Source organism: Ferranicluibacter rubi, from assembly GCF_011603255.1.
Lineage (GTDB): Bacteria > Pseudomonadota > Alphaproteobacteria > Rhizobiales > Rhizobiaceae > Ferranicluibacter > Ferranicluibacter rubi.
The window spans coordinates 111,288-225,195 of sequence record NZ_JAANCM010000005.1; the positions used below are offsets into that span (position 1 = coordinate 111,288).

Annotated in this window: 104 protein-coding genes, 1 tRNA gene and 2 riboswitches (2 of these 107 only partly in view); of the genes, 61 read left to right on the forward strand and 44 right to left on the reverse strand. The window is 63.0% G+C overall.

Going from position 1 to position 113,908, the window contains the following annotated elements:
* Nucleotides 1-255: the beginning of a prolipoprotein diacylglyceryl transferase gene (gene lgt / locus G8E10_RS11760; RefSeq protein ID WP_425530834.1), read on the reverse strand. The gene continues 636 nt to the left of window position 1, outside the view; the window shows 255 of its 891 coding nt (coding positions 1-255); its start codon is at nt 253-255; its stop codon lies beyond the left edge, outside the window.
* A 228-nt stretch (nt 256-483) separates the two neighbouring features.
* Here lgt and G8E10_RS11765 point away from each other — a divergent pair, with 228 nt between their 5' ends.
* The 8 genes from G8E10_RS11765 (at nt 484) to G8E10_RS11800 (ending at nt 6,552) form a co-directional block, all read left to right on the forward strand.
* Entirely contained in the window at nt 484-744 is a 261-nt protein-coding gene (locus tag G8E10_RS11765; RefSeq protein WP_092934652.1) for an accessory factor UbiK family protein, read from the forward strand.
* Nucleotides 745-1,177: 433 nt separating this feature from the next.
* Nucleotides 1,178-1,678 carry a type III secretion system chaperone family protein gene (locus tag G8E10_RS11770; protein ID WP_092934650.1) on the forward strand — a complete coding sequence of 167 codons (501 nt, stop codon included), beginning with the start codon at nt 1,178-1,180 and terminating at the stop codon, nt 1,676-1,678.
* A 2-nt stretch (nt 1,679-1,680) separates the two neighbouring features.
* Entirely contained in the window at nt 1,681-2,499 is an 819-nt protein-coding gene (gene proC, locus G8E10_RS11775; RefSeq protein WP_165910539.1) for a pyrroline-5-carboxylate reductase, read from the forward strand.
* Nucleotides 2,500-2,623: 124 nt separating this feature from the next.
* The gene (locus G8E10_RS11780) at nt 2,624-2,965 is read left to right on the forward strand and encodes a tRNA-binding protein (RefSeq protein ID WP_167129086.1); all 342 of its coding nucleotides are present in this window, start codon (nt 2,624-2,626) and stop codon (nt 2,963-2,965) included.
* A gap of 321 nt (nt 2,966-3,286) precedes the next feature.
* Nucleotides 3,287-3,538: a PilZ domain-containing protein gene (locus G8E10_RS26285; RefSeq protein WP_425530838.1), complete on the forward strand. Its 252-nt coding sequence runs from the start codon at nt 3,287-3,289 to the stop codon at nt 3,536-3,538.
* Nucleotides 3,451-4,113 (forward strand): TadE/TadG family type IV pilus assembly protein, encoded by a 663-nt coding sequence (locus G8E10_RS11790; RefSeq protein WP_281517534.1) that lies wholly within the window; start codon nt 3,451-3,453, stop codon nt 4,111-4,113. Before G8E10_RS26285 ends, G8E10_RS11790 begins: the two co-directional genes overlap by 88 nt.
* Nucleotides 4,113-4,517, forward strand: coding sequence for a TadE/TadG family type IV pilus assembly protein (locus tag G8E10_RS11795; RefSeq protein ID WP_132662829.1), 405 nt, complete (start codon nt 4,113-4,115; stop codon nt 4,515-4,517). Before G8E10_RS11790 ends, G8E10_RS11795 begins: the two co-directional genes overlap by 1 nt.
* A 49-nt stretch (nt 4,518-4,566) precedes the next feature.
* Nucleotides 4,567-6,552, forward strand: coding sequence for an Rv3654c family TadE-like protein (locus tag G8E10_RS11800; RefSeq protein ID WP_167129092.1), 1,986 nt, complete (start codon nt 4,567-4,569; stop codon nt 6,550-6,552).
* A 71-nt stretch (nt 6,553-6,623) separates the two neighbouring features.
* On the opposite strand, the gene G8E10_RS11805 is transcribed toward G8E10_RS11800, so the two are convergent.
* From G8E10_RS11805 to G8E10_RS11815, 3 genes are all read right to left on the reverse strand, one after another.
* Complete coding sequence (locus G8E10_RS11805) at nt 6,624-7,997, reverse strand: ATP-binding protein (RefSeq protein WP_425530835.1); 1,374 nt, start codon at nt 7,995-7,997, stop codon at nt 6,624-6,626.
* A gap of 86 nt (nt 7,998-8,083) precedes the next feature.
* Nucleotides 8,084-8,785 (reverse strand): response regulator, encoded by a 702-nt coding sequence (locus tag G8E10_RS11810; protein WP_110799319.1) that lies wholly within the window; start codon nt 8,783-8,785, stop codon nt 8,084-8,086.
* A gap of 96 nt (nt 8,786-8,881) precedes the next feature.
* Nucleotides 8,882-9,334, reverse strand: a complete 453-nt coding sequence (locus G8E10_RS11815; RefSeq protein WP_110799318.1) for a MarR family winged helix-turn-helix transcriptional regulator — start codon at nt 9,332-9,334, stop codon at nt 8,882-8,884.
* A gap of 293 nt (nt 9,335-9,627) precedes the next feature.
* Here G8E10_RS11815 and G8E10_RS11820 point away from each other — a divergent pair, with 293 nt between their 5' ends.
* The gene (locus G8E10_RS11820) at nt 9,628-9,804 is read left to right on the forward strand and encodes a hypothetical protein (protein ID WP_165910541.1); all 177 of its coding nucleotides are present in this window, start codon (nt 9,628-9,630) and stop codon (nt 9,802-9,804) included.
* Nucleotides 9,805-9,975: 171 nt separating this feature from the next.
* Entirely contained in the window at nt 9,976-10,617 is a 642-nt protein-coding gene (locus tag G8E10_RS11825) for an MBL fold metallo-hydrolase (protein WP_132447631.1), read from the forward strand.
* 83 nt (nt 10,618-10,700) lie between these two features.
* On the opposite strand, the gene G8E10_RS11830 is transcribed toward G8E10_RS11825, so the two are convergent.
* From G8E10_RS11830 to G8E10_RS11850, 5 genes are all read right to left on the reverse strand, one after another.
* Complete coding sequence (locus G8E10_RS11830) at nt 10,701-11,123, reverse strand: BA14K family protein (RefSeq protein WP_110799316.1); 423 nt, start codon at nt 11,121-11,123, stop codon at nt 10,701-10,703.
* A 281-nt stretch (nt 11,124-11,404) separates the two neighbouring features.
* Nucleotides 11,405-11,620, reverse strand: a complete 216-nt coding sequence (locus G8E10_RS11835; protein ID WP_092934625.1) for a cold-shock protein — start codon at nt 11,618-11,620, stop codon at nt 11,405-11,407.
* Between the two features lie 476 nt (nt 11,621-12,096).
* Nucleotides 12,097-13,005, reverse strand: a complete 909-nt coding sequence (locus tag G8E10_RS11840) for an EamA family transporter (RefSeq protein ID WP_167129094.1) — start codon at nt 13,003-13,005, stop codon at nt 12,097-12,099.
* Between the two features lie 99 nt (nt 13,006-13,104).
* Nucleotides 13,105-13,293, reverse strand: coding sequence for a hypothetical protein (locus G8E10_RS11845; protein ID WP_092934623.1), 189 nt, complete (start codon nt 13,291-13,293; stop codon nt 13,105-13,107).
* 5 nt (nt 13,294-13,298) lie between these two features.
* A complete protein-coding gene (locus G8E10_RS11850; protein ID WP_167129096.1) occupies nt 13,299-13,751 on the reverse strand; it encodes a hypothetical protein in 453 nt (150 codons plus the stop codon).
* Nucleotides 13,752-14,155: 404 nt separating this feature from the next.
* On the opposite strand from G8E10_RS11850, the gene G8E10_RS11855 reads away from it, so the two are divergent.
* Nucleotides 14,156-15,358 carry a pyridoxal phosphate-dependent aminotransferase gene (locus G8E10_RS11855; protein WP_110799314.1) on the forward strand — a complete coding sequence of 401 codons (1,203 nt, stop codon included), beginning with the start codon at nt 14,156-14,158 and terminating at the stop codon, nt 15,356-15,358.
* Nucleotides 15,359-15,379: 21 nt separating this feature from the next.
* Nucleotides 15,380-16,534 carry an MFS transporter gene (locus G8E10_RS11860; RefSeq protein ID WP_167129098.1) on the forward strand — a complete coding sequence of 385 codons (1,155 nt, stop codon included), beginning with the start codon at nt 15,380-15,382 and terminating at the stop codon, nt 16,532-16,534.
* Between the two features lie 71 nt (nt 16,535-16,605).
* Here the strand turns inward: G8E10_RS11860 and G8E10_RS11865 are convergent, their stop codons facing one another.
* The 4 genes from G8E10_RS11865 to trxB form a co-directional block, all read right to left on the reverse strand.
* Complete coding sequence (locus G8E10_RS11865; protein ID WP_167129101.1) at nt 16,606-17,733, reverse strand: alkene reductase; 1,128 nt, start codon at nt 17,731-17,733, stop codon at nt 16,606-16,608.
* A gap of 37 nt (nt 17,734-17,770) precedes the next feature.
* On the reverse strand, nt 17,771-18,064 hold the full coding sequence (locus G8E10_RS11870) for an ArsR/SmtB family transcription factor (RefSeq protein WP_092934615.1): 294 nt from the start codon (nt 18,062-18,064) through the stop codon (nt 17,771-17,773).
* 667 nt (nt 18,065-18,731) lie between these two features.
* Entirely contained in the window at nt 18,732-19,628 is an 897-nt protein-coding gene (locus tag G8E10_RS11875) for a LysR family transcriptional regulator VtlR (RefSeq protein WP_110799311.1), read from the reverse strand.
* 110 nt (nt 19,629-19,738) lie between these two features.
* Nucleotides 19,739-20,713, reverse strand: coding sequence for a thioredoxin-disulfide reductase (gene trxB / locus G8E10_RS11880; RefSeq protein WP_167129103.1), 975 nt, complete (start codon nt 20,711-20,713; stop codon nt 19,739-19,741).
* A gap of 368 nt (nt 20,714-21,081) precedes the next feature.
* On the opposite strand from trxB, the gene G8E10_RS11885 reads away from it, so the two are divergent.
* The 4 genes from G8E10_RS11885 to G8E10_RS11900 all read left to right on the forward strand — a co-directional run bounded on the left by G8E10_RS11885 (nt 21,082) and on the right by G8E10_RS11900 (nt 24,564).
* Nucleotides 21,082-21,921, forward strand: a complete 840-nt coding sequence (locus G8E10_RS11885; RefSeq protein WP_281517535.1) for a glycosyltransferase family 2 protein — start codon at nt 21,082-21,084, stop codon at nt 21,919-21,921.
* A gap of 9 nt (nt 21,922-21,930) precedes the next feature.
* Nucleotides 21,931-22,953 (forward strand): glycosyltransferase, encoded by a 1,023-nt coding sequence (locus G8E10_RS11890; RefSeq protein WP_167129107.1) that lies wholly within the window; start codon nt 21,931-21,933, stop codon nt 22,951-22,953.
* Nucleotides 22,954-23,184: 231 nt separating this feature from the next.
* Nucleotides 23,185-23,652 (forward strand): Lrp/AsnC family transcriptional regulator, encoded by a 468-nt coding sequence (locus G8E10_RS11895; RefSeq protein ID WP_110728578.1) that lies wholly within the window; start codon nt 23,185-23,187, stop codon nt 23,650-23,652.
* Nucleotides 23,653-24,564 (forward strand): glycosyl transferase, encoded by a 912-nt coding sequence (locus G8E10_RS11900; RefSeq protein ID WP_167129109.1) that lies wholly within the window; start codon nt 23,653-23,655, stop codon nt 24,562-24,564.
* A gap of 9 nt (nt 24,565-24,573) precedes the next feature.
* Here the strand turns inward: G8E10_RS11900 and G8E10_RS11905 are convergent, their stop codons facing one another.
* The 5 genes from G8E10_RS11905 to carB form a co-directional block, all read right to left on the reverse strand.
* A complete protein-coding gene (locus G8E10_RS11905; protein ID WP_167129112.1) occupies nt 24,574-25,647 on the reverse strand; it encodes a glycosyltransferase family 4 protein in 1,074 nt (357 codons plus the stop codon).
* Nucleotides 25,648-25,796: 149 nt separating this feature from the next.
* Entirely contained in the window at nt 25,797-26,273 is a 477-nt protein-coding gene (gene greA / locus G8E10_RS11910; protein WP_062592294.1) for a transcription elongation factor GreA, read from the reverse strand.
* A gap of 245 nt (nt 26,274-26,518) precedes the next feature.
* Nucleotides 26,519-28,117: a methyl-accepting chemotaxis protein gene (locus tag G8E10_RS11915; RefSeq protein WP_167129113.1), complete on the reverse strand. Its 1,599-nt coding sequence runs from the start codon at nt 28,115-28,117 to the stop codon at nt 26,519-26,521.
* Nucleotides 28,114-28,455 carry a hypothetical protein gene (locus G8E10_RS11920; RefSeq protein ID WP_167129115.1) on the reverse strand — a complete coding sequence of 114 codons (342 nt, stop codon included), beginning with the start codon at nt 28,453-28,455 and terminating at the stop codon, nt 28,114-28,116. The genes G8E10_RS11915 and G8E10_RS11920 overlap by 4 nt, the downstream gene beginning before the upstream one ends.
* A 294-nt stretch (nt 28,456-28,749) precedes the next feature.
* Nucleotides 28,750-32,235, reverse strand: coding sequence for a carbamoyl-phosphate synthase large subunit (gene carB, locus G8E10_RS11925; protein WP_110799304.1), 3,486 nt, complete (start codon nt 32,233-32,235; stop codon nt 28,750-28,752).
* A gap of 265 nt (nt 32,236-32,500) precedes the next feature.
* Here carB and ypfJ point away from each other — a divergent pair, with 265 nt between their 5' ends.
* From ypfJ to G8E10_RS11945, 4 genes are all read left to right on the forward strand, one after another.
* The gene (gene ypfJ, locus G8E10_RS11930) at nt 32,501-33,412 is read left to right on the forward strand and encodes a KPN_02809 family neutral zinc metallopeptidase (RefSeq protein WP_167129117.1); all 912 of its coding nucleotides are present in this window, start codon (nt 32,501-32,503) and stop codon (nt 33,410-33,412) included.
* Between the two features lie 108 nt (nt 33,413-33,520).
* Complete coding sequence (locus G8E10_RS11935; protein WP_167129119.1) at nt 33,521-35,434, forward strand: PhoX family protein; 1,914 nt, start codon at nt 33,521-33,523, stop codon at nt 35,432-35,434.
* Between the two features lie 223 nt (nt 35,435-35,657).
* Nucleotides 35,658-36,899 (forward strand): TCR/Tet family MFS transporter, encoded by a 1,242-nt coding sequence (locus G8E10_RS11940; protein WP_167129122.1) that lies wholly within the window; start codon nt 35,658-35,660, stop codon nt 36,897-36,899.
* 154 nt (nt 36,900-37,053) lie between these two features.
* Nucleotides 37,054-38,442, forward strand: coding sequence for an MATE family efflux transporter (locus tag G8E10_RS11945; protein ID WP_167129124.1), 1,389 nt, complete (start codon nt 37,054-37,056; stop codon nt 38,440-38,442).
* A 76-nt stretch (nt 38,443-38,518) separates the two neighbouring features.
* Here the strand turns inward: G8E10_RS11945 and carA are convergent, their stop codons facing one another.
* On the reverse strand, nt 38,519-39,730 hold the full coding sequence (gene carA / locus G8E10_RS11950; RefSeq protein ID WP_167129126.1) for a glutamine-hydrolyzing carbamoyl-phosphate synthase small subunit: 1,212 nt from the start codon (nt 39,728-39,730) through the stop codon (nt 38,519-38,521).
* A gap of 329 nt (nt 39,731-40,059) precedes the next feature.
* On the opposite strand from carA, the gene G8E10_RS11955 reads away from it, so the two are divergent.
* From G8E10_RS11955 to G8E10_RS12000, 10 genes are all read left to right on the forward strand, one after another.
* Nucleotides 40,060-40,518: a GatB/YqeY domain-containing protein gene (locus G8E10_RS11955; RefSeq protein WP_167129128.1), complete on the forward strand. Its 459-nt coding sequence runs from the start codon at nt 40,060-40,062 to the stop codon at nt 40,516-40,518.
* A gap of 144 nt (nt 40,519-40,662) precedes the next feature.
* The gene (gene dnaG / locus G8E10_RS11960) at nt 40,663-42,714 is read left to right on the forward strand and encodes a DNA primase (RefSeq protein ID WP_132447954.1); all 2,052 of its coding nucleotides are present in this window, start codon (nt 40,663-40,665) and stop codon (nt 42,712-42,714) included.
* A 301-nt stretch (nt 42,715-43,015) separates the two neighbouring features.
* Complete coding sequence (gene recQ, locus G8E10_RS11965; protein ID WP_167129462.1) at nt 43,016-44,917, forward strand: DNA helicase RecQ; 1,902 nt, start codon at nt 43,016-43,018, stop codon at nt 44,915-44,917.
* A gap of 588 nt (nt 44,918-45,505) precedes the next feature.
* On the forward strand, nt 45,506-47,560 hold the full coding sequence (gene rpoD, locus G8E10_RS11970; protein WP_132447615.1) for an RNA polymerase sigma factor RpoD: 2,055 nt from the start codon (nt 45,506-45,508) through the stop codon (nt 47,558-47,560).
* Nucleotides 47,561-47,837: 277 nt separating this feature from the next.
* Entirely contained in the window at nt 47,838-48,413 is a 576-nt protein-coding gene (locus tag G8E10_RS11975) for a GNAT family N-acetyltransferase (protein ID WP_167129130.1), read from the forward strand.
* 67 nt (nt 48,414-48,480) lie between these two features.
* Nucleotides 48,481-49,734, forward strand: coding sequence for a DUF930 domain-containing protein (locus G8E10_RS11980; protein WP_167129132.1), 1,254 nt, complete (start codon nt 48,481-48,483; stop codon nt 49,732-49,734).
* 106 nt (nt 49,735-49,840) lie between these two features.
* Nucleotides 49,841-50,194 (forward strand): DUF1428 domain-containing protein, encoded by a 354-nt coding sequence (locus tag G8E10_RS11985; RefSeq protein ID WP_167129134.1) that lies wholly within the window; start codon nt 49,841-49,843, stop codon nt 50,192-50,194.
* 39 nt (nt 50,195-50,233) lie between these two features.
* On the forward strand, nt 50,234-50,656 hold the full coding sequence (locus G8E10_RS11990; protein WP_167129137.1) for a secondary thiamine-phosphate synthase enzyme YjbQ: 423 nt from the start codon (nt 50,234-50,236) through the stop codon (nt 50,654-50,656).
* Nucleotides 50,657-50,788: 132 nt separating this feature from the next.
* The gene (locus G8E10_RS11995; protein ID WP_167129139.1) at nt 50,789-51,193 is read left to right on the forward strand and encodes a nuclear transport factor 2 family protein; all 405 of its coding nucleotides are present in this window, start codon (nt 50,789-50,791) and stop codon (nt 51,191-51,193) included.
* A gap of 170 nt (nt 51,194-51,363) precedes the next feature.
* The gene (locus G8E10_RS12000; RefSeq protein ID WP_167129141.1) at nt 51,364-51,738 is read left to right on the forward strand and encodes a hypothetical protein; all 375 of its coding nucleotides are present in this window, start codon (nt 51,364-51,366) and stop codon (nt 51,736-51,738) included.
* Nucleotides 51,739-52,022: 284 nt separating this feature from the next.
* Here G8E10_RS12000 and G8E10_RS12005 read toward each other — a convergent pair whose 3' ends face one another.
* Complete coding sequence (locus G8E10_RS12005; RefSeq protein WP_167129143.1) at nt 52,023-52,781, reverse strand: SIMPL domain-containing protein; 759 nt, start codon at nt 52,779-52,781, stop codon at nt 52,023-52,025.
* Between the two features lie 153 nt (nt 52,782-52,934).
* On the opposite strand from G8E10_RS12005, the gene G8E10_RS12010 reads away from it, so the two are divergent.
* A tRNA-Ile gene (locus tag G8E10_RS12010) sits at nt 52,935-53,010 on the forward strand.
* A gap of 199 nt (nt 53,011-53,209) precedes the next feature.
* Here the strand turns inward: G8E10_RS12010 and G8E10_RS12015 are convergent.
* Nucleotides 53,210-53,764, reverse strand: a complete 555-nt coding sequence (locus tag G8E10_RS12015; RefSeq protein ID WP_110799277.1) for a flavin reductase family protein — start codon at nt 53,762-53,764, stop codon at nt 53,210-53,212.
* 189 nt (nt 53,765-53,953) lie between these two features.
* The gene (locus G8E10_RS12020; protein ID WP_167129145.1) at nt 53,954-55,432 is read right to left on the reverse strand and encodes an FAD/NAD(P)-binding protein; all 1,479 of its coding nucleotides are present in this window, start codon (nt 55,430-55,432) and stop codon (nt 53,954-53,956) included.
* 183 nt (nt 55,433-55,615) lie between these two features.
* On the opposite strand from G8E10_RS12020, the gene G8E10_RS12025 reads away from it, so the two are divergent.
* The 5 genes from G8E10_RS12025 to G8E10_RS12045 all read left to right on the forward strand — a co-directional run bounded on the left by G8E10_RS12025 (nt 55,616) and on the right by G8E10_RS12045 (nt 61,072).
* Nucleotides 55,616-56,596, forward strand: coding sequence for an aliphatic sulfonate ABC transporter substrate-binding protein (locus G8E10_RS12025; protein ID WP_167129147.1), 981 nt, complete (start codon nt 55,616-55,618; stop codon nt 56,594-56,596).
* Complete coding sequence (locus G8E10_RS12030) at nt 56,596-57,483, forward strand: ABC transporter permease (RefSeq protein ID WP_167129149.1); 888 nt, start codon at nt 56,596-56,598, stop codon at nt 57,481-57,483. The genes G8E10_RS12025 and G8E10_RS12030 overlap by 1 nt, the downstream gene beginning before the upstream one ends.
* On the forward strand, nt 57,483-58,274 hold the full coding sequence (locus tag G8E10_RS12035) for an ABC transporter ATP-binding protein (RefSeq protein ID WP_167129151.1): 792 nt from the start codon (nt 57,483-57,485) through the stop codon (nt 58,272-58,274). Before G8E10_RS12030 ends, G8E10_RS12035 begins: the two co-directional genes overlap by 1 nt.
* Nucleotides 58,271-59,440 carry an FMNH2-dependent alkanesulfonate monooxygenase gene (gene ssuD, locus G8E10_RS12040; RefSeq protein WP_110733999.1) on the forward strand — a complete coding sequence of 390 codons (1,170 nt, stop codon included), beginning with the start codon at nt 58,271-58,273 and terminating at the stop codon, nt 59,438-59,440. Before G8E10_RS12035 ends, ssuD begins: the two co-directional genes overlap by 4 nt.
* Before the next feature lie 198 nt (nt 59,441-59,638).
* On the forward strand, nt 59,639-61,072 hold the full coding sequence (locus G8E10_RS12045) for an FAD/NAD(P)-binding protein (protein WP_167129153.1): 1,434 nt from the start codon (nt 59,639-59,641) through the stop codon (nt 61,070-61,072).
* On the opposite strand, the gene G8E10_RS12050 is transcribed toward G8E10_RS12045, so the two are convergent.
* Both G8E10_RS12050 and G8E10_RS25940 read right to left on the reverse strand, forming a co-directional pair.
* Nucleotides 61,006-64,068: a class I SAM-dependent DNA methyltransferase gene (locus tag G8E10_RS12050; protein ID WP_281517537.1), complete on the reverse strand. Its 3,063-nt coding sequence runs from the start codon at nt 64,066-64,068 to the stop codon at nt 61,006-61,008. The genes G8E10_RS12045 and G8E10_RS12050 overlap by 67 nt on opposite strands.
* Nucleotides 63,996-64,379: a type IIL restriction-modification enzyme MmeI gene (locus G8E10_RS25940; protein ID WP_281517538.1), complete on the reverse strand. Its 384-nt coding sequence runs from the start codon at nt 64,377-64,379 to the stop codon at nt 63,996-63,998. Before G8E10_RS25940 ends, G8E10_RS12050 begins: the two co-directional genes overlap by 73 nt.
* A gap of 267 nt (nt 64,380-64,646) precedes the next feature.
* On the opposite strand from G8E10_RS25940, the gene G8E10_RS12055 reads away from it, so the two are divergent.
* The 7 genes from G8E10_RS12055 (at nt 64,647) to G8E10_RS12085 (ending at nt 70,351) form a co-directional block, all read left to right on the forward strand.
* Entirely contained in the window at nt 64,647-66,173 is a 1,527-nt protein-coding gene (locus G8E10_RS12055) for an aldehyde dehydrogenase (NADP(+)) (RefSeq protein ID WP_167129155.1), read from the forward strand.
* A gap of 154 nt (nt 66,174-66,327) precedes the next feature.
* Entirely contained in the window at nt 66,328-67,086 is a 759-nt protein-coding gene (locus tag G8E10_RS12060) for a sulfite exporter TauE/SafE family protein (protein ID WP_167129157.1), read from the forward strand.
* Between the two features lie 66 nt (nt 67,087-67,152).
* A complete protein-coding gene (locus tag G8E10_RS12065) occupies nt 67,153-67,761 on the forward strand; it encodes a DedA family protein (protein WP_167129160.1) in 609 nt (202 codons plus the stop codon).
* Between the two features lie 237 nt (nt 67,762-67,998).
* Entirely contained in the window at nt 67,999-68,499 is a 501-nt protein-coding gene (locus tag G8E10_RS12070) for a sigma-70 family RNA polymerase sigma factor (protein WP_281517554.1), read from the forward strand.
* Nucleotides 68,496-69,215, forward strand: coding sequence for an anti-sigma factor (locus G8E10_RS12075; RefSeq protein WP_167129162.1), 720 nt, complete (start codon nt 68,496-68,498; stop codon nt 69,213-69,215). The genes G8E10_RS12070 and G8E10_RS12075 overlap by 4 nt, the downstream gene beginning before the upstream one ends.
* Nucleotides 69,216-69,376: 161 nt before the next feature.
* The gene (locus G8E10_RS12080; RefSeq protein WP_167129164.1) at nt 69,377-69,934 is read left to right on the forward strand and encodes a fasciclin domain-containing protein; all 558 of its coding nucleotides are present in this window, start codon (nt 69,377-69,379) and stop codon (nt 69,932-69,934) included.
* 270 nt (nt 69,935-70,204) lie between these two features.
* Nucleotides 70,205-70,351, forward strand: a complete 147-nt coding sequence (locus G8E10_RS12085) for a DUF1127 domain-containing protein (protein WP_092934545.1) — start codon at nt 70,205-70,207, stop codon at nt 70,349-70,351.
* Nucleotides 70,352-70,604: 253 nt separating this feature from the next.
* Here the strand turns inward: G8E10_RS12085 and G8E10_RS12090 are convergent, their stop codons facing one another.
* Nucleotides 70,605-71,936, reverse strand: a complete 1,332-nt coding sequence (locus tag G8E10_RS12090; protein ID WP_167129166.1) for a dicarboxylate/amino acid:cation symporter — start codon at nt 71,934-71,936, stop codon at nt 70,605-70,607.
* Between the two features lie 212 nt (nt 71,937-72,148).
* Between G8E10_RS12090 and G8E10_RS12095 the strand changes: the two genes are divergently transcribed.
* From G8E10_RS12095 to G8E10_RS12105, 3 genes are all read left to right on the forward strand, one after another.
* Nucleotides 72,149-73,999 carry a sensor histidine kinase gene (locus tag G8E10_RS12095; RefSeq protein ID WP_167129168.1) on the forward strand — a complete coding sequence of 617 codons (1,851 nt, stop codon included), beginning with the start codon at nt 72,149-72,151 and terminating at the stop codon, nt 73,997-73,999.
* Nucleotides 73,996-75,345, forward strand: coding sequence for a sigma-54-dependent transcriptional regulator (locus G8E10_RS12100; protein ID WP_167129170.1), 1,350 nt, complete (start codon nt 73,996-73,998; stop codon nt 75,343-75,345). Before G8E10_RS12095 ends, G8E10_RS12100 begins: the two co-directional genes overlap by 4 nt.
* A 313-nt stretch (nt 75,346-75,658) precedes the next feature.
* On the forward strand, nt 75,659-78,352 hold the full coding sequence (locus G8E10_RS12105; RefSeq protein WP_343289732.1) for a bifunctional diguanylate cyclase/phosphodiesterase: 2,694 nt from the start codon (nt 75,659-75,661) through the stop codon (nt 78,350-78,352).
* A gap of 174 nt (nt 78,353-78,526) precedes the next feature.
* Here G8E10_RS12105 and G8E10_RS12110 read toward each other — a convergent pair whose 3' ends face one another.
* Nucleotides 78,527-80,239 (reverse strand): methyl-accepting chemotaxis protein, encoded by a 1,713-nt coding sequence (locus G8E10_RS12110; RefSeq protein ID WP_167129174.1) that lies wholly within the window; start codon nt 80,237-80,239, stop codon nt 78,527-78,529.
* Nucleotides 80,240-80,555: 316 nt separating this feature from the next.
* On the opposite strand from G8E10_RS12110, the gene G8E10_RS12115 reads away from it, so the two are divergent.
* The 4 genes from G8E10_RS12115 to G8E10_RS12130 all read left to right on the forward strand — a co-directional run bounded on the left by G8E10_RS12115 (nt 80,556) and on the right by G8E10_RS12130 (nt 85,256).
* Nucleotides 80,556-80,963 (forward strand): DUF4112 domain-containing protein, encoded by a 408-nt coding sequence (locus G8E10_RS12115; protein ID WP_110799263.1) that lies wholly within the window; start codon nt 80,556-80,558, stop codon nt 80,961-80,963.
* A 120-nt stretch (nt 80,964-81,083) separates the two neighbouring features.
* Nucleotides 81,084-81,284, forward strand: coding sequence for a hypothetical protein (locus G8E10_RS12120; protein WP_181425147.1), 201 nt, complete (start codon nt 81,084-81,086; stop codon nt 81,282-81,284).
* 556 nt (nt 81,285-81,840) lie between these two features.
* Nucleotides 81,841-83,208, forward strand: a complete 1,368-nt coding sequence (locus G8E10_RS12125) for a TadE/TadG family type IV pilus assembly protein (RefSeq protein WP_132710163.1) — start codon at nt 81,841-81,843, stop codon at nt 83,206-83,208.
* Nucleotides 83,209-83,381: 173 nt separating this feature from the next.
* Nucleotides 83,382-85,256: a DEAD/DEAH box helicase gene (locus G8E10_RS12130; RefSeq protein WP_167129176.1), complete on the forward strand. Its 1,875-nt coding sequence runs from the start codon at nt 83,382-83,384 to the stop codon at nt 85,254-85,256.
* A gap of 62 nt (nt 85,257-85,318) precedes the next feature.
* On the opposite strand, the gene G8E10_RS12135 is transcribed toward G8E10_RS12130, so the two are convergent.
* The 3 genes from G8E10_RS12135 to G8E10_RS12145 all read right to left on the reverse strand — a co-directional run bounded on the left by G8E10_RS12135 (nt 85,319) and on the right by G8E10_RS12145 (nt 87,187).
* Nucleotides 85,319-85,993, reverse strand: coding sequence for a sulfite oxidase-like oxidoreductase (locus G8E10_RS12135; RefSeq protein WP_167129179.1), 675 nt, complete (start codon nt 85,991-85,993; stop codon nt 85,319-85,321).
* A 76-nt stretch (nt 85,994-86,069) separates the two neighbouring features.
* The gene (locus G8E10_RS12140) at nt 86,070-86,327 is read right to left on the reverse strand and encodes a DUF982 domain-containing protein (RefSeq protein ID WP_110728258.1); all 258 of its coding nucleotides are present in this window, start codon (nt 86,325-86,327) and stop codon (nt 86,070-86,072) included.
* A 125-nt stretch (nt 86,328-86,452) separates the two neighbouring features.
* Nucleotides 86,453-87,187 (reverse strand): GntR family transcriptional regulator, encoded by a 735-nt coding sequence (locus G8E10_RS12145; RefSeq protein ID WP_110799257.1) that lies wholly within the window; start codon nt 87,185-87,187, stop codon nt 86,453-86,455.
* 245 nt (nt 87,188-87,432) lie between these two features.
* On the opposite strand from G8E10_RS12145, the gene G8E10_RS12150 reads away from it, so the two are divergent.
* From G8E10_RS12150 to G8E10_RS12175, 6 genes are all read left to right on the forward strand, one after another.
* Nucleotides 87,433-88,521, forward strand: a complete 1,089-nt coding sequence (locus tag G8E10_RS12150) for an ABC transporter ATP-binding protein (protein WP_167129181.1) — start codon at nt 87,433-87,435, stop codon at nt 88,519-88,521.
* Nucleotides 88,522-88,568: 47 nt separating this feature from the next.
* Nucleotides 88,569-89,864 (forward strand): ABC transporter substrate-binding protein, encoded by a 1,296-nt coding sequence (locus tag G8E10_RS12155; RefSeq protein WP_110799255.1) that lies wholly within the window; start codon nt 88,569-88,571, stop codon nt 89,862-89,864.
* A gap of 247 nt (nt 89,865-90,111) precedes the next feature.
* Complete coding sequence (locus G8E10_RS12160) at nt 90,112-91,026, forward strand: ABC transporter permease (protein ID WP_167129184.1); 915 nt, start codon at nt 90,112-90,114, stop codon at nt 91,024-91,026.
* A 1-nt stretch (nt 91,027) separates the two neighbouring features.
* The gene (locus G8E10_RS12165; protein ID WP_167129186.1) at nt 91,028-91,849 is read left to right on the forward strand and encodes an ABC transporter permease; all 822 of its coding nucleotides are present in this window, start codon (nt 91,028-91,030) and stop codon (nt 91,847-91,849) included.
* 8 nt (nt 91,850-91,857) lie between these two features.
* On the forward strand, nt 91,858-92,598 hold the full coding sequence (locus G8E10_RS12170; protein WP_110799252.1) for an aspartate/glutamate racemase family protein: 741 nt from the start codon (nt 91,858-91,860) through the stop codon (nt 92,596-92,598).
* A 131-nt stretch (nt 92,599-92,729) separates the two neighbouring features.
* Nucleotides 92,730-94,031, forward strand: coding sequence for a flavin monoamine oxidase family protein (locus G8E10_RS12175; protein WP_167129188.1), 1,302 nt, complete (start codon nt 92,730-92,732; stop codon nt 94,029-94,031).
* 6 nt (nt 94,032-94,037) lie between these two features.
* Here G8E10_RS12175 and G8E10_RS12180 read toward each other — a convergent pair whose 3' ends face one another.
* Nucleotides 94,038-94,781 (reverse strand): DUF1194 domain-containing protein, encoded by a 744-nt coding sequence (locus G8E10_RS12180; RefSeq protein ID WP_281517539.1) that lies wholly within the window; start codon nt 94,779-94,781, stop codon nt 94,038-94,040.
* Nucleotides 94,782-95,017: 236 nt separating this feature from the next.
* Here G8E10_RS12180 and G8E10_RS12185 point away from each other — a divergent pair, with 236 nt between their 5' ends.
* Nucleotides 95,018-96,307: a glucoamylase family protein gene (locus tag G8E10_RS12185; RefSeq protein WP_167129193.1), complete on the forward strand. Its 1,290-nt coding sequence runs from the start codon at nt 95,018-95,020 to the stop codon at nt 96,305-96,307.
* 47 nt (nt 96,308-96,354) lie between these two features.
* Here the strand turns inward: G8E10_RS12185 and G8E10_RS12190 are convergent, their stop codons facing one another.
* The 4 genes from G8E10_RS12190 to G8E10_RS12205 all read right to left on the reverse strand — a co-directional run bounded on the left by G8E10_RS12190 (nt 96,355) and on the right by G8E10_RS12205 (nt 98,959).
* The gene (locus G8E10_RS12190) at nt 96,355-97,113 is read right to left on the reverse strand and encodes a CbtA family protein (protein WP_167129195.1); all 759 of its coding nucleotides are present in this window, start codon (nt 97,111-97,113) and stop codon (nt 96,355-96,357) included.
* Nucleotides 97,114-97,319: 206 nt separating this feature from the next.
* Nucleotides 97,320-97,496, reverse strand: coding sequence for a CbtB domain-containing protein (locus G8E10_RS12195; protein ID WP_092984467.1), 177 nt, complete (start codon nt 97,494-97,496; stop codon nt 97,320-97,322).
* A 49-nt stretch (nt 97,497-97,545) separates the two neighbouring features.
* Nucleotides 97,546-97,809, reverse strand: a riboswitch (cobalamin riboswitch).
* A gap of 50 nt (nt 97,810-97,859) precedes the next feature.
* Nucleotides 97,860-98,327 (reverse strand): SRPBCC family protein, encoded by a 468-nt coding sequence (locus G8E10_RS12200; RefSeq protein ID WP_281517540.1) that lies wholly within the window; start codon nt 98,325-98,327, stop codon nt 97,860-97,862.
* Between the two features lie 98 nt (nt 98,328-98,425).
* Nucleotides 98,426-98,959 carry a hypothetical protein gene (locus tag G8E10_RS12205; RefSeq protein ID WP_167129200.1) on the reverse strand — a complete coding sequence of 178 codons (534 nt, stop codon included), beginning with the start codon at nt 98,957-98,959 and terminating at the stop codon, nt 98,426-98,428.
* A 172-nt stretch (nt 98,960-99,131) separates the two neighbouring features.
* On the opposite strand from G8E10_RS12205, the gene G8E10_RS12210 reads away from it, so the two are divergent.
* Nucleotides 99,132-99,635 carry a YciE/YciF ferroxidase family protein gene (locus tag G8E10_RS12210; RefSeq protein ID WP_110734053.1) on the forward strand — a complete coding sequence of 168 codons (504 nt, stop codon included), beginning with the start codon at nt 99,132-99,134 and terminating at the stop codon, nt 99,633-99,635.
* A gap of 78 nt (nt 99,636-99,713) precedes the next feature.
* Here the strand turns inward: G8E10_RS12210 and G8E10_RS12215 are convergent, their stop codons facing one another.
* The 4 genes from G8E10_RS12215 to msrA all read right to left on the reverse strand — a co-directional run bounded on the left by G8E10_RS12215 (nt 99,714) and on the right by msrA (nt 104,709).
* Complete coding sequence (locus tag G8E10_RS12215) at nt 99,714-100,838, reverse strand: ABC transporter substrate-binding protein (protein WP_167129202.1); 1,125 nt, start codon at nt 100,836-100,838, stop codon at nt 99,714-99,716.
* A 5-nt stretch (nt 100,839-100,843) separates the two neighbouring features.
* A complete protein-coding gene (gene fhuF, locus G8E10_RS12220; RefSeq protein WP_167129204.1) occupies nt 100,844-101,623 on the reverse strand; it encodes a siderophore-iron reductase FhuF in 780 nt (259 codons plus the stop codon).
* A gap of 6 nt (nt 101,624-101,629) precedes the next feature.
* On the reverse strand, nt 101,630-103,807 hold the full coding sequence (locus G8E10_RS12225; protein ID WP_167129206.1) for a TonB-dependent siderophore receptor: 2,178 nt from the start codon (nt 103,805-103,807) through the stop codon (nt 101,630-101,632).
* Nucleotides 103,808-103,977: 170 nt separating this feature from the next.
* Nucleotides 103,978-104,709, reverse strand: a complete 732-nt coding sequence (gene msrA / locus G8E10_RS12230) for a peptide-methionine (S)-S-oxide reductase MsrA (RefSeq protein WP_110728242.1) — start codon at nt 104,707-104,709, stop codon at nt 103,978-103,980.
* A gap of 392 nt (nt 104,710-105,101) precedes the next feature.
* On the opposite strand from msrA, the gene aqpZ reads away from it, so the two are divergent.
* Nucleotides 105,102-105,833 carry an aquaporin Z gene (gene aqpZ / locus G8E10_RS12235; RefSeq protein ID WP_167129208.1) on the forward strand — a complete coding sequence of 244 codons (732 nt, stop codon included), beginning with the start codon at nt 105,102-105,104 and terminating at the stop codon, nt 105,831-105,833.
* Between the two features lie 69 nt (nt 105,834-105,902).
* On the opposite strand, the gene G8E10_RS12240 is transcribed toward aqpZ, so the two are convergent.
* The 6 genes from G8E10_RS12240 to G8E10_RS12265 all read right to left on the reverse strand — a co-directional run bounded on the left by G8E10_RS12240 (nt 105,903) and on the right by G8E10_RS12265 (nt 111,786).
* Nucleotides 105,903-106,388 (reverse strand): 6,7-dimethyl-8-ribityllumazine synthase, encoded by a 486-nt coding sequence (locus G8E10_RS12240; protein ID WP_110799240.1) that lies wholly within the window; start codon nt 106,386-106,388, stop codon nt 105,903-105,905.
* Nucleotides 106,389-106,477: 89 nt separating this feature from the next.
* Nucleotides 106,478-106,643, reverse strand: a riboswitch (FMN riboswitch).
* 73 nt (nt 106,644-106,716) lie between these two features.
* Nucleotides 106,717-107,778, reverse strand: a complete 1,062-nt coding sequence (locus G8E10_RS12245) for an ABC transporter ATP-binding protein (protein WP_167129210.1) — start codon at nt 107,776-107,778, stop codon at nt 106,717-106,719.
* A 14-nt stretch (nt 107,779-107,792) separates the two neighbouring features.
* Nucleotides 107,793-108,581: an ABC transporter permease gene (locus G8E10_RS12250; RefSeq protein WP_092984447.1), complete on the reverse strand. Its 789-nt coding sequence runs from the start codon at nt 108,579-108,581 to the stop codon at nt 107,793-107,795.
* Nucleotides 108,578-109,483: an ABC transporter permease gene (locus G8E10_RS12255; RefSeq protein ID WP_110728239.1), complete on the reverse strand. Its 906-nt coding sequence runs from the start codon at nt 109,481-109,483 to the stop codon at nt 108,578-108,580. Before G8E10_RS12255 ends, G8E10_RS12250 begins: the two co-directional genes overlap by 4 nt.
* Nucleotides 109,484-109,575: 92 nt before the next feature.
* Nucleotides 109,576-110,679, reverse strand: a complete 1,104-nt coding sequence (locus tag G8E10_RS12260; protein ID WP_167129212.1) for an extracellular solute-binding protein — start codon at nt 110,677-110,679, stop codon at nt 109,576-109,578.
* A gap of 162 nt (nt 110,680-110,841) precedes the next feature.
* Entirely contained in the window at nt 110,842-111,786 is a 945-nt protein-coding gene (locus G8E10_RS12265; protein WP_167129214.1) for a MurR/RpiR family transcriptional regulator, read from the reverse strand.
* A 134-nt stretch (nt 111,787-111,920) separates the two neighbouring features.
* Here G8E10_RS12265 and G8E10_RS12270 point away from each other — a divergent pair, with 134 nt between their 5' ends.
* Together G8E10_RS12270 and G8E10_RS12275 are read left to right on the forward strand one after the other, a co-directional pair.
* Nucleotides 111,921-112,688: an N-formylglutamate amidohydrolase gene (locus tag G8E10_RS12270; protein ID WP_343289738.1), complete on the forward strand. Its 768-nt coding sequence runs from the start codon at nt 111,921-111,923 to the stop codon at nt 112,686-112,688.
* A gap of 215 nt (nt 112,689-112,903) precedes the next feature.
* Nucleotides 112,904-113,908, forward strand: the 5' portion of a protein-coding gene (locus tag G8E10_RS12275; protein ID WP_167129216.1) for an amino acid permease. It continues 579 nt past the right edge of the window; the window shows 1,005 of its 1,584 coding nt (coding positions 1-1,005); the start codon lies at nt 112,904-112,906; the stop codon falls past the right edge of the window.

A 113,908-nucleotide genomic window follows, 5' to 3' on the forward strand; every position in this document is an offset into this window, starting at 1 on the left:
GAGCAGAAAGTCGTCGAGATCGACTTCGGTGATCGGTGCCTTGCCGCCCCAGAGCGTCTCGTTGCGCACGATCCGGCGGGCGTAGAACCAGCCGAGCAGGATGCCCGCGACGTAGGCGAGGCCATACCAGTGGATCTGCAGCGGGCCGATGGCGATCAGGACGGGATCGATCTGCGGGAAGGGCAGGATCGAAAGAAGGCTTGCGATGGGTTCCAAAGGACGTGCTTCAGCCTCGGTTTCACCTGGCCGATCCATTGCCGACCCGGCAACGGATCAGGACCTGCGGCGGGTGGTTTCTCTGCGGACCGGCATTTCGCCGCGCCGCCTGACCGGACCATGGCGGGCGGCATGCATGCGGTCAAGCGAAGCGAGGGTTGCAAGCCCCATGATTCACTGGTTTTTCCTTGCAAGCCGGCCCTGCCTCTCCTACCTCCATATCACAGGCGCCGTGCGGCGCTCCAACCGCGATCCCGGAGGGACATCATGACGACGACAGGCGCAAACCGCATTCTCGACGATCTTGCCAAGCTGATGACGGACGCGGCCGGTGCGGCGCAGGGCGTGCGGCGCGAGGCGGAAACCATGTTCCGGACGCAGGGCGAGCGTATCCTCAACACGATGGACGTGGTGAAGCGGGAAGAATTCGAGGTCGTGCGCGAGATGGCACTGCGGGCGCGTGAGGAAAACGACGCCCTTCTGGCGCGTGTCGCCCTTTTGGAAGCACAGCTCGCCGAGAAGGGCTGATCGGGCTTTCGATCTCCTGATGTCGAGAAGCGGGGAGGGCATCTCTCCGCTTCTTTGTCTTCCTCCCGCGTTCTTGGGTCCGCAGATGGAATCCAAACGGTCGAAAACGAGAAAAATTTCGACCCTGTGGACATCCCTAAAAAACGCAATCCGCTGAATCCTTTACTGACTCAGGCTGAATCAGTTTCCAAAGCTCTATCCACAGCTGCGACGCCTTTTTCGGGCGGTTGGGGCTGGTCTGCAGACTCCGGCGTTATACACTGATTTTACAAGATGATTCGAAACGGGTCACACGAGATACGGGCAGAGTCATCGGTTCGACCTCGTCGTGCGTTCGTCGATCATTCCATGTTGTTTCCGGTGTCGTCGGGCTTGTGGGGCTTCGCGTGAGAACGCGATGGCGCATGCCACGCTGGAACTTTGAAGGTGAAGCATGAGCCTCGTAGAACTGGAACTGCAGCGTCAATCCAATCCGGTCGATATGATCGAGTTCGTCGCGGCCAACAATGACTGGACCTTCGAACGCTCCGGTGAAGACGAGATCGCGATGACGGTGGAGGGCAAGTGGTCCGACTACCACGTCTCCTTCTCCTGGATGGAAGAGTTCGAGGCCCTGCATCTCGCCTGCGCCTTCGACATCAAGGTTCCCGAAAGCCGCGTCAACGAGGTCATCCGGCTTCTGTCCCATATCAATGGCCAGGTGCTGATGGGCCATTTCGATCTCTGGCGTCAGGAAGACGTCGTCATATTCCGCCAGTCGCTGCTGCTGTCCGGCGGCGCAGAGCCGACGAACCGCCAGGTCGAGGTTCTGCTGTCGAGCGCGCTCGACGCCTGCGAGAGCTACTTCCAGGCCTTTCAGTTCGTGGTCTGGTCCGGCGTCGATGCCGAGCGGGCGGTCGAGGCCGTGATGTTCGAAACGGTCGGGGAAGCCTGAGCGTGGTGGCGAGCGGTGTGGGCCCGATCGTCCTCGTCGGTGCCGGCAATATGGGCGGCGCCATGCTGGCCGGCTGGCTGAAGAGCGGCATTTCCGGCGCGGATGTGCTGGTGCTCGATCCCGGTCCTGCTCCTGCCATGGCGACCCTAATGGCAGAACACGGTGCGCGTCACGTGACGTCCGCGCCGGAGGGCGTTACGGCATCCGTCCTGTTCCTCGCGGTCAAGCCGCAGGTCATGGGCGCCGTGCTGCCGCGCCTTGCGACCCTCGTCGGGCCCCAGACCGTCGTGGTTTCGGTTGCGGCCGGCAAGACGCTCGGCTTTCTCCAGTCGCATCTCGGCGACGCCGCCATGGTGCGCGCCATGCCGAACACGCCGGCGATGATCGGCCGCGGCATCACCGGCGCCTTCGCCAATGCGAAGGTTGGGCAAGACCTGCGCGCGCGGGTCAACGATCTCCTGAAAGTGTCCGGTCCCGTCGAATGGGTCGACAGCGAAGCCGATATCGATGCCGTCACCGCGCTGTCCGGCAGCGGACCGGCCTATGTTTTCTATCTCGTCGAATGCATGGCGGAAGCCGGTCGCAAGGCCGGCCTTCGGGCGGACCTCGCCATGCGTCTCGCACGGGAAACCGTCGCGGGGGCTGGCGAACTGCTTCACCAGTCCCCCGATGACGCCTCCAGGCTTCGCCAGAACGTGACATCGCCGGGCGGCACCACGGCCGCGGCCCTTGCCGTTCTGATGGCCGACGACGGCATTCAGCCGATCTTTACAGCCGCCATTGCCGCCGCGCGGCAGCGGGCCGAAGAACTGGCCAACTAAAGAATTACCGGTGAACACGGGTTCACCGGTAATTCTTTAGTCTGTTGTTTTTGCTGCATTGTCCGACGCCGAAGCGATTCCGCTTCGGCTGGAAATGCTCTGGATTCCTGAGAGGGCGGGCCCGATGACCGAGACGATCACCTATGCCGATTTCGAACGTGTCGATATCCGTACCGGGACGATCGTCGAGGCCTCTGCCTTTCCGGAAGCGCGCAAACCCGCCATCAAGCTGGTCATCGATTTCGGCCCGGAGATCGGGCTGAAGAAATCCTCGGCGCAGATCACCATTCATTATGATCTGGAAACGCTGGTCGGGCGCCAAGTGCTTGGGGTCGTCAACTTTCCGCCCCGGCAGATCGGGCCGTTCCGGTCCGAAGTCCTGACGCTGGGCTTCGAAGACGAGGTCGGCGCCATCGTTCTCGCTGCGTCCGACAAGCCGGTTCCGAACGGCCGGAAGCTTCTCTAACGCCAATGATATCTCCTGCTCTCGACTGACCCCGCGCTTATCGCTGCGGGAGGCGATGGCATCTGTCCTCGACGGCCTCTATAGCGGGGCGCAGAGCGTCGCGCTGTCCGAATTCCACGGGCACAGGATCATTAACTTTAGAAATATCTAATTTTACTGGTGCCGCTTTAGAAAATCGTTAAGTTGTCAGCGGTAGTCTTTTCTCACAACCGGTCGTAGGCGCACGTCACGCGTTGGCTCCGGTTGCAATGGGAACGCAGCGGTTTTTGCTCCTAGTTGCTTCAGGAGAGGTGCATGGAAGAACATCGACATAGACCCCGTATGAGAACGTTCAAATCCGGTCGTTTGGTCTTCAATGAAGGAAGTTCAACCCTTGATTGTGTTGTCCGTAATATCTCGGACGGTGGAGCGAAGCTTTCTTTCAATCAGGTTGCCGCCATTCCCGACGTTTTTCAGATCTCGCTTTCAGACGGCGCGAAGAAGACTTGTCGGATCGTGTGGCGAAAGTCGTTGGATGTCGGCGTGTCATTCGAGGTACCAGGCGAGACGCCTCCTTCGGCCGAAAGCCTATGAAAATCCTGCCTCGCGGCCGCTGCGCTCGGGTCTGGAGGGAGAGTCTGGGTCTGCCGTTGCAACAGGCCGGACGGTTGCGGAGAGATGATTCCGGTGTTGCAGCCGTCGAGTTCGCTCTGGTTGCACCGCTGTTCCTGTTGTTGATCGTCGGGCTTGTCGATCTCGGTTTCGCCTATCATGCGAAGCTGAGGGTCAACGCGGCCATTTCGGCCGCTTCCTATTATGCGTTCCAGAAGGGGCAGGCGCTGACCGCGGCCACGGCTCCTGCCTACACGGCAAATGTCGAGGGCGTTGCGAGCAACCTGCTTGCCGACCTGAGCGACGATCTCTCCGTCGAGGTCTTGATCAATAACGATCCTACGGGAGCGAAAGCATCGACCACCTTCTGCGTTTCGGGCTATCCGCCTGCATTCACCGCTGCAGGTGAGAAGAGCAGCAGTTGTGGCGGCAACGTGACGTCGGGAAAATTCGTTCGGATCGACGTCAGCGGTCACATCACACCGATTTTCATCTCGGCGAACCTGTTCGGCGGCTACCTCGCCGTTGCAGACTCCGCACTTGTCAGGATTCAGTGATGCACGTGTTTCTGAACCGGCGCGACGGGGCGACAGCCGTTGAATTCGCCATCATCGCACCGGTGTTCCTCTCGATGATGTTCGGCGCGATCGTCATGGGGATCGCCATCTGGAGCACGTCGGTTCTCAATCAGGTCGCAGCGGAATCCGCACGGTGCCTGGCTGTGGGTGGGTCGGCCTGCACAACGTTTCCGACCGGCTGCACGTCCGTTACCGAGACGTGCTTCGTAGTGACGCTTGCAGAGCGGCGCGGCCTGCCCGGGCTGGCCGCGTCCGACATCAGCATCGAACCCGACGTATCGATTGGCGCCGCGGTTTCCACGCGCGTTACGCTCACCCGCCCCTTTACGCTCCTCGGCCATACCATGACGCTCTCCGGCAGTGCGTCCTATCCGAACAGTTGACGGTGCGCTGCCCGGGGCATCCACGGCGGTCGTTCAGAAAGTGCACGACATGAGGGACATTCGCAGACACGACGAGGGATCTGTAGCGATCATGTCGGTGTTCGCCATTATGCTGATCCTGATGATCTGCGCGCTCGTGCTGGAGACGTCGTCGCTCTATGTCGACAAACTCCGGGCGCAGCGAACGGCGGATATCGCGAACCTCGCCGCTGCGAATACGCTGTTGCCGATCGTCAATGGTGCGCCGACCGACACGGCGCTTGCGACGGCGAGGCAGATGGCTGTCGCGAACGGTTTTCCGTCGAGCGACGTCATGACGACGGTGACGACGGGAGCATCGGGCGTTTCCGAACTTTCGACGGAGATCCGGCACGATAGCCCGCTGGCCTTCGGTCAACTGCTGACGGCAAGCCAGACGGTTCCCGTCGACGGATCATCGTCGGCGAGTATCACGTCCGCGGCGCCGGAGGGCGACTGCGTCCGTTCCATGCTCGGGCCCGTGAACATCTACAACAACGCTGTGGTCAATGGTCCCGACTGCCATATCGGGGCTGCCACCTATCTCTACGTCTGCGGCGATGCATCCGTTTCGGCTGTAAAGGCCGTGGTGGGCTACCCCAAGGAGTCCCAGAAAGCCTATATCTGCAAGGACGGACTGATCGATCTGCCCCTGTCGAGCTTTACGTTCAACGAGAAGAGCGTGGATCTGCTGGCGGCAGACCCCCGCATCGTTGCCATCAAGGCGCGCCTAAAGGTCATGACGAGTTGGGCCTATGGAACGCAGATTCCGAAAACGCCCCTACAGCCGACAATACCGACAGGCAAGGACGAGAGTTACGCCGGCACCACCGTTTCGCTGTCCGCATCGCGCCTTTACGGCACGCTGGCGATCTCTAATTCCACTGTGGCCTTTACTGGAACAGGGGTGGCCGATCCTGATTGTCTCGCGCCGACGACGATCAGTGGAAACATCATCCTTTCCGGTATAAACCGCCTGACCTTCGGGTCCGGTTGTTATGCCATCGGCGGCTACATCCTGAACCAAGATGGGGCTTCCACCCGTTTCGATCCTCTGCCGGGTGCCCGGGTCACCTTGGCGTTCAAGCAGTATATCGACAATAGGGCCGCGAACCTTTCCTTCGGAAGCATGACGTTCTCGCTCCTGGGGGACGTTCGCAACGCGTATGGCGGCACGTTGACGTTCGGCGACGGATCGTTCCGCTTCGGGGCCGGGATCATCAACGGGACCGGAACCTTGTCGTTCGGCGATGGCGCCTATTACGTGGCTGGCGGTTCGATCATCAATGGAACGGGATCCATGACCTTCGGCAACGGGGTGTTCTACCTCTGGGGCGGATCGCTTGCCAACAGTTCCACCGGATCCGTGACCTTTGGAAACGGAGGGTTCTATTTCTACGGGGGCACGGTGACCAATGTGAAGGGACACCTGACCTTCGGCGACGGGCCGTTCGAATTCTCCGGCGGATCGCTGGCGCTCAATCCCGGCTCCGATACCACCTTCGGCTTCGGCGATATGAATTTCTACGGGGGGACGGCTTACTTCCACGGAGCGAGCACGGTGATCGGGCGGGACGTCACCGGCGATGCCGAGGATGGATCCAGCTCGTTTTTCTTCTATGGCGGGTCCTTCTCCATGAAGTCGGACAGGTTCGTTGCCGTGGGTACGACGCTCGCGTTTTACGGCGGCAGCGTCAGCCTCTATGGCGTCGGCGCCATGAACGTGACTGCGCCTACGGGTAATGCTCCTGTCTTCGGCTACAAGAACATCCTCTTCTATATCTATGGTGGGGCCTTCAGCCTCTATCAATCCAAGGTCACCGATGTCCTCTCGGGGATCATCTATGTGCCCGGGACGAATATCTCGATCTATGGCAGCCAGACCGTGACCATACCCGATAAGGGCTGCTTTCAGGTCATCGGCGGGGTCGTGGATATCTACCAGAATGCGTCGCTGCAGATGCGGCCTTGCAGCGGCGGAGGGACGGCGGACCGGAAGGTGTTGCTCACACGCTAGATCATGATGGAGAGCGGGATTTAAGGCGAAAACCGCGCGCACTTTTCGCCATCTCGCTCCAACGTTCGGTCTCAGGCAGGAACGCGCGCGACAGCCCTCAATCCTCCGAGCGGACTGTCCGACAGGATGACGTTGCCGCCGTGGCTTCTGGCGATGTCGCGTGCAATGGACAGGCCGAGCCCCGTGCCCGTGCTGTCGAGGTTGCGGGCCTCGTCCAGCCGGAAGAAGGGCTTGAACACGTCCTCGCGGGATCGCTCGGGAATGCCCGGTCCGTTGTCGTCGATGGTGACGGACAGCCATCGCTGCCCGTGCCGCGCCTCGATATGGATCGTGTCGGCATAGCGATAGGCATTGGACGCGAGATTGAGGATGAGGCGTGTGAAGGCATTGGGTCGGACGCGGACGTCGTCGTCGCCTTCGATCACGGTGGTCAGCGTCTTGCCGTGCAGCTCGGCTTCAGCCGAAAGACGCGTCATGACATCCGTCAGCTTCAGCGTGCCGACATCTTCCTCCGCTTCGCCGCGCACGAAGGCGAGGTAGCCTTCGAGCATGCTCTGCATATCCTCGACATCCTGGTTCAGCGGTTGCAGATCGGGATGGTCGCCGGCAATGGCGAGCTGCAGCTTGAAGCGGGTGAGGATGGTGCGCAGGTCGTGGCTGACGCCCGACAGCATCGTGGTGCGTTGCTCCATCTGCCGCTCGATCCGCTCGCGCATCTGGATGAAGGCAAGGCCCGCTCGCCGAACCTCCTCTGCGCCGCGCGGCGAGAAATCGTCGATCTTCTGTCCCTTGCCGAAGCTTTCGGCGGCCCGCGCCAGATGCAGGATCGGCCGAATCTGGCCGCGCAGGAACAGGATGGCGATGAGCAGGAGCACCAGCGACGCGCCGACCATCCAGACGATGAAGATATGCGTGTTGGAGGCATAGGCCGAATTGCGGCGCACGGTGACGCGCAGGATGCGGGCGCCGTCGAGCTTGATGCGGACATAGACGTTGTCCTCGCTGGAGATCGTATCCAGCCAGAAAGGCAGTTGCGTTTCCTGCCGGATCTCGTCGGAAAGAATACGGTTGAGGATATCGAAATAGGGCTGGCGAACCGGCATCGGCAATTCGCCGCCGTTCTCCAGCGAGATGACAAGCCCCAGCTGCCGGCGGGCGATCGTCTCGATATCCGGATAGGAGGCGGGCGGCATGGTGTTGATCAGGTCGATGATTGCCGCGATATCGGAGGTTACCGCCGCCGAGAGCCGTTGCGTGACCAGCTGCCAGTGCCGCTCCATGAAGACGAAGGCGACGATGGATTGGAGAAGCACCATGGGGATGATGACGATCAGCAGCGAGCGGGCATAGAGCCCCATCGGCAGGTGCCGGCGGAGCCAGCGCGTGAACGGGCTGCGCGGCTTTTCCCCGCGTTCCGTCTTCGTCTGGCGAACGGCCTCGATCATCATCGTCCTCCGGGTATCAGGGATGTTGGCGTCTGTTCGAACGCGGTTTATCGCCGTTGGCCGACGGTCGGCCGGGATGACATGGTTCAGTCTACGGCCAGCTTGTAGCCGATGCCGCGCACGGTCTGCAGCCAGACAGGATTCGACGGGTCGTCCTCGATCTTGCGGCGCAGACGGTTGATCTGGACATCGATGGTGCGCTCGCCGACCTCGGTGTCGTCGCTCACCAGCTCGTGCCGCGGGATCGTCTCGCCGGCGCGCTGGGAGAAGAGCATCATGATCTCCTGCTCGCGGTCCGTCAGGCGGATGTGGTCCGCTCCACGGCGTAGCTCGCGCCGAACGACGGAAAAGGTGAAGGGGCCGAAGATGACCTGCTCCACCTTTGGCGACTGGACCGGCATGTTGCGGCGCAGGATGTTGTTGATGCGCAGGACCAGCTCGCGCGGGTCGAAGGGTTTTGGCAGATAGTCGTCGGCGCCGGCTTCCAAGCCCTCCACACGGGCGTTGGTCTCGGCGAGGGCCGTCAGCATGATGATCGGCACGGTCTTGAGGCGACGCAGGCTCTGGGTGAGCGAAATTCCCGTTTCGCCCGGCATCATGACGTCGACGATCAGGAGGTCGAAGTCGATACCCTGGAGACGGCGACGCGCCTCGTCGGCATCGGCCGCCGTCGTGACGCGAAAGCCCTGCTCGACCAGATAGCGGTTGAGAAGGTCTCGAATGCGGCGGTCGTCATCGACGACGAGGAGATGCGGCGCGTCGTCGGGGAGGGAGAAGGGTTTCGTCATCGTCGTCGCTCTCTGGAGCCTCTCCGGTCAACTCCGGCTCCTTGTTTTCAACGCTGTGCCCGACAGCGAAGCCATCAGGTTTTACCTGAAAATGTTCTAGACGGGGCCTGTCTTCATGCTGGCGAGAAAGCGGCGAACGACATCGCGGCCGCCGGGTCCGACCTTCGCCAGGGCATCGGCTATGCGCTTCGACTGTGGCTCCGCCAAGGCCTTGGCCAGCGCCTTGCCCTCGCGCGTCGTGTAGAGCATGCGCTGGCGCCGGTCTTCCGGCCCTGCGACCTGATGGATGTAGCCGCCATCTATCAACTGCTTCAGCACGCGCGCCAGGCTCTGCTTGGTGATCTTCAGCGTTTCCAGCAGGTCGGCCACCGTCATGCCGGGTTCGCGATCGACGAAGTGCAGCACGCGATGGTGCGCCCGGCCGAAGCCGCGCTTTTCCAGAATGACATCGGGGTCGGAGGTGAAGTCACGATAAGCAAAAAAGAACAGCTCGATCAGCTCGTAATCGAGACCGTTGCGCTCGGCAGGGGACGGCTCGGCAGAGCGCATCTTCTCCGCGGGGGTAACGTGTTCAGCCAAAGGTGTCTGTTCTGCCAAATGCCTGTGTCCTGCGGATATGTGGTCCCCTACGAGGGGATCGTCGTGGCCTCGCTCCAGAAGCGCGGCCACGACGTTCTGCTCTTTCTACCGTTTGCACAGGCGCTCTGCCAGCAGGAAAGCGTGTTTGTTGCCGCTTTGCAACAGCGTCTTTCGACCATCTTGAAATAGCCGCACTTGACGGCGGAGAGCTGGAACCTTTGCCGCGGAACTGCATTGCGGGGTCAGATACAAGGACCCGTGCCATGCAGCCCGAAACAATCTCTCCCGTCTCCTCGACCGCCGAACAGCTTCGCCCGGTCGTCATCACCGTCGTTCTCGCCAAGATCGCCGTCTTCGCCCTGCTGATGACCACGATCAACTATCCGGTGCTGCCGACCTTGAGCACCGGCGACACCCTCGAAATCGCAGCCGTCCGGTAAGCTGACGACGCGATAAACGTCGGGCAAGGCGTTGTTCGGCCCGATTGCCTGTTTCCCCGCAGCGACGTTGCGCCTATATCGGCTGCGCGTCGCAACCTTGCCGGCAAGGCGAGCGTCGTTTGGTTGGATTGGCGGTCCCTTCAAGGGGACTGGCCACAGGCGAGGGTTCTCATGCTTCAGGCAGGCATCATTCCGGTTACGCATTTCCAGCAGAACTGCACCATTCTTTTCGATAGCGAAACCAAGGAGGGTGTCGTCGTCGATCCCGGTGGCGATGTCGATGTGATCCTTCAGACGGTGCGCGAGAATGGTATCGACCTCAAGGCCATCTGGCTGACGCACGGGCACATCGACCATGCTGGAGGCGCCAAGGAACTGAAAGAGACGACCGGTCTCAAGATCATCGGGCCGCACGAGGACGACAAGCCGCTTCTGGAAAAACTGGAAGCGCAGGCTGAGCGCTTCGGCCTGACGATGAAGGTGGAGAACGTGCTGCCGGATCGGTGGCTATCCGATGGGGATACGGTGTCGTTCGGAACCCATGTTTTCGACGTCCTGCACTGCCCCGGCCACGCGCCCGGCCATGTCGTCTACGTCAATCAACTCCAGCGCTTCGCTCATGTCGGCGACGTGCTCTTCCGCGGCTCCATCGGACGGACGGATTTGCCGGGCGGGGATCACCAGCAGTTGCTCGATTCCATCCGCACCAAGATCCTGCCGCTCGGCGATGATTTTGGCTTTATCTGCGGCCACGGTCCCGGTGGGCAGATCGGCGAGGAGCGCCGCACGAATCCCTATTTGCGCGGTCTTTGACGGCGCGTGATTTAACTCTGATACGAAAAAGGCCACGCTTCCGGGAAGCGTGGCCTTTTTCTCAAGGGTGTTACGCGGGCTGATCAGCCGGCGTTGCAGAAGTAGGAGCGGCCGTCATAGCCGACGAAGGTGCCGGTGCGGGAGTCGAACGAGCGGTAGCGGTTCGAGCAGTAGCGGTACCAGGACGGGGACCAGGGCTCCAGCGAGCCGTAATTGTTGACGACGACAGGGCGCGGACGGCGATAGACCGGGGCCGGTTCATAGTAGTCGTCGGCCGGCGGGTCGATGTAGACGCGTTCTTCGTTGCGGTAGCGCGGCGCGCTGGCAATGGCGCCGCCGACGATCAGGCCGGTGGCAAGGCCGACGGCGCCGAGCGCCAGACCGTCATTGTCGCGATGATGATGGCGACGATACCGCCAGTCGTCCGCATGCGCCGGCGTCATGCTCGGCAGCACTGCAGAGAGCGAGGCGATGGTAAGAACTGCAGCTTTGACCAAGGTTCTCATAGCGTTGATCCTGTCTCACGGGACGAAACGGCTCGTCCCTTACGATGACACCAATTTAGGTGGGTCAAACTGAATGCAAGGTGAACGGTTCATTTTCGTGGCCGCCGGTGAAAAGCGCGGGCTTTTCCGGCGCGAGAGCGGTAAACGTCGCCTCACTCTCAAGCGCAGAGGCACAACACAATCGACAGCGAGCCGGTTGGACCGCTTATGCCTGTCGGATGCGGCGCAAAAACCCGGCGCTGAAGCCGGGTTTCCATTATCGTCTGCGAGGGGCTGACGTCTCAGCCGGAGACGTTGAGGTTGACGGCCTTCGGGCCCTTGCCGCGGCGGTCCGGCTCGGTGTCGTAGCTGACCTTCTGGTTTTCAGTCAGGTCATTGAGGCCGGAAGCCTGGACGGCGGAGATGTGGACGAAGATGTCCGCGCCGCCATTGTCAGGCTTGATGAAGCCGAAGCCCTTGTCGGTGTTGAAGAATTTTACAATGCCAGTTTCGGCCATACGTCAGGTCCTTTTTCCTCTGCCCAGATGCGGCGGGCAGCATTGCGAATGTGCCCATGGGGCGAGTGGCAGGCATGTCTCGACTGTGAGGAAAGGTCCCGTCATTCATGTCCCGTACCGGACCTACCGCCCCGACACTGGCCACCCGGAGAATTTTTGCGTCCCCGGTGCGCATTTATTCTTAAGGTCTTCCCGTGTTCGCAGATTGCCCGAACACATTAAACTTGATGCGTTTATTTTCAATTGGCAAGCAAAAGTTTATTGAAACAAGTCAGTCATTTGCGTTTGTCTAAAATCGGCGCAGCTGCCGATAAACCTCGCTTTTACCTCCTGTATTGCAAGCTATTGAAAAGATTTTCGTTTGAGCGCGGTCTGGTCAAAAAACAGGCTGAAGGCGACGTGGGATGTCGTCCTCGTACATCTGCCTTGCCGGGCTGCCGACGCGCCGCACGCGCACCTAGGGTCGTAAGATCGAGCTAACCCACTGACGACACAGGGCTCTCGCCGGTTCTGCGGCGGCCGAGTTCCGGGACGATTTCCACCAGCAGCATGGCTGCGAAAATGATGATGCCGCCGAGGTAACCGATCGGCGCGATGGTTTCGCCCAGAAGCAACACGCCGAAGAATGCTGCAAACAATGCTTCGCTCGACAGGAAGATCGCGGCTTGCGGCGCCGTCGTGTAGCGCTGCCCGACGACCTGCAGGGTGAAAGCGACTGCGCTGGAGAAGATGCCGGAATAGAGGAACTCCGTCGTCGTCGCCGTGATAGCGTCGAGCGACAGGGGTTCCACAAAGAGCGCGATGCCGCCGGCGAGGATCGCACAGGTGACGAACTGGATGAGGGAAAGCGCGAAGGGGCGGCCGCTCGAATGGGCGAAGACGGCGATGAGGATGACCTGCACGGCGCAGAAGAGCGCCGCGAGAATGGTCAGCAGATCCCCACCCGTCAGCGCCGAGAGGGAGCCTCCAGACAGGAGGAAGATGCCGAGGAACGCCAGACCGGCAGCGGGCCAGATGACCCAGTGGGGGCGTCGGCGCAGGAAGACGACGGTGAGAATGGGGACGAGCACGACGTAAAGACCGGTGAGGAAGCCGGAATTGGCGACCGTGGTCGTCATGATGCCGATCTGCTGGGTGAGAGCGGCGAGGAAGAGAGAGACGCCGATGGCGACGAAGCCGCGCATGTTCCGACGACTGAGGGGCAGTGCTGCCCGGTGGCGCTCGCGGAGCGCGAAGGGCGTGAGCACGATGGCGGCGATGAGGAAGCGCAGGCTCGTGAACCAGAGCGGGCCGATGGTTTCCATGGCCGTGGATTGTGCGACGAAGCCCGCGCCCCAGATGGCGCCGGCGAGAAGAAGGACGAGATTGGCCTGAATGCGCGTCACGACCTGCTCCCTCAACCGCTTGCTCAGCGCCTCGGCTAGCAGGCTGGGGGTATCGTGACAAGGTCGTCTCGGGCGTCTGAGTTAAAGCGCTGCCCTAATTTAGAGCGCTGCGACGAACACTGCACCCGGGCCGGCGACGATGCGGCTCTGCAGGAAAAGGCCCTTGCCGACCAGCATCATGCCGGCAAGCGCCACGATGACGATGGCGGCGACGACGATGGTCTCCAGCGCGTTCAGGCCGGAGAAGAGGCCGAGGCGGGTCTGTTTGTGATCGGGTTCGGAGGCCATGTCTATCACGCTTCCCACGCCAGGCCGCGAACCTGCCAGCGCCAGAGGCCAAAGCTGACCGCGGCCATGGCCGCGCCTGCCAGAAGCATCAGGCCAATGGCGATATGGCGTTCCGCCGGCATGATGCGGCCGGGCAGGGAGAAGGCGCTGATGCTGGCAAGCTGGCGGGCCGAGAGGATGGCGCCCGTCGACATGCGGTCCGGCTCCGTCAGCGTCGCATTATCCAGCCAGAGCATCGGATTGTTGACCGTCGAACCCGTCGCTTCGATCAGCGCCGGTGGCTTGCCAAGCGGAAACAGCGCGTCATCCGCCTGCTCGATCGCCAGTTCCGTCTGCCACCGCATTTCACTGCTCTCTCCGGCCGCCGCACCGCCCGCGAAGGCAAGCGTCGTCGCGATCGCCAGGCCGAAAACGGCGCGGCGTGGCAACGACAGGGCAGGTGGTACGGAAACGGACATGACGGACCTCGGTGGCAGGCGGCAGGAGCTTTGGCGGATAGGATGTAGAAGGCGCTCCGAAATCGGCTTCATATCGACCGAATTGCGGCATGCTCCGGCAAATGTCGTGGCAAAAACAAGGCGGCGGGACAGGGTGGAAATAGCTGTTTTTATTAAGGAAAAATAAAGGGATGCGGCAGGCTTCGCGCAAGCTTTCGTGCCCTTGAAATAGGGCTCGCAGTGCCTGATTCGCGGATGGTTCTGCATTCATCGACGCTAATCATGCCATCCATCAAACCTCGTCATGCCACGAGGCGTTGCGGCCTTTCCGCTTGAATTGACCGTCTACATTCGACATACAGCTAACGCTCCGGGCCAATTCTTTGCCGGGGCATCCTTGTCGTAACCATCAGGACCGTCCCATCATGGCCTTTCTCGCCGACGCTCTTTCCCGTGTGAAGCCCTCCGCCACCATCGCCGTGTCGCAGAAGGCGCGCGAACTCAAAGCGAAGGGCCGGGACGTGATCGGCCTTGGCGCCGGCGAGCCGGATTTCGATACGCCCGACAACATCAAGCAGGCCGCCATCGAGGCGATCAACCGCGGCGAGACGAAGTACACGCCGGTCTCCGGCATTCCGGAACTGCGCGAGGCGATTGCCAAGAAGTTCAAGCGCGAAAACAATCTCGATTACACCGCAGCGCAGACGATCGTCGGCACGGGCGGCAAGCAGATCCTGTTCAACGCCTTCATGGCGACGATGAACCCCGGCGACGAGGTCGTCATTCCCGCGCCCTACTGGGTGTCTTATCCGGAGATGGTGTCGATCTGCGGCGGCACGCCCGTCTTCGTCGAGGCGACCCAGGCCAACAACTTCAAGCTGACGGCCGAGGATCTGGACAAGGCGATCACGCCGAAGACCAAGTGGTTCATCTTCAACTCGCCATCGAACCCATCGGGCGCCGCCTATTCGCATGACGAGCTGAAGGCGCTGACGGATGTTCTGCTGAAGCATCCGCATGTCTGGGTGCTGACAGACGACATGTACGAGCACCTGACCTATGGCGACTTCAAGTTCGCGACGCCGGTCGAAGTCGAGCCCAAGCTCTATGAGCGGACGCTGACGATGAACGGCGTTTCCAAGGCCTATGCCATGACGGGATGGCGCATCGGTTATGCGGCCGGTCCGCTGCCGCTCATCAAGGCCATGGACATGATCCAGGGCCAGCAGACGTCGGGCGCCTGCTCGATCGCCCAATGGGCGGCCGTCGAAGCTCTCAACGGGACGCAGGATTTCATTCCCGAGAACAAGAAGATCTTCGAAGGTCGCCGCGATCTCGTGGTGTCCATGCTCAATCAGGCGAGCGGCATCGAATGCCCGTCGCCGGAAGGCGCGTTCTACGTCTACCCCTCCTGCAAGGGGCTGATCGGCAAGACGGCGCCCACCGGCAAGGTCATCGAGACGGATGAGGACTTCGTGTCGGAACTGCTGGAATCCGAAGGCGTTGCCGTGGTTCACGGGTCCGCCTTCGGTCTCGGCCCGAACTTCCGCATCTCCTACGCCACGTCGGAGGCGCTTCTGGAGGAAGCCTGCAAGCGCATTCAGCGCTTCTGCGCAGCCTGCAAGTAAGCCAACAAGAAGGCGCGCCCCTTGACCATTGCCGGGCATCACAGGATTTATATCTGCTTTTTCCTGTTTGCCGTGGCGCTGGGGGCGTTGCTTGCGCGCATGCCCGACCTGCAGGTTGCCCTGCAGGTCGATAAGTCCGAACTCGGCCTGACGCTGATCGGCATGGCCATCGGCGCGCTGATCTCGCTCACCGTATCCTCGCCGCTGATCGAGCGGCTGGGCCCGAAAGTCACGGCCTACACCACCGTCATCGGCACGGCGGCATGCTATGCGCTGGTGCCGTGGATGCCGGGTCCTGCCGGCGTCTTTGCCGTGCTGCTCGCTGCGGGCATGCTGGCCGGGGCACTCGAAATCAATCTCAATGTCGAACTCGGGCGCATCGAGGCGGCCACCGGCCGCAGCGTGATGAACCGGGCGCATGGCTGCTGGAGCCTGGGCTTCTTCGTGACGGCGCTGGTCGCGTCCTTCATCCGCCAGTCCGGCGTATCCATGCAGGTCCATCTCGGCGTGACGCTGCTTGCAGTCGTCGTCGTTGCCTGGGTGGCGATCCGGGGGCTGGAGGCCGCGCCGGTGGATGCGACGCATCTGCCGGAAGAAAAGGCGCCGGCCTTCGCCTTCCCGACCATCGGCCTCCTGCCGCTCTGCCTGATCGGTATCGCCGCTTTCCTCGTGGAGGGTGCGGGCATCGACTGGTCCGCGATCTACATGCGCGACGTCTTCCAGTCGGAGCCTTTCGTCGGCGGATTGGGGCTGACGCTCTTCACCTTCTTCATGGCGCTGGTGCGCATGGTGGCCGACCCGATCGTCGAACGTTTCGGCAGTCGGGCCGTCGCCGCCGCGTTGCTGGTGCTGTCGGCTATCGGCATTGCCGCCGTCGGCCTGTCGCCGCATCCCGTCGTGGCATTGTTCGGCTTCGCGCTGATGGGCGCGGGCTGCAGCGCCGTATACCCGCTCGCGGTATCCGCCGCTGCCCAGCGCCGCGACCGCGCACCCCATGTCAACGTCGCCTCGCTCGGGCAGGTGACGTTCATCATCTTCTTCTTCGCGCCGCCGCTGCTGGGTTTCGTCGCCGAACACGCCGGCATCCGGGCCTCATACTTCATCTGCCTGCCGCTGGTCATCGGCGCGCTGTTCTGCGTGCCGGCCTTGAAGAGCGTTGCCGCGCGCACCGCCTGATGTTTCCTGATCGTCGATATGAAAAAGGCCCGCATCGCTGCGGGCCTCTCTGCATTCGATATCTCAGGTGATTATTCCGCGGCCTGCTGGGTGAGTGCCGGATAGTCGGTGTAGCCCTTGGCGCCGCCGCCATACAGGGTGTCCGGGTCGAGCGCGTTCAGCGGGGCATCCTGCTTCAGGCGTTCCACGAGGTCCGGGTTGGAGATGAAGGGCTTGCCGAAGGCGACGAGGTCGACACGGCCGCTTTCGACCGATTCGATCGCCAGCTTGCGGTCATAACCATTGTTCGCCATCCAGGCAGCCTTGCCGCCAGCAGCCTCGTAGGTCGCGCGGAGTTCTGCGAAGTCGAACGCGGTATCGCCCTGCTTGAAATCTCGGTCGCCGCCGGTCGCGCCTTCGATGACATGGATAAACGCCAGCGCGTGCTTGGCGAGGCCCTTGACGACATGGTCGAAGAGCGGCTGCGGCTCGGGATCGAAGGCATCGTTTGCCGGCGTCACTGGTGAGAGGCGGATGCCGGTGCGACCGGCGCCGATTTCGGCAACGATGGCGTCGGTGACCTCGAACAGGAAGCGCGCCCGGTTCTCGATCGAGCCGCCATAGGCGTCCGTCCGCTCATTGGTGCCGGAGCGCAGGAACTGGTCGATCAGATAGCCGTTGGCCGCATGAATTTCGATGCCGTCGAAGCCTGCATCGATGGCCGCACGGGCGGCCTTGCGGTAGTCCTCGACAATGCCGGGAAGCTCCGAAGCTTCCAGCGCACGCGGCTCGGACGTCGGCACGAACTCACCCGTGCCATCGGGATGGCGGATATAGGTCTTGGCGTTGGCGGTGATGGCCGAGGCCGAAACCGGCTGGCCTTCGCCCGGCTGCAGCGAGGTGTGCGAGATACGGCCGACATGCCACATCTGGACGACGATCTTGCCGCCCGCCGCGTGAACGGCGCTCGTGACCTTTTTCCAGCCGTCCAGCGCTTCCGGCGTGTAGAGGCCGGGAACGTCGGCGTAGCCCTGTCCCTGATGGGTAATGGCCGTGGCTTCGGTGATGATGAGGCCGGCGGTGGCGCGCTGTTCGTAATAGGTGACGTTCAGCGTGTTCGGCACGGCGCCCGGCGAGCGATTGCGCGTCAGCGGCGCCATGACGATGCGGTTGGCAAGCGCGATGTCGCCGGCGGTCGTGGGTTCGAAGAGAGACGTCATGGAATGTCCTTTCCAGTCGGGTCGGGGGAGGGAGGCTTCAGAGGGCTGTGCCGATTTCGGCAAGGAACGCCTGAATGGTGTCTTCGTTGCGCTTGTAGAAGATCCATTGGCCGACGCGTCGGGTCGTCACCAGGTCTGCGCGCTGAAGGATGGCAAGATGCGCCGATACGGTGGATTGCGACAGGCCGACCGTCTCGAACTGGCTGGCGCAGACGCCCATCTCGACGGGGTGCGCCTGAGACGAAAAATGCGCGTGGGGATCCTTCAGCTTGGTCAGAATCTCGACCCGCTTGGGATGCGCCAGTGCCTTGAGGATTTCGGTCAGGTCCATATCAACCCATCGCACGATGGCGATTTCTAAATTGTCTCCTCCCGATATATGGATCGTTGAAATACGATTTACAAGATCGGCGGGAGAGAATTTGGAAAGCGGGCAAAAAAAAGGACCTGCGGTCAAACCGAGGTCCTTGAGATGTGAAGGTTAGATAACCTCCAGAGGGGAACAGCTGGTGCGGTGATACTGGGAGGGAATATGATCACCAAGTGCATCAGCTGAATTTGATATGGGAAAGGACTGTGACGAATTCAACATTCGCATTGCGATTTTGGTGAGAATTTTCAGAGCGGACGTCGAGGGCGCTGCGCGTTGGGCAGAGCAAAATCCGGACAAAAAAAGAGGGCACCAAGTAAACTTGGGCCCTTTTAAATTATGAAGGTTATTCAACCTCCAGAGGGGAACAGCTGCTGCGGTGGCACTGGGAGGAAAATCGCCACCAAAGATGCATCAGCTGTGGTCGGTATGATCGTTTCTTAGGCGGCCAGCAATCAATTTATATGCACATCAGCCATGCGTAAGGCGCATCTCTGCTTAAGTTTCGAGCAAAGTAAATGCATAGCTCCTCTCGGCGATATATCGTCGCCGAAGAAGCGTAATATTAACAGGATGTTGAGATAGGGATTTCGGTTGGCTGAAATTTCGGCACTGCTAAAACGCGAGGCTAGAAATTCCAGTTGCGCGCCTTGGAGACGATGAAGTCCCGGAAGACCTTCAGCTTTGCCGCATTTTTCAGCTCGTCCGGATAGCAGAAATACGTATCGAACGATGGGATATCGGCGCCGATGGGCAGCTGGATCAGGCCGGGATCGCGCCCGACGATATAGTCCGGCATCATGGCAATGCCGATGCCGAGCAGGCAGGCGCGCTTGATCGAGGTCTGACTGTTGATCTGCAGGTGCGAACCGCGCGGATTGTCGCTGTCGCGCCCCGCGATCGCCAGCCAGTTCACGTCGAGGAGGTAATTCGGAGCGGGTTCGCCGAAGGTGATGATGCGATGGTTGTCCAGGTCCTCGATCGACTGCGGCTCGCCATGCTTGTTGATGTAAGAGGGGGCCGCGTAGAGGTGCATGTGCACCGTGAACAGCTTGCGCTGGATCAGGTCCGACTGCTGCGGCTGGCGAAGGCGGATCGCGCAGTCGGCATGACGCATGTTCACGTCAAGCTCCTCGTTGTCGAGGATGAGCTGGACAGACATATCGGGGTAAAGCGCCAGAAACTCCTGCACCTTGTCCGTCAGCCAGCCCTGGCCGAGGCCGACGGTGGTGGTGATGCGCAGCTTGCCGGACGGTTTGTCGGTCGTTTCCGTCAGGAGGACCTTCACGCTTTCCAGCTTCATCAGCACTTCATGGGCCGTGCGATACAGGATCTCGCCCTGTTCCGTGAGGATCAGGCCGCGGGCGTGACGGTGGAAAAGCTTGATGCCGACATCCTGCTCCAGCGATGAGACCTGACGGCTGATGGCGGACTGGGACAGATGCAGCTTGTCGGCGGCATGGGTAAAGGAACCTGCTTCCGCCGCCGCATGGAAGATGCGCAGTTTATCCCAGTCAAGCGGCATTCCGTCCCCCACTCAACGCCTGCAAGGGAAAGCGGTGCTGCTTCCCCTCATCCGGCGCTTCTTTCGTTCCCACATGGCACCATCAGTGATGCCTCGTTCTCTCGCAGCGTCTACTCGGCTGCAATTGCGACGGGCATATGACCCGCCAGAAATTTCTCGGCTTCGAGCGCTGCCATGCAGCCCATTCCGGCCGCCGTGATCGCCTGCCGGTAGATATCGTCGGTCACGTCGCCGGCAGCATACACGCCCTCGACATCGGTTGCAGTCGAATCGGGTGCCGTCCAGAGGTAGCCGTTGGGCTTCAGCCGCAGCTTGCCCTTGAAGAGCTCGGTTGCCGGCGCGTGGCCGATGGCCACGAAGACGCCGTCGATCGGCATGTCCGACGTCTCGCCCGTGCGGGTGTTGCGCAGCGTGACGCCGGTGACGGAGGCGGGCATGGGCGGCTTCGGTGGCGTGCCGGTATAGGCGGCGACCTCATGGTCCCAGACGATCTTCACGTTCGGCTTGGCGAACAGGCGCTCTTGGAGAATGCGTTCGGCCCGGAAGTGGTCGCGGCGATGCACGACGGTCACGGTTTTCGCGAGGTTCGACAGGTACAGCGCTTCCTCGACGGCCGAGTTGCCCCCGCCGACGACGATGACGTCCTTGTTGCGATAGAAGAAGCCGTCGCAGGTGGCGCAGGCGGAGACGCCGAAGCCCTTGAAGGTCTCTTCCGTCTCGATTCCGAGCCACTTGGCCTTGGCACCGGTGGCGATGACGATGGTATCGGCCGTCCAAACGGTGCCGCTATCGGTCGTCAGGCGGAACGGGCGGACCGAGACGTCCACCGACGTCACGAGGTCGTTGACGATCTCCGTGCCGACATGCACGGCCTGCTTCAGCATCTGCTCCATCAACCAGGGGCCCTGGATCGGATCGCCGAAGCCCGGATAGTTTTCCACATCCGTGGTGATCATCAGCTGGCCGCCCTGTTCCATGCCGGCGATGAGAACGGGGTTCAGCATGGCGCGCGCGGCGTAGATGGCGGCGGTGTAGCCGGCCGGGCCGGAGCCGATGATGAGGAGTTTGCTGTGGCGGGACGTCATGGCGTATCCTTGGGCGCGGTCTCAAGCCCGGTTTCCGGAGCATGCGCGCGAAACGGGCGATTTTGATAACGGCAGAAGTGCTCAGTGTAGGTATGAGGGTCAAGCGGTTTCAAGTGCGCGGGACAGGATTACCACATTTGATTGTCGACGATACCGGCTTTTCGACCCTCCGGCGCGGATCAGGCGCATTCGCCCGGTGCAAGCAGGTAGGCCCAAGGGCGCTGAGACTGCCAATGCTGGGGCGTTCTATCGACAGATAATTAAACATTAGTAATTTAGAGAGTTTTCTTTTAGCGTGCGCCATCGGTCCGGGGCGCTGATCATGTGTCTCGATCCCCACGCCGGAAGCCGTCGATGGTCGAGACATGATGCACAGCAGAATAGAACTTACCCCCAAGGCGCCGCCGCTTGCCCTTTCCGTGTTCATCATCTGCAAGAATGAGGAAGCCTATCTCGAGAACTGCATCGAGAGTCTTGCCGGATGTGCAGAGATCGTCATCGTTGATTCCGGTTCGACCGACGGCACCTTGCCGCTCATCCGCCGCTACATCGCCGCAGGCTGGCCCATTCGTCTCTTCGAGGAGGCATGGCGGGGCTATGCCGGGCAGAAGCAGTTCGCGCTCGAACAATGTACGCAGCCCTGGTGCCTGAACGTCGATTCCGACGAGCGGCTGGACGGGCCGCTCCGCGCAGCCTTGCCGAGGCTTCTGAATGCGGAGCCCGAGGTGGTTGCATGGAGGGTCGCAAGGCGGCCGTACCTCATCGGCCATGGGTTCACGCCGCTGCATGTCCGCGAGCGCAAGAACTTGCGGCTCGTTCGGCGCGGCAAGGGCGCCTACGATCTCAGTCAGGCGGTGCATGAGGGGATCTCGGCGGATGGGACCGTGCGCAATGCTCGGACCGGCAGCCTGCTGCACTACCGTCCGCTGCCGATGGACGAGCAGATTCTCAAGGAAAACCACTACTCCACGCTGAAGGCCGATCAGGCCTACAATACCGGCCGGCGCCCGAAGGCGCTCAGTCTGGTTTTCTCGCCCCCGATCTATTTTCTCCGGCTTTATCTGAAGAGCGGTCTCTGGCGCTGCGGCACCTCCGGCTTCATCGAGGCTATGACCGGTGCGGTCTATTCCTTCCTGACCCAGGCAAAGCTCCACCAGCGGCACGCTCTTCGCTACCGCGCCAATCTCGATGATTCGCAGAACAGGTAATTTCGAAGGATGAAGGTTTTTCACTTGCACTTCGGCAAGGATGGCGGAGCCGAAAAGTTCTTCGTGCATCTTGTCGGCGCCCTCGGACGCAGAGGCGTCGAGCAGACAGCCGTCATTCGCAGAGAGCGCAACTGGCGCTCGGACCTTGAACCTCACGCGCGGATCATCGAAAGTAATTTTCGTAATCTGTCGCTCGACAGACTGACTCTGCCTTTGCGAGTGCAGAGGCTGGCTGAACGCGAAAGACCGGATGCCATCATGTCATGGGTCATGCGGGCCGGACGACTGACGCCTCAATACAGCCACGGCATCACAATTTCCAGGCTTGGCGACTATCCATCCCATCTCGGTTACTTCAAGACCACAGACATGCTCGTCTGCAACACGCCGGGTATTGCCGATCATGTGCGCCGGATCGGCTGGACGCGCGGTGTCGAAGTCATCTCGAATTTTACAAAGACGGATCTTGTGCAGCCGATCTCGCGCGAGACGCTCGATACGCCGGACGGCGTGCCCGTCGTTATGGCGATGGGGCGGTTCGTCAAACTCAAAGGCTTCCACACCCTTATCGATGCCGTCGCGAAACTGCCCGACGTCTTCCTCTGGATCGCGGGCGATGGCGAGGAGCGTCCGGCGCTCGAAGCACTTGCGCTGGAACGCGGCATGCAGGGGCGCACCCGGTTCCTCGGTTGGCAGAAGGATACGCGGGCCTATGTCGCCGCGTCCGACGTCTTCGTGATGCCGTCGTCGCACGAGCCGCTGGGCAATGTCATCCTGGAGGCTTGGGCGCAGAAGCGGCCCGTAGTGTCCTCGCGCTCGGAAGGTCCGTCCTGGTTCATGCAGGAGGGCGAGAACGGGCTGTTTGCCGATATCGACAATGCGGACCAGTTTGCCGATGCGATCGCCCGGATCCTTGCCGATCCGGTTCTCGCCCGCGATCTCGGGGAGGGCGGGCGTGCGACCTTGATGCGGCAGTTCTCGGAAGAGGCGACGGCGGCGGCTTATATCGATCTTTTCAGCCGTCGCAAGTGAAGCGCGGCCGCTGTCGCGGTCAACGTTGTCTCGCGATGCTGCGTCGGCCGCTTATAAATCTTCTTGCCCCAAGCGGGGCGATGATGCAGAACCCGAAGGGTCTGCCGCGCGTCGGTGCCCGGGCCGATCAGGCCATCGTGTCTCTCGCGTGACAGCGCCATATCCTGCAGCGTTCCAAGCGCGCCAGAAACGGTGCCGCGCTGTGCAGGCGAAGAAGAGGTGGTCACTCCCGTGCTGCGCGCCGATCTCGATCAGATCGACATCAAAATCCTCCGCGAACTTCAAGCCGATGGACGGATCACGAATGTGGAGCTTGCCGCCCGGGTCGGCATTTCCGCGCCTCCCTGTCTGCGCCGCGTCCGGCGGCTGGAGGAAACCGGGATCATCGAGGGCTATCGCACGGTGCTGAACGGCCCGATGCTGGGCCTCGATCTCGTCGCCTTCTGCATGGTGGGCCTGAAGCATCAATCGGACGCCAATCTGAAGGCCTTCTCGGCTGCGACCACAGCCTGGCCGCTCGTCCGGCAGGCGTGGCTCGTCAATGGAGACAGCGATTTCCTCCTTCACTGCGTTGCCGAGAACCTCACGACCTTCCAGAACTTCGTGATCGAGGACCTGACGGCTAACGAGCAGGTGGACACGGTCCGGACCATGCTGACGATCCGCCAGGTGAAGAAAGTCGGGTTGGTGGATATCTGAATGGCATCCGATCGACCGCTTCGCCGCCGGATCTGGAAACTGGCCGCCACGCTCGCCTATGGTCGTCGGCGCGCCCACGCTTATGACTGGGCGCCATCGCTGCGCATCGAGCCGGCACCCTACGGCCCGGAAAGAACGATTCTCTTCCGAGATCGCCCGGCCGGCACGCTGCTGCCGCCGTCTGCGCTGTCGGACCTTGCAGGCAGCGACATTACCATCGTCGGCTCGGGACCGTCCGTTCGCCACGCCGATCTCGGCGTGCTCGTCAACCGCAGCACCCTTCTCCTCAACGGAGCTATCGCGCTGGTTCCGGAGCGCATCTCCCGGCCGCTCGCCTTCGTCGTCGAGGACGAACGTTTCGTCTATCGTCATTTCCAGGCTTTCATGGCCAGTCTCGACCCGAGCATTCTCTGTCTGTTTTCCGTAGCCGTCATCCGGGCGATTCTGGAGCATGACCCCGACTGGTTGATCGAGAGGCCTGTCATCCTCATCGACAATCTGCTGAAGCCCTATGGCGAGAACCGGCGGGATCTTGCCGCCGTGTCCCGCATGCCGGCGGTCACCGTGGATGCGCCAAGCCGCTCCGGCGTGTCGCTCGACCCGGCTTCGGGTGTCTTTCAGGGTGGGAGCGTGGCGGTATCGGCGCTTCAGTTCGCACTGTTCTGCCGCCCGCGGATTATCGGCTTTATCGGCATCGACATTGCCAATGCGGCACAGCCGCGGTTCTATGAGACGCCCGGTGAGACGGTCTTTTCGGGCGTATCGGAAGCCGAGGGACGCATCCTTGGACATATGCGGCTTGCAAAAGCGGTCGGCGAGGCGCGGGGATCGACCTTCGTCAACTACTCGCCTTCGTCGGCGCTACAGAAGATCGGTATTCCCTACAGCGACAGGCTCGTGGGCCTACGCTAAGGGCTTGGTTCAAACTGGCGGGGCGTCTCTGCCGAGCAACCCATCATACACCTGCGACAGCGCTCTCGCCTCGCGTTCGATGCCGAACTCGGCGCGGACATGAGCAAGGCCGGCCTGACCGTGGGCGGTGGCGCGGGCAGGGGCCTGGAGGTAAAGGCGGAGCGCCGTCGTGAGGGCTTCTCCGTCGCCGGCGGGGACCACCGCACCGGTTTCGCCGGGCCGAATCATCTCAGCATAGGCGCCGGCATCCGAGGCGACGACGGCGGCGCCCGAGGCCATGGCTTCGAGCGGCGTCAGGCCGAAGCCTTCGTTGCGCGAGGGGGCGACCAGCAGCGAGACGCGACGGTACCACGGCTTGATGTCATCGACCTCGCCCAAAAACCGGATACGGTCGGACAGGCCGGCATCGGCGATGGAGGTTTTCAGGCCGGCGGCGAAGGTCTCGTGCTCGGGGGTCACGCGACCGCAGATGACGGCGGTCCATTCGGGATGATCTGGCAAAAGCGCGATCATTGCCTCGACGAAGAGATCGGTGCCCTTCTGCGGTCGCACGCGCCCGAAACAGCCGACGAGCCGGCGGCCGGCGAGACCGTCCGGTGCAGGTTCGCGTCCGCCGGTCGCGGGCGGGTGAAAGCGGTCAAGATCGACGCCATGGCGGATGACGGTGTGGGGTACGTCCAGAAAACTGCCGGAGCGCGCCGACGTGGCCACGACGGCGTCCATGCGCCGTATCAGCCCCTTGGTCCAACGCGAATGCTTGCGCTGCGCGGCGGAAGTGAACAAGAGCTTCAGCGGTAGGCGGAGCACATCGCGCAGGAGAATGCCTGGGAGCATTTCGAGATTTCGGCGAGCATGCCAGATGCGTGCCGTGCGGCCTTCCGGCGGACGGCGGAAATGGAAAAGATCGCGAAAGCGGATGGCAGGCAGGTCTTCCGGCAGGCCGGGGCCGAGCGTCGCGATGCGCTCGCCCATGCGGGTTTGCACCGGCACGAGTTGCACAATGGTCGAGGTGACGCCGGAAAGCCGCTTCTTGAAATTCGGAGCGATGATATCGACGGTGCGGATGTCCAGAAACCTGCTCATGATGGTGTGAGGATAAAGGAACTGCAGCGATCCGTCACGCGCGGGTGCAGGTCATCCACCACGCATTCATGCCGGCTGTGGTGTCATGCCACCGGAATCACAACGGCTCCCGACGCGAGGTCGGGAGCCGTTGCAGTGTGAGTTCGGGATCAACCCCAGTTGATCGCAAGGATCTCGTAGGCCTTCGAGCCGCCGGGGGCGACGACCTCGATCGAATCTCCGACTTCCTTGCCGATCAGCGCACGGGCGATCGGCGAGGAGATGGAGATGCGGCCCTGCTTCACGTCGGCTTCCTGATCGCCGACGATCTGGTAGGTCTTGTTCTCCTCGGTGTCCTCGTCGATCAGCTTGACGGTGGCGCCGAACTTGATCTTGGAGCCGGACATCTTCGAGAGGTCGATCACTTCGGCGCGGGCCACGTAGTCCTCAACCTCGCCGATACGGCCTTCGTTGTGGCTCTGTGCTTCCTTGGCGGCGTGGTATTCGGCATTTTCCGAAAGGTCGCCATGGGCGCGCGCTTCGGCAATCGCCTCGATGATCCGCGGCCGCTCTTCCTGCTGGCGCCAGCGCAGCTCTTCCTGCAGCTTGGCAAAACCGCTCTGCGTCATCGGTACTTTTTCGACCATTTCAACGTCCTTCATGGTGCGCGCCGGGCCTGCGCAGGCAGGCCCGAAGCAAAATAAAACGGCATCCGGGGCGTCAGCCCCGGAACCGTTCAAAACATCAAGGCAATAACTATAGCAGAAAGCGCGGATGGGAAGCCAGATTTTTCGCGCTTCGGGTCGTTGTGTTGGTGCGTGTCGTTCTCTCGACAGTGCGGCACTCTTCGGGCGACATGGATGAGCGTGGGGATCGCCCTTTCACCGTGACGTCATGCGGCGCGCTGGCTGCGGCGTGGCTGTCGCTCCGTGGTCAGGCTGAATTCACCGATCATGTCCTTCAGACGAAGGGCCTCCTGCGCGAGGGCGGAGACGGAGGCGGTCGTCTGTTCCACCATGGCGGCGTTCTGTTGGGTCACCTGATCCATGCCGTTGACGGCGCTTGAAACACTGGAGAGGCTGCTGGATTGATCGCGGGCGGAGACGGCAATCTGATCCATCAGGCTGTTGATGGTCACCACCTGACTGCCGATCGTCTTCAAGGCTTCGCCCGTGTTGCGCACCAGCTTGACGCCGGTCTCGACCTCGCTGGTGGAGGTCTGGATCAGGCTCTTGATTTCACGGGCTGCAGTGGCCGAGCGCTGCGCGAGTTCGCGGACTTCCTGCGCCACGACGGCGAAACCCTTGCCCGCTTCTCCCGCGCGCGCGGCTTCGACGCCGGCGTTCAACGCCAGAAGGTTCGTCTGAAACGCGATTTCGTCGATCGCGACGATAATCGAGGAAATCTGTTGCGAACTGGCCTCGATGCGACGCATGGCCTGCTCGGCATTTTCGACGACGCCCGAGGATTGCGCCGCATCCTTGTTGGCCTGCAATGCAACCGAGCGAGCTTCTTCCGTGCGCTTTGCCGATGCGGCGACGCTTTCGGTGATTTCGGCCAGCGCTGCGGCTGTTTCCTCGACTGTGCCGGCCTGCCGCTCCGTCCGTCGCGACAGGTCGGTGACGGCACCGGCAACATCCTGTGCGCCGTCGTCGATCCGGGTGGCGACGGCGGACACTTCCCGGAGAACGTTGCCCAGACGCCCGACCGCGTCGTTCATATCGCCGCGAAGCGCTTCGAACTCCGGTGCGAACGGCGTGTCCATCGTGAAAGCCAGATTGCCATCCGCCAGCTTGCGGATTCCGTCGGAGATGCCTGCGGTGGCATGGTGCAGGCAATGTTTGAACGTGGTGTCGGCATCGATGGCGAGCTGCTCGCGTTCACGCACTGTGGACAGTTCCTGCGCGCGGCTGCGTGCTTCGATTTCCGATGTCGCCCGTTCCGCGGACGCTGCTTCCGCCAGGGCGTTTTCGCTGCGGACGAGTGCGCGGGTCATCATGACGACGATGGCGATGAGGACGCCCGTTTCGAGCGAGAGAACGAGTGCGTGCAACACCACGCGCGAGAAACCGGAATTCGTTGGGAAAACAGCCATTGGCACTGTGAAGAACAGCGTCAGGTGGTGAACGGCAACGACCGCCGCATAGGCCAAGAGCGCGCGCCATTCCAGCAAAGCGGAGCAGATGGCCAGAACAGCGAAGAAATACATATGGATGTCGCTCTGGAGATTGGAGTCGCGGAAGCCGTAGACCAGCAGGCAGACAAGCCCGGCATTGGCCACGCTGACCCCCACGGCGGCAGTCGCTCCGGCGCGGTCCTGCAACCATACCAGCGTCGCGAGACCCGCAACGACGGCGCTGCCGGCGACAACCCAGAACGTTGCCGGATCTTCTATCGAGAACGCGCGCAACGACACCATGACGACATTCAGCCACATCAGGCCGATGATCCCGAGTGATACCTTTAGGCGAAGAGTCCGAATTGAGTTCATGACGGTTCTCTGCAAATCGAGAGGATGGGACTTTGAAGGGTGAAAAAGGCGCCGGAGACGCGTGCTCGGGCGGCGAAATCGCTCGCATCCGAGTAAACGAAGGCCGTCCAGCGCGTGGGACCCTCGGCAACGAAACGGCCTCCGGCCCTCTCGAGCACGTCGAACAATTCGATCTGCGTCAGGCCTGGCCCGACGGCGAGGATGTAGAAAGGGCCGCGTGGCCAGAGTGCTATGGCCGTCAGGATCGAGAGGGTCAGCAGCAGCAGAACCACCACGGTGGGAGCATGCAACTCGCTACAGGTTTCCGGCATGGCAGTCCGGTTTGTCATGGAGTGCATGCCGGCTGACCTTTCCGCTGAAGCGTCTCGAATATTAAGATGTCCTGATGCGATCATTCCCTGTGGTGGTTAATTCCGCGTTATCGCTCGCGAAAAACGTGTAATCTTCGAACGTTTTATCGCGCAGATATGCTGTCATGCACGTCGATGCGGGCGTGCGTGGTTCCGGTTATGGATATTCTTGAAGATACGGGAGTGCTTCCGACAGCGAAGCGTGTTCGCTTCGCTGTCGGAAAAATGCAGGATAAGAAAGAGACAGAACTCTTCCGTGAGCCTGGGTTTATCCGTAGAGCGTCAGAAATAGCTCTGCAGCGGGCGGACTTCGAGGTTGCCGGCTTTGAGCGCCTTGATCGCAGCGGCGGCGGCTTCGGCGCCGGCCATGGTGGTGAAGTAGGGGACCTTCTGCATCAGCGTCGCGCGGCGGAGCGATTTGCTATCCGAGATCGCCTTGTTGCTGTCGGTCGTGTTGATGACGAGCTGGACCTGACGGTTGCGGATGGCATCCTCGATGTGCGGGCGGCCTTCCTGCACCTTGTTGATCTTCGTCGTCGTGATGCCGTTGGCTTCAAGGAAGCGGGCGGTGCCGCCGGTTGCCAGCACCTTGAAGCCGATATCGGTCAGGATGCGGATGGCCGGGAGGACGCCGTCCTTGTCGCCGTCGCGGACGGAGACGAAGACCGTGCCTTCGCGGGGGAGATCGACGCCGGCACCGAGCTGCGCCTTGGCGAAGGCGAGCGCGAAATCGGTATCGAGGCCGATGACTTCACCCGTTGAGCGCATTTCCGGGCCGAGCAGGATATCAACGCCGGGGAAGCGGGCGAAGGGGAATACGGCTTCCTTGACGGCGATGTGCTTGAGCGCGCGCGGGTCGGGCTTGCCGCCGTAAGCTGCAAAGCACTGGTCGAGCGTTTCGCCGGCCATGACGCGGGCGGCGATCTTGGCAATCGGGGCGCCGATGGTCTTGGCGACGAAGGGCACCGTGCGCGAGGCGCGCGGGTTGACCTCGAGCACGTAGACGATGCCGTCCTTGATCGCGAACTGTACGTTCATCAGGCCGCCGACCTTCAGCGCCTTCGCCATGGCTTTCGCCTGGCGCTCCAGCTCGTCCAGCATGTCGTTGGAGAGCGTGCGCGAGGGCAGCGAGCAGGCGCTGTCGCCGGAGTGGATGCCGGCTTCCTCGATATGCTCCATGATGCCGGCGACGTAGACGTCCTTGCCATCGGAGATGCAGTCGACATCCACTTCGATGGCGTTTGCGAGGTAGCTATCGAAGAGAAGCGGGTTCTTGCCGAGCAGCGTGTTGATCTGCCCTGTCTTGTCGTTCGGGTAGCGCTGCTTGATGTCTTCCGGCACAAGCTCGGGAACCGTGTCGAGCAGGTAGGTCTGCAGCATGCTTTCCGAGTGGATGATCTGCATGGCACGGCCGCCCAGAACGTAGGACGGACGCACGACCAGCGGGAAGCCGATCTCGGAGGCGACCAGGCGGGCCTGCTCGACGGAGTAGGCGATGCCGTTGTTCGGCTGGTTGAGGTCGAGCTTCATCAGAAGCTTCTGGAAGCGGTCGCGGTCTTCGGCAAGATCGATCATGTCGGGCGCGGTACCGAGGATCGGGATGCCGTTCTTTTCCAGCGCTTCGGCGAGCTTCAGCGGGGTCTGCCCGCCGAACTGCACGATGACGCCGACGAGTTCGCCGCGCGTCTGCTCCATCTTCAGGATCTCGATCACGTCCTCGGCCGTCAGCGGCTCGAAGTAGAGCCGGTCGGACGTATCGTAATCGGTGGAAACCGTCTCCGGGTTGCAGTTGATCATGATGGCCTCAAACCCTGCATCCTTCAGCGCGAAGGCGGCATGGCAGCAGCAATAGTCGAACTCGATGCCCTGTCCGATGCGGTTCGGGCCGCCGCCGAGGATGACGACCTTCTTGCGGTCTGAGATGCCGGCTTCGCTGCGGGCCTGGCCGACGAAGGGGGTCTCATAGGTCGAGTACATATAGGCGGTGGGCGAGGCGAACTCGGCCGCGCAGGTGTCGATGCGCTTGTAGACCGGGCGCACGTCGAGCGCATTGCGCTTCTCGGCCACTTCCTTCGGGCGCTTGCCCGAGAGCGTGGCGAGGCGCGCGTCCGAGAAGCCCATGGCCTTCAGCATGCGCAGGTTGCCGGCATCGTCCGGCAGGCCATGCTCGCGGATGCGGGCTTCCATGTCCACGATGGCCTTGAGCTGGGCGATGAACCACGGGTCGATCTTCGAGCCGTCATGCACGTCGGCTTCCGACATGCCGAGGCGCAGCGCCTGGGCGACCATGCGCAGGCGGTCGGGCGTCGGCGTGCCGATGGCGGCGCGGATGGCGTTGCGGCCATCGCTGCCGTCGTCGAGGCCGGGGATCTCGATCTCGTCGAGGCCGGTCAGGCCGGTTTCCATGCCACGCAGGGCCTTCTGCAACGATTCGGCAAAGGTGCGGCCGATGGCCATCACTTCACCGACGGACTTCATAGCGGTCGTCAGCACGGGGGAGGCGCCCGGGAACTTTTCGAAGGCGAAGCGCGGGATCTTCACGACGACATAGTCGATCGATGGTTCGAACGAGGCCGGCGTGGCGCCGCCGGTGATGTCGTTTTCCAGCTCGTCCAGCGTATAGCCGACGGCGAGCTTGGCGGCGATCTTGGCGATCGGGAAGCCGGTCGCCTTGGAGGCCAGCGCCGAGGAGCGCGACACGCGCGGGTTCATCTCGATGACGACGAGGCGGCCGTCCTTGGGGTTCACCGCGAACTGGACGTTCGAGCCGCCGGTTTCGACGCCGATCTCGCGCAGCACCGCGATCGAGGCGTTGCGCATGATCTGGTATTCCTTGTCCGTCAGGGTCAAGGCTGGGGCGACGGTGATCGAGTCGCCCGTGTGGACGCCCATCGGGTCGATGTTCTCGATCGAGCAGATGATGATGCAGTTGTCCGCCGTGTCGCGGACGACCTCCATCTCGTATTCCTTCCAGCCGAGAACCGATTCCTCGATCAGCACTTCGGTGGTGGGGGAGGCGTCGAGACCCGACGAGACGATCTCGAAGAATTCCGACCTGTTATAGGCGATGCCGCCGCCGGTGCCGCCGAGCGTGAAGGAGGGGCGGATGATGGTGGGGAGGCCGATCTGGTCGATCGCCTGTGCGGCCAGCGCCATGGCGTGGCTCATATAGCGCTGCTTGCGGTCGGTCTCGCCGAGGTTCCACTCGTTTTCCAGCGTGTCGAGCGCCGTGTCGAGCGCTGCGCCGGACAGGCTTTCCTTGAGCTTGTTGCGCTCGGCCTCATGCGTCTTGCGGTCGGCATCCTTGATGTCCGTGGCGTTGGCCAGCATCGATTTGGGCGTTTCCAGCCCGATGCGGGCCATAGCCTCGCGGAAGAGCGCGCGGTCTTCGGCCATGTCAATGGCGGCGGGCTTCGCGCCGATCATCTCGACATTGTAGCGGTCGAGCACGCCCATGCGCTTCAGCGAGAGGGCCGTGTTGAGTGCGGTCTGCCCGCCCATGGTGGGCAGCAGCGCATCCGGGCGTTCCTTGGCGATGATCTTGGCCACCACTTCCGGGGTGATCGGCTCGACATAGGTCGCATCCGCAAGGCCCGGATCGGTCATGATGGTCGCTGGATTGGAGTTGACCAGGATGACCCGGAACCCTTCTTCCTTCAGCGCCTTGCAGGCCTGTGTTCCTGAATAGTCGAACTCGCATGCCTGGCCAATGACGATCGGTCCAGCGCCGATGATGAGGATGGACTTGATATCTTGGCGCTTGGGCATGGTCTAGGTTCCGCTTTTCAGGCTGCGCGAAAAGCCGGCTCCGATGGCGGGTGTCCATCGGCCGGTCGTGCAGTCTCACGTCTTTAAGGCTAGAAGGGGCTTATAGGGAAATGGGCGCCGGAGCGAAACCCCGAAATCGCGATCACAACAGGAAAATGCGGTCGGAAAAGCGCTGGCAAACGCATTCGGCGCCGGGGATACCTTTTCCACGGGCATGCGTTATATCGATCGCATCCGTGATGCCGAACCAAGGGAGTGAACCGCCATGGAATGGAAGGGCCGTCGCCAGTCGAGCAATGTCGAGGATCAGAGCGGCTCCGGGCCCGTACGGGGCGGTTTCGGCCGTGGAGGGGGTTTCCGCATTCCCATGGGCGGCGGACGCGGCGGCGGCTTGAGCATCGGCACCATCATCTTCCTCGTGGTGATCTACTTCATCTTCAAGGCGATGGGCATAGACCTGCTGCAGGTTCTCGACGGCGGCCAGACGGGACAGTCCGGCTACGAGCAGAGCCAGGGCAGCACGCAGGGCACCGCCCAGCAGGAGGAAACCAAGGCCTTCATCCGCACGGTTCTCGCCGAGACCGAGGATACGTGGAACGGCATCTTCCAGTCGAACGGTCAGACCTATCGCGAGCCGACGCTGGTGTTCTTCACGGGCGGCGTGCAGTCGGCCTGCGGTCAAGCCTCGTCGGCTTCGGGGCCGTTCTATTGCCCGGGCGACCAGAAGGTCTATCTCGACACATCCTTCTTCGATGAACTGTCGCAGCGTTTCGAGGCGTCCGGCGATTTCGCGCAGGCCTATGTCGTCGCGCATGAAGTGGGGCATCACGTGCAGAACCTGCTTGGCACGCTGCCGCAGGTCAACGAGCAGCGGCAGGGCATGGACGAGGCTTCGTCCAACGAGCTCTCCGTCCGCACCGAGTTGCAGGCCGACTGCTACGCCGGCATCTGGGGCAAGTATACGCAGCAGAAGGGCCTGCTGGAGCAGGGCGATCTTGAAGAAGCGCTCAATGCCGCGACCCAGATCGGCGACGATACGCTGCAGAAGCGGACGCAGGGTTACGTCGTGCCGGAAAGCTTCAACCATGGCACGTCAAAGCAGCGGGCGACGTGGTTCAAGCGCGGCTTCGACAGCGGACAGCTGCAGGCCTGCGATACGTTCAACAACCCGGTCTGACCGATCCTGCATGCGGGCGGCTTTGTTCCGTTCGCATGCCATCTGTCTCTTCCATGTCATGAGCGGCCGATAATCCAGGCGCAGTCCAACGCACCAGGAGCGCCCGTCATGGCAGACTGTCCCAGCACCTCATCGCCCGTCATCCGCGACATCATCGCGGCCCGGGCTTCGCGCAGAAGCTTTCTCAAGGGCTTTACGGCGATGGGAACCATCGCCGCGACCGGCACCGGCTTCGTCGGCTCGCTGTTTGCCGAGGAGAGCTTCGCGGCGTCGGCCGCGTCCACCCTGCAATTCACCGAATTGAAGCGCGTCTACGACAAGGACATGGCGGTTGCGCCCGGCTACAAGGCCGACGTGGTCGCGCGCTGGGGCGATCCGATGACCGGATCTACGTCCGCCTTCGACGGAACCGTGCCCTCCGCTGCAGAACAGCTGATGCGCTTCGGCTATAATTGCGACTATATCGCCTTCATGCCGCTGCCCAAGGGTTCCGACAGCGCCGATCATGGCCTGCTCTGCGTCAACAACGAATATATCTCCCCGAACGTGATCTTTCCCGGCATGACCGAGGACGATGCCGGTGCGAAGATGACGCGGGAGCAGGTGGATTTCGGCATGGCCGCCATGGGGCACTCCATCGTCGAGGTGAAGATGGAGAATGGTATCTGGGCCATGGTTCAGGACAGCACCTACAACCGCCGCCTGACGGTGGAAACGCCGATGGCGCTGTCCGGCCCGGTCGCCGGCCATGATCTCGTCAAGACCAGGGACGATCCGGAAGGCCGTCTCGTGCGCGGCACCAATTACAATTGCGGCGGCGGCGTCACCCCCTGGGGCACGGTGCTGACCTGCGAGGAGGGTGCTTCCGACACGTTCGGCGGCAAGCCCGAGGGGTCTGCCATCGCGCCGGTGCTGGAGCGCTACGGCTTCGATGGTTCCGACATCTATGGTCGTGCCCGCTTCCACGATCGTTTCGACATGACCAAGGAGCCGAACGAGCCGAACCGTTTCGACTGGGTGGTCGAGATCGACCCTTACGATCCGTCTTCCACGCCCATCAAACGCACGGCGCTCGGCCGCATGAGCCACGAGGCTTCCACGGTCGTGCACAACAAGGACGGCCGGATCGTCGTCTACATGGGCGACGACGACTATTTCGAATACACCTATCGCTTCGTCACCAAGGCCACCTTCGACCCCACAAAGCCGGAAACGGCGAAGGACATTCTCGACGAGGGCATCCTGTCCGTCGCGCGCTTCGATCCTGACGGTACGCTGCACTGGCTGCCGCTGGTGCACGGGCAGGGGCCGCTGACGGCCGAAAACGGCTTTGCGTCCCAGGCGGAGGTGCTGCTGAAGACGCGGCTTGCGGCAGACGCGGTCGGCGCGACGCCGATGGACCGGCCGGAAGACATGGAGACCAACCCGGTGACGGGCCGCGTCTACGCCGTCATGACCAAGAACAAGAAGCGCACACAGGACAAGCTGAACCCTGCCAACACCCGGCCGGAAAACCTGTGGGGGCATATCGTCGAGCTGATCCCGCCCGGCGGACGCGGCCGCGATGCAGACCATACAGCCGACATCTATGAATGGGACCTGTTCGTTCTCGCCGGCAATCCGGCCGATGCGGCGACGAAGGCGAGCTTCCATCCGGAAACCTCCGAAAACGGCTGGTTCGTCTGTCCCGACAACATCACCTTCGACCCCTCCGGCCGGCTCTGGGTCGCGACGGATGGGGCGAATGATTTTGGCCTGCCGGACGGGATCTACGGCATCGACACGGAAGGTCCGGCCCGCGGCCTGCCGAAGCTGCTTTTCACCTGCCCGGCCGGTGCGGAGGCGACCGGGCCTTGCTTCACGCCCGATGGCAAGACGCTGTTCGTCTCTGTACAGCATCCGGCCGAGGATGCCGAAACGCTGGACAAGGCCGAAACCCTCTGGCCGGACTTCAAGGGCCCGCTGCCCCGGCCGTCCGTGGTCGCGATCCGCAAGATCGAGGACGGCGCCGTCGGCGCCTGATCCGCGTATTCCCGCGGCAGGACCCGGCCATCTGACACGGCCGGGTCCTATTCTCTTTCCGCCGCCGGTATGCGCGGCGAGGATCGGAGCGACAATGGCCGTTGCCTCGCTTCCTGCTTGCCTCTACAGCAGCGGGAAGCAGACGGAGCCTGACAGGGTCGGACGGTTTGCGGTAGGGCCTCGTGTCTTCGAGACGCGCGGTGCGGGAGTGGGGAGGTTTGGCATGATCGATCCGGCATCCGCGAGGCGGGGGCTTGTCCTCGTTTTCATGATCCTCTTTCTCGACATCATCGGCATCGCGATCATCATGCCGGTGCTGCCGGCCTTTCTGGCGGAACTGACGGGAGATACGGTCAGCGACACGGCCATTGATGGCGGCTGGTTGCTGCTTGTCTATTCCGGCATGCAGTTTCTCTTTGCCCCGCTGATCGGCAATCTCTCCGACAGGTTCGGCCGCCGCCCGGTTCTTCTCGCATCGGTGCTGACATTCGCGATCGACAACCTGATCTGCGCGCTGGCCACGAGTTTCGGCATGCTCTTCGTCGGCCGCATTCTCGCCGGCATCTCCGGTGCCAGCTTTTCCACCGCCTCGGCCTTCATCGCCGACGTTTCCGACGACAGCAACCGCGCCAAGAATTTCGGTCTCATCGGCATTGCCTTCGGCACGGGCTTTGCGCTGGGGCCGGTCATCGGCGGCGCGCTCGGCGAGTTCGGCCCGCGTGTGCCGTTCTACGGTGCGGCGCTGCTCTCCTTCGTCAATTTCGTCATCGCCTTCTTCCTGCTGCCGGAAACGCTGGAGCGCAAGCATCGCCGGCGCTTCGAGTGGCGGCGCGCCAACCCGCTCGGCGCGCTGCGCCAGATGCGCAGCTATCCCGGCATCGGCTGGGTGCTGCTGGTGTTCTTCCTCTATTGGCAGGCCCATGCTGTCTATCCCTCGGTATGGTCCTTCGTCGCCACCTATCGTTATGGCTGGAGCGAGGGGCAGATCGGCCTGTCGCTCGGTGTCTTCGGGATCTGCAGCGCGATCGTCATGGCCTTCATCCTGCCGCGCATCATTCCCGTGCTCGGTGAATGGCGCGCCGGCGCGGTCGGCCTCGTCTTCTGCTGCGTCGGGCTTTTCGGCTATGCCTTCGCCTTCCAGGGCTGGATGGTCTATGCCGTGATCGCGGCCACGTGCCTGGAGGCACTTGCCGATCCGCCGCTGCGCTCGATCGCGGCTGCCAAGGTACCACCTTCCGCGCAGGGAGAGCTTCAAGGCGCTCTTTCCAGCATCTCCTCCTTCACGACCATCCTCGGGCCGCTGGTCTTCGCGCATATCTTCAGCCGGTTCACGGCGGCTGATGCGCCGGTGACCTTTGCCGGCGCACCCTACATCCTCTCCGCCGTCCTCATCGCCGCCGCCGTTTTCCTCTACGTGACCCGCCTGAAACCGAAGGACGCATCCGCCGAGATTCCGAGGATCTGATGGGAAACTGCCTCGAAAACGATCAATCTCCGTGATGTCTGGATGAAATTTCCAGCAGTGCCTGCCTCTCGCTGGAGGTTTGCCGCCATTCGCGCTATGAGCGACACGTCGCGTGAGCCCATTCCGGCCGCGACGGACCAGAGGCTTCTCGATCATGCTGACGTCAACGCACCCCGCTGCGGGGGATATCCGTGGGGACAATTCCTGGGCTGCACACTTCCGCGGAAGCGTCATTCTGGGCGTGCCCTTCGTTGCCGCGCAGATCGCGCAGCTTGCCATCAACACCACCGACGTGGTGATGGTGGGCAAGCTGGGTGCGACGGAGCTTGCCTCCATCATTCTCGCGACGCAGATGTTTTTCACCATCTTCGTGTTCGGATCCGGCTTTTCCAACGCGGTCGTGCCGATGGTGGCACAGGCCGTGGGGCGTGGTGACGTCGTCTCGACCCGGCGTTCCGTGCGCATGGGCATGTGGGCGGTGCTGATCTACGGCGTCCTCACGGCGCCGATCCTGTGGCTGGCCGAGCCGATCCTGCTCTTTGCCGGCCAGCAGCCGGAGGTGGCGGCGAAGGCCGCCGGCTATCTGCATGTCGCACAATGGGCTGTCTTCCCGAGCCTCGTCTTCATGGTGCTGCGGGCCTTCCTCAGCGGACTGGAGCGCGCGGGGATCATTCTCTACATCACCCTGATCACGCTCGTTCTCAATGCCGGCTTCTGCTACCTGCTGATCTATGGCCATTTCGGCTTTCCGGCGCTCGGCGTGGTCGGGGCGGCCTGGGCGGCACTGGCGGTCGCCATCCTCGGCCTCGTGCTTGCCATCGTCTACATCCAGCGGCACGCGGAACTGCGCGGCTTCGAACTCTTCGTCCGGTTCTGGAATCCCGACTGGCATGCGCTGAAGGAAGTCGTGCTGCTGGGCCTGCCGATCGCCTTGACGATTCTCGCCGAAGTCAGCCTCTTCACCGTCGCGTCGCTGCTCATGGGCACGATCGGCACGGTGGAACTGGCGGCCCACGGCATCGCCCTGCAATTTGCCTCCATCGCCTTCATGATTCCGCTCGGACTTGCCCAGGCGGCGACCGTGCGCGTCGGGCTTGCCTATGGCCGCGGCGACATGGAGGGTGTGCGCAAAGCCGGCATCTCGGCACTCGCGCTCGGCATCATTTGCGCGGCTCTCGGCTCCACGCTGTTTGCCGTCATCCCCTACGCGCTCGCCGCGCTCTATCTTGATACGACCCGGACGGATGCAGCGCTCGTGCTGGCCTATGCAGGCCCCCTGATCGTCATCGCCGGCGCCTTCCAGCTTGTCGATGGCCTCCAGGCCATTGCTGCTGGCATGTTGCGCGGGTTGAAGGACACGACGGTGCCGATGGTGCTGGCGCTGATCTCCTACTGGCCGATCGGCTTCTTCTCCGCCTGGATCTTCGCCTTTCCGCTCGGCTTTGGCGGGCAGGGCGTCTGGTACGGCTTCTCGCTCGGCTTGCTCGCCGCAGCCGTGCTGTTGAATGCGCGGTTCTTCCGGATCGTTCGCAAGCTGAGCTGAGCCGCTCTCGGGATATCGCTCTGCCGCCTGCCTCTTCCGGTTTCCGGTTTGATCAACCGGAAACCGGATCAGACGATCAGGCGCGTTCAGCCAGAGCGACCTCGCCCTTCTTCTCGCGCAGCAGATTGACGAAGCGGCGGAAGAGGTAGTGGCTGTCCTGCGGGCCGGGGGAGGCTTCAGGGTGATGCTGGACGGAGAAGACGGGCTTGCCGGAGAGGCGCAGCCCGCAATTTGTACCGTCGAACAGGGAAACGTGGGTCTCCTCGACGCCAGCCGGGAGCGAGGCCGAGTCGACCGCGAAGCCATGGTTCATCGAGACGATTTCGACCTTGCCGGTCGTATGGTCCTTCACCGGATGGTTGGCGCCGTGATGGCCCTGGTGCATCTTTTCGGTCTTGCCGCCAAGCGCAAGGCCCAGCATCTGGTGGCCGAGGCAGATGCCGAAGACCGGGATGTCGGTTTCGATCAGCTCGCGGATGACAGGCACGGCATATTCGCCGGTCGCTGCCGGATCTCCCGGGCCGTTGGAGAGGAAGACGCCATCCGGGTTGAGCGCGAGGACGTCGTCCTTGCTTGTCGTCGCCGGCACGACCGTGACCTTGCAGTCGAGCCCGGTAAAGAGGCGCAGAATGTTGCGCTTCACACCGTAGTCGATGCAGACGACATGGTACTTTGCCGCATCCGCCGTCAGCGTGGCCGTTTCTTCGTTCCAGACCCAGGGCTTTTCGCTCCAGACAGAGGACTGCCCCGAGGTCGCGACCTTGGCGAGGTCAAGGCCTTCGAGGCCGCTCCAGTCCTTCGCCATCGCCTTCAGCGCGTCGATGTCGAACTGCCCATTAGCATCATGGGCGATGACGGCGTTCGGGGCGCCGTTCTCACGGATCCAGGCCGTCAGAGCGCGCGTGTCGATGCCGCACATGCCGATGATCCCGCGGGCCTTCAGCCAGGCGTCGAGATGGCGCACGGCGCGGTAGTTGGAGGGGTCGGTAATATCGGCCTTGAAGATGACGCCGACCGCGCCGTGGCGAGCTGCCGGCGTCAGGTCTTCGACGTCTTCGTCATTGGCGCCGACATTGCCGATATGGGGGAAGGTGAAAGTGACGATCTGGCCGAGATAGGACGGGTCGGTCAGGATTTCCTGGTAGCCGGTGAGGGCCGTGTTGAAACAGACTTCGGCGGGAACGGCGCCGGTCGCCCCGATGCCCTTGCCTTCGATCACGGTGCCGTCCGCCAGGACGAGCATGGCGGTTGCGGTTTCAATGGTCCATGGAGCGGTCATCGGCGTCATCCCGTTGCGGCGAGGCGGCGGAGATCGGGCCACCGGGTCGCCAAGCTTCTCAGCACCCGGTGCCGCCCGGCGCATGCGGGCGCGGGTCGCAATTCGGGTCTCTCTTGGTGCAGGTCCTCGACATAAGCGCGCGGTTGCGCGCGGTCAACCACTGCCAATGGAAATCCGCTGAATAATGCGGTCCCGCCCTGCGCTGCTCACAACAGGTCGCCGGCCATCCCATCTGATGACGAAGCTGTTTGTTGCGGCCCTGCCGATGGTCTATGAGGGCCGCCAGGACGAAACACCCACAAGAGACGACACACCCACAAGAGACAAGGGAGATACCCATGCTGCGCGACACGATCAACGATGCCCTGAAGACGGCCATGAAGGCCAAGGATGCCCGCCGGGTTTCCACGCTGCGGCTGGTGCAGGCCGCGCTGAAGGACCGCGATATCGCCAATCGCGGCGTCGGCAAGCCGGAAACGACCGATGACGAGTTGCTGCAGATCCTTGCGAAAATGGTCAAGCAGCGCGAAGAATCGGCGAAGGTCTATGAGGATGCCGGCCGGCCGGAACTGGCCACGCATGAACGCGAGGAAATCGTCATCATCGCCGACTTCCAGCCGGAGCAGTTCTCCGAAGCGCGGGTGAAGGAGGTCGTTGCGGCAGCCATTGCTGATGCTGAGGCAACGGGGCCGAAAGACATGGGCAAGGTCATGGCGATCCTGAAGGAGCGGCATGCCGGCCAGATGGATTTCGCCAAGGCATCCGGCGTGCTGAAGGGCCTTCTGTCGGGCGCCTGACGCCGTTCGTCTGCGCGATGTCCGGCGGTCGATGACAGGGCTGCTGGCTTCGCTTTTCCCGCCGGCGGGTGTCTTGCCTGTGGATAGCGGTGAGGGATGTTGCGCGCTGTAGCGGGATGGCGCGCAAGCGACTATATCGGGCGCATGCGTTTTTCCCCGACCTTTCTCGAAGAGATCAAGGATCGCGTTCCGATTTCGGACGTGATCGGCAAGCGTGTGACCTGGGACCGGAAGAAGACCAACGCGTCCAAGGGAGACTATTGGGCCTGCTGCCCCTTTCACGGAGAGAAATCGCCGAGCTTCCACTGCGAAGATCGGAAGGGGCGCTACCATTGCTTCGGCTGCGGTGTTTCGGGTGATCATTTCCGGTTTCTGAACGAACTCGACGGGATGAGCTTTCCCGAGGCCGTGCAGCAGATCGCCGATCTCGCCGGTGTTGCCATGCCGCAGCCGGACGTGGAAGCGGAGAAGCGCGACAGGGAGCGTTCCACCCTGCAGGACGTCATGGAAATGGCGACGCAATTCTTTCAGGATCAGCTTCAGACGGCGAACGGCGCTCGCGCCCGGGCCTATCTGCGTGACCGGGGCCTGACGGGGCGGACGATCGAGACCTTTCGGCTCGGTTACGCGCCGGAAAGCCGCAACGCCTTGAAGGAGCACCTTGCCAACAAGGGCATTCCGCGCGAGCAGATCGAGGCCTGCGGTCTCGTGGTGCACGGTCCCGACATCGCGGTATCCTACGACCGTTTTCGCGACCGGATCATGTTTCCGATCCTGTCGTCGCGCGAGAAGGTGATCGCGTTCGGCGGGCGGGCCATGTCGCCCGACGCGCCCGCGAAGTATCTGAATTCCAATGAGACCGAGCTCTTTCACAAGGGCAACGTGCTCTACAATTTTGCCCGCGCCCGCCGGACGCTGGGCGGCGCCGATGGCAACGACACGATCATCGCCGTCGAAGGCTATATGGACGTCATCGCTCTCCATCAGGCGGGGATCGAGAACGCGGTGGCACCGCTTGGGACGGCGCTGACCGAGAACCAGCTGGAGCTTCTCTGGAAGCTCACGCAGGAGCCGATCCTCTGCTTCGATGGTGACGGTGCCGGTATCCGGGCTGCCAATCGCGCCGTCGATCTCGCGCTGCCGCACCTGAAGCCCGGTCGCTCCGTGCGGTTCGCGCTGCTGCCGGACGGCAAGGACCCCGACGATCTCGTGCGGGAAGAGGGGCGTGCGCCGTTTGACCGCGTGCTGGTGGCGGCACGATCCCTTTCCGAAATGGTCTGGACCCGGGAGATCCAGTCGGGAAGCTTCGAGACGCCGGAAAAGCGGGCGGAGCTCGAGGCGAAGCTGAAGCAGGTCGTGGGCGTGATCGGCGACGAGAGCGTTCGCCGGCACTACGGCCAGGCGATGCGCGACCGGCTCAATACCTATCTGCGTGGACCGCAGCGCTCCGGCTTCCAAGGCGGCGGCTTTCAGGGCGGAAACCAAGGGCGCGGCGGAGGGACGGGTGGCTTCCAGCCCGGTGGCGGACAAAGGAGCGGCGGGCCAGGCGGTGGCCGATCCGGCGGTCGCGGCGGTTTCGGCAAGGAATCGGCGCCGATGCGCAGTCTTTCGGGCGTATCCGACCGGCTGGCGCGGTCCTCGATCGTCTCCGGCGTGCAGTCGCTGCCGCCGCTGAAGGAAAGCGTGCTGGCACTGACGATCGTCAATCATCCCGACGTGCTGTTTGCCGAGTATGACGAGATCTCCGTCATAGACTATGAGAGCAAGGAGCTTCAGCGCCTCTGGTCGCAGGTGCTGAACGCGGCCGCCGCCAAGGGGCCGCGGCTGACGCGCGAGATGCTGGTCGAAAACCTCGAGGCCGCCGGTTTTGCTGGACTTCTTGCCATGCTCGACCAGCAGGTTCGCTTTGCCCGCCTCTGGATCGCCACGCAGGCGGCCGACCCTGCCGATGCGCTGGAAGGCTATCGACAGGCTCTGGCGCTGCACAAGCGGACGAAGGCACTTCTCTGGCAGCGTCGCGAGTTGGAGCGCGATCTCGCACGGGCGACGGAAGATGGCGACGACGAACTGGCAAGCCTTGTCCTGCGCAATCTGGAAGAGGTGCAGAACGAAGTGGAGCGCCTGGAGAATCAGGAGGCGATTATCGAGGGCTTCGGCGTGCTCTCCGGGCGGGTCAAAGGGCCGGGTGCCAAATGACGGATGGACTGTAGAAGTCATTCCGCTGCTCCTTGTCCCTGCTCCGGTTCATGATTTCTGCCACGCCGATCCGCTCTGGTCTGCGCGAAGAGGCGTTTTCCGTTCATGAGGGAAGCCTAATTCACATTTTGAACAAATCAAGAACAAATCGCTTTTCTTTTTCCTCTCTTTCTGTAGTTTCTGAGTCACGTCAGATGGGCAGGCAGGTGCACTCTGCTGTGGTCTTCATGGCGTTCGGCAGCCAGCGCCCTCGCGCCGGCTGGTGGAATCGTGCAGAATGGCTTTCATGACATCTTCTCAAATGCCTTCTTTCTCGACACGTAACGATCCGGTTCTCGATCCACCGGGCAGACAACGGCGGGAGTCCGGGCAGACCACGTTTCAAGCAACCGGCAAGGCGCCGCTGGATGTGTTGAAAGCCGTCTATGGCTATTCCGTTTTCCGCGGACAGCAGGGTGAGGTGGTCGAGCACGTGGTTTCGGGCGGGGATGCGGTGGTGTTGTTCCCGACGGGGGCCGGCAAGTCGCTCTGTTTCCAGGTGCCGGCGCTGTGCCGCTCGGGGCTCGGGATCGTTGTGTCTCCCTTGATCGCGCTGATGCGCGACCAGGTGGAGGCTTTGAAGGCGCTCGGCGTTCGGGCTGCGGCGCTGAACTCGTCGCTGTCGCGTGAGGACTTCATCGATGTGCGGCGATCGGTGCGTGAAGGGACGCTCGATCTGCTCTACGTCACGCCGGAGCGGATCGTGACCGAGGGGTTCCGCGAGATGGTGGCGGGGGTGGAGATCGCATTGTTCGCGATCGATGAGGCACACTGCGTATCGCAATGGGGGCATGATTTCCGGCCGGAATATCGCACGCTCGGGCAACTGGCGACGCTCTATCCCGGTGTGCCGCGTCTGGCGCTGACGGCGACCGCCGATCCGCAGACGCGCGGCGATATCATCGAGCGACTGGCGCTCTCGGATGCGCGCGTGTTCAGCTCGAGTTTCGACCGGCCGAACATCGCCTATGAGATCGTCGAGCGCGACCAGCCGCGCCAGCAATTGCTTCGCTTTCTCTCGCGACACAAGGGCGCGAGCGGCATCGTCTATTGCCTGTCGCGTGCGAAGGTCGAGGACACGGCGGAGTGGCTGAACGGGCAGGGCATCCGCGCGCGCGCCTACCATGCCGGCATGGACCGCGCCGTGCGTGATGCGAACCAGGACGCCTTCCTGAAGGAGGAAAACCTCTGCCTCGTAGCGACGGTCGCCTTCGGCATGGGGATCGACAAGCCGGATGTGCGCTATGTGGCGCATCTCGATCTGCCGGGCTCTGTGGAAGCCTATTATCAGGAGACAGGGCGCGCCGGGCGCGACGGCATGCCGTCTCAGGCCTGGATGGCCTATGGCATGGCCGACGTCATCCAGCGGCGCAAGATGATCGACGAAGGCGGGGCGGCCGAGGAGATCAAGCGCATCGAGCGGGGCAAGCTCGGCTCGCTTCTCGGCATCTGCGAGACGGCCTCCTGCAGGCGGCAGGCGATCCTCGCGCATTTCGGCGAGCGCCATGCCGGCGGCTGCGGCAATTGCGATACCTGCCTCAATCCGGTGGAGACATGGGATGGCACGGAGGCGGCCATCAAAGCGCTGGCGGCCGTCTATCGCACGGGCGAACGCTTTGGTGCAGGTCACGTCATCGATGTGCTCACCGGCACGGTGAACGAGAAGACGACGCGGTTTGGCCATGCGGATATGCCGGTGTTCGGGGCGGGCAAGGAGATTGCGGCGAAGACCTGGCAGTCGATCCTGCGGCAGTTGCTGGCTGCCGGCTTCCTGAGCGTCGATCACGCTGCGTTCGGCGCCCTGAAGCTGGAGCCGATGGCGCGGGCGGTCTTCAAGAAGGAAACGGAAGTGCGGTTCCGCAAGGACCGCCCGACATCTGCCAAGGCCGCCAGAAATGCACGCTCGCCGGCAGCAAAGGAAAAGGCCGCGCTGGACGGGTCGGATCTCGAACTCTTCGAAGCGCTCAGGGCAGAGCGTGCGGACATCGCCCGCGGCATGAACGTGCCGCCCTATGTCGTCTTTCCGGATACGACGCTGATCGCGCTTGCCAAGATGCGGCCTGACGATGCGGACGATCTGCTGGATGTTCCCGGCATCGGACAGAGCAAGAAGGAGCGGTTCGGCGAGCAGTTCCTGGAGGTTATCCGGACGTTCCGCGGATAGTGTCCGCCTGTCCTTAAGCCTTTCTCTCGACGGTATGCCGTGGTTTAGCCGGACCGTAAGGCGTGAACGCAGTCATCGTCCTGTTGAAGGGATCTTTTTATGCCAAGTGCAAGAAAGTCATGTGAGATTTGACTTACCCTTGCAGGCGTCTCGGGTGAAAAAAGACGAGCGCGGTTGCTTGCGTGCGCAACCTTTCGTCTTGCTCTTGTCTTGCGGGTGAAACGTCCTACATCTGCCTAGCAGATAGACATAGCGGCAATGCCGAGCCTTAATTCCGGCGTTTTTTGCCTAATTGCGCTGTTTTCTGCCGGAAGAGCTTGACGTAGCCGAAGAATCTGGGAATCAACCGTCTTTGGCTTGGAAGGTTTATTGGATACGGCGGAAACGATCATCATGCAAGTGATGTTTGGAGCGTGCTGCTGTCGCAGCCGACCGGGATGATCGCGGCAGATGCCGTGGTTAATCGGGAATTAATATCAGCCCGTTAGGTCAGGGGTAATGTTCGCGGTGTTGCGCCGAAAGGCGCCCGGGCCACACGGCTCGTCACCGCTCCAACGTGGAATGCTGGTCCAAAGAAAGCGACGAAGAATGGCAACCAAAGTCAAAGAGAACGAAGAAGCCGAATCTGAACGCGACGGCGCAACGGACGGCCCGCTTCTCGATCTCTCGGACGACGCGGTCAAGAAGATGATCAAGGCCGCCAAGAAGCGCGGCTACGTCACGATGGACGAGCTGAACTCCGTGCTCCCGTCCGAAGAGGTGACCTCCGAGCAGATCGAAGACACGATGGCCATGTTGTCCGACATGGGCATCAATGTCGTCGAGGACGAAGAGGTCGACGAGAATGCCTCCGGCAGCGAGGAAGAGGCAAGCGACGACGAGCCCGATAGCGAGGGCGGCGAGATCGCGACCTCCAGCGGCACCGCGCTTGCAACCGCCAAGAAGAAAGAACCGACGGACCGCACCGACGATCCGGTGCGGATGTATCTGCGCGAAATGGGCTCGGTCGAGCTCCTGTCGCGCGAGGGCGAAATCGCGATCGCCAAGCGCATCGAGGCCGGTCGCGAGACGATGATCGCGGGCCTCTGTGAGAGCCCGCTGACGTTCCAGGCCATCATAATCTGGCGTGACGAACTGAACGAAGGCCAGACGCTGCTGCGTGAGATCATCGATCTCGAAACGACTTATTCGGGTCCGGAAGCCAAGGCTGCGCCGCAGTTCCAGTCGCCCGAGAAGATCGAGGCGGACCGGAAGGCGGCAGAAGAGAAGGAAAAGACCCGTCGTTCGCGCACCAGCGAAGACGACATTACCAATGTCGGTGGTGAGGGCCTGCCGCCCGAGGAGGAGGAAGAGGACGACGACGAGTCGAACCTTTCGCTCGCCGCGATGGAAGCGGAACTGCGCCCGCAGGTCATGGAAACGCTCGACATCATTGCCGAGACCTACAAGAAGCTGCGCAAGCTGCAGGACCAGCAGGTTGAGTTGCGGATGAATGCGGCCACGGGATCGCTGACATCTGCGCAGGAAAAGAAGTACAAGGAGCTCAAGGACGAGCTCATCACCGCCGTGAAGTCGCTGTCGCTCAACCAGAATCGCGTCGATAATCTGGTCGAGCAGCTCTACGACATCAACAAGCGGCTGGTGCAGAACGAAGGCAAGCTGCTGCGTCTGGCCGAAAGCTACGGCGTGAAGCGCGACTCGTTCCTGGAGCAGTATTCCGGCAGCGAACTCGTGACGAACTGGATGGAAACGGTCAGCAACCTGACGGGACGTGGCTGGGCGCCCTTCGTGAAGAACGAAGAGCACATGATCAGCACGATCCGCGGCGAAATCCACAATCTGGCGACGGAAACCGGCATTTCGATCTCGGAATTCCGCCGGATCGTTCACATGGTACAGAAGGGCGAGCGTGAAGCCCGGATCGCGAAGAAGGAGATGGTGGAAGCCAACCTCCGCCTCGTGATCTCGATCGCCAAGAAGTATACGAACCGCGGCCTTCAGTTCCTGGATCTTATCCAGGAAGGCAATATCGGCCTCATGAAGGCGGTCGATAAGTTCGAGTATCGTCGTGGCTACAAGTTCTCGACCTATGCCACATGGTGGATCCGGCAGGCGATCACACGTTCGATCGCCGACCAGGCGCGCACGATCCGTATTCCGGTGCACATGATCGAGACGATCAACAAGATCGTCCGCACATCGCGCCAGATGCTGCACGAGATCGGCCGCGAGCCGACCCCGGAAGAGCTGGCCGAAAAGCTGGCCATGCCGCTTGAGAAGGTCCGCAAGGTCCTGAAGATCGCCAAGGAGCCGATTTCGCTCGAAACCCCCGTGGGCGACGAGGAAGACAGCCATCTCGGCGATTTCATCGAGGACAAGAACGCGCTGCTGCCGATCGATGCTGCCATTCAGGCGAACCTGCGCGAGACGACGACACGCGTTCTGGCGTCGCTGACGCCGCGCGAAGAGCGCGTCCTGCGCATGCGCTTCGGCATCGGCATGAACACGGACCACACGCTGGAAGAAGTCGGCCAGCAGTTCTCGGTCACGCGCGAACGTATTCGCCAGATCGAGGCGAAGGCGCTGCGCAAGCTCAAACACCCGAGCCGGTCGCGCAAGCTGCGGTCGTTCCTCGACAGCTGAGCCACAGGCTCGGACCAGAGAAAGATACGGCGCCCGCGACAAGCGGGCGCCGTTTTCGTTTATGGGCTGAGGTGCCTGCCGGCCGCCTTGACTGTCGGCGGTAAGCTGCATACGCTTTGCCTTATGAACCGCATCTGCTTCATGACGACCTGCATCGTGACATCCCGCATGGGGTGTGCGGAGCGTTGTCCGGACTGATCGTCTGTTCCGCCGTCCGTGCCCCCTTCCAAAGGGTGGCCCGGTGACGGCTCGCCCTTGACCCTTCAAGGAGCGATCCATGCCTGATCCATCACCGTTCTCCCATCCTCATGCCGATCGTCGTCTTCCCGAGGGGCTGAGACTTCGAGCGGCGGAGCAGCGCGATGTCGCGGGGATCACGGAGCTTTCCAATCTTCCGCTCTATCGCGCGGGTACGCAAAGGCTACCGTTTCAAAGCGAAGACGTAACGGCCCGGTGGTTGGGGTCAGGCGGGGAGGCGGCATCCACGGTGGTGGTGGCCGAGCTCGATGGGCGGATCGTCGGGCTGGGCGGCCTGCACCGCCAGACCGGCCGGCGCCAGCATGTCGCCATTCTCGGCCTCGGCGTTCATGATGATTTTCAACGGCTGGGTATCGGCGTCGCTCTGCTCGATGCGCTTCTGGATGCGGCTTTCAACTGGCTGCAGATCCGGCGCGTGGAACTGACGGTGTTTTCCGACAATGCGGGCGCAATTGCGCTTTACGAGCGGGCTGGCTTTCGCGGCGAGGGCTTGTTGCGGGCCTATGCGTTTCGCAACGGTGCCTATGCCGATGTCATCGCCATGGCGCGGATGTCTTGGGATCTTGGCTTTGAACCTGCGCAGGCAGGAAGCTGATCGTTATCCGTGGTGAGAAAATGCCGGCGAGACCGCCCTCCGCTTGGTCTTGCGGCGGAAAGTGCCTATGTCCATCCCCGTGACATCAGATTCTTCTCAGCGGCGGTACGATAACCCTCTCCTGGCGATCCTCGCCTCGCTCGCGCTCCATGCCGCCGTGGTTGCGCCGTTCCTCCTGCAACTTCCCGAGAAAACGGCGGAGGCGCCCGTCGAGCCGAGCGTCACCGTGGAAATCGTGCCCGAGCCGGAACCACCGCCACCGCAGCCAGAGCCTGAGGCGACGAAAGTGGAGAAGGCACCGCGGTCGCCGGCCGCTGCCGCCAAGCCGGAGCCCGCATCTCCTCCGCCACCATCCGGCGCGACACCAGCTCCAGCCGAGCCGACGCCGCCCGCCGCGCCATCGCAGCCCTTCGAAGCGTCTGCAGCGGCGGAGCCGGATGCGCCACCGGACCCCGTCGATATGCCGGCCCCGGATGGTGAGGCGAAACAAGCTGATACGGTACCGCCCGAGCCGGTCGGGGCGCCATCAAGGAGCCCTGCGCAAGCCGCGGAGAAATCGGATACGGCACCTCCCGCCACGGCCAAAGCGCCTGTCACGGAACCGACGCCGGGTGCGGCCGCATCACCAACGCCAGCGCCAGCGCCCGAACAGACGGAGACGTCGTCAGCCGTACCGGAGATCCTCGTGGGCACGACCACGTCGGACGAAGGAAAGGGGGAGGCCGTTCCCCCGGCATCACCGAAGCCCGCCGAGGCACCTTCTGCCGAGCAAGAGCAGCAGCCTCTGCGCGAAACACCTCCCCGTGAGGATGGTAAGAGCCCAGAGGAAACGCCAGCCGCTCCGCCGCCCGAGAGCGCGGACGACTCACCGATGACGCCAAGTGAGCAGGCGGCCTACGTTCCCGCCACGCCCGCCATCCCGCAGGCAAAGCCCACCCCGGCGCCGGCACCGAAGCCGGCGAAGACCCTCTATTCCAAGAACATTCTGGCGGATCCACGTGTGCGCGGCGCCTTGGACAAGTTACCGCCGGACGTACGTCTCGTGCAGATCTGCAGCATCGAGGCGCTTGAGCAGACACGACACTCCAGCGCGGCGTTTGTCCCGGAAATTATCAAGGTGTTCGGGAGGAATGGCGGGTTGATCTCCGGGCAGCATCTCAGCGCCCGCGGTGGCGCCGTCCGATCCCGTGGCGTGTGGCGCGAGATTACGTTCGAATGCACCGTCAACGCCACGTTCGATACGATCACGGCCTTCCGCTTTGCCCTTGGCGGAGCGATTCCGCGTAGTACCTGGGCCAACCGCCGTCTCCCGGCGGATTAAGATTGCACCTTTGCGGTCGGCTTCCCCCTCGTTGCGGAACATCTCGCCAGCCTTCGCCTTCTTTTGCCATAATGACCGCACGCTTATGCGCGTGAAAGGAAGAGATATGACCTACGTCGATGGTTTCATCGTCGCCGTGCGCCGGGATCGGCTCGACGCCTATGCGGACTTGGCGCGGGCGGCCGGCGCGGTCTGGAAGGCGCACGGGGCGCTGGATTACGTGGAATGCGTCGGCGACGATTTGCCCTATGGGCAGGTCACCTCGTTTCCCCGCGCCGTGCAGGCAACCGGGGATGAGGTGGTGATCTTCGCCTGGATCGTCTACGCCTCCAAGGCCGAGCGGGATCTGATCGTGCCGAAGGTCATGGCGGATCCGCGACTGAAGATCGATCCGGAGGCCATGCCGTTCGACGGGCAGAGAATGATCTATGGTGGGTTCAACACGCTGGTTCAGATATAGAGCGGGCTTCCGCCGATCCATCAGCGTCCGGGAGATGTCATGCCACAAACCATGCTGACCGTATCGACCCGCGGCGCGGGGCTCTACGAGTTTACCGGCGAGGTGCAGGCCTTCGTGCGACAGTCCGGGCTCGAGGAGGGCTTGCTGACGGTGTTCGTCCGTCACACCTCCTGCTCGCTGCTTATCCAGGAAAATGCCGATCCGGATGTGCGGCGGGATCTCGACACGTTTTTCTCGCGCCTCGTACCGCCGTCCGACGACCCGTCGATGCGCTGGGTCATTCACACCGACGAGGGCCCGGACGACATGCCGGCGCATATCAAGGCGGCGCTTACCGCCGTGTCGATCGGTATTCCCGTATCGGCGGGGCGCCTGGTGCTCGGCACGTGGCAAGGCCTCTATCTCTTCGAACATCGCCAGCGCCCGCATCGGCGCGAGGTGGTGCTTCATCTGGGACGTTAGTCGGGGGCATTAATTCCGGCCGTGCGGAAACGGTCCGAACGAGACCACTGCTTGACATCGGCCGCTCCCACATCATCTTTTCTCATGGGCCTATGCTTTGATAAAGCGCGGGCGGACGACGATGGAGGAGAGATGATCGACGTACAGACGATCGCGCAGCGCTTCATGGAGGCGCTGAACCACCGCGATTTCGAGACGATCGCAGGGTTTCTGGACGAGGATGCGGCACTGGATACCCTGACCGGACAGCGCGCCATCGGATCGCATCCGTTGCGCCTGGCGATCATGAGCTACTTCCGGCATTTTGACGAAGAATTCGTCGATATGGTGCCGATGCGCGATCAGCTTGGCCAGCGCGTCGCCGTGGATGTCACGGCGCGCGGACACTATCGCGAAAGCATGGCCGGCTTTCCCCCGGCAAGCGGGCAATCCTATTCGATCCCGAGCGTCTTCGTCTTCGAGTTCGACGGGCCGAGCGTGACGCGTCTCACCCACTACCGCAACATCCGCATCTTCGAGCAGCAATTGCTGCGCTAGAGCGCATCTCTTCGTGCGACTCGTTCAAAATAAACGGTACGTGAATGTGCGATTTTACCTGCGTTCAGCTTCCTTGCGCTAGAAAGGGGTCCTTCGCCGGAAGACGGCGAGCAACAAATGAACGCCCTGCGGCGACGCCGGTGCGCTCCAGAAGATCGAGGAAACGCTCCATGAAAACCATGATCACCCGACTTGCCGTTGCTGCGCTGATCGGCGTCTCCGGCCTTTCCGCCTTTGCCGGCACCGCCTCCGCCGACCAGATCCGTCTCGGCCTGTACTCCGGCTCCGTGGTCGATGTTCAGTATCGCGACGAGCGCGACTGGTCGCGCAACCGCCACGATCGCGACCGCCGCGACTGGGGCCGTGATCGCCGTGGTCGTTGCGCACCGTGGCTTGCTGCCGACAAGGCCAGCGCCTACGGCCTGCGCCGCCCCCGCGTGGTCGACGTCACCCCGCGCCGCGTCGTCGTCGAAGGCCGCTTCCGCGGCGGTTTCCGCACGGTGACATTCGCAAATGTCCGGGGATGCCCCGCTCTCGGCCGGTAATCGAGCCATCGGCCTTGCAATAGGCACCTTCGGGTTGCTGATCGCAAGAATCGAAAAGCCTGCTGGGTCCAAACGGAGCCGGCAGGCTTTTTCAATGATGGGTACTCTCAATGAGAATTCGCAGGGAAAAGGGAGAGAGCCTGACAGCACACCGTCCCTCTGCTCCGGCGCGAAGCTCCTCCGTCGCCGCCCGGCCTGGGATCTCACGAGTGGCGATGGATATTCCTGTCCACCAGAGACGGAGCGGCGAGCCGGGACAAGGCTCGCCGCTTGTACCTTTGCTATCAGGGATCGATTGCAAAGGTCACGTTCACCGTGACGTTATAGTTGTTTTCGCCGTTGGCGATCGGAACGGACGTTTCGGCCATATCCTTGGCCATGGCGCGGGCCATGGGCATCGGTTCGGGGCGACCGGCATTCTCGTTGATCTCGATCACCCGCCCGAGTTTGACGCCCGCCGCTTCGGCAAGCGTCCGCGCCTTGGTTATCGCGTCGGCAACGGCGGCCTTGCGGGCTTCGTTGAGCGTTGCCTCCGGCTTGTCGTTCGTAAACTGGATGCTGCCGCCCTGATTGACGCCGAGCGTCACGGCCTGATCGATGATCGCGCCCAGCTTGGCGATCTCGCGCAGACGCACGGTCAGCGTGTTGGCCACCTGATAGCCGATGAGGGTCGGGGGCTCGGTGCCGTTGTTGTTTTCGGGGTAGCGGTACTGCGGATTGACCGCAAAGCCGGAGGTCTGGAGGTCCCGATCGGCGATGCCGCCGGTGCGCAGTGCGCCCAGCACATCGGTCATCGCCTTCGAGTTGCCGTCGAGCGCTTCCCGCGCCGTCTTGCCGTCCGTCACCACGCTGAAGGAGAGGATCGCCATATCCGGCGCGACAGCCGCGCGTCCCTCACCGCTGACCTCGATCACAGCCTCGCGATGCGGCGGCGGCGGTGTCTGGGCGAAAGCGGGCAGGGCCGCCGTGGTCGCCAGGGCGAACGCGAGAGTGGCAGCGAGGCCAGCCGGAAGGGCACGGCGCAGGCGGAGCGTTGAGGTCATATCAGGTTCTTTCTCTTCATCTATTTCGTCCCTGCAACCTTGTTGCGGGCCGAATGTGAAGGGAATACGGCGGTCCCTTGTGACAATCCCGAAATTCCGCTAAAGCCATCCCGCGGAGGCCACCATTGACCTCGCGCAACGGCACCGCCGTCAGGGCCTGTAGCTCAATGGTTAGAGCCGGCGGCTCATAACCGCTTGGTTGGGGGTTCGAGTCCCTCCGGGCCCACCATTCTTATTAAGTTATTGAAATAATTTGACGATTTTTCTCGCAAATTTCACTGCGAGGGGCAAGCGCGGCTGCGGAACTTGTGCTGATAGCGCGCCTTTAGCAGCCATGCTGCTGAGCGCCGTCGTCCGTCCGGAAAAGCCTGGACCTCGCCATCGAGTCTCTCGCGAATAGTCCCGAAGCCACCCCGAACGGGCTCCCTCTACCCCCGGAACGTGCCGTATCCACCATTGTGGTAGAGCAAGGGTGCGCCTTCCTTTTGCCGGATGGCGAGGACGCGGCCGATGATGATGGCGTGGGTGTGGTGTTCGATGATGTGCTCGACTTCGCAGTCGATGGCGGAGAGGGCGTCGCTGAGGACGGGGGCGCCGCTGGCGAGTGTTGTCCACTCGGCGCCGTCATAGCGGGCGGGGCCTCTGAGGCCGCCTTTTCCGGCGAAGCGATCGGCGATGTCCTGCTGGTCGTCCGACAGGATGTTGACGCAGAAATGGCCGTGGCGGGCGATCACCGGCCAGCTGGAGGACGAGCGGTTGATGTTGACGATCATCGTCGGGGGATCGACGCTCAGGGCCGTGGCGGAGGTGACCGTGGCGCCCGTCCGGTCGTCCGTGCCCGCGGTGATGACGGAGACCGTGGCGGCGACGTGGCGCATGGCCTGCTTCAACTGCTCTGTTCCATCGAACTGCACGATGGACAGCGGCGCTTTGGCTGCAGCGCTGACGCCGTTTGCGGCTGAAGAGGTCTTGGCAAGGCTCATCGCATTTTCCTTCCGGAATGGCCGGGCTCGAAGCTGCCGGCATGTGTTCGGCGCGGGCGATGTGGCAGATACGTATGTGCTGCCCATCTCCGATAGGCCGGCACGATAATGTCTACTTGAATGCTAGACAAAGAAGAGAATGCCACTGCGGGCATCGCACCGGGAATGGATTTCCGTTTTTATTGGCTCTTACGGTGCGGTGATCCCGGTGGCGTGCCGTTGCGCTATGCGTGCGTCGGCGACGCGGGCGGCGACGAGGCGGGCGTGCTCGCTCACCTGCGGCAGGCCCATCAGTTCGCCGAAGCGACCGCGGGCAAGGGGACCGGAGATCAGGAGGCTGTCGTCCGGCTTGCCATCCGTGTCGAGCGCGCGGGATTCCGCGTCGCAATCGATGCCGAGGCCGGTCGGGTCGAGGCGGAGATGGCCGGCGTCCCGGAGATCCCGCAGCCAGCCCTGGCTGTCGAGAATGCCGCCATGGGCGGGGCCGGTGGTGACGACCACGGCGTCGAAGAGGCGTTCGATGGTGCTGGCCGACCCTTTCAGCTTCAGCGTGACGCGGATGCGGTCACCCTCGATAAGGGCCTGCCGGACGGAGCCTGCGACGATGTCGAGACGGCCCGTTTCGATCGCCGTATCGAGGGCCTGCTCGACCTGCGGGGCGATGCGGAAGCGATGGACGTCCCAGAAGACCCGGAGGTGTCGAACGATCCGGCGGCGTTCCGTTATCGGCAAGTAGGGCCAGAAGGTGGCGGCCTGTGTGCGAACCTGATCGATGACGGCATGCCATGTGAGGCCAAAGGCTTCCGCCGTGCGGATCGCGTTGCGGACGCGTTTAACGAGCTCGCGGGCAGAGGTGGGCGGTGGGGTGAGAAAGTCGCCGAAGGGTTCCAGCGGGAACGGCGCATGGCCGCGCGAGCGCAGACCGCGGCGCGAGACGGAGAGGATGCGGCCATGATGACCGGTGACCGTGAGCGAGGCGACGACGTCGGCGGACGTCAGGCCGTTTCCGACGACGAGGACATCGTCGTCCGGGCGAATCGCGGCGAGGGAGCGAGGTCGTGTCGGATCGGGCACGAAGCGCGGATGGTTACCCAGCGCCTCGGCGAGCGCGCGGGGCGGGGCCGGTGGTGGATGCGTCGTGGCGATGACCACGAGTGCGGCGTCGTGGCGCGTGCCGGTGTCGTCCTCGATTTCCCATCCGCCGGCAACGCTGCGCACCACCGTCACGGCCGAGCGGACGTGGCGCACGGCGCCGCTTTCGATGTGTGGTTTCAGGCTGTCGGCGACATAGGCGCCGAAAATGCCGCGTCGCGGGTAGAGCGCGCCGTCCGGGCGTCTCGCCTGGCTGTCTTCGGCGGTCGCGTTCGTCCGCTCCAGCCAGGCTGCGAAGTGCTCGGGCTCGTCCGGGCGCAGGCTCATGCGGGCTGCAGGCACGTTGATGCGATGGGCCGGATCGGCGGTATCGTAGGCAAGGCCGCGGCCGATTTCGACGCGGGGCTCGAAGACGACGATGTCGGTCTGGAAGGCGATGTCGGCGTTTCCGGCCAAGTGATAGGCGACCGCCGCACCGGAAAACCCGCCGCCGATGATGGCGATGCTCTTGCGGGCGCCAACCCTGGGATGGCCTGCCTGAACCGCGGCAGACAGGCGCACATCGGTGATCGTCATGAGGGTATCACATCCATTCGCTTCGAGTTGGCGCACTTTCCACCGAATGCGGGCCCGCTGCAAACGTAGAAATTCTAAGGATTTGATAGATAATAGAAAGCCATTCCTTCTTCCCGGCATGTCTCCTTTCTACCTTCCTGATCTTTCCCGGCAGCGGCCGGCGGCGAGAGGACGGTGGGCGACATGGCAACGATTTTGGGCAAATTCCTGGCACTCGGCATTGCCACCGGCGTGGTGCTTGCCGGGGCCGTGAGCGGCGCGCTTGCCGCCGATGTGAAGGAGATCCGGATCGACTGGGCCACCTATAATCCGGTCAGTCTGCTCCTCAAGAAGCAAGGCCTGCTGGAAAAGGCGTTCGAGAAGGACGGGATCAGCATTCGCTGGGTCCAGTCTGCCGGGTCCAACAAGGCGCTCGAATATCTGAATGCGGGGTCGATCGATTTCGGGTCCACGGCCGGCGCTGCGGCGCTGATCGCCCGCGTCCACGGCAATCCCATCAAGTCCATTTATGTGTATTCGCGTCCGGAGTGGACGGCACTGGTAACGGGCAAGGATTCGACGATTGCGAGCGTCGCCGATCTCAAGGGCAAGACGGTTGCCGTCACGCGCGGAACGGATCCGCATGTGTTTCTGGTGCGGGCGCTGGCAGATGCCGGGCTGACATCGAAAGACGTGAAGTTCGTGCTGCTGCAGCACGCCGATGGCCGGCTGGCGCTGAGCCGCGGCGACGTCGATGCCTGGGCGGGTCTCGATCCGCTGATGGCGGCAGCCGAAGTGGAGGAGGGCGCAAAGCTCTTTTATCGCAAGCCTGACAACAACAGCTGGGGCGTGCTGAACACGCCGGAAAGCTTTGCCACTGAACATCCCGAGATCGTGAAGCGTGTTCTGGCCGCCTATGAGGAGGCGCGCAAGCAGGCGCTGGCCGATCCCGCTGCGTTGAAGGCGGCGCTGATCGAAGCCGCAAAGCTGCCCGAGGCGGTCATCGACCGTCAGCTGGAGCGCACCGATCTCTCCACAGCGCGCATCGGCGACGTGCAGGCCGAGACCATCACCAAGGCAGGCCTCGCTCTTCAAGAGGCGGGCGTTCTGCCGGCCGATGCCGATATCGGCAAGACCGTGGCCGACCTTATCGACCCAAGCTTCAGTCAGGACCTTATTCAGTAATGACCATCGGCGCGGCAGAAGCAGGGCTGGGAGCGGGCGTCGGCGACGGGCGGGCGGACACGGCGGCCGTTTCGCGACGGGCATCCTGGCTGCGCCCTTCGGCAGGCGGCTGGGGCGGTGCGCTCATTCGGTTCGCCCTTGCCGTCGCACTGCCGCTCGGCGCGTTTCTTTTTTGGGAGCTGGCGGTCGATAGCGGGCTCGCCAGCGGGCGGCTCGTTCCGCCGCCGTCGCGCATCCTTGCCACGCTCGCCGACCTCTGGACGGCGGGGCAGCTTGCCGACCATATCGCCTCGACCTGTCTGCGCGTGCTGCTCGGCTTTCTCGCCGGTGCCGCGGCCGGTGCGCTTGCGGGGAGCCTTACCGGCTATTTCCGGTTCGTGCATGCGGCGGTCGATCCGACCTTGCAGGCGCTGCGCGCCATCCCGTCGATCGCCTGGGTGCCGCTGTTCATCCTCTGGTTCGGCATCTTCGAGACGTCCAAGGTGGTGTTGATCGCGACGGGTGTGTTCTTCCCCGTCTATCTCGGCGTGTCTACGGCGCTGCTCTCGGTCGATCGCAAGATCGTCGAGGTCGGGCGGATCTTTCGGCTGAGCGGGTTCGATCTCGTTCGGCGCATTCTCTTTCCCGCCGTGCTGCCGGCGTTCATCGTCTCGCTGCGGGCGGGGCTCGGGCTCGGCTGGATGTTCGTCGTCGCAGCGGAGTTCATGGGCGCATCGGAAGGCCTCGGCTATCTTCTCGTGGATGGCCAGCAACTGGGCAAGCCGGACCAGATCATGGCGGCGATCCTCATTTTCGCAGTCATTGGCAAGCTGTCGGATGCGCTACTGGTGGGCGCGACCGCGCCGCTCATTGCGTGGCAGGACAATTTTAGCCGGGGAGGTCTCTGATGCTGTCGCTGACCGGACTGGGCAAAACCTATGCTGGCGGCGTGCAGGCGCTCGCCGGCTTTACGCTGGACGCGCGGCCGGGCGAGATCGTGGCCGTTATCGGCGGTTCGGGCTGCGGCAAGAGCACGCTTCTTCGGTTGATCGGCGGGCTCGACACGCCAACCACGGGCACCGTCAGCATCAACGGCGAGACGGTCGAGCAGCCGCATCCGCTGATCAACCTCATCTTTCAGGAGCCGCGCCTTCTGCCCTGGCTGAGCGTGTGTGACAATGTCGGCTTCGGGCTCGCGCATCTGCCACGGGCCGAGCAGGTGCTGCGGATCAACGAGGCGCTCTGTCGCGTGAACCTGGAGGCCTATGGCGACCGACTGCCGAAGGCGCTCTCCGGCGGGCAGGCGCAGCGCGTCGCCATTGCCCGCGCGTTGGTGACCCGGCCGGAGGTTCTGCTGCTCGACGAGCCCTTTTCCGCGCTCGACGCCTTGACGCGCGAGACGCTTCAGCAACATCTCCTCGATATCTGGTCGGAGACGCAGGCGACCATGATCCTCGTGACGCACGATATCGACGAGGCTGTTTCGCTTGCCCACCGCGTTATCGTCATGAAGCCGTGGCCCGGCCGTATCCTCGACGAGATCGTCATTGCACGGCCGCACCAGCGCGGCGGTGCCGATTTCGATCAAGCTCGGGCGCGGGTTCGTAGCGCGCTCAATCACTCCCTTTCCGCCTCGGCCCCTGCTGATATCCGCAAGGGCCGGGCACAGCATTCATCCGTTCTGGAGACATCGCCATGACTTCCGCCCCTGAAAAAATCAACGTCCTCTGGTTCCTGCCGACCCATGGCGACAGCCGCTATCTCGGCACCACCATCGGCGGCCGCAATGTCGATCTCGCCTATCTGAAGCAGGTTGCGCAGGCCGCCGATTCGCTTGGCTATTACGGGGTGCTCATCCCCACCGGCAAGAGCTGTGAGGACAGCTGGGTGGTCGCGTCGGCGTTGGCACCGCTCACGGAAAAGCTGAAATATCTGATCGCCGTGCGTCCCGGCCTGCTGTCGCCGACGCTTGCAGCCCGCATGACGGCGACGCTCGACCGGATTTCGGAAGGCCGCGTGCTCATCAACGTCGTGACCGGTGGAGATCCGATCGAGAACAAGGGCGACGGCATCCACTATGCCCATGGCGAGCGCTACGAAGTGACGGAGGAGTTCCTCCATATCTACAAGGCGCTGCTGCAGGGCGAGACGGTCAACCACAAGGGCAAGCATTTCGACATCCAGGATGGGCGCGTGCTGTTCCCGTCCTACCAGACGCCGCATCCGCCACTCTATTTCGGCGGTTCTTCCGGTATCGGGCAGGAGGTTGCGGCGCGCACCATCGACAAGTACCTGACCTGGGGCGAGCCGCCGGAGGACGTTGCGAAGAAGATCGCCGAGGTTCGGGCGCTGGCCGACCGAGAAGGCCGCGAGGTCACCTTCGGCATCCGCCTGCACGTCATCGTGCGCGAGACGGCGGAAGCGGCCTGGCGCGCGGCGGACGAACTCATCCAGTATCTCGATGACGACACGATCGCCGCGGCGCAGAAGGTGTTCGAGCGGATGGACTCGGTGGGCCAGAGCCGCATGAGCCGCCTGCATGGCGGTCGTCGCGACAAGTTGGAGGTCAGCCCCAATCTCTGGGCGGGTGTCGGCCTCGTGCGCGGCGGCGCCGGCACGGCACTGGTCGGCGATCCCGATCAGGTGAAGGCGCGGATGGAGGAATACCGCGAGATCGGCATCGATACGTTCATCATGTCGGGCTATCCGCATCTTGAGGAAGCTTACCGTTTCGGCGAACTGGTCCTGCCGAACCTGCCTTTGGCGCATCCCGTCAGGACGCGTGAAAAGTCGATCAATACCGGGCCGTTCGGCGAGACGATCGCAGGCGACCATCGCCCGACGCTGAAGGTCAGCCAGTCCTGATCTCATTGCGAGGTCGTCGCCGATACCGGTGCCCGCTGTCGGCACGGGTATCGGCGAAGGCTCGACTGTGTCGTCTATAAAATCACTCGACAAACTCCGTGACGTCTCTACCTTGGGCGTGTTGCGGTCATCAGGCTTCTCGGTTTGCTGCCGGGATGCTCCACGATGCTGCGCCGAAGACAGACGGAGGGGTTGCTCTTGGATTATGATGTTGCGGTCGTCGGCTCGGGGTTTTCGGCCATCGCGGTCAGCGTTCACCTGTTGCGGTCGCTGCCGCCCTCGGCCACCATCGCGGTCGTCGGCGACGATCCGGCCTTTGGCCGGGGCACCGCCTACCGCACCGAGTTCCACCTTCACCGGTTGAACGTGCCGGCGGGGCGCATGAGCGTCTTCCCGGACGAGCCGGATCATTTCCTCAACTGGCTGGAGCGGCAGGGGCGCGGTATCTCGCGCGACGAGTTCGCCTCGCGCGGCGATTACGGGCTCTATCTTCGCGATACGCTCGCCTCTCTGCTGAGGGACCGTCATGCGCGCCCCAAACTCGATTTCATCCGGGCAAAAGCGACCGGATGTGTCCGCTCGCAGGATGACGGGCTGCTGTTTCAATTGGCGGATGGCGAGAGCCTGCATGCGCGGGCCGTAGCCCTATGTCTGGGTGTCGGCACTGCAGACCTGCCGCTTCGGGAGGAGCGGATCGCAGACGCCGCGCGGCGGCGGCTGGTGCGCAATCCGTGGCGGCTGAAGTGGCTTTCGAAGGTGAAGCCGGACGACACGATCTGTATTCTCGGCTCGGGCCTGACGATGATCGACCAGGTGCTGACGCTGCGGGCCCGGGGGCATCGTGGCGTGATCCACGTTCTCTCGCGACGCGGGCTGGTGCCGCATGCCCATGCCGGGCATCATGGCACGGCCGTGCTGCCGGATCTTCCCGACGACCCTCTGACGATCAGCGGCATTCTTAAGGCGTTGCGCGCCCAGGTCCGCGCTGGCGCGGAGTGGCGCTCGGTGATGGATGGCCTGCGGCCGCGAACGCAGGCGCTGTGGCAGCGGCTTTCCCCGCCCGAGCGGTCCCGCTTCCTTCGGCATGCCCTGGCCTGGTGGAACATCCACCGCCACCGTGTCGCGCCGCCGGTGTTCGAGCAGTTCGATGCGCTGCGTCGCGATGGGTCCGTGAAGGTTCATGCCGGGTTTTTGCGGGATATCGGCATCGACGGAAATCGGCCGTGCCTTGCCTACCGGCCCCGCGGTTTGCAGGATGTCGTGTCCCTACCGGTCGATTGGGTGGTCAACTGTACAGGCATGGAGCGCGCCGGCATCGGGCATTCGCCCCTGCTGGTCGAAATGGCGGATCAGGGGATCATCGTTCCCGACCGGTTGGGCCTCGGCTTGCGGGTCGATGAGATGTCGCGCGCCACCGGTGCCGGCGGCGGGGCTCGCCCGGGCCTTTTTGCCGTGGGTGCGCTGACGGCCGGGCAGTTCTGGGAGATCACGGCGGTGCCGGATATCCGCGTCCAGGCACAGACGGTTGCCGGCGCCATCATCGCGGATACTGCGCTGGTCAAAGCTCAGGCAGCGCGGCGGAAGGCGAACGTTCTTCCCATGTCCGAGGTGGAGACCAGCCCCATCCGGTAGAGGGATGCGAGCACGCTGGCGACGGCTGGGCGGATACGCTGTCCCTGGCGGAACCGGCCTGCAATGTCGGCCGCATCGACGGCACCGCCGCTGGCAATCAAGGCATCGATGACGAGCGCGGTCTGCGCGGCGTCGTCACGGGCAGGGAAGGCCTGAAGGCCTGCTGCCGCGGCAATACCTTGGGGAAGGCTGAGATCGGCCTCGATCTGCTGCGCCCTTTCGGTTTCGGAGCCAAAGCGCTCGATCTGGTAGTCCGGGCGGACCCAGCGAACGATTCCACGCTTCTCCTCCCGGGTGCGCTCCCTGTTCAAGGCAACGAGGTGGGCCAGCACGTCGGCTTGGGGCAGGTCTGCCGACCAGCCATAGGCGGCGGCCACGGCCATATCCAGCTCGTCGTGCAGCTCCCTTAGGATCAGAACGAGACCGTCCTCGAAGATCCGGCGTTCCCTCGGCTCCAACCGGTCGGGATGCGTGCCGGAGACGATGCGGTCGAGCACGTTGTAGAGGCTGGTCAATGTCAGATGCGGATGGGCTGCGAGCACGCGCTTGCGATGGGCATCGAGCGCTTCACTGACACGGCCGATCGGGTTCCGGTGCGTGTCCGCCATGAGGGGAAACGGGAAGGGATCGAAGCAGCGGGACTTCGAGTATCGGGGCCTGTCTTCGAGCGTGCCACCCTGCGCGGCCGCCCACATCGCGTGCCAGCGGGACGAGAGGATGCCGAGGACCGCAGAGTCGTCCGTCGCGATGACGACCAGCATGTTGTCGGGCAGGATATCCGCATCCAGGAACTGGAAGATGCGATGCTTTGCCGTCTCGACCGTGGCGATGTAGCGGGACAGACCGGCAAGGGCCGGGCGAAGCTCACGGCGGGGTTCGCCGAAGATCCACCAGTTGTCCCGGTAGGTCGCCCTGTTGTTGCGGTCCCGCTCCGGCTTCACGGTCAGTCTCAGATGCTGGTAGAGTTCGGGGTAGAACGTGCGCACCTCGTCCTGCGTTCGTCCGAGGAGATCGATGGCCATGACCTCGCGAGGCCGGTTCGTCAGATCGCGGCCGTTGCGATAGGCCCGGATGTGCGTGTCGAGACCGGCGTGCCTGCCCCGTCCGAGGTGCTCCGCCTCTTTCCGACTGATGATGAAGCCGGCCCCATGAAGTTTGACGCCGGGCGAGCAGATCCCGATATTCGCCTTCAGGCCACCCGCGGCGGTCACATCGGCGCCGATGGTCAGGTCCGCGTTAATCCTGCCGGACGTCTCGCGAAACAGGATCACCGGCGTATCCGTCGCCACGCCGTCTTCCGAGACCACCTCCATCAGCCGTCCTTCCAGCCTGCCCGCTTCCACAACGGTCATGGCGATCCGCACGGCGGCGCTGTCGCGCGTGACTTTCGTCCAGGGATGGTCGGGGATCGCCATGACCAGCGAGACCGGCGCTTTGGCGGCAAGGTACCGCTCCATGACGCGACGCTGGAAGACCTGGCCGATCGAGTTGGTGGTCACGAAGCCGAAGCGCTGGAGGCGGGTGCCCTTCCGGGCCAAAAGCTCGGCCGACCTGTCCCACCAGTACATGACGAAATCGGCGCTCTCGTTCATCTCAGGGTGCGCGGCCCACAGGGCTTCCGCATAGGCATCGCCCATGCGGTTGCGCAGGTCCTTGCCGCCGATGAAGGGTGGGTTGCCGACGATGTAGTCGGCGTCCGGCCAGTCCGGCGAACGAGGATTGTCTAGCGACACGAGAACCGCATCCATGCAGCGGATATTGTGGAACGCCTTGAGAATCGGTTCGGAGGGGATGCCGCCGTTGTTGCGGAAGTGCAGTTGCAGGTGGCCGATCCAGAGGACGAGTTCGGCGATAGAGGCGGCGCGGGGGTTGACCTCAAGGCCGAGGAACTGGTGGGGATCCACGGTGTGGCTCTCCAGCCCGTGCAGGGCTTCCTGTCCGCCGAGATCGTTCAGGGCTTCCAGCACATCGCTTTCCAGCGTTTTCATCAGCTCCAGCGAGACATAGAGAAAGTTGGCGGTGCCGCAGGCAGGGTCGAGGATGCGCAGGTTGCAGAGCCGGTCGTGGAAAGCCTGGACGCTGGCGATCGCCTGCTTCTCCCGGCCTTCGGTCTTCTGCCGGTCGGCCGTCGCGCGGATGCCGGCCCACTCCAGCCGCAAGGGGTCGATGACGGTCGCGATGACCAGCCGCTCCACATAGGCACGCGGCGTGTAATGGGCGCCGAGGCGACGACGGTCGGTCGGGTCGAGCGCCTGCTCTAGAAATGTTCCGAAAATGGCGGGCTCGACATCCTTCCAGTCGTGGTTGGCCGCGGCAGCCAGTTCGCCGATCTCCTCGCGCCGGAGGGGCAGGGCACGGCGGTTGCGGAAGAACTCGCCGTTGAACCGCCGCACGGGGTGGCGGATGGTGGCGGAAAAGCCGCCTTCGTCCATCGCCCGCCAAAGCTCCTCCATCATGCCGGGAAAGATTTCCGGCCGATCGGCGCAGTCCTTCAGCAGGACCTTGAAACTGTTGCGTGGCAGAAGGTCCACGTCCTCGGCGAACATGGTGAACAGCACACGCATCAGGAACATCGCGACGTCTTCCGTGGGATGGCCCGCCTTCTCCAGTGCTTGGGAGACCTTGGCGATCCGGGTGGCGATCTCGCGGGTGACCTTGGCGGCGTGGCGGGCGGGGTCAAGAGACAGCGGATCGGACCAGATGGCGACGAGGCGCTTGCGGACGGCCTCGTCGCGCAGGTCTTCCAGATAGATGCGGTAGGCGCGTCGGTCCGGGAAGATGTCGTAGGCCTTCCCGTCGCGTCGAAAGTTCGCGTAGATTTCGATGCAGTGGCCGACGTCGCAGACGAGGAGGAAGGGCGGGGGATCATGATCGGGCGGCAACAGGCGCACGTAATCCTCGGCTTGCGCGCGCGCATTGCGCATCAGCACGTCCCAGGCGCGACCGGCTCCGCGCCGGCCGCGGGTCTGCGGCTCCATGCCGGGGAAGGCCAGCATATTCTCTGCGGAGCCCGCCGTGCCGCGCAGGCTCTTGTCGCCGAAGATCCGGCTTTGCTTGCCTCCAGCACGAAGCAGTCGCGCTTGTAGAGGTCGATCCGGCGGCGCGTGGGTGCGCCTTCGCGGTTGGGCTCGCGCACGACGCGCTCGAAGACGTAGTCGTTGGCTTCCGTGCTGGCGGCGGCCGGCTGGGCATGGGGCAGGCCGAGGAGATCGCAAAGTTCGGTGAGGAACAGGGCGTAATTGGCGCGCTCCTGCCCACCTTCCTGTCCCTGCCACCGACGAATGAACGTTTCAACTGCGGACTGCACGCTCGTCCCCCTTGCACGCGTCTATTTCTGGGAGACTCCTGACGCAGATGCAAGTATAAATTACATTTCAACCTGATGCTCGTTTTACGTGCTGTCGCTGGCTTGTGGCAAAAGCCGAAATTGGCGGGGCGGTGCGGTAATCCGGCTCTTGCGGTTTAAATCGCCAGCGTCACACCCTATACAAACCTCCACACGCTGCGGTGCGACATGCGCCGTGGCGAACGGTGGCATCGGACGCTGCCTCATGACAGGACCAAGGAGACGAGCATGACCCTCACAGGCGAACTTCTGATCGGTGCAACGGCGCGGCGCGGGCAGGGCGGTGCGATCACCGGGTACGACGCCGCCACGGGTGAGGCGCTGCCCACGGTCTTTTCTGTCGCGACGGTTGCCGATGTGGAAGAAGCCGCAGCGCTCGCCTGGGAGGCGTTCGGCATCTATCGCGAAACGGGGCTCGAAGCCCGCGCTGCGTTTCTCGAAACCATCGCCCAGAACATTCTCGACATCGGCGACAGCCTGATCGAGCGCGCCATGGCCGAATCCGGCCTGCCGCGCGGACGACTGGAAGGCGAACGGGGCCGGACGGTCGGCCAGCTTCGGCTTTTTGCCGCCGAAGTACGGGCCGGCGAATTCCAGAGCCTGCGTTTCGACGCGCCGGACCCGGAGCGCAAGCCTGCGCCGAAGCCGGACCTGCGTCTGCGCAACATTGCCGTCGGCCCGGTCGCCGTTTTCGGTGCTTCCAACTTTCCGTTGGCCTTCTCGGTTGCTGGCGGTGATACGGCCTCGGCGCTTGCCGCCGGCTGCCCCGTGATCGTCAAGGCGCATTCCGCCCATCCCGGCACGTCTGAGCTCGTTGGTCGCGCCGTGCAGAAGGCGGTTGCCGATTGCGGCCTGCCGGCTGGAACGTTCTCGATGCTGTTCGATGAGGACCGGGCCATCGGTCAGGCGCTGGTCGCCGATCATCGCATCCGCGCCGTCGGCTTCACCGGCTCGCGCGCCGGCGGCACGGCGCTGATGAAGATTGCGGCGGAACGCCCGGTGCCGATCCCGGTCTATGCCGAGATGAGTTCAATCAATCCGGTCATCCTGTTCGAACATGCGCTGGCCACTCGCGGCGCCGCCATCGGCAAGGCCTTTGCCGGCTCGCTGACGCTCGGTGCCGGCCAGTTCTGCACCAATCCCGGCTTGATTCTCGCCATCGACGGCCCCGGGGTCGATGCCTTCATCGCGGCGGCCGGCGAAGCGTTGAGCGCCATTCCGGCGCAGACCATGCTCACCAGCGGCATCTGCAAGGCCTATCTCTCAGGCGTCGCCCGCCTGTCGGGCCACGCCGAGGTGAAGACGCTGGCGCAAGGGTTGGAAGGCACTGCGACGCAGGGTCGTGCCGCGTTGTTCGAGACGAGCGCCAAGGCTTTCCTCGCGCATCACGACCTGCAGGATGAAGTCTTCGGTGCGGCCGGTCTGATCATCCGCTGCGCGGATGCCGCGGAACTCGAGGCGGTGATCGACGCGATGGAAGGTCAGCTGACGGCGGCACTCCATATCGACGAGGCGGATCACACCGCTGCTCGCAAACTGCTGCCGAAGCTCGAACTTCTGGCCGGGCGCCTGCTCGTCAACGGGTTCGGCACCGGCGTCGAGGTGTCCCCGGCCATGGTCCATGGCGGCCCCTATCCGGCGACGTCGGACGGCCGCACGACATCCGTCGGCACGCTGGCGATCTATCGCTTCCTGCGTCCGGTCAGCTATCAGGACATGCCGCAGGCACTGCTGCCGGAAGCGCTGGTTCGGTAAGTTTCGACGATTCCTCGGACTGCCCACGCGGGCAGCTTTAGACTTGACGACGTGCCGCCGATCCTGAACAGATCGGCGGACACGCCGCAGTCTCCGGAGGAGCCTCGATTGCGGCATCCTCTCGCATCAAGGCGGCGTCCGCGCCGGCAATTCCATGATCGAACATACGCCGCTGGTGATCGCCATCGCCGTCGTCGCCGCCTTTCTGGTCGGTCTGTCCAAAGGCGGGCTGCCGATGGTCGGCACCATTTCCGTGCCGCTGCTGGCGCTCGTCATCTCGCCGGTGACGGCCGCGGCGCTGCTGCTGCCGATCTATGTCGCGAGCGACATGGTTGGGCTCTATCTCTACCGAAAGGACTTCTCGCGCAGGAACCTCATCATCCTGACGCCTGCAGCACTCTTCGGCGTCTTTCTCGGCTGGTTGTTCAGCGCCCATCTGTCGGCCGTGGTCATCGGGGCACTCGTTGGGCTCGTCGGCGTGCTCTTCTGCCTCAACATCTGGTTCGGCGCGCGCTACCGGAAGGCCGCACGTGAGGCCGATGTTCCGGGCGGTCTCTTCTGGGGAACGCTGACGGGACTGACGAGCTTCGTGTCCCATTCCGGCGCGCCGCCCTACCAGATGTATGTGCTGCCGCAGCGGCTGGAGAAAATGACGTTTGCCGGGACGTCCACCATTCTCTTCGCCATTGTGAATGTCGCGAAGATCTTTCCCTACTGGCAGCTGCAGCAGTTTTCCAACTACGATACGTCGCTGGTCCTCTGGCTGGCGCCGGCCGCCATCATCGGCACGATCGCGGGCCGGCGGCTGACGCTCGTCATCCCCGATGGCCTGTTCTTCAAGATCGTGCAGTTCACGTTGATGATACTTTCGATCAAGCTTATTGCCGATTACGTGATCACGCTCGTGCGGTAGGCCTCTTCCTTTCGCACCGCAGCAACATCACATGGGGGCCGGAATAATACCCCCGTTCGAGGACCCATGGAAAATATCGTTGAAAGCCTGATGCAGATGTTCGGCCCGTGGGGCATCGCGCTTCTCATGTTCCTGGAACACATTTTTCCGCCGATCCCCTCGGAACTCATCATGCCGCTCGCCGGCTACCGCGCCTCGCAGGGTGACATGTCGATCGTGACCGTCATCGTCGCGGGCAGCATCGGATCGCTGCTCGGGGTCATGCCGTGGTATTATGCCGGGCGAAAGCTCGGCGAAGCGCGGATGAAACGGCTGGCAGCAAAGCATGGGCGCTGGCTGACGCTGACCGAGGCGGACGTGGACGCAGCAAGCCGGCGGTTTCGCGAGAAGGGGGCGACCGCCATCCTCGTCGGCCGGCTCATTCCGACGATCCGCACGCTGATCTCGGTGCCCGCCGGCATCGCTCGTATGCCGCTCTCCACCTTCACCATCTTCTCGCTCATCGGAACCGTCGCCTGGACCTCCGGGCTGGCGCTTGCCGGCTATCTGCTCGGTCAGGCCTATGATGTCGTTTCGACCTATGTCGATCCGGTCTCCACCGGCATCTTCGTGCTGATCGTTCTTTTCTACGGCTATCGCGTCGCGACCTTCAAGCCGCAACCGAGCGATGCGTAGCGGCCGTTTTATATCCGTTATGACTGTAGTGGCGCCGTGAACGATCCTTGTCTTGAAATGCTCGCTTACGTCACTGGACAGTGAAATAAAGCGCTATATCTTGCGCTGCAGTGTGGAGGAGTGGCCTGACGGCGGCTCGTTGTTCGAAGGCGTCTTGGCCATCAAGGCGGCTTCTCCCGTGAGAAAGGCGGCTTCGTGCCCAGTCTTGATATCGCCGGACTGATTTCAAAGGTCGCCATGGGCGATCGCGCAGCGCTGGCGTCGCTTTATTCCGCCGTCTCCCCGAAACTCTTTGCCATCTGCCTGCGTATCCTCAAGGATCGGACGGATGCCGAGGATGCTCTTCAGGATGTCTTCGTCAAAATCTGGCAGCGTGCCGACCGGTATGCGGCAACGGGCGTGAACCCGAACGGCTGGCTGGCGGCCATCGCGCGCAACCAGGCGATCGACATGATCCGGGCACGCCGGCCGGCAGCCGACACGATCGGTGACGAGGGGCTTGAGATCGCCGATGGCGGCCCCGATCCTGAGGCCGTCTCGATCGGCCTCGGCGAAGGGCGGCGGATTGACCGCTGCATGGGCGAACTTGCCCCGGAGCGGGCCGATGCCGTCCGGAACGCCTATGTCGAGGGATTGAGTTACCAGGAACTGGCGGAGCGCTATAGCGTGCCGCTCAATACGATGCGAACCTGGCTGCGCCGCAGCCTCCTGAAACTGAAAGAGTGCCTGGAGCGATGACCGAGTTGGATGACAGCGACAGAGACCGCTCCCGCGACGAGGTGCTTGCCGCCGAGTATGCCGTGGGCGTGCTGTCCTTCGCCGACCGGAAGCGGCTGGAAGCCCGGATCGAGCACGAACCGGCCTTCGCCCTGCTTGTCGCCCAGTGGGAAGACCGTCTGAGCCCGCTGGAGTCGGCGGGGGAGGAAATGCCGCCGCGCACCGTCTATCCGAAGATCGAAGCGCGCCTGTTCGGCACTCCCGTTGCCGCCGGTGCTGCACGCGCCGGATGGTGGCATTCCCTGGCGCTTTGGCGTGGCATCGCCTTTGCCTCGCTGGCCGCCGTCGTCGGCATGGCTGCTGTCCAGCAAGGACTGTTCGGACCCGCGCCGCCGCCTGCACCGCTTGTCGCTTCGATGACCGGCGAGGGGTCGCCTCTGGCGCTGCTCGCCTCCTACGATGCTGCGAGCGGACGGATCGCCGTGACGCCAGTTGCCGCCGATGCAGGGCAGCCGCGCTCGCTGCAGCTGTGGATGGTTCCGGGCGGCGATGCTGCCCCCGTGCCGCTCGGTGTCCTGCCGCAGGATGGCCGCGGCGTGATCGAGGTTCCCGCAGCGCTGCGGGCGAACCTTGGCGACGGCATGACGCTTGCCGTCAGCGTCGAGCCTCCCGGCGGATCGCCGACCGGCCTGCCGACAGGGCCTGTCATCGCAGCCGGGCAGGCGCGCCATCCCTGATCGGGATATGCTCAACACTTCTTAATGATTCATCGGCCGGGGCTCTCTCCGGCCGAAACTCTTTCTGCGGCCGGCTCGTCTCCTGTCTGTCACCCGAGACGTGACGCCCCGAAAGGCGCGACCGCGCCGGGCCGAGAACCGAATAGGAAGAGGAACCATCCATGTTGACGTCCGCACTCCGTACCATCGCGCTTGCGACACTCGTTTCCGCCACCGCCGTTTCCGCCTATGCCGCCAACCCGAAGGTCGGCGGCGCCGCCATGTTCGAAGACAAGAACATCGTCGAAAACGCCGTCAACTCTAAGGACCACACGACGCTGGTCGCCGCCGTCAAGGCGGCCGGTCTGGTCGAGACCCTGCAGGGCAAGGGCCCGTTCACGGTCTTCGCACCGACCAACGAAGCCTTCGAAGCGCTGCCGAAGGGCACCGTGGAAACGCTTCTTAAGCCCGAGAACAAGGCCCAGCTGACCAAGGTCCTGACCTGCCACGTCGTCGCTGCCGATGCGATGTCCACGGCGATCGCCAAGATGATCAAGGACGATGGCGGCGAGCATGACGTGAAGACCGTCGGCGGCTGCGTGCTGAAGGCCAAGGAAATGGGCGGCAAGATCACGCTCACCGACGAAACCGGCGGCGTGGCGCATGTCACCGTCGCCGATGTGAAGCAGTCGAACGGCGTTATCCACGTCATCGACAAGGTTCTCCTGCCGAAGATGTGAGCTATCAGCGATAGCGCGATATGACGAGCCGGTCGTTCCGAAAGGGCGGCCGGCTTTTCATATGTTGCCGCCATGTGTTGCTAAGGGAGCGAACCGATTGAATGCGGGAAAGCCGTGCGGCTGGCGCATGGGTGGCCTGAGGGCTTTGCGCTGGTTGGTCGCGGTGTGGAGGCGTATAAAACGGTCATCGAACAGCAACGGGGTCTGGCACTCGGAAACATCCAGACGGTGTTTCGAAAGACCCCTCGAAGACCTTGGAAAGGGAATATCATGAACGTAGCACGCTCTTTCAGCACGTGGCGCAAGTACCGTCAGACGGTCAACGAACTCGGCCGCATGACGACCCGCGAACTCAACGATCTCGGCATTGCCCGCAGCGACATCCGCACCGTCGCCCGTTCGGCCGCCGCTCTCTGATCTGACATCGAATACCTGCCGCCGGCATCTGCCGGAGGGCCCCACCAAACGCCCGCGCCTTGTCGCGGGCGTTTCGCGTTTTGAGCGTTCGACGGAGCGGGGTCTTGGCTGATCCGGTGGGGCGAACTGCCTTGACCGGGCAAACAAAAACCCCCGCTGGTGGCGGGGGTTTCGGCCTTGGGAGGCACCCCACGGGCGATGCCGGGGGGAGGGTGGCACCGAAAGCCGAGAGGCATCCGGTGCAATTCGAAGGTTATTCCGCGGCCTGGAGGGCGGGCACCGGTTCGACCAGCGGCGGGGCATTGCCGGCGAGGGCTGCGGCGAGCTGGTCCGTGTCCAGTTCGTTTTCCCAACGGGCGACGACGACGGTTGCGACCGCGTTGCCGATGAAGTTGGTGAGCGCGCGGCACTCCGACATGAAGCGGTCGATGCCGAGGATCAGCGCCATGCCGGCGACGGGAACCGAGGGAACGACCGAGAGCGTGGCGGCGAGCGTGATGAAGCCGGCGCCGGTGATGCCGGCAGCACCCTTGGACGAGAGCATGGCCACGAGCAGCAGGAGGATCTGGTCACCATAGCCGAGCGGCGTATCGGTCGCCTGGGCGATGAACAGGGCGGCGAGCGTCATGTAGATGTTCGTGCCGTCGAGGTTGAACGAGTAGCCCGTGGGGATGACGAGGCCGACGACCGAGCGCTTGCAGCCCGCACGTTCCATCTTTGCCATCAGGCCGGGAAGCGCTGCTTCCGAAGACGACGTGCCGAGGACGAGCAGAAGCTCTTCCTTGAGGTAGCGGATGAGCGCCAGGATCGAGAAGCCGTTATAGCGAGCGACGGCGCCGAGGATGCCGAAGACGAAGATCGCGGCCGTCAGGTAGAAGGTGCCGATGAGGAAGGCGAGGTTGGCGATCGAGCCGATGCCGTACTTACCGATGGTGAAAGCCATGGCGCCGAAAGCACCGATCGGTGCGGCCTTCATGAGGATGGCCACGAGGCGGAACATGGGGGCGGTCACGGCATTCAGGAAGTCCGTGACGGGACGGCCCTTGTCGCCGACCATGCCGAGCGCGATGCCGAACAGCACGGAAAAGAACAGGACCTGCAGGATGTCGCCATCGGCAAAGGCGCCGACGATGGTCTGCGGGATGATGTTCATCAGGAAGCCGACGATGCTCGCCTCATGCGCCTTCGTCGTATAGGTCTCCACAGCCGTCGCATCCAGCGAGGCGGCGCTGATATGCATGCCGGCGCCCGGCTGCACAAGGTTGGCGACGACGAGGCCGACGGCAAGCGCCAGCGTCGAGAACGTCAGGAAGTACAGCATCGCCTTGCCGGCGACGCGGCCGACCTTCTTCAGGTCCGACATGCCGGCGATGCCGGTGGTGACGGTGAGGAAGATGACCGGCGCGATGATCATCTTCACCAGCTTGATGAAGGCATCGCCCAGAGGCTTCAGCTGGGTTCCGAGCTGCGGGTAGAAGTGACCCAGCAGGATACCCGCGATGATCGCGGTGAGGACCTGGAAATAGAGATGCCGGTAGAAGGGCAGCTTCGACTGGGGTGCCATCGGTTCGGGTATCGCGTGCATGTCGTTCCTCCTTGCGTCCCCCGCCAACTGGCTCTCCCGGGACTGTTCCTACTCAAGCGAGGGATTTGCAAAGAGCGTGCCAGTTTTCAGACGCACGTCAGCCTATTGTTTTTCCTTGGAAAGATCCTAGTGCCTGTCGGCCGTAGAGACAGATCATGCGGATTTCCGCACGGTGTCATTTGCGGTTTGTCCGAATTTATGCACAATAGGATATGCACCATCCGCTCCAGATCCGTCCGAAATCCGCCCCTCGGGACCGCGTTCTTCCCTGGGTCGTCCTTGGGGCGTTTGTCCTTGCCGGGCTGATGGTGGCGATATTGGCGGGGTCCTATCTCGGACGGGAGGACGCGCTCCGGACGCTGGAAGCACAGGCCCGCACGGATACCAGCTTGAAGGTCGCGCACCTCAGAGCCGTCTTGGAGCGACCGCGCGCCTTGCCGATGCTGCTGGCCCGGGATCGTCAGCTTGCCGATACGCTCGAGCGGCCCGATGCGGAGCGCAGCCTGAGCCTCGACCGCAAGCTGGAGGAGATCGTCGCCGATACGAACGCAGCCGTTATCTATGTCATCGGGCGGGACGGGATCGCGATTGCGTCGAGCAACTGGCAGGAGCCGACGAGCTTCGTCGGCAACGACTATACGTTCCGCGAATATTTCACCAAGGCGATGGCGGCGGGGACGGCCGAGCATTTCGCGCTCGGGTCGGTCAGCAAGCGTCCGGGCCTCTATATTTCGCAGCGGATCGAAGGCGCGTCCGGCCCTCTCGGCGTCGTCGTGGCCAAGATGGAATTCGACCAGATCGAGACCGACTGGAGCATGGCGGGGCGGCCGACCTTCGTGACCGACCAGAACGGCGTCGTGCTGATCACCAGTATTCCCTCCTGGCGGTTCATGGCGATGATGCCGCTCGCCCCCGACAGCCTCGATGCGATCCGCACCAGTCTTCAATTCGGCGATGCGCCGCTGACGCCGGTGCCGATCACGGTACTTGAGAGGATGTCGCCGGGTGTCGAGCGGGTGAGTGCCGTCATGCCCGGCGAGCGCCAGCGGGATTTCCTCCGTCTCGCCGTTGCCGTGCCCTCGACGGGCTGGAGTCTCGATTATCTCGTGGAGACCGATGCCGCCGTTGCTGCGTCGGTTCAGAGCAAGCGTTTGCAAGGCCTCGCGGTCGTCCTGCCGCTGGCCGCGCTGGCGGCGTTTCTGCTGGCCCGTCGCCAGCAGGCGATCGGGCGGCTGGCGCGGGAACTGGCCGCGCGCGAGGAGTTGGAGCGGCGGGTGCGCGAGCGCACGGAAGCCCTGACATCGGCACGCGACAGGCTGGAAGACGAGATTGCCGGTCACCGGGCGACGGAAACCAAGCTTCAGGGCGTGCAGCAGGAGCTCGTCCATGCCAACCGGCTTGCCATCCTCGGGCAGGTCGCGGCGGGCGTCGCGCATGAAATCAACCAGCCGCTCGCCACCATCCGCGCCTATGCCGACAATGCCCGCGTGTTCCTGACGCGCGCGCAGACGGGGCCGGTCGACGAAAATCTCGAGAGCATTGCCGCGCTGACCGACCGGATCGGCAGCATCACCGATGAGTTGAAGACGTTTTCCCGCAAGGGCCGGGCGCCGGCCGGGCCGGTGTCCGTCCGCACCATCGTGGAGAGCGCCGTCATGCTGTTGAAGAGCCGGTTCGCCGGGCGGCTCGATGCGTTGCAGATCGGCCTGCCGGATGCGGATCTTCTTGTGCTCGGCGATCGCGTGCGACTGGAGCAGGTGCTGATCAACCTGCTGCAGAACGCGCTGGAGGCTTTGTCCGGCCGCAGCGATGCGCGGGTGGATGTCGAGGTCGAGACGCAGGGCGACGATGTCCTTCTGCATGTCCGGGATAACGGTCCGGGCATCTCGCCGGATATCATGAGCGCACTCTTCACGCCGTTCAACACCTCCAAGGAACGCGGCCTCGGGCTCGGGCTCGTCATCTCGCGGGATATCCTTGCCGATTACGGCGGACGCATCGCCGTCGAGAGTTCGGATCGTGGGGCGCATTTCACCATTCACCTGAAAAGGGCACAGGCATGAGCGAGGTCAACGTTCTCCTGGTCGATGACGACCGCGATCTCCTGAAGGCGACGCGGCAGACGCTGGAACTTGGCGGCTTCACCGTCACCGCCGTCTCCTCCGCGTTGGAAGCGCTGGCCCTGCTCGATCCGCGCTTTCCCGGCGTCGTCGTCACGGATATCCGCATGCCGCTTATCGACGGTCTGGAGCTGTTCGACCGTATCCGCCGCATCGATCCGGATATCCCCGTCATCCTCATGACGGGGCACGGCGATATTCCGATGGCGGTGAAGGCGATCCGGGATGGCGCCTATGATTTCCTGCCCAAGCCGTTTCCGACCGACCGGCTGGTGCAGGGTGTGATGCATGCGGGCGAAAAACGCCGGCTCGTGCTGGAAAACCGGGCGTTGCGTGATGCGGCGGAAGAGGCGCGGGATGGCGGGCTGCTGATCGGGCAGACACCCGCCATGGAACGGCTGCGCGAGACGATCCGTCAGATCGCCGACACGGATGTGGATGTGCTGATGACGGGGGAGACCGGCAGCGGCAAAGAGGTCGTGGCAACGCTGCTGCACCGCTGGAGCCGGCGTGCGAAGGGGCACTTCGTTGCGCTGAACTGCGGTGCGCTGCCGGAGCAGGTCATCGAGAGCGAGCTTTTCGGGCACGAACCCGGCGCCTTCACCGGCGCGCAGAAGAAACGTGTGGGTCGGATCGAGCATTCGAGCGGGGGCACCCTGTTTCTCGACGAGATCGAGAGCATGGCGCCGGCGACGCAGGTGCAGATGCTGCGCGTGCTGGAAATGCGCGAGGTGACGCCGCTCGGCACCAACGAGGTGCGCCCCGTCGATCTGCGGGTGGTGGCGGCGACGAAGGTGGACCTTGGCGATCCGCGGTCTCGCGGCGATTTTCGCGAGGATCTCTATTACCGGCTGAATGTCGTGACGCTGTCGATCCCGCCCTTGCGCGAGCGTCGCGACGATATTCCGCTGTTGTTCTCCACCTTCGCCGTCCGGGCCGCATCGCGCTTCAAGCGGGACGTGCCCGTCATGACCGATGCCGTGCGTCGCTATCTGGCCGAGCATGACTGGCCCGGCAATGTGCGCGAGCTTACCCATTTCGCCGAGCGGACCGTGCTGGGTTTTTCGCCGGAGGGGACGTCTCCGGGCACGCTGGATGTGTCGGATACGGGAGCCGGTACGCTGCCGCAGCGGATGGACCGGATCGAGGCGGAGCTCATCCGCACGGCTCTTCGCGAGGCCGAGGGGGATGTGCAGCGGACGATCGAGGCGCTCGGTATTCCCCGCAAGACCTTCTACGACAAGCTCCAGCGATACGGGATCGTCCGCAGCGACTTCGCCCGGAAATAAGGGTGCATCTTTCACCCCAAAAATGGGACGCATTAATGCGGCTTGAAGGATTCCGGAGGTAGTGTGGGCCGGGATGCCGGTCGGGTCGCTGTTCCCACGGCCTTGCTCCGGTGTCCACCATCGCTTTCGTCACGCAGTCAGCCGTTCGGATGCCTGTTTCTCTATATTTTCGACCCACGCACCTTTTTTGGGTTGCGGCGGTTCGCCATGAGGCGTGCCCATGCTCAGAGTTCTCTCGTGCATCACAACGGAGCATGATTTGCGTCTGGTTGTTTTTGCCGGTTTTCTGTGTCTCGTTTCCTGTGCTGCAGCCATGATGCTTCTGCAGCGCGCCCATCGTGCGGGTGGATATGTGCGGTGGATCTGGCTCGTCAGCGCCGGGACGTCCGGCGGTTTCGGCATCTGGGCGACGCATTTCGTCGCGATGCTGGCCTATGAGGCTTCGCTGGTTCTCGGCTACGAGCCGTCGCGCACGCTGCTGTCGCTTGCGATCTCGGTGACGACGACCTTTCTTGCGGTCGCGGTTGCCTCGTTGCTGACCGGCCGTCTGGCCTTCATCATGGCTGGCATTCTGTTCGGTCTCGGCGTTTCCACGATGCACTTCGTCGGCATGACGGCCATCGAGTTTCCCGGCGCGATCCACTGGAATGCGACTCTCGTCTGGAGCGCCATTCTTCTTGCGGTACTGTTTTCGGTTCCCGGATTTGCGTGTGTGAGCCTTGGACGCCGGAGCCCAAAGCGTCTGGCCACTGCGGCAAGCCTTCTGACGCTCGGCGTCGTCTCCATGCATTTCACCTCGATGGGTGGTGTTGTCATGACGCCGATGGCCGACTCGCCGCTCCCGTCGAACCTGCTGTCGCCGGCCCTTATGGTCATCGTGATCGCCACGACCGCCTTGTCGCTGTTGTTTTCCGTTCTTGCTGCCGCTCTTTTCGCCAGCCGGTCCGAAAACGCGACCATGGCCATGAACACGCGGTTCCGGCATCTCGTCCAGGGCGTCAGCGACTACGCGATCTACCTGCTCGATCCCTCGGGTCGGGTAACCAACTGGAACGTCGGCGCGCAGCGCATGAAGGGCTATGCCGACGGCGAGATCGTCGGCAAGAACTTTGCCGTCTTCTACTCCGAAGACGAACGCGCGAACGGCGCGCCCGAACACGCTCTGCGCACGGCGCTTAGCACGGGCAAGTTCGAGACGGAGGGATGGCGGTATCGCAAGGATGGTACGGCGTTCTGGGCGTCCGTCGTGATCGACCCGATCTACGACGAGCACAACGATCATATCGGCTTTGCCAAGATCACGCGCGACTGTACCGAAGCCAAGGACAGCGCGGCACGGCTGCTCGACGTCACCAACAATCTCTCGATTGCGCTGAACACCATGGGGCACGGGATCGCACTTTTCGACGCGAACGAGCGGCTGATTCTGCACAACGAACTCTTCCGCGAGATCATCGAGTTTCCCCGCTCGTTGGACATTGTCGGGCGGACCTTCCATTCGCTCTGTTACGAGCGTTTCAAGACCGACCAGACCGGATCGCATGACGCGGACGGGCTGTACGAGCAGCATCGCGCACTGTTTATGGCCCCCGGTGGGGGCGAAACAGCGCGGGAGGTGGCGAGCGGACGGACGATCCGCACGGTACACCGACCGACGGGCGATGGGTCCTTCGTCATGACGCTCGAAGACATCACCGCGCGTGTGGATGCCGAGGAAAAGATCCGGCATCTCGCCCGGCACGATGCCCTGACGGGCCTTGCCAACCGGCACCAGTTCGGCGAGCGGCTCGACGCCGCGATCGAGACTGTCAGCGGCTCGGAGAAAGTCGCGGCCATCTGCATCGACCTCGACGATTTCAAGGAAATCAACGACCGCTACGGCCATGCGATGGGCGACAAGGTGCTTTATGCGCTGGCGAGCCGGATGCAGAAACTCATGGGCGAGCACGAGGCCGTCGGACGCTTCGGCGGGGACGAGTTCGTTGCCTTCAAGCGTTTCGTTCAGGAAAAGGACCTCGAGGATTTCATCGGCCGCCTTTTTCGGGCGCTGACCGAGCGGATCGTCATCGATGAGACGGAGATCCTGCCCGGCGCCAGCATCGGCGTGTCGGTCTATCCCTCGGACGCCGCGGACCGCGAGAAGCTGCTGAACAATGCCGACATGGCGATGTATCGCTCCAAGGCGCAGCCGGAACAGCGCATCAGCTTCTACGAAGCCGCGATGGACGAGGCTGCGCGCGAACGTCGCGCCATGGGCCGCGATCTCGGCGTTGCGCTTGAGGAGAGGCAGTTCTTTCTCGTCTATCAGGTGCAGAAGTCGGCGAGGACGCGTGAGACGACCGGATACGAAGTGCTGCTGCGCTGGCGGCATCCGCAGCGCGGGCTGATCTCGCCGGCGACCTTTATTCCGATTGCGGAAGAATGCGGGCTCATCTCCCCGATCGGCGACTGGGTGCTCGAAGAGGCCTGTCGCGAAGCCGTTGCCTGGGGTCTCGGTCACAAGATCGCAGTCAACCTGTCGCCGCTGCAGCTCGGGGATGTCTCGCTTGTGGACAAGGTCCGCTCCGTCCTGCTGCGGACGGGTCTTCCGCCGTCGCGATTGGAGTTGGAGGTCACGGAAAGCGCCATTATCGGCGACAAGGGCAGGGCACTCCATATTCTCCGCCAGATCCGTGCAATGGGCGTGATGATCGCGATCGATGATTTCGGAACAGGGTATTCCTCGCTGGAAACGCTGCGGGTATTTCCGTTCGACAAGATCAAGCTCGACCGAAGCTTCGTCAACGAACTGGACGGCCGGCAGTCGAAGGCCTTCATCCGAGCCATCGTTGCACTCGGCAAGAGCCTCGATGTGACCATCCTTGCCGAAGGCGCGGAGACGGAGGAGCAGCTCCACGTCCTGGTTGCGGAGGGCTGCGACGAGGTGCAGGGCTTCCTGTTCGGCCGTCCATGCCCCATCGAAAACCTTCAGGACCGATCGTTCGACCTCCCGGCGCTTACGGCCTGACGCCGGTCGCGTCGAACGTCAGGTTTCGGTTGACGTGCAGAAGGGCGGGAGAAGGAGGGGCAAGCACCCGACAAAGCTCGTTACCGCCGAGGTGCAGTCGTCACGACGCCAAAAGGCCCGGTGCAGCACCGGGCCTTTTTGTTCAACCATTCGGGAAGCCTCCAGCCTTGACGCTCAGGCGGTCTTTCGAAAGGCCGACGTCTCGATGTGACGTGCCGGCTTGGCGGCAGCGGGCTCGCGGGTGGTGCTGTTGTGGTTGAGCTGGAAGCGGCAGACGAGGTCGGCGAGCGTGGCCGCGCCCTGTGCGAGCGTATGGCTCAGTTCGGTCGTGCGGGCCACCATGGTCGCGTTCTGTTGCGTCATGCCGTCGAGGCTGTTGACCGAGGCGCTGATGTCGCCAAGGCCGGTGGTCTGCTCGGATGCGGCGGCGGCGATGGCGTCGATGTTCTCGTTGATCGAAGCGACGAACACCTCGATTTCCGTCAGAGCCCGTCCGGTATCGCCGACGAGGCGGACGCCGTCCACGACTTCCCGTGAGGCGTTCGAGATCAGATCCTTGATTTCCTTTGCCGCACGCGCCGTGCGCTGGGCCAGCTCACGCACTTCCTGCGCGACCACGGCAAAGCCGCGACCGGCTTCGCCGGCCCGGGCCGCCTCAACGCCTGCGTTCAATGCCAGCAGGTTGGTCTGGAACGCGATCTCGTCGATGACGCCGATGATGTGCCCGATGGAGGATGAAGCGGTTTCGATGCGCTGCATGGCGGCAACGGTGTCGCCGACGACGGTCACGGAGCGGCCGGCCTGTTCCTTGGCCTGCTTCACGAGATTGCGCGTATCCTGCACGCGCTCGTTCGACTGGCGCACGGTGATGGTGATCTGCTCCAGCGCAGCCGACGTTTCCTCGAGCGCCGCGGCCTGTTCACGGGTGTGCTGCGCGAGGATGCCGGACGCCTCACGCATGGTGTGGCTATGGCCGTTGAGGTTTTCCGTCTGCCCGAGAACATTCACCAGCGTCTGCTGGAAGCCGCCGATCGACATATTGAAGTCGTGACGCAGCTGCTCGAACTCCCGCGTGAACGGACGGTCGAGTGTCTCGCTGATATTGGCCTGTGCAAGGCGCCCGAGACCGGCCCCCAGCTCCTCGATGGCGCGAACCCGTTCTGTCATGTCGGTCGCGAACTTCACAACCTTCACCACCCGGCCGCTTTCATCCACGATCGGATTATAGGTCGCCTGAATATGAACCCTTCGGCCATTTTTGCCGAGGCGCAGGAACTGGTCGGTCACGAACGCGCCGCCGGCGAGCTGCTCCCAGAACGTCCTGTAGGCTGCCGACTGGACGTAGGCAGGTTCGCAGAACATGGCATGGTGCTGGCCGACGATCTCCTCCAGCCGATATCCGAGCACGGAGAGGAAGTTCTCGTTTGCCGTGACGATGTGACCGTCCGGCGTGAATTCGATGACGGCCTGCGCACGCGACAAGGCCTCGAGCTTGCCATTGTCGCTCAGGCTCTTGATCTTCGATGCCGTAATGTCCGTTGCGAACTTCACGACCTTGACCGGTCGCTTTCCTTTGAAGACGGGGTTGTAGGAGGCCTCGATCCAGACTTCGCGTCCGCCTTTGCCCAGGCGCTTGTACTGCGCCTGCTGGAACTTGCCCTTGGCGAGCGCCTGCCAGAAGGCCGCATAGGCCGGTGAGCGTGCTTCCTCCGGCATGACGAACATGCTGTGATGGCGACCCACGATCTCGCTAGAGTCATAACCGATGGCGCGGCAGAAATTGGCATTCCCGCGAAGGATCTTCCCCGTGAGGTCGAATTCGATGATCGCTTGCGATTGATCGAGCGCCTGAAGGATGGCACCGTCAGATGAAGAAAAGAGAGACATACGGCCGGTTCGCTTTTTTAGATGACGATCATATTATTCCCCGAAAATAGGGTGCCATATGTAAATTATCCTTAAAGTACTGGCGGTTCCCAATGCTTCGGGACAAGAATTCCCCAGTTGTGAGACTTAGGCTTCTCTTCGCATCTTCAGGTCATTACGAATAGGTTCGACAGTCATCCTAAGTTGCGGGCAGGATTGTTCCCTCGACGGTCCTGTTTTTGGGGCGTGCATCTTACAAAAGTGTTCTTCCCATCTCTTGTCTCGGATGAACAAGCACTCCACATGTAAAGTAACACTAACACAGGAGTGGCTTTTGATGGCGACGACAGCATATGCAGCCGATTTTGCCGAAGCGGCCGGCGATGTCGGCCGTGTCGAGCAATTGCGGCGGTTGCGCCGGCTTGCCAAGCTCGCCCGCATCATGGATACGGCCGTCGGCATTCCGGGGACGCGGTTCCGGTTCGGCGCCGACGCACTGCTCGGGCTCGTTCCCGTGTTCGGTGATGCGACCGGTGCGATCATCGGTCTTGCCATCGTCAACGAGGGCCGCAGGCTGGGTCTTCCCAAGCGCAAGATCGCGCGGATGCTCTACAATCTCGGCGTGGACGCGACGATCGGCGCCGTGCCGCTGGTGGGTGATGCGTTCGACATCTACTTCAAGGCGCACAAGAGGAATATCCGCGTGATCATGGACCATTTCGCGCTGACCGAAAACGATCTTTGACCGATCGATCTAATTCGCGCCATCGACTTTCCCAGACATATTGCGAACAAAAAATGGAACCAGTTTCGATCTGGTTCCATTCCGGGGAGTCTGAAAATCATAGGAGAAGAGATCATGTCCATGCAGAAGCCGGCTACTGCGGTCGCTGAACCGAACGTCGTAACAGCGCAGGAAGCGCTGGAACCGCTTTTCGTGAAGCTGGAAGTGGAAGCCGATGCGCGTCTGATCCGGGCTGCTGTCAGCGCGGGCTGGACGGCAGAGGAGGCCGTCGCAGCCATCGACGATCTGCGCCGTCAGGACATGGAGCCTTCCCGCCACTGATGGCTTTTCTTTCGCACGATCCGGGCAGGGCTTTTCGTCTCGCTCTTCATGTCAAAAAGGCCGGGTGATATCCCCGGCCTTTGTCGTTCGAATGATGGCCCGTTATTTCCGGGGCTCGATACTTGGCACTAGTGCTGCGTATCCGACTGCGGCTCCGAATAGTCCCAGTTCTTCCGAGCGAACTGAATGGCTGCCGCTTCTGCGCTTTCCTTCGTGTTGAAGCGCTCTACAAGCACATGGCTTCTATCGCGGCATTGGAGCAGGACTGTTCCGCTTCTGAAGTCGTATTGCACTTTCAGATGACCTGACGTTTCCATCATCATTCCTCCCATAGGCGTCGGCGACTCCTCATCGCATCTCTAAATGTAAGCCAAGGACCGGCAGGCGCAAGGAAACTTAACCGTAAAACTCTTCACGGTTTCATGATCTCCACCATGCTCGCCGAGCAGGTGCGTGTTTTGGAATTCGTTTACTTCCCTGTTTCACCCTAAATTTAAAGTGGTGACTTACGTTGTGCCGAAGCGCCGGGAGACATGGCGCGGGTAGGGCTGTCATCATGTTCAAGCGTTTTTTCGTCGATCGTTCCGGCAATCTTGCCATTATCGGGGCTCTGTCGCTGATGCCGCTGCTGGGCACGGCCGGGCTGGCGCTCGACGTGACGCACGCGATCAAGGTCAAGACCAGGCTGCAATGGGCGGCGGACGCCGCGGTGGTCGGGTCGATCACCGACAAGTCGGCCGGCGTCGCCCAGGCCATGGCCATGACGGCGGACGGTTCCGTCAGCGTGAGCGAGAGCGAGGCGCGCAGTATCTTCGCCGCACAGATGGCGGACGGGACGGCAATCGATCTGCCGAGCAAGGCGGCGGGGAAGTCTGACCCCGAAGACCTCGAGGAGACTGCACGAACCTTCAACGTCAGCGTCGTGAAGTCCGGCCGCGACATCAACGTGTCGGCGACGTTTTCTACGCTCGTGCCGACCACGTTCATGAAGATCTTCGGCAAGGACACCATTGAGGTGGATGGCATCGCGAAGGCGACCTTCCAGTCGAACTCCTTCATGGATTTCTATATGCTGCTCGACAACACACCGTCCATGGGCGTCGGCGCGACGCCTGAGGATGTGGACAAGCTGATCGCTGCAACCAAGAACCAGGCGGATTCAGGCTCGCGCAACTGCGCCTTCGCTTGCCACATCGTTTCGGAAAAAGGCGTTGCCGACAAGAACAGCAATTATTTCGTCGCCCGAAAGGTCGGTGCCACCATCCGCATCGATGTCGTGGCAAAGGCCGTTGCGGCGCTGACGAAGGAGGCAGAGAAGACCGAGACCTATCCGAACCAGTACCGCATGGCGGCCTATACGTTCGGGCAGAAAGCGGAGGACGCCGACCTTTATGAAGTCTCCAGCCTCACCGACGACCTGAAGGACATCCAGACGAAGGCCGATACCATCTCGCTGATGAGCATCCCGTTTCAAGGCTACAACAACGACCAGATCACCAGCTTCGACAAGGCGCTGACGCGGATGAACAGTGAAATTCCGGCGCCGGGTGACGGCTCGAGCCCTGCCAAGGCGGAGAAGGTCGTCTATTTCGTCGCCGATGGCGTCGGCGATAGCTACAAGCCGGCCGGTTGCACGAAGAAGGTTACGGGCGGTCGCTGCCAGGAGCCGATCGACGTCACCTATTGCAAGACGCTCAAGGATCGCGGCATCAAGATCGCCGTGCTCTACACAACCTACCTGCCGCTGCCCACGAACAGCTGGTACAATACGTGGATCAAGCCGTTCCAGCCGGAAATCGGCAGCAAGATGCAGGCCTGCGCATCGCCAGGCCTCTATTTCGAGGTCAGCCCGTCGCAGGGTATCGAGTCGGCGATGAAGGCGCTTTTCGTCAAGATCATTCGCAGTCCGCGCCTTACGAGCTGAACGGAGCTTCTCTCGGAAACAGCCAGCCCATCGGTGTCGCGGCGCTCCTCTGTACATTTGCTGTCGGAGGGATTAAGAGATCGCCATGGTATGGGCCGCAGCGTGCGGTCCTCAAGGCATGTGCGCATCACTTTGCGCACGCTGCACGGTTCGAACTTCCGAGAGACAAACATATGACAGAATTCGCAGGGGTCGTTCCGGCGATCGCCGAGGCGTTGACCAAACGCGGCTATTCCACCCTGACGCCGGTCCAGGCCGCCGTCATCGAAGCGGAAATGTCGGGTCGCGACGCGCTCGTCTCCGCCCAGACCGGCTCCGGCAAGACCGTCGCCTTCGGGCTGGCGCTCGCGTCGACGCTGCTGGATGGCGCAGATCGCTTTGGCTCGGCGAGCAAGCCGTTGGCCGTCGTCGTCGCCCCGACCCGTGAACTGGCACTTCAGGTCCAGCGCGAACTCGAATGGCTTTACGAGATGACCGGCGCCGTCATCGCCGCCTCGGTCGGCGGTATGGACATCCGCACGGAGCGCCGCGCGCTCGATCGCGGTGCGCATATCGTCGTGGGTACACCTGGCCGTCTCTGCGACCATGTTCGTCGCAGTGCGCTCGATCTCTCCGCCTGCCGGGCCATCGTTCTCGACGAAGCCGACGAGATGCTCGATCTCGGCTTCCGCGAAGACCTCGAATTTCTGCTGGAGACGGCACCGGCCGATCGCCGCACGCTGATGTTCTCGGCCACGGTGCCGAAGTCCATTGCCACACTTGCCAAGAACTATCAGCGCGATGCACTGCGGATCTCGACGCAGGCCGAGGCCAAGCAGCATCTCGACATCGACTACCGTGCGCTCGTCGTCGTTCCCTCGGACCGCGAAAACGCGATCATCAACGTACTGCGCTATTATGAGGCGAAGAACGCGCTGGTGTTCTGCTCGACCCGCGCGGCCGTCAACCACCTGACCGCGCGCTTCAACAATCGCGGCTTTTCGGTCGTGGCCCTTTCGGGCGAGCTCAGCCAGAGCGAGCGGACGCATGCGCTGCAGGCCATGCGCGACGGTCGCGCCCGCGTCTGCATCGCGACCGACGTGGCTGCCCGCGGGATCGACCTTCCCGGCCTCGAACTCGTCATCCATGCCGACTTGCCAACCAACCCGGACACGCTGCTGCACCGCAGCGGCCGTACCGGCCGGGCAGGGCGCAGGGGTGTCAGCGCCATCATCGTGACCTCCAATGCCCGCCGCAAGGCCGAGCGGCTGCTGCGCGACGCGCGCATCGAAGCCGTCTGGGCCAAGCCCCCGTCGGCTGATGAAGTCTCGCAGAAGGACGACGAGCGCATTCTCTCCGATGCCGCGCTCAACGATCCGATCCGCGAAGAAGAAACGGCTTTCGTCCAGCAGGTCCTGTCGGGCTTCAGCGCCGAACAGGTTGCGGCAGCCTTCGTGCGCCTCGCGCGTGCCGGCCGTTCCGCGCCGGAAGACATCATCGATACGCCGGCCTTTCAGCCATCCGGTGCGTCATCCGGTCAGGCATCCGGGGACCGCGGTCCTCGGCCGGAACGGTCCGAACCGCGTGCCCCGCGTGGCGATTTCGGCGATGCCGTCTGGTTCTCCATCTCTGCCGGTCGCAAGCAGAATGTCGAGCCGCGCTGGCTGATCCCGATGCTCTGCCGCATCGGCCGCATCACCAAGCAGGAAATCGGCGCCATCAAGATGATGCCGGAGAACACGTTCGTCGAGATCGCGCGCGAATTCTCCGACAGCTTCGTCGAGGCGCTGGGACCCAAGCGCATGCTCGAAAAGGGCATTACCGTGACCCAGCTCGACAGCGCGCCGGATCTGTCCGCCGCACCGCGCAAGCCGTTCGTCCGCAAGGACAATGCTGGGCCTTCGGACAGCAAACCGCGTTGGAAGGAAGGCGGCGAAAGCGCTGACCGGCCGGACAGCAAGCCCTGGGCCAAGAAGGCGGCCAAGCCCGGCTTCTCGAAGTCCGGCCCAAAGCCGACGGACGACGGCAGCAAGCCCGCCAAGAAGCCTTTCAAGAAAAAGGCGTACTGATCAGAAAAGGGCTCCGGCGAACATCGCCGGAGCCCTTTTTCTTTCGGTCGATTGAGGTTTCCTCAATCGTCGGAATAGCGCTGCTCGCGCCAGGGGTCGCCCAGCATGTGGTAGCCATTCTTCTCCCAGAAGCCGGCGCGATCGCCGGTCATGAACTCGATCTTCGTCAGCCATTTCGCGCTCTTCCAGAGATAGAGATGCGGCACGATGAGGCGGGCGGGTGCGCCGTGCTCGCGCGTCAGCGGCTGCCCCTCCCAGTCGGTGGCGAGAAGCGCATGTTCGCTCGCGAAATCGGCGAGTGGCAGGTTTGTCGTATAGCCGTCATAGCTCGTGAGCATGACATAGGCCGCCTCGGGCTTCGGTATGACCAAGTCCAGCAGATCATGCGTCGAGACGCCCTTCCAGTTGTTGTCGTATCGCGACCACGTCGTGACGCAATGAATGTCCGACAGGAATTTGCTCTGCGGCAGGGCTTTCAATTGCGCCCAGTCCAGCGTCACGGGGTTTTCGACAGCGCCTTTCAACGTCAAAGACCAGCTTGCTGTCTCGATCATCGGATGCTGGCCGAGGTCGAGCACGGGCCAGTTCTTGACGAGATGCTGGCCCGGCGGCAGCCGGTCGGTCTCCGACCGCGAGACCTGTCCGGTCAGAAACTTGCCTTCCTCCGCCCAACGGCGCTTGGAGCGGGTCAGTTTGGTGTCGTCGGAAGGATCTTCCGGGGAATTGATATCCGACATGTCGTGCTCCTGACCGCGCTCTTCGTGACTGTATGGTCGTCCGTCCCTTATGCTTTCGTCAAGAGACGATGCCCGATCAAGCCGGCGCCTTGGTTGTCGCCAAAATGCCGGCCTCGCGTGCCGCGGCCATGAAGGATGCCTGCGCCTTGCGGGGGCTGAGGATGCCGTCGAGGGCATCCATGCAATGCTGGAGCGCGATGCGATAGGCTCTGCCGGCTTGTCCCGCGGGCCAGCCTCGCAGGAACTCAAGCGCATCCCAGGCAGACGCGATGGTAAATTCCTGGCTCTGCTGGAGAATGATCCGGACCGGTTTCGGAAAATGCTTGTAACTCATACGCGCCTCGCATGCTGTCTGTCGTGCGCGTGCAAAACTCGTTGCGGGGATTTTGGTTCCGCTTTCGATTAACAAAAAATCTTGAAGAAAATCAGATGGTTGTTGATCGATATTTCTTTCCCGTCTTAGGGGAGAAGAACGTCGCGAAGCTCGTTGGCGCGGCGGATGCGCAGGTCGAGATCGGCCTCGATATGGCGAATATGGTGCACCATCAGGCGGTTGGCGCGGTCGAGCTGGCCGGCTTCGATGGCGTCGACGATTTCGGTGTGCTCGCTGTGGCCACAGCTTGAGACCGTGGATTGTCCGTAGAGCGAGATGACGAGGGAGGAGCGCGCGATGAGCTCGTCCATGAAGCGCTGCATCACGGCGTTTCCGGTCATGGCGGCGATCATCAGGTGGAAGTCTCCGGATGCCTTGATCTCCGCCCGACGGGCGCTCTGTCCGCGCTCGCTCATCAACCGGCCTTCATCGACCAGTTGCTCGCGAAGCTGCCGGAAATGCGACGGCGTCATGTGGCGCGCGGCCTCCGTCAGAATACCGGGCTCGATGATGCGGCGGGTTGCGAAAATCTGGCGCGCTTCTTCCGGCGACGGGTTGGCGACGAAGGCGCCGCGATTGCGCTCGACGGTGACGAGACCTTCGTGCACGAGCGCCTGAAGGGCGCCGCGCACCAGCGTTCGGCTGACATTGAACAGGGCGCCGACATCCGTCTCCGTCAGCTTCGTCCCCGGCATCAGGCGTCGGTCGACGATCGCGTCGCGGATGGCGTCGCGAATGGCACGCTGGCTGCCGTCGATCCCGTTGCCATCGGCGTCAGGTCTGGCGATCAGGGTTTCCGGTTTCGTCTGGCGGCTGTTCATGGTTGCCTAATCTAATGCAAATGACCGCGGGACAGAAGGCCCATTCGTATCCAGGACGGAGCTCGATTGTATACGATCTGGCGGATTATTTTGCACAATAGATGAAAAAATAGGCGGATTCTGGAGGCTGAATGTGCGTGAGCCTAAAGGTTTCGGCAGTTTTCTTTTAGAAACAGTCCCCTAACGGCTGCCCGACGAACTGGCACGGTTGATGCATTCTCTGCATTACGACAGGGGAACCCATCATGACCAAAGCGGCAGAGATCGACATCGTATCCGTTTCCAAGATCTATGGAAGCACCACGGCCGTCCATTCCATCAGCCTCAAGATCCCATCTGGCAGCTATTGCTGCTTTCTTGGGCCGTCCGGCTGCGGCAAAACCTCGACGCTTCGGATGATCGCCGGGCATGAGACGATTTCCTCGGGCGATATCCGGCTGGGCAATACCGTCGTGACCGACCTGCCGCCGGCTAAACGTGGCACGGCGATGATGTTCCAGTCCTACGCCCTGTTCCCGCATCTCGACCTCATCGACAACGTGGCCTTCAGCCTGAAGATGAAGGGCGTGGAAAAGGACGAGCGCCGTGCGAAGGCGCTGGAGATGCTCACGCTGATGCAGATGGAGCCCTATGCCAACCGGCGTCCGGCCCAGCTTTCCGGCGGTCAGCAGCAGCGCGTGGCGCTCGCCCGCGCGCTGATCACAGACCCCGAAGCGCTGCTGCTCGACGAGCCGCTGTCGGCGCTCGATCCGTTCCTCAAGATCCGCATGCGCGCCGAGCTGAAGAAGCTCCAGAAGAACCTCGGCATCACCTTCGTACATGTGACGCACAGCCAGGAAGAGGCAATGGCGCTCGCCGACATCATCGTCATCATGAGCGACGGGCGCATCGAGCAGGCGGCCAGTCCGCGCGAGGTGTTCGAGCGGCCGGCAACCGCTTTCGTCGCGCGCTTCATGGGCGATCACAACGTGCTGACCGGTCGTGTGGTTTCCAGCGCCGACGGCGTGCTGACGCTGCAGGTGCCGGAGGGGCAGACCTTCACCGTTGCGGGCGAGGGGCGGGAGGCGGGGTCGCCGATCGACATCGGCATCCGCACCGATCGCGTCCGGCTTTCGGAGCCGAGCGAGAAGACGCTCGGCTTCAACGGCGTCGTTTCCAACGTCGAGTATCGCGGCGCCTCGGTGAAGATCACCGTCATGGGGGCCGGTTCCGAGGATTTCACCGTCATCGCCACCGATGCGGATTATTTCGAAAAACCTGTCGCCGTGGGCGATGCGGTTTCCCTGAGTTGGGGCCTGGAGGATGCTGTCCTCCTGGGTGCCATGGCTGCCTGACCTGCCAGAACAAAGACCTGTCTAACCAGAATAAAAGGGAACAGACTATGACCGAGATCAAGAGCACGAAGAAGGCGACCGGCATTAGCCGTCGCGCATTGATGAAGACAGGGGCTGCGGCCGTCGGCGCCATTGCCGGCTCCGGCGCGATCACCGGTTTCCCGACCATCTGGGCGCAGAACCCCATCACGCTGCGCCAGTTCGGCACGGGCGTTTCCAACATCAATGCCATCGCCGAGAAGTGCAAGGCCGACCTCGGCATCACGCTCGAGATGACGGCGACCGACTCGGATGCCGCAGCCCAGCGCGCCGTGACGCAGCCCGACAGCTACGACATCGCCGACATCGAATACTGGATCCTGAAGAAGGTGTTCCCGTCCGGCGTCATCCAGCCGATGGAAATTTCCAAGCTGAAATATTACGACCAGATCGTGCCCCTGTTCAAGACGGGCAAGCTGACGCCGGACAGCGTCATCGCGCAGGGCACCGCACCGCACACGGTCGGTTTCGTGGAAAAAGCTGGCGACAAGACGTTCGCCAAGTCCGAAACCGGTCTCTTCACGATGGTTCCGACCATCTACAATGCCGACACGCTCGGCATCCGCCCGGACCTCGTCGGCCGCGAGATCACGTCCTGGGCCGACATCATGGACCCGGCCTTCAAGGGCAAGACCTCGATCCTCAACATTCCCTCGATCGGTATCATGGATGCCGCGATGATCATGGAAGCGCTCGGCAACATCAAATATGCCGACAAGGGCAACATGACCAAGGCGGAAATCGACGCGACGATCGACTTCCTGATCAAGGCGAAGCAGGACGGCCAGTTCCGCGCCTTCTGGAAGTCGTTCGACGAGTCGGTCAACCTGATGGCGTCGGGCGAAGTCGTCATCCAGTCCATGTGGTCGCCGGCCGTCGCCGCCGTCCGCTCCAAGGGCATCGCCTGCAAGTACCAGCCGCTCAAGGAAGGCTACCGCTCGTGGGGCGGGGGTCTCGGTCTTGCCGCGCATCTTCAGGGCGCGCAGCTGGATGCGGCCTATGAATACATCAACTGGTACACGTCCGGCTGGGTCGGCGGCTATCTCAACCGGCAGGGCTACTACTCCGCCGCCATGGACACGGCGAAGAAGTTCATGACCGAGGACGAATGGGGCTACTGGATCGAAGGCAAGGCCGCTCAGGGCGACATCATGTCCCCGGAAGGCAAAGTCATGGAAAAGGCCGGCGCCGTGCGCGATGGCGGCTCCTTCCAGGAACGCATGGGCAAGGTCGCCTGCTGGAACTCCGTGATGGACGAGGACCGCTACATGGTTCGTCGCTGGAACGAGTTCATCGCTGCTTGATGCGGTGCGGTGGGCCGGAGAGAAGAAAGACCCTCTCTGGCCTACCGGCCATCTCCCCCACAAGGGGGGAGAAGACTCGCAGCAATGCCGCCACCCGGCGACGGGATTATTCAAAGCGTGTAGTGCCGTTCATTTCGAAACGAGCGGACTGCTCCGGGTTTTCTCCTCCCTTGTGGGGGAGATGCCCGGCAGGGCAGAGAGGGTCTTAGCTCCAAGCTGACCCACGTATAACGGAGACGACCGCACCATGGTGAGCATCGCTGAAAGCAATTCCCCACCAGGCGCAAAGGTGCGCATTCCGAAAACATTTCGCCTGCCGCCGCGGGCCGTATCCTACCTGCAGTCGGCGCCACTGATCGCCATCCTCGGCTTCTTCTTCCTTTTGCCCATCCTGATGATCCTGATCGTCAGCTTCTGGGACTACGACTTTGCCGGCCTCTACCCGGATTTCCTCACCCTGAACTACGAGGAGACGCTGGGGTCCTGGGTCACGTGGAAGACCTATCTGAACACCCTGAAATACACGGTCGCCGTCTGGGCGCTGACGACCTTTATCGGCTTCTGGGTCGCCTATTTCCTCGCCTTCCACATCCGCACGACGACCATGCAGATGGTGCTGTTTCTCGTCTGCACCGTGCCGTTCCTCACCTCCAACATCATCCGCATGATCTCGTGGATTCCGGTTCTCGGGCGCAACGGGCTGGTCAATTCGACGCTGATCGAGATGGGGATCATTCCGGCGCCCATCGAATGGTTGCTCTATTCCGATTTCGCCGTGGTGCTGGCCATGGTGCATCTCAACACGCTGTTCATGGTCACGCCGATTTTCAACACGCTGATGCGGATCGACAAATCGCTGATCGAGGCGGCGCGGGATGCGGGCGCCACCGGCTGGCAGATCCTCTGGAACGTCATCATTCCGCTTGCCAAGCCCGGCATTGCCATCGGCTCGATCTTCGTTGTCACGCTGGTGATGGCGGATTTCTCGACGGTGCAGGTCATGTCCGGCGGGCAGAGCGCGTCGGTGGCGTTGATGATGCGCAACCAGATGTCGCTGCTGCAATATCCTGCCGCCGCCGCCAATGCCGTCGTGCTGCTGATCGTCGTGCTCCTGATGGTGGCTGCGATCCTGCGCGTCGTCGATATCCGCAAGGAGCTTTGAGATGAGCCACGAGAAACGCACCTTCGAATTCTACGTGCTCGCCGCCTTCTTCGCGCTGTTCGTGCTCTTCCTCTACGGCCCGCTTTCGGCAGTCCTCATCCTGTCCTTCCAGGGACCGAACGGCGGATTGACCTTCCCGATGAACGGGGTATCGCTGCGCTGGTTCTACAATCTGTTCGAGCAGCAGGCGGTCGGCAATTTCGGCTCGTCGTTCCGGCGGTCCTTCTCGCTCGGCATTATGGTCATGGTCGTCAACGTGCTGGTGTCACTGCTGGCGGGCCTTGCTTTCCGGCGGAAGTTTCGCGGTTCCACCACGCTGTTCTACCTCACGGTTGCCAGCCTCGTCGTGCCCTCCATCATCATCTCGCTCGGCATCGGCGTCGTGTTCCAGCAGTTCGGGCTGAAGCCCGCCTGGTACTCCTCGGCCTTCGGCGCGCACCTCACCTGGACGTTGCCCTTCGGCGTGCTGATCATGTTCGCGGTGTTCAACCGGTTCTCGCCGGCCTATGAGGAAGCGGCGCGCGACCTTGGGGCGAGCTCCTGGCAGACGTTCCGGCATGTCGTGCTGCCGATGATCGCGCCGAGCCTCATCGGCGTCGGCCTCTTCGGCTTCACGCTGTCCTATGACGAGTTCGCCCGCACGCTGATGACATCGGGCACCTACAACACGCTGCCGCTCGAAATCTACGGCATGACCACGAACGTCACCACGCCGGTGCTCTATGCGCTCGGCACCGTCACCACCGTCTTCTCCTTCACCGTCATTTTGCTGGCGCTTGGCATCATCCTTATGCTCGACCGCAAGCAGGCAAAGCTGGTCTGATCCCTCGCATGCGCATCCTCGTCGTCAATCCGAACACCACCATTTCCATGACCGAAAAGGCGGCCGAGGCGGCCCGCCTCGTCGCTGCCACCGGCACGGAGATCATCGCCGCCACGGCCGCGATGGGGCCCGCCTCGATCGAGGGACATTATGACGGCGCGCTCGCTCTGCCGGGCCTGCTCGATGCGATCCGGGAGGGCGAGGCGGCCGGCGCGCAAGCCGCCGTCATCGCCTGTTTCGACGATACGGGGCTCGACGCCGCCCGGTCGCTCGCCTCCATTCCCGTGCTCGGGCTCTGCGAAAGCGCGCTGGTCACGGCCGGCTTCCTCGCGCAACGCTTCACCGTCGTCACCACGCTGGAGCGCTCCCGCGTGCTGCTCGAGAACCTGACGCGTCATTATGGCTTCGGGGGGCGTGCCAAGGTTCGCGCGGCCGATATTCCCGTGCTCGACCTGGAGAAGGAGGGCTCGGGTGCTCTCGACAAGCTCCGCCACCAGATCGAAAGGGCGCTTGCCGAAGACGGCGCCGAGGCCATCGTGCTCGGCTGTGCGGGAATGGCAGATCTCGCCTACGAGCTACAATCCATTTATCGTGTGCCGGTGGTCGACGGTGTTTCGGCTGCCGTCAAGCAGGCCGAGGCGCTGATCGCCCAGCGGCTGACGACCAGCAAGCGCGGCTCTTACGCTGCACCCTTGGCGAAGCCCTATTCCGGGATGCTCAGTGGTTTTGCACCCGCGGCGTCTGTCTGATCGTCCCGATCTTCAGGGCCGTAAAGCCCATCCGACAAACCCACGCGCCGCATATTCTTTCGCGCCGTTCTTTCTATATTGTCCGAACGAAGGACCGGACCTGTGGTCCTCAGGCGGAAAAGAGGCGCGGCATGGAACGGGATGCGGATGTGATCGTGGTCGGTGCCGGCTTTACGGGGCTGGCGGCTGCGCAGACGCTGGTGGATCGCGGGCTGTCGGTCGTCGTTCTGGAGGCTCGCGCCGAGGTCGGAGGGCGTGTCCGCTCATTCGAGACATCGGATGGGACGCGGCGGGATGCCGGCGGGCAGTTCATCTGCGACGACATGCCGGAGGTGATGGCGCTCGTACGGGAGGCCCGGCTGGAGATCGTCGAGAGCCGTTGGAAAGGTACTGCGAAGACGGTATCGGCGACACCTTCGAGACGTGCGTCGCACCGCGACAATCCCCTCTATGCAAGAATGGAGGCCGCTGATCCGGCCGACCCCGCACTGGCCGGCCTGTCCATTGCCGACTGGCTGGACGAACAGGATGCGACGGAGGAGGCGAAGCGGGAATTTCTCAGCATGGTGCACGGGCTCTGGTGCCTCCCGGCCGATATCATCCCCTTCTGGTATCTCGTCGACAGCGATCGTCGGAATACGGCCGAAGTGTCCGAGCTGCAATATTTCCTGAAGGACAGCGCCGCCTCGCTGGCCGATGCCATGGCCGCGCGCCTGCGTCCGCACGTCTTTCCGTCAACGCCTGTCGCCTCCATTCACCGGGATGAGCATCATGTCGTCGTAGAAACAGCCAAATGGCAGCTGACCGCGCGACATGTGCTCGTTGCCGTGCCGCCGGTGCGCGCGCGCGATATCATCCAGCATCCGCCGCTGCCGGAGCCGCTTGCCCGGGCGCTCGGCTGCTGGCGGAGCGGGGCCGTGATCAAGATCCTGCTGCGCTATTCCGAACGGTTCTGGTCGCCGTCCGTGTCCTCTGGCGTCTCATGGGAGGGTGTCAGCGGGCTCTATGCGTTCGACGTCAGCCAGGACGCGGAACATGCTGCCTTCGTGGTTTTCGTCGGCGGTCCGCTGGCCCTCGACTGGCGGGTGCGGGGCGCGGCGTTCATCGAGCGGACGGTGCGCGAGCGCATGGGCGCATTGCTGGGCACGGAAGCGCCGGAGCCTGTCGAATTCATCCTTCACGACTGGACGGACGACCGCTGGAGCGCTGGCGGATATAGCGATGTGATCGTCGATTTTGCCGCCCACGATGCAGAGACGCTTCTGCGGCAGGGCGTCGGCCGCGTTGCGTTTGCGAGTTCCGAGCTCTCTCCGGCCTTCCCGACCTATATCGAGGGAGCGATCGTGGCCGGACGGCTTGCAGCGGAGCGCATTGCGGATGCGCTGGCGATCGAAGACAAGGAGAGTGGAGGGCGTTTGAAGCAGGCGAACTGACGCGTCTTATCTGTCGAAGAAGCCGGGGCGCAGCTTTTCACCGATCAGGCAATCCACCGCAGAGGGACTGGCAACTGGGATGGGACGAAGCCGCGGCTGACGCCCGCTGACCTCCATCACGAGCTTCTGCCGGATGGCGACGCCGAAGTCTTCCGGATTGTGGATCGGCAGTACGAAAGCGCCGGGGCCGCCGATGACGCAGTCGCCGTAATAGCGGTCGAGCCGGACGCCGACGCCGGTCGGGCGGATGATGATGGCGAGGCCGTTGACGATGATTCCGCTGCGAACCGCCATGTCCCGGGCGGGCAGAACCGGCGGACCGAGATTGTTGGGACCGTCGCCTGAAACATCGATGACGCGGCGCTGGCCGTTGAAGGCATTTGTGTCGATCATCCCCGTGGCGTAGGTCAGCGCATTGGAAATCGAGGTGCCACGGCGGGTGGTGACGGGCCGGGCGGCGATCTCGTCTGCAAAGGCGGCAGCGTCCTCGGCGCTGGAAATCAGGTGCCAGTCCACGCGCGAGCTTTCGTTGACGCTGCCGGCCCACTCGAAATAGCTGATGGCTATCTCGCCGATCAGCCCGCCGCGAACGGCGTCGATGAATTCCTTGTGGCGCAAGGCGTCGAGATAGCCGGCGCGCTGGATGCGGGCTTCCTCCAGATCCATCGATCCCGACATGTCGACGGCAAGAACCAGCTCGACATCCACGTCTCGGCGCCCAAGCGCCGCGATGGTCGTTATGTGGGTCATGTCGGTTGTGGAAGCGGCGGATGGGAGCCCTTGACTGGAAAGGCCCATCAGCAATGCAATTCCCGCCAAGATCATGTCATCCAATCCCCGCTTCGCACCGTAGAGGCGAACATTAACACAACGGGTGATGGCGGCGACCGGTAAGCGGCTGCAGGACTTCAACACTCGGTGAGGATAAGAATTTCTGGGTATGAGAGACGAGACACGCGCCGCGTGACCGCTCGCGAGGAGTTGCAATGCTTTTCAAGGATACGACCGACGCCGGGCTGATCGACAGATTCCAGCTGGGCGCGTTTCGGTACTTCATGCGGTATACGCATCCGGAAACGGGTCTCGTTGCCGACAGCTCGCAGGAAGGCTCGCCGGCCAGCATCGCCGCGACCGGCTTCGGCCTGTCGGCGCTGCCCGTCGGTGTCGAGCGCGACTGGCTGTCCCGTGAGGATGCGGCGCAGCGGGCGCTGAAAACGTTGCGCTTCCTGCGCGATAGCGAGCAGAGCCGCGACACGCTGGCCACCGGCTATAAGGGGCTCTACTACCACTTCCTGGACATGAAGACCGGACGTCGGGCGTGGCGGAGCGAGATCTCGCTGATCGACAGCGCGCTGCTGATCGCCGGCGCCATCACGGTCGGTACGTATTTCTCAGAGAACACGCCGGCGGAAAAGGAAATCCGGGATATTGCCGATATGGTCTATGCCCGTGCCAACTGGGCCTGGGCGCTGGACGAGCAGGATACGCTGGCGCTTGGCTGGAAGCCGCGCAGCGGTTTCCTTCCCTATCGCTGGCATGGGTATAGCGAGGCGGTCATTTTGTACACGCTGGCGCTGTCCTCGCCGTCCTACCCGATCCCGGCCAAGAGCTATTTCGCCTTCGGCAACCAGTGCGACTGGAAGGAGGCTCTGGGCAAGCCGTTCCTCTATGCAGGACCGCTGTTCATCCATTTGTTCTCCCATGCCTGGATCGACTTCCGGGGCATCCGTGATGCGGCAATGGTGGAGCATGACAGCGATTACTTCCAGAATACCCGCCTCGCCATCGATCTGCAGCGTGACTACGCGGAGCGAAACCCGCACTCCTTTGTGGGCTACGGCGCGGATTGCTGGGGGCTGACCGCCTGCGACGGGCCTGAGCGTTCGCGGCGTTTGCGGGATGGTCGCCAGCAGAATTTTTCGGGCTATGCCGCGCGTGGCGCGCCGTTCGGCCCGGATGACGGGACACTGGCGCCCTGGGCGCCCCTTTCCTGCCTGCCGTTCGACGAAAAAGCGGCGCTTTCCGCGACGCGGCATATCCTCGAGACCTATCCGGGTGTGGTCGAGGAAGACGGGTTCATCGGCAGCTTCAATCCGAGCGTACCGGCCCGCACGGCGGAGGGCTGGATGAACACGCGGCGGATCGGGCTCGACCAGGGCATTCTGCTGATGATGATCGAGAACCACAGGACCGGCTTCTTCTGGAACCTGCTGCGCCAGTCGGTTCCGATCCGGCGCGGGCTGAAGCGCGCCGGTTTTGCGGGTGGGTGGTTGTAAGTTCCATATGATAATGCGGCCCACCGGGTAAGCGGGCCGCATGTCTGTCACGCCGTCTTGAGAAAGCGGTCGTTGATGGCGCCGGAGACGATGCCGAGGACGAGCCAGAAGGCCAGCGTCGTTGCCAGTGCCGCAACTGCGAATTCCGCGCCGAGAACGGCGGGAACCGAGCTCGCGATATCGCCGGGCTGGGGCGCGCCGTAGATGTGGGGCAAAGCGAGGAGGACAAATCCTGCACCCTTCGCCACGATCTCCGGCCGCAGCGCGACCAGGCCGAGACCGAGGGCCGAGAGCGCCGTGGTGACAAGCCACCACGTCTGGCGATCGCCGAGGTCCGCGGCGGGGAAGCCGGGCAGTTCGGGCGGAAGGCCGAGAGCCGGAAGCATGTGGACCGAGAGCCAGCCGAGGGCACCCCAGGTGAGGCCGGTGCGCAAGGTCGGCGGGCTGCCGGTGAGAACGCCGATGCCGCCCAGAAGCAGCCCGAAGCCGGCGCCCGTCACCAGATTGGCCATCAGCGTCCCGGAGAAACGGCTCAAGCCGAACATGATGCCGCCATCCTCGTGCGCCTCGCCATCATGGGCATAGGCCGGCGTTACCGGCTGAAGCGCGGATGCGAGGGACTGGAGGAGCGATCTCGATTCGCGCGAGGAATGCTCGTGTGCCGTCGGTGTTTCGGGGGCAGGTTCGCCTTCATAGGTTTCCGCGTGGAGGATCAGGGGCACGACGCGGAGTTCTTGCGCGGCGGTCATGAAGAGGCCCGCGATGAGGCCGGCGCAGATGGCGGCCAGAAGTGTCTTGACGATCATGGTTATACCTTTCGGAGCAACGCCTTATCGGCGTGCCCTCGTCCTGTGCATGTGTGGAATGATCCGATCCATCGGCACGACGATGCGCAGCGCGACCGGCGCGGTCGCACAGAGGCGGTCGCGTCGGGCATGCAGGCGTCAGCAACGCAAGGCCCGGTCACGGGGCTTGCGTTCGCCTGTCGCTTGAGAGATCGGGCCTGTTTACTCTAGTGGCAGGGAAAGCCGAACGAGTGGCGTACGTCGTGCGCGGTGTCGTGCAGCACGGCCGAATTGGCCAGACCGGCTCCGAACACGAGGAACGCCCCGATGCAAAGGGAAAGGAGACCCGCGATCATGCGGTCATTGAGAGAAAGCGAAACGCCGGATGCGTTGGTAACAGCCATGACAACCTCCGTGATGGCAACGTGGGACGTGTCCCACTCATTTGGGCGAAATGCCCGACATCAATCGGCAGGTTTCCTGGCTCGCGGCGTCTGATGCCGGCTGGCATCGTCGGATCTTTCTCGCCTTCCCGCAGATCGGGGATATCCCCGTCACCACAGTGGCTTCTACCGGTTGCCCGGCATGAAAGACCCTGACCGCTCTACAGTCGCGGGGTCGGCCGTGATTGAGGTGCCGCACTGGGTCCACCCGTCACGTTCCCATTTACTCCCCGGATGGTGTGGCATCCGGAGAACCTATTGATGAGCATCACTATGACGCGTGCGGAACGGCTGTCAATCGGCCTGGCTCGCCTGTCGCTCAGATCAAAGGGTGGCGGCAAGGGCCGCGAGCTGGTCGGCGCACTGGTTCCATCCCTCGTGAAAGCCCATCTGCTCATGCGCATCGCGGTCGGTCTTCGTCCAGTGGCGAACGCGGGCCGTGTAGCATGTGCCGCCATCCTCCGGTTCGAAGGTGATGATGCCGGTCATGAAGGGCTTTTCCGACGGCGTCCATGCGTGGATGTAGGCGTCGGTGAAGACGATCTTCCGATCCTGCACGATGTCGAGATAGACGCCGCGATTGGGCATTTCCTCACCTTCCGGGCTCTTCATGACGATGAGGTTCGAGCCGCCGACGCGCAAATCGACCTCCGCCGTCGCGATCGTCCACGGTTTCGGCACGAACCATTGCTGGAGAAGAGCAGGCTCCGTCCAGCAGCGGAACAGCGCGTTCGGCGTGACATCGATGTGGCGGGTGATGACGAGGTCGCGATCGTCGGTGGGTTCTGTCATTGGCATAGGCATTGTCCTGAGGCGGCTCGTCTGCTTTGCCGAGTTTCCGTCATCCGGCGCCGACTGTCGAGGCCTTTGCGATCGGCTTCGAACACCGGTTACGGACCGGCGGGAGAGGACTGGATCTTGACGATCGCGGTGGTCCACTGCGGAGCCTCGGGCGGGCCGGTGCGTGGTGCCGGGAAGACGAGAGAGGTGCGGAGCGGGGCGGAGTGACCCGGCGGGATGCGGGCGATGATCAGCGCGTCGTCGCGACCGATCGTGCGGCAGGCGCTGGACGGGCAATCGTCGAGCGTGACGTCGAGGGTGAAATAGTCGAGGAAGGCGGTGCTGTCATTGTGGACCGTGCCGGTCACCACATAGCTGCTCGCGGGTGTGCTCTTTTCGAACTGAAGGTTTTCCAGCCGGACCTGGTTTTCCGCAATCGTGGCGAAAGACTGATTTGCGGTAACCGGCGACAGAGGCTCGGGCGGCCGGGCATTGTCATCGGTCCACCATACGACGAAGGCACTGATGAGGCCGACAGCGACGAGCACCGAAAGTGCCGGCTCGGCCATCTTGCGAAACCGCTGGTCCCAGACGGCAAGCGCGACGACCACAAGGCTCGCGATCGCGAGCGAAATCCAAAGCATGAACTGCCTCCCCATGTATCTATATATAGGGACGACACGGCCGGGTTGAAAGCGCATGCGGTGAATCAAAAGGGGAACAAAGGTGAGATCGCCAAGTTCCTCAGCCGCAGAAACACCGTTTGAACCATCGCGGCGACAAACCTGTCCCGCGGACCCGTGAAAGGATAGAACAATGGCAGGAAAAGCACTCGAGGATCTGTTCCACGACATGCTCAAGGATGTCTACTACGCCGAAAAGAAGATTGCGAAGACGCTGCCGAAGATGGCCCGCGGCGCGCAGAGCCCGGACCTGAAGGCCGCTTTCGAAAAGCACCGCGAAGAAACCGAAGGCCAGATCGAACGCCTCCAGCAGGTTTTTGAAATCTTCGGTAAGCGCGCCACCGGCAAGACCTGTGCCGCCATCGAAGGCATCATCGAAGAAGGCGAGGAAGTTCTTGAGGAATTCAAGGGTTCCCCGGCCGTCGATGCCGGTCTGCTGGCCACGGCGCAGGCCGTCGAGCACTACGAAATGGCGCGCTACGGCACGCTGAAGACCTGGGCCGGCCTGCTCGGTCTCGACGAAGCCGTGAAGCTGCTCGACGAGACGCTGAAGCAGGAAGAAAAGACCGACGCCGACCTGACGAAGCTGTCCAAGGCCGTCAACGCCAGCGCCATGGTCAAGGCGAAGGCTGCCTGAGCTTCAGGCTGATCGCCACGAATGAGAACGCCGGCCGGATCACTCCGCGCCGGCGTTCTCATGTCGGCAAAAGCCGCGTTATTCCGTGAGGCTGATCCAGTAGGCGCCTTCGAACGGGACTGCGGCGAAGCGTGTGTTGATCTCGGCAAGCGTCGCCTTGGGGTCGAGATCGGCGAAGAGATCGGGCCGAAGCCAGTGGGCGAAGGCTTCTGCTGCCAGAATGTTGAGCGGCACCGCGTTGAAGAAATTCCACAGACCATGCACGCGTTTGTCGCGTACGCCCTTGAGGTTGGCGAGGATGGGAGAGGTGACGACCTGCGCCAGCGTGCGTCTTGCTTCCTCATCCGCCACGCCGGGGCCGATGGAAAAGGTGCTGTAGGTGCCGCCGGGGGAGCCGGTGGCGATATAGACCTCGGGGTCGGCGCCGATCAGATATTCCGTGCTGACGATGCCGCCCTGGGCGGGCAGGTTGCCCTCCGCGATGTTCCGGCTGCCGGTAAGGCCGATGAAGGCGCCGAGACCGCCGGTGCCATAGGCGTAGCAGCACTTATCCGGGTTGGGGAAGGCATCCATCAAGACCGTCGGGCCGGGCGCGGTCGCTTGTGCCACCCGGTCGCGGATGCGCTGCAGATGCGTCTCGTAGAAGGTCGCGAAATCTTCGGCCTGTGCCTCGCGGTCGAGCACGGTGCCCAGCAGGCGCATGGCGGAGGGCGTGTTCTTCAGCGCATCGCTGTTGAAATCGACCACGATGACGGGGACGCCCGTGCTTTCCAGATAGTCGATGGCGCGCTTGCCGAGTTCGGTATCGGCCTGCCAGTTCGCCATGATCGCGAGATCGGCCTTCAGCGACAGGATCGTCTCGAAGGACAGGCCGTCGCCCGTTCCGTCGCCGATTGTCGTAAGCTTTGCAATATCAGGAAACCGCTTCTCGAAAGCGGCATAGATTTCCGGGTTATCGCCCTTCATGTCGCCCGACCAGCCCACAAGCAGGCTGACCGGATCCGGATGGATGAGCGAGAGAGCGACGAGGTTGAAGCCGCTGCCGAGCAGGATCGCCTTCGGCTTCTCTTTGATCGTCACGGTGCGCCCGATGGAATCGGTGACCGTCAATGGATAGGTGGACGCGCTTGCCGTGCCGGCCGAGAGAGCACCCAGAGCCAAGAGAAGACAGACGAGAACGGCGAACAGGCGGCGGGAAAGCATCGGTCTCAGTGTCCTTTTTGCGGGCCTTCGCCACGCTGGGCGGGCAAGGCGCAGAGCGCGCCACAGCTCGGAATGCCGGGGAGGAGGTAGCGCAGGCAGCAGACCTTGCGGCGACAGACGGTCTCGTCGCCCACGGGTTCATGCCGCAGACAGCCGCGAAAGGGGTTCGCCGTGCCATCGGCAAGGACCGGCTGCTCGAACAGCGGGCGGGAGGCCCACGCGTCGCTGCCGCTCGTCGGGGCCGTGGCGTTGAACGCGTAGTCGATGTAGACGGCCGCATTGTTCCAGGCGAGTTTCGGCGCCAGACCGGCGGCGGCTTTCATGGCCGCGACCACGGTGGCGAGATGCCGATGGACCAGAGGCACGACATAGCCATCCGCGCCGTCCGCTGCATCGGCCTCGCGCCAGTCGCCTTCGGTTTCCAGCCCGAAGGCCCGCGGCAGGCCGTCTTCGGCGAGCGCGATCGTCATGCTGGTGAGATCGACCGGCAGGACGTAATCGGCCCGGCGCGCGACGATGAAGGGGATCGTCAGTCCGGCGAAGTAGTAGAGCGACCACATGGATGCGATCGCCCGCCGGTCGCTACCGCCATGGGTTTGCGCATAGCGATCGAGCGCTTCGGTGAAGGCCGGAGACGAAAAGAATCCGGCAAGGGGCAGCGCACCTTCCAGATCCCGCGACAGCATCATCTTTTCGCCGCACCAGGCATGCTCGCCGGTGAACACGGATTTCAGTTCCGGTGGCCGGAAGGCATCGTTTGGCGAAGAGGGAGGGGTCGGGATCATCCGGGCCTACCAGCTGTATTTCAGCGAGCCGATGACGGTGCGGCCCTGATCACGATAGCAGAAACCGCCCGAGCATACGGCATCGCGCCGGTCGAAAAGATTGGTGGCGTTGACCTGCAGCTTCAGCCCCTCGTATTTCTTGTCGATTGCGGCGAAATCGTAGTGGACGGCGGCATCGAACAGAACCCGCGACGAATTTTTCACCGTGTTGGTGTCGTTGCCGAAGCTCGAGCCGATGAAGCGCGCGCCAGCGCCGACGCCCAGCCCATGTGCGAACGTATCTTCCGGCATGTCGTAGTTCGCCCAGACCGAGGCCATGTGCAACGGCACTGAAGAGACGAAATTGCCTTGGCTATCCGCCGGCCCCTCGATGATCTTCATATGCGTGTAGGTGTAGGACGCCGTCAGCGAGAGGCCGTTGTCGAGGCTGGTCGTCGCCTCCAGCTCCAGCCCACGCGACCGCAGCTTGCCGCGCTGGACCTGGATATTTTCAGGGCCCGTCGGCAGGTTGACGACTTCGTAATAGAGGCCGTTATCCTGATCGATGTTGAAGAGGGCGGCGGTCAGGAGCGTGTTGCTGTCGGGCAGCAGATATTTCACGCCGATTTCCTGCTGCTGGCTCTCCGTCGGGTCGAAGGGCCGGCGCGTTTCCTGATTGATGCCGGCATTGGGCGAGAAGGCGGTGGAGTAGCTGAGATAAGGCGCGAGGCCGAAATCGGTCTCGTAGGTCAGGCCGATTCGGCCGGAAAACGCCTTGTCGCGCTGCGACGTCGTGGTCGTGTCGCCGCTCGCCAGCACCGTGTCGTCGGTGTCCGTATTGACCCAGTCGTAGCGGCCGCCGAGCGTCAGTGTCCAGGCGTCGTAGCGGATCTGGTCCTGTACATAGGTGCCGATCTGCCACTGGTCCTGAACGGTTCGGGTGGAGAAGGGGATCGGGTCCACATCGCGCCCGGCATTCGGGTTGGCGGTGTCGAGCGGCGGTGCCGTTCCGGTGCCATCGAGCGAGCGGTAGCGCAGCTTCTGGAAGTCGAGGCCGAAGAGGAGCGTATGATCGAACGCGCCGGTCGCGAACTTCGCCTCGATCTGGTTGTCGATAACGCCGGCCGTCAGGCGCTCGTCGAAGGTGCCGGCGCTGCTGTCGAGCAAGGTCGGGTCGAGCGCGTTGGGCGCATAGGCGAAGGCGTAATCGGCATCGATGTTGAGGGTCGAGAGGCGGGCGTTCTGGCGGAAGACGAAGACGTCGTTCAGCCGGTGCTCGAACTCGTAGCCGATCCGCGCCTGCTTCTGGACGGAATCGTTGAAATCCGGATTGCCGCCGAAGATGTCGGTGACTTTGCCGGTCAGCGGATCGTTGTAATAGGCGGCCGTGCCGCCCGATTTCGTGCGGGAATACTCGCCGAGAATGGTGAGCTTGGTGTCCTCGTCCGGCTTCCATGTGATCGCGGGGGCGATATAGGCGCGATCGTCGGAAACGGAGACCTGTTCGGTATCGGCATCGCGCAGCAGACCGGTCAGGCGGTAGTAGATCGGGTCGGTTTCGTTGATCGGACCGGAGAGATCGAACTGGCCCTGATAGCGCTGGTTCGTGCCATATTGCAGCTCGACCTCGCGCAGCGGCTCGATCGTCGGGCGCTTGGTAATCAGGTTGTAGAGCCCGCCGGCGCCGGATGCGCCGTAGAGTGCGGAGGAGGGGCCACGGAGGATCGAGACGCCTTCGAGCCCATAGGGTTCCGTCTTGAAGAGCGAGGAGCCCGCGCCCGGCTGGCGCAGGTTGTCGCGGAAGATGCCGGTATAGGTGACATCGAAGCCACGGACGGAAAAGCTGTCGAAACGCGGATCGAAACCGAAGGCGCCGACGCGCGTGCCGGGCGTGTAGGCAAGGGTTTCCTGAAGCGACTGCGGATTGCGGTCTTCAAGTTGCGCGTCCGTGACCGAGGAGATGGATTGCGGGGTCTGGAGGAAGGGCGTGTCCGTCTTCGCGCCGGTGGCGCTCGCCGTGCCGACATAGCCTTCGCCCGTGATGACGCCGCCGCTGCCGCCAGTGACGACGATTTCCTCAAGCACTGTCGGCGCGCCCGTTGCTGCGTCCTGCGCCAAGGCAGCCGTGCCCGTCAGAGGCAAGGCGAGCGCCAGGATGGAGGTGCTGGTGACGAGGGCTGAGCGAAGCGGGAAACGGCGTGGCATGCGAACTATCTCTCGGTGAAAAGATGATTTTCACTATCAAGATTCTGCCGCAAAGACAGCCATAAAACATGATTATTCCGATCATGTTTTATGGCTGTGGGAATTTCGCAACGCTCGGCTTACGGGGAACCGCCGTGGCACGAGCACCGGCAGCCGTTCCTAAGAGCCGTTCAGCCCTTGGCTTGCGAGACCAGTGCCGGCTTGTCGCGATAGGTCTTCGGGAACACAGTTTTGAGGTTCTCGATCTTCGGCAGGTCGTTGTAGACGATGTAGGGATAATCCGGGTTGAGCGTCAGAAAGTCCTGATGATAGGCCTCGGCCGTGTAGAAGCCCTTCAGGTCGGCAACCTCCGTCACGACCTTGTCCGGAAAGACCTTTGCCTTGTCGAGCTGTGCGACATAGGCGTCCGCAACCTTCTTCTGCTCGGGGCTGAGCGTGAAGATGGCCGAGCGATACTGCGTGCCGTGATCGGGGCCCTGATAGTTCAGCTGCGTCGGATTGTGCGCGACCGAGAAGAAGATCTGGAGTAACTGGCCGTAGCTGACCTGCGAGGGATCATAGGTCACCTCGACGGCTTCCGCATGACCGGTCTTGCCGCCGCTGACGGTCTCGTATGACGCCGTTTCCTTCGCGCCGCCGGAATAGCCGGAGACGGCGTTGGTCACGCCCTTTACGTGCTGGAAGACGCCTTGCACACCCCAAAAACAGCCGCCGGCAAAGACGGCCTTTTCGGTCTTGGCAGACGTGGTCTCATCGATGCTCGGCGGTGGAATGACCACGGCCTCTTCAGCGGCACCGGCGCGGACGGCCGTGACGGCGATGATGAGGGCCGTCAGCGCGAAGGCGCCGAGAACGCCGCCTGTCAGGTTGCGGCGGAGATTGGAACGGGAGGTTTTCGACATACGGCAATCCCTGAGGGCGCGGATGGCTTAAGCGCCTGGCGACGCGCCGTGACGTTTTGGAAGTCTGCGCCGACAGTGAGCCGATCCTTGTCCGGCGTCAAATCGCGTTTTCGTGTAGTTTTCCGGTACGCGAGACATGATGACGATGGGAGCTGTCGATACGCCGATCTCCGTCCTTTTGCGTCTTGAACGGATACATGAACGAGCCGGAATAGCCGAGTCATTCGAATCGCTTGCGGCGGCGCGTTCATGCAAGAATTTGCAACCAAATTACGATTTCCTCTAAATTATTGGTTGCTAAATCTATGCGTTGGAGACAGATCTGTGCTGTCGGTGGGAGGAGAGGCATGTCCTCGTTCTGCGACATTTGATTTCAGAAGGGGCTATCTTTCATGAGTAGAAAACTTGCGGCCGAACTTTTCGGCACATTCTGGCTGGTCTTCGGCGGTTGCGGTAGCGCGGTGCTTGCTGCGGGCTTCCCGGCACTCGGCATCGGTTTCGTCGGCGTATCCCTGGCTTTCGGGTTGACCGTGATGACCATGGCCTATGCGGTCGGCGGCATTTCAGGCGGGCATTTCAATCCTGCCGTTTCGCTCGGTCTCGCCATCGCCGGACGGTTTAGCTGGAAGGAAATCCTGCCCTACTGGCTTGCCCAGGTCATCGGGGGCGTGGCCGGAGCCGCCGTGCTGTACGCGATCGCGGCGGGAAAGCCGGATTTCATTGCCGGCGGGTTCGCATCGAACGGTTTTGGGGCAAACTCACCGGGGGGCTATAGCCTGTTCGCGGCATTGGTGGTCGAGATCGTCCTGACGGCGGCATTCCTCATCATCATCCTGGGCGCCACGGCGCGGGCGGCGCCTGCCGGCTTCGCCCCGATCTCTATCGGGCTCGGGCTGACGCTGATCCATCTGATCTCCATTCCGGTGACCAATACGTCGGTCAATCCCGCACGCTCGACCGCCGTCGCGTTCTTCGCCGAGAACGGCGCAACGAACCAGCTGTGGGTCTTCTGGTTTGCGCCTCTGGTCGGCGCGGCGATCGGCGCGTTGATCTGGAGATTCGTTCTGTCGCCCGGCGAGTCGCCGCGGGGAATCGGCCGCGAAGCCGGAAAGTCCGGCGCCTGACGACAGGCCGTGTGAAGACGAGATAGTGCTTGGGGCCCGCTGCCATTACGGCAGCGGGCCTTCGTCTTGTCAGGCGGTTGCTGCTGCCGGAACGAGTGCGATCTCCGCGCGGGCTGCCAGCAGCTGTCGGGCGGCGTTGGCTGCTTCCGCGCCCTTGATCACGAAGTGATCCGTGAAGAAGCGGATGTGGGCTTCCGATTCCTGGAAGTGATGCGGTGTCAGGACGGCGGAGAGGACGGGAACGCCGGTGTCGAGCGAGACGCGCACCATGCCGTCGAGCACGGTGGAGGCGACGAAGTCGTGGCGGTAGATGCCGCCATCGACCACGAAGGCCGTGCCGAGGATGGCCGAGAAGCGGCCGGTCTTTGCCAGCGTCTGGGCGTGAAGCGGGATTTCGAGCGCGCCGGGCACGTCGAAGATCTCGATATCCGCAGCATTGCCGCCGAGTTCCTGCCAGCGGGCGGCAAACGCGTTGACGCACTGATCGACGATAGCGGAATGCCAGCGCGCGCGGATGATAGCGATTTTCTGTGAGGGGTGGGATGCGATGGTCATGCAAGTGGCCTTTCAAGGGTTAGCCGTTCGACGGGATCCCTTGGGCGAACACGCGGACATGGCGCAGCCTTGTCGGGCCGTGACCTGCCGTTTGCTCTCTTTCATCCGGACTATACCGTCGGCTCCGGAGTCACACCGGATCTGCTGACCTTCCTGCCGCCCGCCAACATGCGGGAGACCTGAAGCGCTCGCGGGCTCCAGGCATTGCCGCCTGTTACCGCCGGTGGGGAATTTCACCCCGCCCTGAGAACGTACGATCGTGACTATAAGCACCTGCAGCAAACCGTCAAATCCGCTTTGTTTCGTGCGGACGGGTTTTTGAAGAAAACTATTCCCTGACGATGAGAAGATCGCCCGCCGTGAAGCGCAGCGTCACCGTTTCCCCGATGGCCGGTGGCTTCAGGCCGGGATTGTTGAACATGTCGAACGAGATCACGCTGTCGGCGATCTTCATGCGGGTGCGGATGACCGAGCCGAGGAAGTTGGTGGCGATGACGGTGCCGGTCAGGGCGGTATCGCCCTTGGCATCGGGTGCAATGGAGCCGGCTTCCGGCCGGAGCGCCAGCGATATCGTATCGCCGGCCTTCGCGGCCCCGAGCGGTTCGCGCAGCGTGATGCCCTGATCACCGATGACGATGCGATGGGTTGCGGGATCGACCACCTTGGCGTCGATCAGGTTCAGCGTTCCGACGAAGGAGGCGACGAAGCGGGTCGCGGGGCGATTGTAGATCTCGAAGGGCGTGCCGATCTGGTCGGCGCGTCCGCCATTCATGATGACGATCCGATCGGAGATCGACAGCGCCTCTTCCTGGTCGTGCGTGACGAAGACGGTGGTGATGCCCAGCTGCTGCTGGATCATGCGGATCTCCTCGCGCAGCGAAACACGGATCTTGGCGTCGAGCGCCGAAAGAGGCTCGTCCAGCAGGAGAACCTGCGGCTTGGGTGCGAGCGCCCGGGCCAGCGCCACGCGCTGCTGCTGCCCGCCCGACATCTGGTAGGGGTAGCGATCCGCCAGGTGCTCGAGGTGGATCAGCGCCAGCATCTCCTTGACGCGGCTGTCGATGTCGGCCTTCGGAGCGCCGGCGACCTTCAGGCCGAAGGCGACATTGTCGCGGACCGTCATGTTGGGAAACAGGGCATAGGCTTGGAACACCATGCCGATATTGCGCTGGTTGGGCTTCAGTTCGTTCTGGTTACGGCCGTTGATCATGATGGTGCCGGAGGAGGGCGTCTCGAAGCCGGCGATCATCCGCAGCACCGTCGTCTTGCCGCAACCGGACGGCCCGAGGAATGAGACGAACTCGCCCTTCTCGATCGCCATGTCGAAGTCGTGGACGACCTGCGTCTGGCCAAAGGATTTCCGGATGTGGGTCAGGGTAAGAAACGACATGGAGCCTGTGACCTTTATGCCTTGGCCGGGGCGGACTTGCCAAAGCGCGAAACGAGATTGAGAAGGCCCATGGAGAGCCATGTGATGGAGAAGGCGATGACCGCGAGCGCCGATGGCTCATAGGCCTTGTTGGCGCCGACGAGCTGCAGGTAAGGGCCGAAGGCCGGGCGGTTGAGGAGGGCTGCCATGGTGAACTCGCCCATGACGATGGCGAGCGTGATGAAGGCACCCGAGAGCACGCCACTCATGACGTTCGGGAAGATGCAGCGGAAGAGGATGGTCGACCAGTTCGCGCCGAGGCTCTGGGCCGCCTCCGTCAGCGTACGGACGTCGATGGCCCGCATGGCGGTGTCGACCGCCTTGTACATGTAGGGTAGCGACAGGGTGATGTAGGAGAACATCAGCAATATGTTCGTGCCCGTCGTCGAGCCGGTGAGCGGCAGGACGGACGAGGAGTTGTAAAGACGGAGATAGCCGAACACGATGACGATGGCGGGAATGACCAGCGGCAGCAGCGTGATGAACTCGACCACCGGCCGCATCTGCGGCAGGCGCAGGCGAACCCAGTAGGCCGTGGGGACCACCAGCAGCATGCCGAAGACGATGGTCAGCAGAGCCATCATCATGGAATAGCCGAAGGTCTCGCGGAACTGCATGTCCGAGAACACCGAGCGGTAGGCGTCGAAGGAATATTCGCCGCGGCGCATGCGCAGCGAAAATTCGAAGGTGCCGATCAGGGGAATGACGAAGTAGCTCGCCCCGATGGCCATGGCGATCCAGGCGCCGATGCGGTTCGTCTTCATTTCTGCCACCTCTCAGCGCGCATGCGCAGCATGAGATAAAGCACGTTGGAGACGCCGGTGATGACAATCATGCCGAGCGCGATGGCGTAACCCAGGTTCGGATTGTGCAGCACGTCGCCGCGGATCTGCGCGTAGAGCAGGATCGGCACGATGTTGAGCGAGCTGCCGGTGAGCGCATAGGCTGTGGCGATGGCGCCGAAGGCGTTGGCAAACAGCAGCAGCGTGGTGCCGAGCAGGCTCGGCCACAGGATCGGCAGGGCGACCATGGTCCAGTATTGCCGGTTCGTCGCGCCCAGGATCTCGGAGGCTTCGCGCCACTCCTTCTTCATACCGTCGAGCGCCGGCGTGAGGATGAGGACCATCAGCGGGATCTGGAAATACATATAGGTGAGCGTGAGGCCGGTGAAGCTCAGGAGATTGAAGCCGGTCGAATAGAGGTTGAACCCGAACCAGTCGCGAAGGAGCACCGTCGCAAGACCCGTGCGGCCGAGGGTGGCAAGGAAGGCGAAGGCGAGGGGAACGCCCGCGAAGTTGGAGGCGACGCCGGAGAAGGTCAGAAGCGTCGAGCGCACCGAGGCCGGCAGTCCGCCGAGCACGACGGCCCAGGCAAGGAAGAAGCCGATGAACGCGCCACCGAGGGCGGAGGCCAGCGAGATGCGGATCGAAATCCAGTAGGCGGACAGGATCGACGGGGTGAAAAGGTCGGAGATGTTCTTGAGCGTCAGCTGGCCGTCCGGCGTGAAGAAGGCGCCGATGACGAGGTAGAATGTCGGCGCCAGCAGGAAGAGAAACGCAAAGAGCATAAATGGCGCGATGCCCAGCCAGTCGATGATCCGGTCCTTGTTGATGGTCGGGCCCGATTTCGGTATCGGCGCTGTCACTGTGCGGATCGGTTGGCTCATCGGCGAGCTTTCGTTCGGGAGGGCGTATCGGAAGCCCCTCCGCGCGAACGCGGAGAGGCGGGGTTTAGAGGTCCTACGACCGGTAGAGTGTCTTACTGGACGTTGGCGCCGACGACGCCGTCCCACTTGCCGGTGATCTCGGTCTTGCCGGCAGCCTGCTCGTCGAGCGTCGGGAACACGGCCTTTTCATAGGCAGCGGCCGGCGGCAGCTTGTCTAGCATTTCCTTCGGGATCTTGTTGTTCTTGGCAAGATCGTTGAAGCGGATCGGGTGGCAATAGCCCTTCAGCCAGCCGAGCTGACCTTCGTCGGAATACAGGTATTCCATCCACAGCTTTGCAGCGTTCGGATGCGGTGCGAAGGCGGAAATGGCCTGCACGTAGACGCCGGCGACGACGCCGGTCGTGGGAACGACGACTTCGACCGGCGGGTTGCCGTTGAGGCTGTCGCGCCAGGAGAGACCGTTATAGTCCCAGGCAACGACGATCGGCGTGGAGCCCTGCGCAAGCGAGGCCGACTTGCCGATGACGGGCACGAGATTGCCGGCCTTGTTCAGTTCGCCGAAGTAGGAGAGGCCAGCGGTGCCAGCCTTCGTCGCGTCCGTTTCACCGGCAGCAAGGCCAGCGGCGTAGACGGCCTGAACGGCCTGGTTGGAGGCGCGCGGATCGCCGGCCAGCGCGATGCTGTTGGCGTAATCGGACTTCTTCAGGTCCGCCCAGTCCTTCGGTACATCCTTGACGATGTCGGTGTTCACGACGAAGGAGAGAACGCCGTAATAGTCGCCGTACCAGAAGCCGTCGGCATCCTTGGCGCTATCGGGGATCGAGTCCCAGGTGGAGACCTTGTAGGGCTGGATCAGGCCGTCGGCCTTGGCCGACGGGCCGAAGGATAGGCCCACGTCGATCACGTCGGGCGCCTGCGGGCCGGTGTTGCCCTTGTTGGCCTTGATGGCCTCGATCTCGTCGCCGGAGCCGGCGTCGGGGTTCAGTTCGTTGACTTCGAGACCGTACTTGGCCTTGAAGCCGGCGATGACGTCGCCGTAGCCGCACCAGTTGTGCGGAAGCGCGATGGTGGTGAGCGTGCCTTCCTTCTTGGCGGCAGCGATCAGTTCTGCGCTCGGCTCGGCAGCGGCAAGCGCCGTGGAAGCGACGAGCATCGCCGATGTCAGCGACAGAAGGCGGTGGGTCTTTGACAGCACGAAAGTCTCCTTGGGTTTGTCAGGCCGGGGTTTCCGACCCGGTGGTTCAAGCTGATAGAGCGGCGTCATGAAGCTTCTATGACAGACGCGGTGGACAGTTTTACGCTTCGTCTCCCGGCTAAACCCCTGTATTTAGGGTTTTTTGTTGCAGGGTTTCCGGTGTCATCCCTTTCTCTCCTGAAAAGGCTTGCGAAACAGCGGTGTCGCATCGAACAGGGTCTCCAGCGCCTTCATCCGGTCGCGAGTCTCCTCCCAGATCGAGTTCTGGACCGCTTCGATCAGCGCCTCCACGGTGAAGAGGGTCACCACCGAGCTATCCCAGGCCGAAGGCGCCTCGATATGCACGCGGAAGACCTTTGCCGCAGACTTGGCGACGGGGGAGGACCACTGGTCGGTGAAAAGGATGATCTCCGCGCCACGGGAGCGGGCGGCCTTGGCCAGCGTCTCCAGTTCCTGCTCGTAGCGCCGGATGTCGAACACCACCAGCACGTCGCCCTTCTTCATGTCGAGAACGTAATGCGGCCAGGGGCTGGAGCCGGAGGCGATCAGCGTCACGCCGGCGCGGATGACCTGAAGATGGGTGAAGACATAGTCCGCTAGCGTGCGGGTGATGCGGCCGCCGATCAGGTAGACGCGCCGCTTCGGGTCGGCGATGAGCGCTGCCGCGCCATCGAAATCCTGCGTCTCCATCTGGGCGAGGGTGGCCCTGAGATTGTTGATGGTGGCGTCGGCGAAGCGGTTCAGGATGTGGGTGCCCGGCGCGTTGGTCGCCCAGCGGTCGTGTTTGCTGATCGGGTTCGAGATGGTCGCTTCCAGCTCCTGGTGCAGCCGGGCCTGAAAATCCGGGAAGCCGCGAAAACCGAGCTTCTGCACCATGCGCGCAACCGTCGGCGTCGACACGCCGGCGTTCTCGGCCACGGTCGTGATGCTGCCGAGCCCGGAAACGGGATAGTTGTCGAGCAACGTCTCCGCCAGCTGTCTCTCCGCCCGCGTCAGGGCGGTGAAGTTCGCGGCGATCACGTCCGACACCGTCTTGTGTGTTTCGGTGCTGATCAAGATTTTCCCCTGAGACCGATCTCCGCCAGCCTTATGTGACAGAGTAAACATCGCTGTCACAATCGGAGTCAATGGGGTTCATGAAGAGATCGTTTCAGTTTGTAATTGACAGGTGCGAAATTGTGAAGAATTCTCTTCAGTAAGGGAGGCCTGCCATGATGGTGGGCGCAGCGACGGAGCCGGGTGTGAGTGCTCTTCTGACTGCCGAGGATGGCGCGCCCGTCGCGCTGGAGAATGCGGATGCCGGTTCCCGCATCCTGCTCGTCTGCGAGCACGCATCTCGCCGGCTCCCCCGGAGAATGGGGACGCTTGGGCTTTCGGCGGAGGCGCTGGAAAGCCACATCGCCTGGGACCCGGGCGCGCTTGCCGTTTGCCAGCTGCTGGCGGCCTCGCTTGATGCGATGCTGATCTACCAGCGTTTTTCCCGCCTCGTCTATGATTGCAATCGCCCCCCGGATTCGCCGGGCGCCATGCCGGCAGTCAGCGAGATTTTCGACATTCCGGGCAATGCAGCGCTTTCGGCGGCCGAACGGCTGGCGCGGACGGAGGCGATCTACAGTCCGTTCCGCAAGGGCTTGTCCGATCTCATCAAGACACGGGTTGCAAACCGTCGCCCGCCGGTTATCGTCACGATGCACTCCTTCACGCCGGTCTGGCACGGCCGGCCGCGGGAGGTGGAGGTGGGCATCCTGCACGACAGCGACAGTCGGCTTGCCGATGCGTTTCTGGCGGATGCTGCGGAGGACGATGCCTTCGTCACGCGTCGCAACGCGCCCTACGGGCCGCAGGACGGGGTGACGCACACGCTGATCGAGCACGGCATTCATAATGGCCTGCTCAACGTCATGATCGAGATCCGCAACGATCTCATCGCAAGCAAAGACGGCCAGAGGGTCCTGGCCGGCTATATCGGGGATCATCTGGGCAAAGCCCTGATGCGCCTCGAACCATAAAAAGACCCGGGGAGCGGCATGTCCGCGGAGACCGTTCCCGCCTTGTTGGCGGGGGCACTGGCACGACTGCGTGAAGACCTCGAAACGAACCTGAAAAACGGGGCACACACGCAGCACGATCAAGCGTTGCAGCGCCCGTGCGCCTTCAAGGTTGCGCGCCGCTGTACCGGCATCCGGCAATACCGCCCGGCGCCGAGCGTTCAGAGGGGACCATCATGCCTGACTATAGTGACGTGGATAAGCACGCGGACCTTCAGGTCCTTCATTCCATGGGATACGCGCAGGAACTCGAGCGACGCATGAGTTCGTTCTCGAACTTCGCGGTGTCCTTCTCGATCATCTGCATTCTTTCCGGCGGTATCAACTCGCTGGCACAGGCGACAGCCGGGGCCGGCGGGGCCGCCATCGGCATCGGCTGGCCGATCGGCTGCTTCGTCTCCTTCGTCTTCGCCATGGCGATGGCGCAGATCTCCTCGGCCTATCCCACGGCCGGCGGCCTCTATCACTGGGGCTCGATCCTCGGAAACCGCTTCACCGGCTGGCTGACCGCCTGGTTCAACCTGCTCGGCCTCGTCACCGTGCTCGGCGCCATCAATGTCGGCACCTATTATTTCTTCATGGGCACCTTCGGCACGCCATATTTCGGCCTGGAGGACACGACCACGTTCCGCATCCTGTTCCTCGTGGTCATCACCGGCCTGCAGGCGCTGATCAACCACATGGGCATCGGGCTGACGGCCAAGCTCACGGACTTTTCCGGCTACCTCATCTTCGTCACGGCCATCCTGCTGTCGCTGGCCTGCCTGATCGCAGCGGATAGCTTCGATTTCGCCCGTCTCTTCACCTTCTCCAACTTCTCGGGTGCTGCCGGCGGCAATGTCTGGCCGGAAACGTCCTCCACCTGGGTGTTCCTGCTCGGCCTGCTTCTGCCGATCTACACGATCACCGGCTACGACGCTTCGGCCCATACGTCCGAGGAAACGGTGAAGGCTGCAACGGCGGTGCCGCGGGGGATGATCTCGTCAGTGCTCTGGTCGGCGCTCTTCGGCTATATCATGCTGTGCTCGTTCGTGCTGATGATCCCAGCGCAGGCGCCGCTGGCCGACGGAACGGTCGCCGACGGCATGACGGCTGCTGCGTCGCAGGGCTGGAACGTGTTCTTCTGGTCGATGGACACGCAGATGAACCCGATCGTCAAGGACGTGCTCTATCTCGCGATC

Coding starts and splice junctions, on each gene's coding strand:
- G8E10_RS11855 (WP_110799314.1), top strand. CDS start 14,156: ATGGCCTTTCTCGCCGACGCTCTTTCCCGTGTGAAGCCCTCCGCCACC.
- G8E10_RS11975 (WP_167129130.1), top strand. CDS start 47,838: ATGCCTGATCCATCACCGTTCTCCCATCCTCATGCCGATCGTCGTCTT.
- G8E10_RS12265 (WP_167129214.1), bottom strand. CDS start 111,786: ATGTTTACTCTGTCACATAAGGCTGGCGGAGATCGGTCTCAGGGGAAA.
- G8E10_RS12225 (WP_167129206.1), bottom strand. CDS start 103,807: ATGCCACGCCGTTTCCCGCTTCGCTCAGCCCTCGTCACCAGCACCTCC.
- G8E10_RS26285 (WP_425530838.1), top strand. CDS start 3,287: ATGAGAACGTTCAAATCCGGTCGTTTGGTCTTCAATGAAGGAAGTTCA.
- G8E10_RS12005 (WP_167129143.1), bottom strand. CDS start 52,781: ATGACCTCAACGCTCCGCCTGCGCCGTGCCCTTCCGGCTGGCCTCGCT.
- greA (WP_062592294.1), bottom strand. CDS start 26,273: ATGGTCGAAAAAGTACCGATGACGCAGAGCGGTTTTGCCAAGCTGCAG.
- G8E10_RS12180 (WP_281517539.1), bottom strand. CDS start 94,781: ATGACCCACATAACGACCATCGCGGCGCTTGGGCGCCGAGACGTGGAT.
- G8E10_RS12250 (WP_092984447.1), bottom strand. CDS start 108,581: ATGAAGACGAACCGCATCGGCGCCTGGATCGCCATGGCCATCGGGGCG.
- G8E10_RS12030 (WP_167129149.1), top strand. CDS start 56,596: ATGACCATCGGCGCGGCAGAAGCAGGGCTGGGAGCGGGCGTCGGCGAC.
- ypfJ (WP_167129117.1), top strand. CDS start 32,501: ATGGAATGGAAGGGCCGTCGCCAGTCGAGCAATGTCGAGGATCAGAGC.
- G8E10_RS11990 (WP_167129137.1), top strand. CDS start 50,234: ATGCCACAAACCATGCTGACCGTATCGACCCGCGGCGCGGGGCTCTAC.
- G8E10_RS12015 (WP_110799277.1), bottom strand. CDS start 53,764: ATGAGCCTTGCCAAGACCTCTTCAGCCGCAAACGGCGTCAGCGCTGCA.
- G8E10_RS11865 (WP_167129101.1), bottom strand. CDS start 17,733: ATGACGTCTCTCTTCGAACCCACGACCGCCGGCGACATCGCGCTTGCC.
- rpoD (WP_132447615.1), top strand. CDS start 45,506: ATGGCAACCAAAGTCAAAGAGAACGAAGAAGCCGAATCTGAACGCGAC.
- G8E10_RS11850 (WP_167129096.1), bottom strand. CDS start 13,751: ATGTCCGTTTCCGTACCACCTGCCCTGTCGTTGCCACGCCGCGCCGTT.
- G8E10_RS12160 (WP_167129184.1), top strand. CDS start 90,112: ATGGTGAGCATCGCTGAAAGCAATTCCCCACCAGGCGCAAAGGTGCGC.
- G8E10_RS12080 (WP_167129164.1), top strand. CDS start 69,377: ATGTTGACGTCCGCACTCCGTACCATCGCGCTTGCGACACTCGTTTCC.
- G8E10_RS12065 (WP_167129160.1), top strand. CDS start 67,153: ATGGAAAATATCGTTGAAAGCCTGATGCAGATGTTCGGCCCGTGGGGC.
- dnaG (WP_132447954.1), top strand. CDS start 40,663: ATGCGTTTTTCCCCGACCTTTCTCGAAGAGATCAAGGATCGCGTTCCG.
- G8E10_RS12025 (WP_167129147.1), top strand. CDS start 55,616: ATGGCAACGATTTTGGGCAAATTCCTGGCACTCGGCATTGCCACCGGC.
- G8E10_RS11800 (WP_167129092.1), top strand. CDS start 4,567: ATGAGGGACATTCGCAGACACGACGAGGGATCTGTAGCGATCATGTCG.
- G8E10_RS12070 (WP_281517554.1), top strand. CDS start 67,999: ATGGGCGATCGCGCAGCGCTGGCGTCGCTTTATTCCGCCGTCTCCCCG.
- G8E10_RS12215 (WP_167129202.1), bottom strand. CDS start 100,838: ATGCTTTCCCGCCGCCTGTTCGCCGTTCTCGTCTGTCTTCTCTTGGCT.
- G8E10_RS11890 (WP_167129107.1), top strand. CDS start 21,931: ATGAAGGTTTTTCACTTGCACTTCGGCAAGGATGGCGGAGCCGAAAAG.
- G8E10_RS11770 (WP_092934650.1), top strand. CDS start 1,178: ATGAGCCTCGTAGAACTGGAACTGCAGCGTCAATCCAATCCGGTCGAT.
- G8E10_RS12240 (WP_110799240.1), bottom strand. CDS start 106,388: ATGACCATCGCATCCCACCCCTCACAGAAAATCGCTATCATCCGCGCG.
- G8E10_RS12090 (WP_167129166.1), bottom strand. CDS start 71,936: ATGCACGCGATACCCGAACCGATGGCACCCCAGTCGAAGCTGCCCTTC.
- G8E10_RS12055 (WP_167129155.1), top strand. CDS start 64,647: ATGACCCTCACAGGCGAACTTCTGATCGGTGCAACGGCGCGGCGCGGG.
- G8E10_RS11900 (WP_167129109.1), top strand. CDS start 23,653: ATGGCATCCGATCGACCGCTTCGCCGCCGGATCTGGAAACTGGCCGCC.
- G8E10_RS12200 (WP_281517540.1), bottom strand. CDS start 98,327: ATGACAGAACCCACCGACGATCGCGACCTCGTCATCACCCGCCACATC.
- G8E10_RS12130 (WP_167129176.1), top strand. CDS start 83,382: ATGACAGAATTCGCAGGGGTCGTTCCGGCGATCGCCGAGGCGTTGACC.
- G8E10_RS11870 (WP_092934615.1), bottom strand. CDS start 18,064: ATGGACCTGACCGAAATCCTCAAGGCACTGGCGCATCCCAAGCGGGTC.
- G8E10_RS12150 (WP_167129181.1), top strand. CDS start 87,433: ATGACCAAAGCGGCAGAGATCGACATCGTATCCGTTTCCAAGATCTAT.
- G8E10_RS11795 (WP_132662829.1), top strand. CDS start 4,113: ATGCACGTGTTTCTGAACCGGCGCGACGGGGCGACAGCCGTTGAATTC.
- G8E10_RS12210 (WP_110734053.1), top strand. CDS start 99,132: ATGGCAGGAAAAGCACTCGAGGATCTGTTCCACGACATGCTCAAGGAT.
- G8E10_RS12115 (WP_110799263.1), top strand. CDS start 80,556: ATGGCGACGACAGCATATGCAGCCGATTTTGCCGAAGCGGCCGGCGAT.
- trxB (WP_167129103.1), bottom strand. CDS start 20,713: ATGACGTCCCGCCACAGCAAACTCCTCATCATCGGCTCCGGCCCGGCC.
- G8E10_RS12075 (WP_167129162.1), top strand. CDS start 68,496: ATGACCGAGTTGGATGACAGCGACAGAGACCGCTCCCGCGACGAGGTG.
- carA (WP_167129126.1), bottom strand. CDS start 39,730: ATGACGCCGATGACCGCTCCATGGACCATTGAAACCGCAACCGCCATG.
- G8E10_RS12175 (WP_167129188.1), top strand. CDS start 92,730: ATGGAACGGGATGCGGATGTGATCGTGGTCGGTGCCGGCTTTACGGGG.
- G8E10_RS11935 (WP_167129119.1), top strand. CDS start 33,521: ATGGCAGACTGTCCCAGCACCTCATCGCCCGTCATCCGCGACATCATC.
- G8E10_RS12255 (WP_110728239.1), bottom strand. CDS start 109,483: ATGAGCCAACCGATCCGCACAGTGACAGCGCCGATACCGAAATCGGGC.
- G8E10_RS12085 (WP_092934545.1), top strand. CDS start 70,205: ATGAACGTAGCACGCTCTTTCAGCACGTGGCGCAAGTACCGTCAGACG.
- G8E10_RS12120 (WP_181425147.1), top strand. CDS start 81,084: ATGCAGAAGCCGGCTACTGCGGTCGCTGAACCGAACGTCGTAACAGCG.
- G8E10_RS12105 (WP_343289732.1), top strand. CDS start 75,659: ATGATGCTTCTGCAGCGCGCCCATCGTGCGGGTGGATATGTGCGGTGG.
- G8E10_RS12135 (WP_167129179.1), bottom strand. CDS start 85,993: ATGTCGGATATCAATTCCCCGGAAGATCCTTCCGACGACACCAAACTG.
- G8E10_RS12195 (WP_092984467.1), bottom strand. CDS start 97,496: ATGGCTGTTACCAACGCATCCGGCGTTTCGCTTTCTCTCAATGACCGC.
- G8E10_RS11945 (WP_167129124.1), top strand. CDS start 37,054: ATGCTGACGTCAACGCACCCCGCTGCGGGGGATATCCGTGGGGACAAT.
- G8E10_RS11905 (WP_167129112.1), bottom strand. CDS start 25,647: ATGAGCAGGTTTCTGGACATCCGCACCGTCGATATCATCGCTCCGAAT.
- G8E10_RS11985 (WP_167129134.1), top strand. CDS start 49,841: ATGACCTACGTCGATGGTTTCATCGTCGCCGTGCGCCGGGATCGGCTC.
- G8E10_RS12140 (WP_110728258.1), bottom strand. CDS start 86,327: ATGAGTTACAAGCATTTTCCGAAACCGGTCCGGATCATTCTCCAGCAG.
- G8E10_RS11955 (WP_167129128.1), top strand. CDS start 40,060: ATGCTGCGCGACACGATCAACGATGCCCTGAAGACGGCCATGAAGGCC.
- G8E10_RS11820 (WP_165910541.1), top strand. CDS start 9,628: ATGCAGCCCGAAACAATCTCTCCCGTCTCCTCGACCGCCGAACAGCTT.
- recQ (WP_167129462.1), top strand. CDS start 43,016: ATGCCTTCTTTCTCGACACGTAACGATCCGGTTCTCGATCCACCGGGC.
- G8E10_RS12205 (WP_167129200.1), bottom strand. CDS start 98,959: ATGCTTTGGATTTCGCTCGCGATCGCGAGCCTTGTGGTCGTCGCGCTT.
- G8E10_RS11995 (WP_167129139.1), top strand. CDS start 50,789: ATGATCGACGTACAGACGATCGCGCAGCGCTTCATGGAGGCGCTGAAC.
- G8E10_RS11780 (WP_167129086.1), top strand. CDS start 2,624: ATGACCGAGACGATCACCTATGCCGATTTCGAACGTGTCGATATCCGT.
- G8E10_RS11915 (WP_167129113.1), bottom strand. CDS start 28,117: ATGAACTCAATTCGGACTCTTCGCCTAAAGGTATCACTCGGGATCATC.
- carB (WP_110799304.1), bottom strand. CDS start 32,235: ATGCCCAAGCGCCAAGATATCAAGTCCATCCTCATCATCGGCGCTGGA.
- G8E10_RS12165 (WP_167129186.1), top strand. CDS start 91,028: ATGAGCCACGAGAAACGCACCTTCGAATTCTACGTGCTCGCCGCCTTC.
- G8E10_RS11805 (WP_425530835.1), bottom strand. CDS start 7,997: ATGATCGAGGCCGTTCGCCAGACGAAGACGGAACGCGGGGAAAAGCCG.
- G8E10_RS11810 (WP_110799319.1), bottom strand. CDS start 8,785: ATGACGAAACCCTTCTCCCTCCCCGACGACGCGCCGCATCTCCTCGTC.
- G8E10_RS11815 (WP_110799318.1), bottom strand. CDS start 9,334: ATGCGCTCTGCCGAGCCGTCCCCTGCCGAGCGCAACGGTCTCGATTAC.
- G8E10_RS12245 (WP_167129210.1), bottom strand. CDS start 107,778: ATGTCGTTTCTTACCCTGACCCACATCCGGAAATCCTTTGGCCAGACG.
- G8E10_RS11765 (WP_092934652.1), top strand. CDS start 484: ATGACGACGACAGGCGCAAACCGCATTCTCGACGATCTTGCCAAGCTG.
- G8E10_RS12145 (WP_110799257.1), bottom strand. CDS start 87,187: ATGAACAGCCGCCAGACGAAACCGGAAACCCTGATCGCCAGACCTGAC.
- G8E10_RS12100 (WP_167129170.1), top strand. CDS start 73,996: ATGAGCGAGGTCAACGTTCTCCTGGTCGATGACGACCGCGATCTCCTG.
- G8E10_RS12050 (WP_281517537.1), bottom strand. CDS start 64,068: ATGCTGGCCTTCCCCGGCATGGAGCCGCAGACCCGCGGCCGGCGCGGA.
- G8E10_RS12125 (WP_132710163.1), top strand. CDS start 81,841: ATGTTCAAGCGTTTTTTCGTCGATCGTTCCGGCAATCTTGCCATTATC.
- G8E10_RS11920 (WP_167129115.1), bottom strand. CDS start 28,455: ATGCACTCCATGACAAACCGGACTGCCATGCCGGAAACCTGTAGCGAG.
- G8E10_RS12185 (WP_167129193.1), top strand. CDS start 95,018: ATGCTTTTCAAGGATACGACCGACGCCGGGCTGATCGACAGATTCCAG.
- msrA (WP_110728242.1), bottom strand. CDS start 104,709: ATGTCGAAAACCTCCCGTTCCAATCTCCGCCGCAACCTGACAGGCGGC.
- G8E10_RS12190 (WP_167129195.1), bottom strand. CDS start 97,113: ATGATCGTCAAGACACTTCTGGCCGCCATCTGCGCCGGCCTCATCGCG.
- G8E10_RS12095 (WP_167129168.1), top strand. CDS start 72,149: ATGCACCATCCGCTCCAGATCCGTCCGAAATCCGCCCCTCGGGACCGC.
- G8E10_RS12020 (WP_167129145.1), bottom strand. CDS start 55,432: ATGACGATCACCGATGTGCGCCTGTCTGCCGCGGTTCAGGCAGGCCAT.
- G8E10_RS12035 (WP_167129151.1), top strand. CDS start 57,483: ATGCTGTCGCTGACCGGACTGGGCAAAACCTATGCTGGCGGCGTGCAG.
- aqpZ (WP_167129208.1), top strand. CDS start 105,102: ATGAGTAGAAAACTTGCGGCCGAACTTTTCGGCACATTCTGGCTGGTC.
- G8E10_RS11885 (WP_281517535.1), top strand. CDS start 21,082: ATGCACAGCAGAATAGAACTTACCCCCAAGGCGCCGCCGCTTGCCCTT.
- G8E10_RS12060 (WP_167129157.1), top strand. CDS start 66,328: ATGATCGAACATACGCCGCTGGTGATCGCCATCGCCGTCGTCGCCGCC.
- G8E10_RS11835 (WP_092934625.1), bottom strand. CDS start 11,620: ATGGCCGAAACTGGCATTGTAAAATTCTTCAACACCGACAAGGGCTTC.
- G8E10_RS11875 (WP_110799311.1), bottom strand. CDS start 19,628: ATGCCGCTTGACTGGGATAAACTGCGCATCTTCCATGCGGCGGCGGAA.
- G8E10_RS11845 (WP_092934623.1), bottom strand. CDS start 13,293: ATGGCCTCCGAACCCGATCACAAACAGACCCGCCTCGGCCTCTTCTCC.
- G8E10_RS12000 (WP_167129141.1), top strand. CDS start 51,364: ATGAAAACCATGATCACCCGACTTGCCGTTGCTGCGCTGATCGGCGTC.
- fhuF (WP_167129204.1), bottom strand. CDS start 101,623: ATGATCCCGACCCCTCCCTCTTCGCCAAACGATGCCTTCCGGCCACCG.
- G8E10_RS12110 (WP_167129174.1), bottom strand. CDS start 80,239: ATGTCTCTCTTTTCTTCATCTGACGGTGCCATCCTTCAGGCGCTCGAT.
- G8E10_RS11825 (WP_132447631.1), top strand. CDS start 9,976: ATGCTTCAGGCAGGCATCATTCCGGTTACGCATTTCCAGCAGAACTGC.
- G8E10_RS12170 (WP_110799252.1), top strand. CDS start 91,858: ATGCGCATCCTCGTCGTCAATCCGAACACCACCATTTCCATGACCGAA.
- G8E10_RS11830 (WP_110799316.1), bottom strand. CDS start 11,123: ATGAGAACCTTGGTCAAAGCTGCAGTTCTTACCATCGCCTCGCTCTCT.
- ssuD (WP_110733999.1), top strand. CDS start 58,271: ATGACTTCCGCCCCTGAAAAAATCAACGTCCTCTGGTTCCTGCCGACC.
- G8E10_RS11940 (WP_167129122.1), top strand. CDS start 35,658: ATGATCGATCCGGCATCCGCGAGGCGGGGGCTTGTCCTCGTTTTCATG.
- G8E10_RS12155 (WP_110799255.1), top strand. CDS start 88,569: ATGACCGAGATCAAGAGCACGAAGAAGGCGACCGGCATTAGCCGTCGC.
- G8E10_RS11980 (WP_167129132.1), top strand. CDS start 48,481: ATGTCCATCCCCGTGACATCAGATTCTTCTCAGCGGCGGTACGATAAC.